Origin of the sequence: Aeoliella sp. (genome assembly GCF_965227375.1) — a bacterium.
GTDB lineage: Bacteria > Planctomycetota > Planctomycetia > Pirellulales > Lacipirellulaceae > Aeoliella.
In genome coordinates, this window is record NZ_CBDDFX010000002.1 from 1 (window position 1) to 114,648 (window position 114,648).

Genomic DNA, 114,648 nt, shown 5'->3' on the forward strand with positions numbered 1-114,648 from the left:
GGGAGTCGCGGGATTGGGCAAGGTATCGCCAGGAGCCTGGGCGTGCAGGGAGCGGAAGTTTGCATCATTGCGCGCGGACCAGAGGAGTTGGCAGCCACCAAGCACCAGATCGAGCAACTTGGGGCCATCTGTCATACGGTGAACGCCGATCTGGCGACTACCGACGGCGCAAAATCAGCGGTCGACCAGGTGCTGTCGATCTCCCCTCATTGGAGTATTCTGGCGAACTGCGCCGGCAACCCGCCAGGTCCGACACTCCTCGATATGGACGTCGACTACTGGGACAGGACTTTCGCCCTCCATTGTCGCGCGCCGTTTCTAATTGCTCAGGCGCTCGTGCCAGAGATGATCAATGGTGGTGGGGGCAACATCCTCAACATCTCGTCGGCTGCCTCGCTCGTCGCCTGCAACGGCCACGGCGCCTACGGGCCTGCCAAGAGTGGCCTGAACATGCTCACTCGGGAAATGGCACTAGAATGGGGAAAGCACAACATCAAGGCCAACGCGATCTGCCCAACCGCTGTAATGACACAGATGGGCCAGAAGGTATGGGGCAGCCATCCATTACAGGCGGAGTGGTTGATGGCCAAGATCCCTGCCGGGCGGTTCGCCCAGGTGTCAGACGTTGTCGAATTGGCGATGTTCCTGCTCGGGCCCAGCAACACGTTCGTCAACGGCGTGATCATTCCCTGTGATGGCGGACTACTTGCCGGATATGCCGATGGTCCCCCTGCGGACGGCTAGACCTCGAAATCAATCCGTCCGATTCGCCCCATCGATCCGCTTTAGCTCCTCCTCCGAAAACCCCATCTCGGCCAGTATGCCCACGATAAACTCGGTCTTGCCATCCACGTACGCGTCGATGTCATGCGGAAACTGCTTGGACAATGCCTTCTTGAGCTTGCCATACGCGGTCGCCGCCTCGGGATGGCCGCGCAGGTAATCCCGCAGCGCCAGGTGATTTCGCAGGCCCAAGCTTCCCTGCGGGCAGACATACAAATGGTGTGGCGGGAGGTCCGCGGGTGGCTGGAAGGCTTCGCGCCCCTCGATGCCGAGGTCGCCCAGGTGCTCGTATCCCAGGCAGGCGAGCGCATCGATCGCCTGCGGCAATTCGGCGTAGCTCGGCACGACGATGCTCAGGTCGATAATCGGCTTGGCGGCCAGACCTGGGACCGAAGTACTGCCGATGTGTTCGATGGAGAGTGCAAACGGTGCGACCACTGCCGACACATGCTCGCGGAGCGACTCAAACACCGCCGGCCAAGTGGGATCGTAGTCGACGACGACAATCTTGCTCATGGGGCGTCCCTGCGCGTGAACGACTAAGGTGCGACCGCTTCGAATGTGTACCAAGTCATGCCGCCGGCGGGGACAGTGACTTCGAGGGTCACTCGATGGCGATCGTCCATGGAGAGTTCAATCGGCTGATCGTCTGCGCCGCGAGCCACTACCCGGTCGGCGAGTCCCGTGTAGTAGAGGTTCGGCGTAAGCTCGCGCGTGACTACGTGATTGAGCGGATTGTAGACGCACAGCATGCCGGGGGTTTCCAGGTTTGGATTGACGTGCAACACCCAATCGAGGTCACGCCCATCGGCACGGCGGCCGTGAATGATATCCGACTCGAGGATGTCGCGATGCTGCTTGAACCAGTCGACTTGTTGTTCGACGAGTTCCTTGGTTTCCGCGCTGTCGAATAGTCGTGGGCCGCGGTAGTGAGCTTGAACTCCCATTCCCAGGTTCGACTGCATCATCCGCCGGTAGTGGTCTTGATGCTCGTCGAGCGGTTCGATCGTGGCCGCGGCTCCGCCGCCGTGGTATTGCGAGAGCGGTATGAACATCCAGCCCATGCTGGGTGTTTTGGTCCAAGTGCCATCGTAGATGTTTTGCCGCGTGTGAATCACCTGATGGGCGCGGGGCAGCGACCAGTTGACCTCGCGGTAGCCCATGCCGCATTTGTTGGTGCCATTGAGATAGTAGAAGTCAGGAGCGTTGATGTAGATGCCCATGCCGCGCAGGTCGCGATAGAGTTGGGCCGTGTGAAGCCACTGCACCCAGCGTGAGTCCTGCAAACCTTGCTGCAGCGGAGGGCGCGACGTGATGTCCACATCGCCGGGGTAGGGGCCGTCGTTCTCGAATTGGTCGAAGCCGGTCTCCTTGTAAAAGCTGCGCATGGTCGCGAGCCACTGTTGCCCCCACGGCGAAGTAACCGCGGGACACTGCCCGTGCGTAGGGCGCTGGCCCTCGGGCGAGACGATCATGTCAGCGCCAGCCACGCCGCGCGAGGAGAACAGCGAGTAGCACCCCAGTTCGATGCCTTGTTGCTCGGCGTACTCGGCCACCTTTCGCCAGGTCTGCAGGAACTGGGGATCGCGATTCTCCATGTTAAAGCCGCTGCCGAACGAAAGGATGATCGCCTCGAACCCCACGGCGGCCGCATCGTCGATTGCCTGGCGCACTCGCCCGGCATCGTTGCTCAGCAGGTGATGGGTGATTGGGTTCTCGGTGACCCACGGCGCGAGCGTGCGATAGAAACGCCGCAGTGCGAGGCCCCGTCGCTCACGGTTGCCGTCGTCGTACACCAGTTCGAACACGCGAAACGAATCAAGTTGCTCGCCAGGAGCCACCTTCTGTGCCGGACCATAGGTTGGCTCGACCACCAGCAGGCAGGGGGTCTGGTTCAGGTAGTTTACCTGCGTGCTGTACAGCGGGTCGGTCCGCCAATGCACCACGTGCCGATTGGCGTTCGCCGGGTTGAAACCGCCGAATGCGAAGTCGGTCTCCACATGCAAGTAGTCCGGCTCCGGGATGTCGACCCCTTCGCGGGTCTCGACCCAGTTCGTCTGTTCGACCAGCGCCAGCTCTTCGGTGACGAAGCGGTCGACGAGAACCTCGCGGTCGCTGTTGTTCTGCACGGTGATCCATTTGCTGAAGGCCGGCAGGCCGTCGTAGAGTTCGTAGTGAACACTGACCTGTAGTTTTTGCTCATCGGTGGGCAGGCGGTAGTCGAAGCGCACGTACACGCCCGCTGGCGGCCATTGGACGTTCGGCGCGTGGTGGCGGCGCTGTTTCCAGGCGAATCGTTCTGCCGGCTTGCCCACCTCCACGTTTGTCAGGCGCATCGCCTTGGGATCCGCCTGCATTTCGGCGATCCACTCGTCGGTCAGGTAGGCGTGGTTCGGCTGACCCACAAGCCCTCCGACGTCGTAGCCGACTCCATCGATGGTCACCTTCGCTTCGGGACGCACCGACCGCAGCAGTGCTTGTCCGGTCATCAGGTTGTCCAATGCAACGCAGGCGCAGTTGGGCTGGAGTTTCCAGACTCGCTTTACGAGTCCGTTTTGCATGGTGAGTGTCTGAGCGTCACCAGCGACCTCCGCCTTGTAGGGCGAAGCGTCGAGCAGGAAGTCCCGTGGTCGAAGGTCCTGACCGCAACTAGGGTTGGCGAGCAGGCAAAGTAGAACTGCCTGAAGCAGACAGGGTGTGGGGAACCGTTGGATACGGGAGGAGTTGTTCATGAGGGTTTGTTCGCGAGTGGCTCTGATTCGTTTAAGTCTTAACCTCTAACTCTGCCCGGTCTGCCGCCCCTCTTCCGGTACCTCCAGCCACAGCGCGTGGAGCGACAGGTTCACGTCGAGCAGGAAGCACACCAGGCAGGCGATGAGCGACAGCAGGCACAGTGTGAAGATGGCAATGATCAGTATCGCGATCGGCAGCTTGAATAGCGCACCGACAAACAGGCCGATGATCATCACGGCGGTTAGCAGTACACTAAACACTCCCAACGCGATGCCGGTCCGCACCAGCCGCGCGCGTCGTGAGAGGATGCGGATCTGCTCGAGGATCCGCTGCTTGGTCTCGCTGGCGGTGGTTTCGAGCAGCGGAGTAAGCTGCCGCGCGCGGTCGACAACACGACCCAAGCGATTGGTCATGCTCAACAGAATAAGCCCGACGCCCGATATCAGGATTACCGGGCCAATGGCCAGTTGCAGGATGGGAACGAGCTCTTCAAGCGTCATGTAAGCGGCGGGGTAGGGGGCGGGGGAACCTGAATAGGAAGTAGGAGTATAGTACTTCTGTCCCGTGAGTTCCACGAATATCAGGTTGCGGTACGCTAATTGCGGAATCGACTCGTCTCGTTTCCGTTTCTTTACCAATTACCCAGTTCATGCAATGAGAACTTACGCCTGCCAATGTGGCACTCCATTGTTCTTTGGCAACCGCCGGTGCGTCGAGTGTGAACTTCACGCCGGGTGGTGTGACGTGTGCGCGACGACCGCGGCGGTCTCGGTTGAGGGCACATGCCTGAATTGCGATACAAACGTAGTCGCGTGCACTAATCGTACCACCTACGACGTCTGCAACTGCTTCGTGGATGCCGCCACGGCTGCAGACGGGGCGTTGTGCCGCAGCTGCCAGATGACCACCGTGGCGCCCGACCCTAGCGTCCATGGAAACCTGCGGCGCTGGCAGTTACTGGAGGCCGCCAAGCGACGACTGTTGTACGACTTGCGTACAGTCGGGTATCCCGACGACCAGCTGACCGCTTCGCCGCCGCTCACGTTCCGTTTCCTGTCCGACACGCCGGAAAAGCACGTCGTGACGGGGCACGCCGACGGAGTGATCACGATCAACACCGCCGAAGCCGATCCCGTGCATCGCGAGTCGACTCGGCAGCAGTTTGGCGAGCCTCACCGCACGTTGATCGGGCACATGCGGCACGAAACAGGGCATTTCTTCTGGATGCGCGAGATTGTTGGCCACCGCACTGCCGACGCTACGCAATTGTTCGGTGACGCCGACGCGTTGCCGTACGCCGAGACTATGAAACAGTACTACGACCAAGGACCACCTGAGGATTGGAACGAGCGCTACATCAGCACGTACGCGTCGTCGCATCCGTGGGAAGACTTCGCCGAGACCTACGCGTTCTACCTCGACATGCGAGCGGTGCTCGATACTTTGCGGTGGAATGCTCCCCACCTGGTGGCCGACCTCGGTGACGATCTACCAGCGATGCTGTTGAGTTACTGTCAGGCCGGAATCGTGCTTAACGAGATCAACCGCACCATGGGCCTGACGGATCTGGTGCCCGAAGTGGTTCCGCCGCCGGTCGTGGCGAAGCTGCAATTCGTTCACGACGTATTCGAGAAGCCGTGAATCGGTCGCGAGCAAGATTCTCTCGAATTCGCCGCCACAGACGCTACACGCCCGTGCGGCACGCACAAGCCGGACATCTCGGCGATGGTGGGATCTCCCTTCTGCAAACCAAGCTCGGCGCCCGGCAGCCCCACCTTCGACAGTCCCGTACGGATCGGCATCTGCCCGGTCAAGAACGACGAACGGCCTGCGGTGCAGCTTTGCTGAACGCGACAGCCACTAGAATAAGTCTCGTTACTCGGAAGCAGGCGGAGTGGAGAACACTCGCTTCCAGTCGTTCTTCATGTCGACCACTGTCCAGCCACGCTCGGGGGCTTCTTTCAGGGCCGCGACCAGTTTGCCGCTGCTCTTGGGGTGGGCGTCGTACTTGTATTCGCGCACCCCGTCGGTGTGGTGCACAATCAAGCCGAAGCTCGGCCGCGGGTTGCTGATGGTGGTGTACTCCAGCATCTCCTTGTCGCCATCGCTGTTGCCGAAACACGCGATTGGGCGGCGGCCGATAAACTCGTGAATGCCGACCGGCTTTCCCGCCTTGTCGTCGACGAACAGCTGGTCCATGGTCTTGATCAGCACGGGCCCGCTGGGACGGAGTTCGTACTTGGTGCGAGTGCAAGTGCCCACCACCTGCTGGGGCACGATGCCGTACACGCGCTCGCTGAACACGCGCATGAAGTCGGCCCCGCCGCCGGAAACGATGAACGTCTTGAAGCCGTTCGCCCTCATGTAAGCCAGCACTTCTTGCATGGGCTGGTAGGTGAGCTGATCGTAGTGCCGCTTGAAGCGGGGATGCTCGGCCGTGGCGAACCAGTCCTTGACCTCTTGGTCGAACTCGGTGGTGGTCATGCCGGCGTGCGTAAGGGCGGCAATCTTCAGCAGCCCATCATGATGTGGCCCGGCCAGCAGCTTCTCGAAGTCGCCAGCGAGCGCCGCGGCGATCATCGGCTCGTCCTTGAGTTCCGGCTTCTCTGTTACCTTCTTTTTCACCATGTCCAGCGCAAAGGCCAACTGGAACGGCATCGGATCCTCCGGCCACAGCGTGCCGTCGTTGTCGAACACAGCGATCCGCTCCTCGGGCGGCACGTAGTCGGGCGAGCCTTCCTCGGTTACCTTCTCCACAAAAGCGACGATCGCTGCTTTGCTGGCGGTGTCGTTCCAAGAGGGCAGGGGGTCGGAGGCGCGGGCGACTACCGATGCAGTGAGCATCAAGGCCAACGTAGTCAGTGCAATAGAACGCATCATGGTGATTTCTCCAGCAGGCAGGCAGCGGCAGTGAAATTGGTAACGCGCGTGAAGCCTATTCTTTGGGTTTATTCGATTGGAACAAGTGCTTCAAGAAATCGAACAGCCACGCGCCAGTGATCATTCCCAAAACATAGGTCATCACGATGACCAGGAACTTCGGCACCGCCATCTTCCAGGACAGGAACTTGACGTCGATCACTTCGAGGTTTTGCACCGCAAAGGTGATCATGGCCACCAGGGCCAGGATGGCGAATGCGCCTTTGATGTAACGCATGGGAAATCTCCAGGTTTTGGCCACGCGAGCTTGAAAGCCGCCAGCGTCGCGGTTGGTGGACAAAGAATTTTCCCCCACCTGGCGGAAAAAGAGGAGCACCGCCCGGCGCTGCAACTACAGAAAATGTACCCTATGCCCGATCGGTTGGGAATCACTTCCGCCGTTTTCACGTGCTGCGGTGGTCGCTTTGCAGCGGGTGTGGGACTTGGTGTCGACTCCGCTGAGCAGGCGGCAGCGCCAGAATGGGTTGCTAGCAGCAAGTTCGCCTGGAGCTTCGCTCGCGAAATCGCGGAAAAACTACTGCGTCTGTCCCTCCAAGTGTACTTCAGCTGTAGCGGTTCGCCCCACATCACCGATGCAGACTGAGTGAACATGCGCCCGCAGCATGTGGATCCGGGGGGAATCCAATGTTTCATAGAAGCCTACTTGCGTTACTCTTCGGGTTGCTCTGCGCGTCGACTGTGCTTGCCGACGATGTGCCATCCAGCGCGCAGTCGTCGCCGTGGTCTCCGTATCCGATGGTCCCGGAAAGCGAGTTCGTCAGCGGAAGTTCGTCGGTGTGGATCTACGACGAGCAGTTCCAGCCCGTCGCGATGCAAGAGAGTTGCTGCGACACGTTGGTGGGCTGCGGCGATAGTTTTGCAGACGGTTGTGGCGACAACATCGGCAGCGGGCGCAAGAGTCCTCTCGATCGCTGCATCCCAAGGTCGCACTTGCCACTGCCGCTGTGTAAGGACATAGCAGGCGACAGAGCGGAGAAGCTGCTGCCGCCGCTGGGCACCAGCTACGTGTTTACCAGTCTCGATCGAAACGTTGCCGTGAGCGACGTTCGTTTGAGCTTTGGTGCGAACCTCCCTGTCTCGGTCGATCGCGTGGAGGTGCCGACCACCACGTTCCACGCGGTCTCGCATGTGTCGCGAATCGACCTGTGGGTCTTTCCCTGCGTGAACGTCTACGGCATCGTTGGTCATACGCAGACTAAGGGCGACGTTGCTGTCGAGGTGGATGCCTTCCCGCTCCCCACTTCTGGCCCTGTGTTGATCCGCGCGCCGGTCAATCTGTATGGCCCCACCGCCGGCTTTGGCGTCACCTCCGTGGTTGGCGGGGATTGCTGGTTTGCCAGTTTGGACGTAAACAAGACATGGACTACCTTTAACCGGCTCGACTCCTCGCTCACCGCCCTGGTGATTACTCCTCGCGTGGGCATGATCATCGAGAGCCGGTTCTTCAATGGCGAAGTGCACGTTGGCGCCATGTATCAGGACACGGCGCAGACGGTCGAACTGACGATCGACCACGCCATCTTGGGCAACGACCTGAACGTGCGGGTCGATCAGTTCGAGCCCAACCCGTGGAACTTCCTAGTGGGAACGATGTGGGCGCTGGACGAACGAGTCCAGGTGATTCTCGAAGGTGGCATGGGTGGCCGCAGTTACGTGATCACAGGCCTGACGCTTCGGTATTGAGCACCGCGGCTCGCTCCGGAAAATCACTGTATCGACCGCGATGACGCTGCGAATTCTAGCAGAAAAAATGGACGGTATCAGGCGAAGGAGTCGTCAACGCCGCGCGGGAACAACTATACTTGAAGGAGAGCCTGACCTGGATTGGACAACTTCTGAAAGCACACGACGATGGCGAAGATTGGCCTGGCACTCTCCGGCGGTGGTTTCCGCGCCACGCTTTTCCATTTGGGAATCCTCCGCTTCCTGAAAGATATCGACCTGCTCAAGCAGGTTACCGACATTGCTTCGGTTTCTGGCGGTAGTATTCTGGCCGCCCACCTGACGCTCCATTGGGACCGCTACACCGGCAGCGACGAAGAGTTCGACGAAGCGGTGAGCGAGGTGGTAAATTTCGTGCAGTTCGACGTTCGCAACCACGTGGTGCGGCGCATGCCCCTGCTGTATCCAGCAAGGGTGCTGGCGCGACTCACGCGTCGTTCACCTCGAAACCTCACTCCCAACGCCATGCTGGAGAAGTGCTACGAGCAGTACCTGTACGGCGACCGCTGCCTGTACGAACTGCCAGAAGCTCCCTTGCTTCACATCTTGGCCACCAACGTGAGCAACGGGGGCCTGTCGGTGTTCAATCGCAAAGGCTTGTTTGTTCAGCAGCGGAGCGAAGAGGGAAACGCTCAGTTCAGCTACGTGCCCGGGCGGATGGCGCGAATCCCCCGCGTGGTTGGCGCGTCGTCGGCGTTCCCTGGGTTCTTCCCGCCGGTAGAGTTCACGGCGGCCGACCTGGGCGTGCACGAAGGCGAATTTGCCTCGGAGTACTTCACCGACGGCGGTGTGTACGACAACTTGGGCATCCGGGCCTTTTCCTGGCTCAAGCAAACTGGCAATGAATTCGACGAAGTCTACGTCAGCGATGCCGGCAAGCCATTTCAGATTCTCACCGACCAGACGCTGGGCTTTGTCGGGCAGTCGGTTCGCGCATCCGACATCCTGTGGGATCGTGTATGGCAATTGGAACGAGAGAACTTCGGCAAGCAGCCCGACTTTGCCTTCATTCCGATCGCCGAAACCGTGGAACACGACGAGCATCCCACGCTCCCGCCGGTGGTGCAGGCGGAGGTGCAGACCATTCGTACCGACCTCGACTGCTTCAGCGACGAGGAGATCAATGCACTGGCGCAGCACGGTTATGAAGTCGCGAGGAAGATCTATCGCCAGTCGCATCCAGACGCCGAAGTGACCGGTTTGCCAGGCGAACGCTGGGCGCCGGTACCGGACAAGATACTGCCCGCCCCGGACGCCGCGCCCACGCACTCCGTCGGCGCTGCTTCGCCCATCACCGCCATGGCGCGGCGGTTGCGCCACTCCAGTGCGCGGCGCGTGTGGTCGACGCTGTTGAACCCGCGCGACTGGACCAGCTACTTGTACGTCGCGCTGGCCATTTTCATCCTGGGCTATCTGCCCTTGCAGGTGTACCAACTCTACAAGAAGTCGCAGGTCCAAGGGCAAGTGATCGATTCGATAGCCAGTGGCAATCCCGACATTCGTGACATTCTGGAACTGCTCGACGACAAGCCGTTAGCCGACTGGCAACCAATACAAGTCAAAGAGATCGACCAACCCAGCGAGGCTGACACGTCTGGAGTGGAGATTCTCGACTACAGTCGCATTATCGACCTCAGGCATTGGCGGCCAGAAGCAAAGGACCCGGCCGACCAGGGAGCGGTCTACGTCAAGGACCGGATCATGTTGATTCTTCCGGAGGATAGCAATGCTTCAACCGAGCGTGGAGCCCGGGTCATGTTCAGCTTTCCTTCCTTGTTCGACGACGTGGAGTTCCAGCAGCCCGAGCAGCGGTTTCAGGCCGAATTTCGTAGGCTATCCAAGCCAACCTCCGACTACGGTGTCGATCGATGGTATTACGAAATTGAGTACGACTTAAAGGGCTTGCCACGCGGCGAACCGGCCACCATCACGTTGGAAATGATGGCTCGCATTCCGACGCCTGTTTCCCGCGCCCCGTTCATCACCCGCTTCAAAACCGACTTGGTGACCGTTTGGATGCTCTTCCCCGAGGATCGACCCTACCAGAACTACGAATTGGTTACCTATCCAGCCAACAAGAGCGAAGCACCGACGGTCATGAATTCGCGGTACGAAATCCAGCATCCCTACGGCTCGCTCATCGGCTGGTCGGTGGTGAATCCCGAGATCGGCCAGGTCTACGAGTGCCGCTGGACGAACGAACCTTAGCCAGACAACTCAAAAGCTCCAGCGGAACTGCCCGTGGTAACCCGCGCCTTCGTTGTCTGCCAGCGACGCATAGATGGTTTCGCGCCAGGTAACTTCGAAACCAACTCTCAACGTCTTGTTCACGTCCCACAGTAGGTTGGCGAAGTACGTCTCGTTTCGCAGCCGTCCGAGGTCGACTGGGTCGGTGGAAACGTCGTTGTCCTGCGGATCGTCGATTCCGTAACCCATGTGCGAGTGCACGCACGGCGTCAAGTAAACGTAGCCCTCGAAGAAGCCGCCCGTCGATCGGATCGACTCAAACGTCGTGCGATTCACGTTCTGCAGAATGGCAGCGTTGTACGTGCCGAGACCTTGACCGCTGTAGAACTCGCCTGCAAAGCCGAACGTGTCGTTGATGCGCCAGCGGATGTCGGTTCCCACGCCCCACACGTCGGCTACCACCTGCGGATCAGCGGTAGCCGGGGTGGTGCGCATTTGCCCCACGATCCCGGAGAAGCCAACCTCGAAGGGTCGCACCGCCGCTGCGCTCGGTGTGCCCAGAGCCAGCGCGATACGGCCTTCGACATTAGGCCAGCCGTTGTCTTCGCTCAGGCCGAACGTTGGGTCGATGGTCGTCGGCACCGGCTCGCTGAGCGCCGCTTGCAGCGTCCATTGCACGTCGCTGCTCGGATTGAAATAGCGCTCCATCCGGACCTGTCCACGAAAAGCGTTGCCCGAGTTACCCGATCCACACAGCGCCGAGAACGGCAAGATGGTGGGTGCCCCAGGATTGAACACATCGAACTGCAGGCCCGCCGCGAACCGCCAGCGATCGTTCTTCATTTCACCGTAGGCTAACATCGGAAGAAAGCCATATTTGTCCGCGATCACGTTGTCGTTGTAGAAGATCGCCAACATCTGGCCACCGGTTTGCCAGCCACACCATTGCGGTCCGGTGAACGCAGCGCCAATCGAGCTTTGCCTGCCGTGCAAGTCGAAGGTATTCTGGTCACGCCCCAGGATCGGCCCGGGCGCCAGAAAGTAGGGAGTGCCAGGCGCCACCGGACGGCGCCCGCTGAACAGCATGTCGGCGACCAGAGTTCCGAAGACGTTTACGTTGTAGTACGGGTTCAGTGTCGAAACGTGCGTGCACTCAAGACAGGGCGCCTCGGGCGTGGGACAACAGCAGGAGTAGCATCCCCAACAACCACAACACCCGCAGCCGCAAGCGTCGCAGCACCCAAAGCCGCTGCCGCATCCCATACCGCCGCAGTCGACGTTCTCGCCCCAACTGCACTCCGTGGCGAGCCAACTGCTGTCGGTCGCCAGCCGCTGCTCGATGGCCAGCTGCGCCGCCTCTCGCTGCGTGTCGCGCTCGCGGAGGAACTTCAGCTCCGCCTGAATGGAGTCCAGCTCAGCGCGCGGGACCGCCACTAAATCCTGGGCGTCCGTCTGCGCTAGCACCGGCGTGGCGGCCAGCAGAAGACAAGTTACCAGTAGGCGCCGCGTGATTGTCGAGCGATCCATCGCTTAACCATTCTTCTCAAGTAGTAATGCATATCCCTTGCTACGCGGTGCATCGGAGCCGAAACACCTGTTGCAACCAGCGCATTAAGGCAATTCGGCCAGACTTCACAGCGACCTGACGATCTTGTCGCAATGTCCGGTTGTGTCGACCGCAGGCTTTTGTTGACCGTCAAAGTCGACCAGCTGCCAAGGACACTGACAATGCGTTCAACTTTGATCTCCAGGAATAGCTAGCGGTTTGGCATTTACGTATTGCTGCATGCGCGATAGGGCCACCAACCGACCCTCGCAAGCAACCCATGTTGCAGAGATTTCCCGAAGGCGCACGAAAAAACCCCTTCGAATGAAGGGGTTTGAAAGCGACGCGGACGGGACTCGAACCCGCAACCACTGGATCGACAGGCCCGGCTATTTGTTGCTCGCGTATTTCACAAACTTTTCATCCCTAAAATTCAAGGGTAAGATTCACCGGCAATTACCGAGCGGTTTGCGTCTACCTGACCGTTTACCTGACCGCTCACACTGAATCAGCCAGCGGGCTTGATCACCCGCGTCGCCAACCAGGGTGGCCGCATCCTTTCCGGCCATCCTGGCGGCGGGCTGCTTGGAAAGGAAATACCCATGTCTGAGGTCGACACGACCGATCGCCCACTGTGGTGGGATCCGTACCTGGACGAATGCGTGCACTTTCTGGAAAGCGCTTATCCCTGGGGCAGGCCCCTCGGCGGGACCTTCGAGAGAATAGACAACGAGCCCAATCTCCTGGCGGGGCTTAAACTTCTCTGGGCCGAGGAGACACTCGCTCGGTTCGAGCGTGACCAGCGAGTGCTACCGCAGGCGGAGTATGAAATCTGCACCTTCCTGCTAATGTTCTATGCCGATCACGTTGGCATCTACGCACCGCACATCCATCAAGCCTACCTCGCACTGACAATCGAGGAACGCGACGAAGATGGCGAAATATGGGAGATTCCGAACTCCAGCTTTGATGAACGGGAGTGCCATCGGTTGTGGTCTCTCGCATGCGGCGAGATCGATCGAATTGCTGCGGCCGCCCATGGCAGAGTCAATGCCCCGCATCGGCGCAAGGCAGGTCGACCAAAGGACGGAATTGTGGCCGATCGCCGCGATCGCGTCGCCAGTCTCTATGACAGTGGAACTCGATCGCCTAGAGTGATTGCTGAGCAGTTGGGCATCGGGGCCGATACCGTATCGTCCGACCTCTATACTCTCAGGCAGGAGGGACGAATCGTCTGATTTCTGAATGATCTATTATTTCAGACTCCTTCCATCTCGAGAATATCCTCAGATTCTCAAGAATCTCTCGCCGCTTTTCTGGGCAGATTTCGCAATAAATCGCGACGCATTCCCCTGCAGATTCTGAATTAATCATTATTTCAGAAATCGCGTGGTTCGATGGGTGAAGGTTTCAAACACTTCATCCAACGGACTACACAAACAATGTCCAAGCAATTGCCCAGGGAAATCCATCCGGAAGTTCTCTATCGATCTTCCGAGCTAACCCGTTTCGGACTCTCACACGTCACGCGCTGGCGGTTGAAGCGGGACCATGGAATCAGCCTCAAGGGTATTCGTTCCGGTGGCAGCGTGTTCTACGAAGGCAGCGAGATCATCCGCGTGCTGAAGGAACGCGCTGCGTTGACGGCGGGGGCCCAGTCCTAACGAGTGCCTGGCCAAAGAGACCACCAGAGAGGTGGGTTAATTGATGCGGGGCCGTCGCCGGCAAGCTCGACCCCGCATCGAAATCCGAAAGGCAAGAACAATGATAACACATGCTGCACCGAAACCAAGGCGATTTGAGGGGTCGAAGAAAAAGGAACAGGTAGCCCCTGGCGCTCTTCGGGGTCCGATCACTTGGTTCGTTGACGTCGACAATCCCCGGCTCGAGATCGGACATTGTCGAATCGTTCTCACGTGCCCCTACTGCGATGCAAAGAACGTACACGGCTGGAGGCTGAATGGAGAAGTCCGAACGGAACGCAGGATTGCTCATTGCGGTTGCGAAAGCTACTTGGTTCGGCCAGCAGTCGAAGGCGAGCCACTCTTCCACCTGCACCAATTCGCAGCGGAACAGCGGTTGGAGCGAAAGTGTCGGCGGAGGGCAGGCCGGTGAACTCCGCGACATCGACAACAATGCTAGACGCCGCGCTGGAGTTAGCAGAACTGGGCTACTCCGCGTTTCCAGTAAAGCCCGGCCGCAAAGAGCCTGCCACGTTGCGCGGCTGTAAGGATGCCACCACGAGTGAGCAGATGATCCGAATGCGGTGGCACCAGACTCCCAACGCCAACGTTGGCATGTCGACCGAGGGCCTACTGGTGGTCGACATCGACGGCGCGGACAATCCGCTGATGAGCGACGCCGAGAAGATGCTCGATCTGAGCGTGGCGCCGTTCTCAGAGACACCTCGCGGCGGACGTCACTACTTCTTTCAAGCTCCACCTGGCAAGTGGAAGAACTCCTCGAGCAAGTTGGCACCCAACGTCGACACCCGCGCCGATGGTGGCTACGTGCTGGTGGCTCCAAGTCGCGTGGTCGATGCTGCAAAAGCAATCGATGGCGAATATCGCTGGCTGCAACCGTTGGACGTTCCACCCGACAAACTGCCGTTGCCGCCGACATGGGTGGTCGACGGGCTGCGGAAGAAAGAGAAGAAGCAGAAGCAAAACTCGCCGGGCGGGCAAAACGGTTACACCGAAACTACGGCTGACATCGCCAAAGCCGTAAAAGCGATGGCTCAAAGCACTGCCAACATGGAGGATGGCAACGACGGATCCAAGCGGCTGTTTACTGCAGCGTGTCGCGCGGTGGAGCTCGATCTGTCAGATCAGGCCGCCCTAACAGCTATTCGCAAGCACGCTGAATCGCGGCCGTTCCCGAAGTGCTGGACGGATGCCGAAATCCTACAGCGAGTGCGTGACGCCGAGCAGTCTGTGCCGCGTGGCAGCAGGGTCGAGATCAGCAACGGGGCCACCATCGAGGTTAAAGGTGAGGATGGCGAGATCACAACTATCACGGTCCCCAAGACCATGAGGGAAGTGCTGACCGATGTTCTCCGCATCTCGAAAGGATGGCCGCGGCGAATGTCCGGCGCGTTGTTCATTGACGACAAGCAACACGGTATTGGGTGGCTCGAAAAGACACCTGAGGTATTCGGCTGGCTGTCAAACTTCGGCCTAGTAAACTGGCACGATCGAAAACAGAAGTTTGTGCGGCAGTCGGAGTTCGTAGCCGAGTTACGGCGGACGGCGCAGTCGTATGAAGCTGTCGAACTACTGCCACACGAACCATCGATCGCCAACATCTACTATCGGAGAGCCACTCCGCCAGAGGGCGATGGAAGCCACCTGCGCAAGTTGCTAGACTTCTTCCGCCCTGAAACAACTGTAGACCGCGACCTGATCGAAGCGGCGTTTCTGACCCCATTCTGGGGAGGGCCACCCGGATCCCGACCAGCCATTGTGGTGACGTCTCGCGACGGTCGAGGCGCTGGCAAGTCGAAGTTGGCTGAGGCTATAAGCTTCCTCGCCGGCGGGTTCATCGACGTTTCTACCGGCGAAGATATTGGCACGCTCAAGCAGCGGTTTCTGTCGCCCGAGGGGCTGACCAGGCGGGTGGCCATCATCGACAACGTGAAGTCGCTGAAGTTCAGCTGGGCAGAGCTCGAGGCCCTGATCACCACGCCCATCATCAGTGGCAAAGCCCTCTACATCGGCGAGATGCAACGCCCGAACCTGATCACCTGGATGATGACTCTGAACGGTGTGAGTCTCGCAACCGACCTGGCCCAACGCGCCATCATCATCAATCTGGTGAAGGGCAAGAACGATGGCACGTGGTATGAGCGGCTGATCCAGTACATCGATCACCACCGCGAGTCCATCATCGGCGACATCATCGGCCGAATGCGAAGCGAACCGCACCCGTTGCCCCAGTACACCCGCTGGGCAGCTTGGGAAAAGGACGTTCTATCTCGGCTCGCCGAACCTGGAGAGGCCCAGCGAGTGATTGCCGAGCGGCAAGGGGAGGCCGACTGCGAAGCGGATGAAGCGGGCATCATCGAGGATTTCTTCGCCCAGCAGATCGCCCGTTGCGGGCAGAATCCCAAAGGGGGGCAGTACCGGCTCCCCGTGTCGCTGGTGGCCACGTGGTACGCCTGGGCGACAAACGACAAGGCCAAGACAGCTGCAGTATCGAAGCGGCTCAAACAGATGGCAGATGAGGGGGCAATGAAACGGTTGGCTCCAGATCCCAGCAGGACGCACGGCAGATGTTTCGTGTGGACCGGTCCCGGCGCCGACGTCATCCGCGATCCGATCGACAACTGGTTCACATCGAGATCGAGCGACAACGTATATCGCCAAGCTGGGGAGGATGTCCATGACTAGGCAAGCTAAATGCCCGACATCTAGGACACCTAGGACGGTTGGTGCGCATTGTTCATCGCACAAGGCCTTAGACACCGTCACTGTGTGTGTACGGCGCACAATAGGCGCGAACCGTCCTACCCGTCCCAACTGGCAGCTAAGGTACTTCTGAAAAACTGAGCGCCGCTCGGTTTCCCGCCGCATCGCCCGAAGCCCCCACACACTCCATCCGTCCCATTTAAGCCTCAATTCACGATGCCTGAGAAGAGAATCAGTTGGGCGGAGCAGCCCTACGTGTTCGGAATTCGCACCGCGTGTCCAAGGTGTGGCGTATTCGCATACGACAAAAAACACACGAAGACGTTTGCCGACGCCACGCTGCGCCGGCAGGTGATCTGCCGCGGTTGCGGCCAGCGTTACAACTTGGTGCTCGAACCAAAAAGACAAAGTTCCCCGTTCCGGGGAGATTGAGATTTCCGCGTGGTCTATTGGATGCAACAAATCCCTCACCGGAGCACCTAACCCGATGCTTGACTATCTGAACGACAAATGGCGCCAGGCCGCCGAGTTCGTCTTCCCTCCGCCAAAGAAGATCGATGCCGATGGAAATCTCTTAGAGCAGGACGACGACGATTCGATTCGCCAGATGCTCAACGTAATGTGGCGGAAAGAGAATAGCCACGATGCCGATTTCGATCGCGGATCCGCGAGGGAACTCTTTGAAAAGGCCGGCATCACATCGGAATTGATTATTGCGAACCTGCGGAGGATCGACACGCGACACGAACGCCACTCGCTTCTCAAGCAACAGGCCGATTTCGAGAAGGCACACGAAAGAGAGATCGCAGACCAACAAGCAAGACGGGTTCGCCTCCAGAACTACATCGCAAGGATGCAAACGGAAATTGCTGAAGGTGACCTTCGGATTCGCGACCTCGAAGGCAAGCTGGAGCGGTGCGTGGCCGCGAAGTCTGACCAATATTCCGATGGCCACGAATCACGCGAGTCGCGTCAACTCGGTGAAGAGATTCAACGCCTGCTGCCTCAAATCCGTCAACTACGAATTGCGCTAAAAGAGGAAGAGGACATCGAGCATGATCCCCCAAACGCCTGGCCAAGAATGGAACAGCGCCCAGCAGCCTTGGCCCGTGCTGTTCGCTATGAGCTTGCCAGGAAGAACGTCGGTAGGTCCAAGGAAAAAACGGCCGAACTTAAGAGCATACTGGCCGCTGCCCAAAAGCGATGCAAACTTCTCGAGCGACAACTCATAGGCGTCGAAAAAAGGCGACAGGATCTCGCGCGACGGCAAGAGGAGTTAGCTCCCCAGCGCTTGCTGCCAGAGAACTTTGTCATCATCAAGAAAATCCAACCGACTAACGACGAACGCATGAAGGAAGACGCGAAAAGCTTCGGCTTTGGCCCCAATGATCCAGGCTACCGCATCACCACCGGTCGATAGCATGTCCCAGCTAGCCAGCATAAACCGCGAACGAGATCAATGGTCCGCCGCACTGGGCGTTTCCGTCGACGCCCCGGCTGTGGAGGTCTGCCAGGCGTTCGAGCAATTTGCTCACAAGCTGGCGCCGCAGGACCTGGCCGGCTGGCCGATGTATTGCTTGGCTGTTTCATCGCTTCCTGACGACTACGCCAAGGCTGCGCGATTCCGCGGCGGTTGGCACAATGCGCGAAGTTACTTCAGCGTCTCCCGCCACCTGCCCCGCGACGCCGGTTATGGACCTTGTCTATTCGTGAACGATTTATTGTCGCATGAGTTGGCCTTGCAGTTAGTCACCGGCGCCCAGACGGCTTTGGCCCGCCGCGGAGAAATCGAAACGATCGATGAGCTCCTCCAGTACGTCCAATGGCGAAGGCCTATCGAGTTCCTATGCCGGGTACTAACGCACGAACTAGGTCATGCCATCGAGTATCTAGTCGATGGCGAGTTCGAGTGCATGAAGGCCGTTCACGACCGTTTGCCAATAGCAAGGGCCAACCTCACGCGAAATCAAGACGCGTATCTCGCCGCCGATGCCGCCACCGAAACAAGCCGACCAGAACCACCACCGCCGCAGGTAGACGCCCACGGGCTGCGGTTCACGAGAATCATGGCCCACCTGCAGTATCGACTTTCCATGCTGGGTGTTGATGCCGTTGCGCATGACGTTGCCGGCGAGCGCTTCAATCAGCGCCACTTCGCGGCGTGCGAAGTGGCGCTGGGCAATGAGCCATACAAGTATATCGACCAGAGCTTCGAGTCCATTCTAGCACTTCCGTTCCCACCTGAGTTTGCCGCTTGCCAACTGAAAACCCGCAGTGCGGCGGATGCTGACGCCGCACTAGCCCGCGCCTGACCCTGGTCGGCAGGCGCGGGCACCTTTCACCAAACACCGGAGCAAGATCATGTCCGACAATCAGATCGCACGAAACGTGCTGCAATCGGCCGAAGCGATCAACTCACGCGACATTGCAAACTGGCTGCTGCCCCGCCTGACCGATGACGAACTCGCCACGTTAAGCACCAGTTCTGCGCCGCCAGCCGATCAAGTCAACAGCATCGCCGCGGCCGTGCTGCGTCGCGCCGCCGACCAAATCGATCCACCTGCGTAGCGCGGTTCCTCCATCGCTGCGCTGCCGAGCCCGTGCCGTCGTTATTGTTGCTGAGTCGCGGCGGTGCGGGCGTTTACACCACCACCAAACTACCGGAGCCTAACACATGGCCACTTTCAAAGATCTCAACGGCAACGAGTGGAACCTCGCCGTCACCCCGATCTCCGCGATGAAAGTCCGCGAGCAGTGCGACCCCGCGTTCTTGTCGGGCGACTTCGGCCAGCGCTCCGACAACACTTTCGACAGATTGCGAGCCGATGCCGTGTTGTTGTGTCGAGTTCTCTACGTTCTCACTGAGGCACAACGCAAAGAGCGTGGCATCAGCGAGCAGGACTTCTACTTGGGCGTGTTGGGCGGAGTGATCGACGAAGCCACCGCCGCTCTCTGCGAGGCCATCGTTGCATTCGTTCCCAAGCGACAAAAAGAGCTGGTCCGGGCTGTCCAGAAGCAACACGCGCTCGAGGACGAAGCGCTCGCCAAAGCAACCGAGAAGCTGAACGATCCCGACCTGGTTGCTGAGTTGAAACAACGAATCGATGACCAGGTCGACGCTGCCATGAAGAACGTGGCCGCTACACAGCAGCCAACGGCCGCAGAGTAAATCAACATCCAATTGCAACTTCGGGAGCTTAGCCCACCATGGGAGGCGACATCAAAGCCGGCGCCGCATACGTCGAACTGATGCTGCGCGACATGAAGTTCTTGAAGGGGTTGAAGGCTGCTGGAGCCCGCTTGGCAAAGTTCGCCAAGGTGGCTGCAGCCGCCGGGGCTGCGATGGCGGCGGCCGCTGCTGGTGGTGTCGCTGTTGCGGTCAAGCAGTTCACTGCCATGGGCTCGGAAGTTCACCGCATGGCCACTCGGATCGGCACCTCGGTCGAGAGCCTCAGCGCGCTTGAACACGCTGCAAAAAAAACCGGCACACCCGTTGACCGGTTGCACGAAGGCTTAGCCGAATTGACGCAACGGCTCGGCGAAGCGTCTGCGACCGGTAGCGGCTCGGCTGCCGAGCAACTCGAGCGGCTTGGCCTCTCAGCTAAGGAGCTGCAGAAACTCGCCCCCGAAGCTGCGCTTGGTAAGATTGCCGACGCGGTGAACGCACTGCCTAACAAGTCCGACCAACTGTTCGCGTTCGATGAACTTATGGGTGGCGACTCGCGCGAATTGTTGGGTTTGTTGTCGCAGGGATCCGCTGGTATCGCCGCCCTGACTAGCGAAGCCAAAGACCTTGGCCTGGTGATGAGTGGCGACGCCGCTGCCGGCGCCGCGAGATTGCAGGAAGCATTCTCTACAGTCGTCAGCCAAATCAAAATGATTGTATTCGAAATTGGCGGCGCGTTCGCCCCGGTGATCGAAGCAGTGATTCCGAAGATTCAGCAGTTTGCCACGACCGTCATCACATACATCAGGTCGGCGGGTAGTGTCGTCACGAGCACGTGGAACACGGTCTACCAGGCCACAGCTCCAGTGGTCGGTGCCTACCTCACAACTATCACCGACGTGTTCATGGGTATCTGGGACATCACCAAAGAGGTGTTCACCAGCATCGGCAACATCGTCAATTCAGTCTGGACTAACATCACCGGCAGCACTGGTGGTTTCATGCAGTGGTTGCAAGAGTCCATCATTGGCGGTCTATCGGTGATCTCGTTCTCGTTCAAGAACTGGAAGTTACTACTCACGCGCACGATAGTTGGCGTGGAACTGGGTGTCGTGCGATTTGCCAACCAAGTCAAGTACTTCTTCGGCGAAGTGATACCATCGGTGCTCAGCTGGCTCTGGGAGAACTGGTACGACATTTGGAAGACGATCGGCGATTGGGTTGGCACCGTGGCCAGCAACATCTGGAAGAATCTCCAGAATCTCTGGAAGTCCATCCAGGGGTTGTTCAGCGGCGAGGGATGGACATTCGAGTGGACCAACCTGACAGAAGGTTTCGAAAGCTCAATCAAAAAGCTACCGGAGATCGCCGAGCGGGAATTGGGGCCATTGGAAAGAAGGCTGGCAAAGGAAGTCGACGACATCGGCACAGAGATCAACAAAAAATGGGCCGAGCACCAAAAGGAGTTCGCGGCAACATCTAAAGCGTGGGTACCCGATGACCTGCTTGTCGGCGGTAAGGTTGGAGGCAAGGCCGCCGCTCAAGTCAATAGTTTCATGGAAGGAGGTAACCCGGCGGCTGCTAATCTGCAATCCGCCAAGAATGAGATCTTCAGCACCTTCAGCGCGGCGGCAGCAGCTGCTCAAGGGCGAGGTGGCAAAAACGAAGTGGTCGATAAGCTGGACAAGGTCCAACAGGAAAACAAAAAGCTACTCGAAAACATCGAGAAGGCCATCAATCGTCAAGAGGGACTATTGCTGGCATGACACCCGACGAACTCAAGTCCAACCTGCTTGAAGCGATCGCCGATTACAAGCGGCTCAATGAGCGCCTCGAGTCCGAACTCGCCGGTCTGGCACTGGTAGCCGAACAGCTGGAGCGGATGCAGGCGTCGCTGTCGAACACCCGCCAGTCCGTCGTGGCGGCGATCGAGCGGGTCGCCGCTACCGAGGCCGCCTGGTGCGATTGGCTCGAAATGTACTGTGGGCAAGACGAAGGCGACTGGTGGCGTGAAGGCAGCGAGCCCCCGGAGTACGAATAACCCAAGCAACCAAGAGGGCAAACCATGAGTGAATATCTCGAAACTGCATTTACCGGACCCGGCCTGACCGAGGTTTTTGAAGCCCGCAGCGATACAGGCGCCCTTGTCAATGTTCATATCGCGTTGTCGGACGCAGGCAGTTCGACGGGGTTGTACACCCTAATGCGGTATCACCCGTTTGGCTGGCGCCGACACTCCACCAGGTTCCCTCAACTAAGCTGCGAGGGAATTGACGCTGCCACGTTCGAGCTACCTGTCGGCTACTACGCACTGCAGACCGACGACGAAACCGGGGCCGTTGCCGTGAGTGTCGATGGCGACGTCAGGCTCGACGTGAGCGAAGAGAAGAGAATCCTGACCGGGACCGGGACCAAACTTGGCCCGCCACCGTTTGGAAGCTGGCCGAACGAGTCGTGAGCCCGAAGAGCCCAGTCCGTTCGCAGGTGCTGTCGACGGAGTTTCAATGAATCCCATCCCCTCCGAACTCCAGCCCGGCGACGAGGTCGCTGTTGAAACCGACCACGGCATCGTCATGAAGATCCGCGGCCGCGAAGTGTGGTACCGCTCCCTGGACGATGGCCAAGTCCGACGTACCGTGCTCGGCCAGTGCACCTGGTTGCCGCCGTCGGAGCACCGCGAGGCGACCCAAGAGGCAATACGGGACAGCTGGGGCGACCGCGAGCAGCAGTCGCGCGTGGTTCAGCCCAATCCTCAGGTGGACATTGGCCAAGCGTTGGCGCTGGGTGCGGTGTCGGAGGAAGGCGAGTATTCAGGTTCGTGAATCACGATACGAAAAGCCCTAGAAAAATAGAGTGGGCTGATTCAGGGTGTCGATTCGTCATCCCCCCTGGTGGGGTGTTTGGCGGGCAAAGGTAGCTGTTTGACAACTCGGTAAACATAGCCTCACCGGTCAGGCAGCAACCGCGGTGGGGCCCCATTGGGGTAGAAAGCCAAACAAAGCGGTTTTACAATTTCATTTCCCACGATGGGAAGCCGATGATAAAATTGGGGGGTTAGGCTAACGTGGCTAGGATGGACACACCATGATCAAGAAGGCAGAAGGCTGGAGCATTGTCCTTCTGGGATACTGGAACCGGATGATATTCACGCCTGAATGGGTGGGATCCAATCTATTCGGATCTGGAAGCTCTGTTGAAACAGTTGTCGCGCTTTTGCCAGTTCTGCCAATAATTTACCGCGACACCAGTGTTTCAATCGAGATCTCCAACAGTCGCATCATCTGTCGGTCCAGGCGACTGGATTCGGAACATGCATTGCAAGGTGTCGGCAAAACGGCGCACGAAATACTCAGGTTGTTACCTGAGACGCCAGTGAAAGCAATTGGCGTCAACTACGAGTTTGTCGAGAATTCGCCATCTGAAAATCTCGTAGAACTTTTTTCTTTCGGCGACGACGCACCGTTAGGTGAGGCAGGCTGGACAACAGAAGAGAGGAAGATCGTCCGGCGTCTTTCCGACGAAGATGACGACACGCTGAATTTTACACTGACCTATGGCGGCGAAGAACTCACCGTATCCTGCAACTTCCACACAGCTGTAGACAACGATCATGATATTGCACTCGGCGCAGTAGCCGATGATCGAGTCGCCAACCTTGAGGACAAAGCATTGTTGCTGCTGAAAAACTACTATGGCCTCATCTTGGAGGAAAGTGACGAATGATCTACGACTCAGAGCCAATCGAAGAGCAACTGTCAATTGCGAACACCCCCGAAGCGAGTCGAGTCATTGAGACCGAATCGCCCCAGTCTGCCATTACAGAAGCTGCTACTACCGCAGGCGAGACTTCAGAACATCAACGTTTTGTTTTTCGAATTGGTGTAGAGTCCCCCCCCAAACAAGTAAGCGTAATTCTGGATACAGACCAGATTTTGCAAAACAGCCGTGCGTTAAAGCTAAACGACGATATCCGAAGAGCGCTTGGACGGTAGAAGGATTCCATTGGCAAATCGGCATGGCAACGCATTACGTCTACGATGACCCTGATGCGGCCCAACTTTTCCAGGGGGATGTCCTTAAGCGAACGGACGAACTTACGGACCTGCTGCGCAAGTTTCACCGACACTACGCAGACCACGACGATTACAAGTTCTTCTCGGTGCTCACTCAAACGTGCGACCTAGTTCGTCGAGACGGGAAGCCCTGCAAAGCAGCGTATCTTACCATCGCTGCAGCAAGAACACTCGAAGAGACTCTTATTCGTGAGGCCGCAAAGAAACAGTCCGACTGGCAGAAGGAGACAAAAGTAGTCGGGGTTAAGCAGCGCGAGGAACTTCTGAGATTCTTGGAGCATGTTATTGACAACAATGAACCAGGATACTTCTACCTCCACGAAGATCAAACTCTTGGCATCCATCGCCCATGCTGTGTCGTACTAGCTTTATCAGTTGCACTGAGGGCTCAGCATTACGACCTTCTTCTTAGGGCGAAGATTGCTCAGATCAAGGATACATTTCAGGCAAAGCTGGGATGGCTCGTTGCCCAAGTCTATGGTCGAGTGGGTACTCCTGAATGGAATCAGCACTACACCGACAATCCGCTGCACCGATTCGTGAAGGCTCAATTAGATCGTACGCTTGCATCCATTCCAGACGAGAAGATCAAGGAAGGCATGGACGAACTTCGATCCAAGGACCAGTTGGCTGAGAAGTCGCCGGAAGAGATCTTCAGCTATATCCGGAAAACAAAACTAGTGCCACGCCGCAAGAAGTTTGAACAACGAGCCTCGGAGGTAGGTAAAGACGCCAAGCTGATTAATCCCATCCAGGGACGATTAATTACAACGCTAAAGTCAGATGGGCAATTGGAGAACGCGATTTCTAGCGTGCTTGAGCAATCAGAACTTCCCGACGAGTCCAAGGAGTCAGTTCGAGGCGACTTGGTTAAGGAGGTCTGCCGGTGTGTGTCCGACATCCTTGTTGACGAGAGCTTTCCCGATCGTCAAAAGATCGTGGACAAATTCATTGCTCAGATTCTCAATGACGCACAGATTTCAGGGCTGCTAAAGTAACTGCTAGGCTTCGTCCCATCGTTGCTTTGCATTGTCTTGAGCTTCGGTAGCCGCACGACTTTTCTTTGCCATGTCGAGCATGCAATGGGCATTCCAGATCTCCCTGCGGATAGGGTGAACTTCGTTCCAGATGTTCTCTAGGTCTTTTGTCATTGGATTTCCGATTCGGTCACCAGCTTCTCCATCGCCGTTGGTATCGCAGTAGCCGTAGGCCTCAAGTGGCAAGATGAGCATCTTGCCCATACGCCCCATGACTGCATCCAATTGGCGTGCGGAGTAGTTAACGTATTGATGATCTACAGGCCGCTCCCATGCTGCGAGTTCACGTATATGTTTCTCGGCGATTTCCCGAGCCTGCGACTGCAATTCCCTCACTCTCTCTTTAAGTACGCTCAGTTGTTGCTTGCTAAGTTCAAGCGTAATGTTCGAATGTTTTTTTACGAAGCGTTCGGCCTCATCCCAGTACCAACGCTCCAAACGAGCAGCTACTTTATCGATCAATCTTGAGCGAACCGGATTCAGCGATTCCAGCAGAGCGTCGTATTCCTTTTGGCATTGTTCAACCTTGGCGTCCAACTCTTCATACATCTCGTTTGTCTCCTGCGTTGAGTGACCGGCGTGGCCATTATCTGAAGTTTGTGCGTTACAGCCAAGGCGAACAGGAATCCGCCCAACGCCGCCCACCCAGCCAATTCCTCGGCCCTCCTCACCCAATCGCCCGCCGGGCCCCCAAATCGCGAGAAAAAACCGGGGTTGCCTCCCCCAGTTGGGGGCGGGAAAATAGGGGCGTCAAACCCGTCGACCGCGGCCAACCCGCGGACGGCACCGAGGAAAATTGAAAATGTCAAACTCCAAATTGAAATCAGAGCGCGGCCATGCGCTGGTGTGGAGGATCCGTAAGGACTCCGGGCGGTGTCAATTTCCGCCTGACAACGCCATCGCATGGTCGCGCTTTCTTTTGCCCTCGCCACTCTGGCAGGGCGAGAAAGGAAGCCATCGATGGCGACCACTACCATTCCCGATTGTCGCGACGTCCACGCTCTCATTCCCTGGTTGCGTCGACGCTGGATTGAGGTCAGCGGCAAGAGGGGCACACCGATCGTTTCACCGGAGCGATTCCTGCTGAAGCTTCGCAGCGGGTGCCACATCGACCGTCCGACGTTTCTGGCAATGCGGCGAACGCTGCAAGCCTACTACGCGACCGAGTTCGGCGAAGGCATCGACCTGCACCCGATTGTAGGCAGCGAGAAAGGGGGTGCCCTATGCAACGTAGGATAACCCGCACTGAGTTTCTACGCATCGAGAAGCTGCTCGCGGATTCGGGCCAATCGATGTCAGCAATCGCACGGTCCGAGGGAGTGAGCAATACCACCGTCCGGGCCATCCGCGATGGCTCGCATCCGTTCCAGCGGCCACCCGAGGAGCTAAGGTCGCCCCCAGGTCAGCTGGAGCGGTACCTGCCAACGCCCGAAGAGATCGCCGAGCAATGCGTGATGTTGCGTCGACGGCGACACCCAGAGCAACCGGCCTGGGAGTTCCCCGTCGTGTCCGCGAGTCTGCTGCAACTGTAACCACCCGCCCAGGTTCGTGATTCACGAACCTGGGCTTTTCATACCTCACAACCGGGCCCGCAAACCCGGCAAAGGATAACCGATATGTTCCGTTTCCCAGCTAACCGAATCGACAAGCCGGCGGTGGTGATCGAATACGATTGCCGCGGCCGTCGCACGTCGAAGACCTTTACCGACGAGTTCGCCGCTCGCCGGTTCTACGCCACCAAACTCAAGTCGGGCTGCAACCCACGAGTTTGCAAGGGTGGCCGGTATCAACCTACTTCCGACCAGGAGCAAAACGAAACCGTTTTCCCGATCGGAGGATTCAGTCGATGATACCCAAGACCCTCAACAACCTGGACGCGTTCGAAGTCATGTCGGCCATGCAGAAGCATATCCGGCGTGGCGAAGAACGTGAGGCCATGCACTGCGCGTGCGAACTCGGCCATTCGTCCAAGGCGTTCTTCACCATGCTCTGCAATCGGCTCGAGTTGATTGCCCATGAGGACATCGGCCTAGCGAACCGCGAAGCCTGTATCTTCACTGCGGCCACGATCGCCCAGGTGCGACGGTTCTACGAACCCGACAAACCTGGCAAGTGGCGGCTCATGGTGGGCAACGTGATTCTGACGCTTTGTCGCAGTGCCAAGTGCCGGGAAGGCGACCACTTCCAAGCGGCCATCGGGCAACGTGTCCTGATGGACGACACGGCGCCAGAGCTTCCCGACTACGCTTTCGACCACCACACCAGTCGGGGTCGGAAGCTGGGGCGGGACCTGCAGCACTTCCGCGACGTCAGCACCAAGCTGATACCGCCGGCCGAGCCGGATACGTACGAAGCGGAAGCCTACCAGGTGTGGCAACGGAAGCACGACGCGAAGGACGTCGGCACTAACCCTGGTCGGAAGGCCAAAGAGACGTTGTTTAGTTGATCGAACCCCACCGCCCGCCGTCGTTCGCGCGGCGGCGGGCTTAACTGTCACGGAGGATGCAATGGAAACCGCAAAACCGGCTCGGAAGAAAAAAGTTCGGCCTGTCAAACTGCCAATCGCACACATCGAGCAGGTGGCCGCTCAGCTCGGTGTCAATCGCGACTGGATCAACCGCAGATGGCTACAAAGCGACAATCCACCACCGCACTTTAGAGACGGAGACGCTGTGTTCTTTGACCTCGCTTTGCTTCAGCAATGGGCGCAACAACGTTGCTTGCCAAACTGGCAGCCACCAGCCTCCCCAGAATCGACGCAAACGATTGGACCCGATACCTAAGGCACTGGAGAGAACCATGCTCGAGAACATCACCACCTACGTTGTGAAGCCCAACGGCCGCAACATCTTCCAAATGCGTTACCTCGACCCGTACACCGGCAAAGAGGTCACCCGATCGACCAAGTGCACCAAGCGCAAGGATGCTGAGAAAGCCGCCGGCGTGTGGCAGGACGAACTGCGGCGCGGAGTCTACGTTCCCACCAGCAAGGCCACCTGGGCGGAAGTGGTGGAGCACTACAAAGAGACCGTGCTCGCCCAACTCGGCGACGGCACAGCCACAACCTACTTTGCGACGTTCAACAAATTCGAGACGCTCGCCAAGCCGCAACGGATGGCGGACCTGACCACGAATCGAGTCGTTCGGTTTGTGAAGGACTGCCGCGAGAAGGGACTATCAGAAGCGACGATCTCGCGACACCTGCGCACGCTGAAGGTTCTGGCCCGCTGGGCCAACAAGCGCGGCATGCTCTCGCGGGTGCCGACTTTTGAGATCCCCAAACACGTGAAGGGCACCAAGCGCATGAAGGGCCGCCCGATCACCCTTCAAGAGTTCAACGAGATGCTGCTCAAAGTGCCCAAGGCCCTGGAGGACGAACCCAAGATGAAGCGCGGCGCCGATACCGTCCGTTTCTTCCTAAAGGGCCTGTGGTGCTCTGGACTGCGTCTGAGTGAGGCTCTCGCCTTGCGGTGGGATGATGCGCCCGGGGCCATCGTGGTCGATCGGAGCGGCAACCACCCGCTGCTGCGGATTCCTGCTGAGGCGCAGAAGTCGGGTAAGGACCAAATGCTACCGATGGTTCCCGAATTCGCCAAGCTGCTCGACACGGTGCCACCAGAGGACCGCAGCGGCCACGTGTTCGATATGCCCCGGGATCGGCACGCCACAGGGCGGTTCGTATCGTCGATCGGCAAGCTGGCCGGCGTGGTGGTCGACAGCGCGAGCGGAAAATTCGCGTCGGCTCACGACCTGCGGCGGGCGTTTGGGTTCCGCTGGAGCCGCAAGGTGATGCCGGCCGTGCTGATGGAACTGATGCGACACGCCAAAATCGAAACCACGATGGCGTTCTACGTGGGTGACGATGCCCAGCGGACCGCGGCGGAGCTCTGGAGCATGGAATCCGGCCAACCTGACCGTTTACCTGACCATCCGGAAGAGGTTGCCGAGCAGACACGAAAAAACCCCTTCGAATGAAGGGGTTTGAAAGCGACGCGGACGGGACTCGAACCCGCAACCACTGGATCGACAGTTCGGTCGGTTTGTAGCACCGACCTTTCAGCCACGTTCAACGGCTGTAAAATGCGTCTCTGTCGATTCGAATAATTTCGATCCGGGCGGCGATTGGGTGACCTCTCGGGTGTACGCTAACGAAACCAGCCAGCGGGGTAGCTCCCTGCGTCGCAACTCGCGGTCGTCGCACCTTCCTGTCGGCGACCGCGGGGCGCGGGCTGAGAACAGGAAGGCCCTGCAATGGCAACCGAAGGTGATCTGTTGCAGCACACGCTGGACGAAAGTCTGCGGATGCTGAATCGGTTCTATGGCTGGATGGTCGATGCTGATGACCGTAAATCTGGGCAGGTCGCTGCGGTGGTCCTGGCGTCAGGCGAGCGAATGGAGTTCGATGTATCCGGCGTGGGCTCCGATGATCCTCGAGACCGCGCTATTGCCGCGACAATTGTCCATTTGGTGACGGCTCACGAGTATGCTCGGGTGCTGCAGCGCGACATCGATACCATTGACGTCAAAACCGCCATCAATCTAGCAATGAATGCTCGGGAGCACCTAAACTGGGGGCGGCTGCTGGTGCCCGCCCAATTCGACTTAGAGCAGAAGGCTCGGAGCAACTCAGGCCGGGCTAAGGGTGGCAAGGCGTCGGCAGTCGCGACCGATGAAGAGTGGCGATTGATAGTTGATGCCCGCGACGCGATGAAGGCTTCGAAGGCGACCGCCGCTCTGCGAATCTCGCACCAGCTATACCTTGGAGAGTTCCCTGGCATTGATCGAAGTATCGAACTCAGCAAGAGCCAAATACGTCAAAAGAAAGTCTGACGTTCTCTTAGTGTCCGTCATTCGTCACGGACCGCGTCGGTATCTTTCGGGTGTTCCAGCCGTGCTTCACTAGCACGATGGAACGTGATTGAAACCTATCACGTTCACCCGAGAGGCGAGACATGCCACGCACGCTGCAAGGTCCGCGCGAGATCCACCCCAACTCGCTCTATCGCAGTTCCGAGCTGACCCGGTTCGGTCTTTCTCATGTCACCCGTTGGCGGCTCAAGAAGCTCGGTATCGAGATGGAGCCGATCCGCTCGGGTGGATCAGTGTTCTACGAGGGCTCCGAGATCATTCGCATATTGAAGCTCCGCGCCGAGCTGGCCGCCAAGTCCTGATTTGCCACAAGGATTGGGCGATGGGGAAAGGATTCATCACCATGCCGCGTGCCGTGCTAGACCAACTGCGTGACGACTTCGAGCTGTATGGCTTGATGGTCCTGCTGGTCGATTTGGCGGCCTACCAGGAGCGCCCAGGGCGTAACGGGGAGGTGTTGAAGCCTGGCGAATTGTACGCCGGCAAGAGGCGGCTCGCAAAGCTCACAGGCCGAGCCGCCTCATGGTGCGAGCGCGGGACGGCTCGGCTTCAAAATCAAGCCTTAATCGAGCCACAACCGAGCCGGGGCGAAAAGATCGTAAGTATCTGCAATTGGGGGACTTACCGACCGCCACCACGACGGCGGCGAGCCAGGACCGGGCCAGATTCGAGCCGGAGTCGAGCCACGACCGAGCCAAAATCGAGCCAGGACCGAGCCCTTTCAACTAATAACCAATCAACTAACAACCAACTTCCCCCTCCGGGGGACTGGGGGGAGGGGGAGCGCGAGGAAGTCGAAGTCAGGCTGATTCGAGCCGGCGTTGCGAAGGTGGCGACCGCGATCGATCAAGCCCGCGCGGGTGGTGTGACCGCCGAGCACGTGTTGGACCTGATCGAATTCTGGACTCGCTATCGAAACGGCTGGGACGATCCGGCGTCGAAGCTGTACTTCCGCATTTGCAACGCTCGCCGCGGAGTCGCGGTCGAGGAAGGTTGGCAAGAGTTCCGCACCGGCTACAACGCGGGACCCAAGGGCACCATGAGCAGCGAATGCCGATCGCTGATTCGCGAGCTCGATGGCGACTCGGAGCTAGCCGCCATCCTCGGTGACTCACACCAGTTCCCGGCCGACGTATGGCGATCGTGCCACCGTGAAGCATCACAGACAGCTCCCGCCGGTTTGCCACCTGCGAGAGTCAACCTGTTGGCGGCAAGGCTGTACCGCGAACGAAAAACAAACGGCCACGCGACGAATGGGAGCCACTGATGCCCAGACTGTACCCACAAATAGCGAAGTTGTCGCGGCCGTACTTTGAGAAGGGGCTCGCCAAGTGCGTTGCTGAATTGGATCGCGATGAGGCCGAGCGGCTGCTGAGGCAGCACTTGCCCAGCGTGGCCGCGACGCTGATTGCCACATGGCCTGAGGGTGAACCCGTTCGCGGTGCTGCAGAAGCTGCGCTGATGGGGATCTGGGAGGAACTTGAGCGGTGATCCATGGACGAACCACAACCGGAGCTGATCGAGCCGCACGCGAAGCCGTTGGTACCCGGCGAGGTGCTGCAGCGCGTTGCTGCCATGCGACCGAGCGGCGCGGAGCAACTGCTGCTCCAGCACTTCCCCAAGCCGCTGGTGCGGAAGCTGCTCGACGGTTGGGAGGGCTTGCTTCCACCTCGAGGCGCATTGAGGGACGCGTTGGTCGTCGCCGCAATGGAGGAACGGCACGTAGCTGCCGACCGGGTAGCGCAGGACGCCAAGAACCGGCAGGAACGCGAGCGGCTCGCACGCCGGCGACGAGAACGGGAGGGAACATAGCGTGGTAGACCTCAAACCAAAACCGGCCGTTTGGCTTGGCGACGCCGCCAACATCGATGCTGCAGGCGAGGTGTTCCACGAATGGCACCCGTCCCTCGACGTGTTGCACCTGTCCGGAGCTCTGGACTTCGACAATCAGGTCGAGGCGGCCGAGCTGCTGGAGAGTTTCGCGCGACCGGTGTTCGCTGTGTTCGATAGCCGGGCCCAGGCGTCGACCGGCTGGGAGCTGACTGTTCAGGCCGTCGACCAGGTGCGACACCACAAGCGGCTGCCGGTCGCGGTGCTGTTGCTCGATGGGCTTGGCCGCGGTCTCGAGTTGGCAGCGATGGCGGATGTTGCATTCGTGCTGCCCACTTCGCGCGTGGGTCAGTACGGCGCTCGCCTCGAGTCGGGCCAGTTGGCCACCGGCTGGCAGTGGGATGGGCGCCGACTAACGCCTGGTCGGCATTGGAATGTGTCTCGCGAGCGGCTGACTTGGTTGCGCGACAACTCGCTCGGTGCCGAAGCCGCCGAGCATTTACTTGGCCTGCTGCCGGCCGACGATGCGGATCATGTGATGGAAGTTTTTGGCGAAGTGTGCAGGAGGCACCCGAGACGATGAATCATCCACCACGACAATTTAAGCTCGCGGCGATTTTGTCCGGCCACGAAGCCCTGCTTTGGGACCCTGAGGCGAAGGTCGCCGCGCCAGATGATTCGCAAGGGCCGACAGCCGAGCTGGGCAAGGTGGCCCGAGCATCGATGTTCGGTGTGATCAACGGCAACTACTGCGAACGATTGCGGTCTTGGCTGCTGCACGTCGCCGCCAATGATCGATTCTCGTCTGTGCTGATCCTCATTAACTCACCCGGTGGCAACGCTGATGGCCTTATCGAGACAAGTGAAATCATGCGGCGGGTACGAAAGTCGAAGCCGATCACCGTGGTGGCAACTGGACTCTGTTGCTCGGCCGCTTTCTGGCTCGCCGCACAGTCGACAACCTTTATCGCGTGTCCCAGTGCTCTGCTGGGCTCGGTTGGTGTTCGCTCCACCCTGGTCGACTCAAGCAAGTTTTATGAATCGCTTGGCTTGAAGGTCATCCCGTTGGGGACCTCAACGAAAAAGATTGTCAACACGGAAGGTGTGCCAGTCTCTGACGATGCCATTGATTATTACCAGCAGTTGGTTGACGGCTGCATGCGGGACTTCCAACTCGACCTACTGAAGTCTGGCCGGTTCAACGACAAACAGGTAGCCGAGCTGTCGGACGCTAGTGTGTTTGACGCGGCCGAGGCGAAACGTCGTGGCGTAGTTGATCGTGTCGCGCTGCTCGAGGATGTATTCGGCGAACTCGACCACGGCACGGCGATTAGTAACGTGTCAACCGACCCCTATGGAGATCTCTACGGCGAGAAAGCCTACTCCAAATTCATGGAGTTGGCTCAGAGCGAATGGCCCGACGGAGAACTTCAATACGCGTCCGACCTCCGTTCGAGCCAGGTGGCTCGCATGCGGCGCAAGTACCCCAAGCTGACAGCTGCCATGGAGCCAATGACCTCGTTCGACGAGTGACACCAACCACCCGACCCACCAACAACCGGAAAAGGAATTCCAAATGCCCAAAACCAAGAAACCAGCAGAGCAGCTCGACCCGACGTCGATGGCGTCGACCACCAGCGCGAGCGACTCGGCTCGAGAAACGCCAGCGGCGGCTCCGGCCGCAGATCCTCCCGCCGTCAGTGGCGATGCGGGATCCGCGAGCCCCAGCCGTTTGCCGCCGGTGACCAGCGAAGCCACGGCGATTCTCGACAACGAACGCGCCAACATGCTGCTGATGGCCACTGCTTTCGAAAGCGTTATCGACGACCTGGCTGATCGACACGACGAGGCTGCAATCGCCAACCTGGTTGTGCGACCGGAGGAGTGGGCGTTGCTTCGCTCTGCCGGCCCAACAGAATCGGACGGTACGCCAGCGATTCGCACCCGCCACGACCTGCTGCGCCAGCTAGAACGCCGCCTTGCCACCAGGCGCATGCTGGACGACTTAGGCGGCCATTGGCCTGCTGTGTTGGAAGCTGCCCAGGAGCGGCTTGCAGAGGCTTCGGAGGTGCTCACCCACACCCGGGCCGATTTGCAGGACCTGGAGGTCGAAGCGGTAGAAGAACCAGCGCTCGAGGCTCAGTTGCGCGTGCTAACTCGGCGACTTGCCGAGCTGCGAAAGCGCCAATCTCTCGCGGCGAGCGAGGTTGCTCGGCTGCAAAGCTTGCACACCACGTTGTGCACGTTGGCTCCGCCCATCCTTCGACAGATCGTCGAACAGCGTACACAGGACCTGGGAGTCGCAGCTGCGCAGGCTGAAGCGGACCAACTCGAGCGCACGATCGCCGAGCATCGAAAGTGGCTCGATAGATCCAGCTATCTATCGCTTCGGCGATGGACGGAGCCGTACCAGAGTCACGTGATCGTCTGGCAATTCGTTGAGAACAAATGCCCCGAAGCTCTTGATCAATCGCACGGCACCACACGCGGCGACCGTTCGTTGCGGGCGAAGGTGTGGCACGCTTGGCTTGATGAACTCGAGGACGACCTGCCGAACAAAGAGCAGCAGCTCGAAGGATTGCGGGCCGATACGGCCGCGCTGTTGGACAAAGCGCGTGCACCGTTGCATGCCTGGATGAATGCGAAGCGGCTGGAGCTCGACATGCTGCAACCGACCGACTGAATTCTGCCGCCAGCGCGTGTTGGTGGATCACCTGTGTTTACTTTAGGAGACTTACTATGGCGAAGAACGCCAGCCAAACCACCGGCAAGAGTGGCAGCGAGGTTACCGAGGAGCAAGTCCGGGCCGAGATGCGAGACTTGATGCGACACGAGGGCTGCAGCCGTCGAGAAGCAATGTACCGCATGAAGAAGCGGTACCCTGAGGCCAGGGCGATGTTTAAGGTGGGACGACCGCTGCCAGAGTAGTTCATGGGCTGCCGTGTGGCGGCGGGGTCCAGCCTATTAGTGCAGGTCGTCCCCCGTCGCCCGCGGCTTCCCCTCCGACTTTCAATAAGGACTTGAGACATGCGAGCAGAATTGATTAGTGAATCGGTCCGGCACTTTCCCGTGTCTGCGAAGGTGCCACGGAACCGACTGGTGCGTCTATCGAGTGGCGAGCCGGTGCTGGCCGGTGCGACTGACGAGGATGTGATCGGCGCGGGACAAGGTTGGAACACAAGTGCACCTTACGGCAGGGTAGCAATGCGATCAGCGAGCAGTAGCTACCTAGTTGAAGCCAGCGGCGAGGTGACCGAGGGCGTGGTGTACCAAGCTGCAAATGGCATGGTGGCATCGTCGGGCACGGTGGTCGCTGGAGTTGCGCTCGAGGGTGGGACCGACGAACCTGTCCAGGTCATGCCCCTGTAGCGGCAGGCGACGGCCTAGGGGCACCCCCACCCCCCGGAGGGTTAGGTTCTTCCCCTGGGGGCCGCCCCACAGTGGGCTTCGCCCGCAATCGCGGCACTTTTATTCACTTGGATCGCGCAGGGTAAGTAAGTAACGGAGCGCGGGGTGGTGGTGGTTAGGACTCATGGCGACCGAAAAACGACAACGCGAATCGGCCTGGCTGACGGTGGCACAGCTCGCCGACGCGCTGGACGTGTCGCAACACTTTGTGCGCGAAGAGGTGCTGCGATGCACCCCCAGCGATGCGAAGAAGAAAGAGGGTGGCCGCTGGCTGGTGCATGGTCGGACCGCGATCGAGGGTTACCTGTTGGATCAACTTCGCCGCCGACTGCCGGCCAACGAGCCAATTGAAGATCCAGTGTTTCTAATGGAGTAGATAATGAACTTTCTGTATTTCAAATCAGGCGACACCCGTAAGGTCGTAACCAAGGATGACGTCGCCGAGTTGGGCCTCGAGTACGCTCTCGGCGCGTCGATCGAGAATCGCGAAGCGGTCGCCGGTCCCGGTGGCCAAAAGGGCGTGGTATTCTGCGACTCAGCGCGGTCCGGCAATCGCCAAGCCGGCTACTTCCCGGACAAGCAGACCTGGCGTGAAATGCCAGCCCGCGACGGTCGCCCGCCCCTCTACATCGGCTATTGGAACGACGCGAAGCCGACGCCCGAGTCGCTGGCGCGCGAAGGCAGGCTGAAGTCGGTGCCAGTCATCATGGCCGATGATCAGCCGTGGCGAATTCCAATCGTGCGCCAGTTCAATGAAGAGACTGGAGAGTACGAGTCGAAGCTGCCGGCGTACCTCGACTACGACGAGCATGGCAACGCGGTTCGAGGTCGAACACTCGATTGCTACCAATCGCTTTGGGACTTGACTGCCCCAGTGGTGGAACCCGACTTTGGAACCGGCGATCCGGATGAGGATGAGCTGAAGCTCTTTACCGCGGCCGTGGCGCTGCTGCAGGCCAACTACGTTGTTGACCTGCCAGAGCTCGCGATACTGGGTGTGCTCGCTGCCGACGACTCGATTGTTGCCGCCATACAAATTCACTGCCGCTACGATCAACTCTTGCGGCTGACGCAACAAGACTCCGGAGAGTAACATGAGCGCACAATTCGAACTCCGCGGCAAAAGTGCTGGCGTGGTGAAGGCCGTTCGCGATTTGAACACGGCCCTGGACACGAGCGAGAAGTCCTTCAAGGACAACGCCAAAGCGGCCGACGCCATGTCGCGCGCTGCGGAGCGCATCGTTAAGCAGACTGAAGGGGCCCAGGCCAGGTACAATCGCAAGCTCGAAGAAACCAACAAGCTGCTAAAGCAAGGGGCACTCAGCCAAGAGCAGGCCGCGCGAGCCACGGCCTATTACAGACGGAAGCTCCAGGAGGCGGGCAACGCCAGCGAGGGCGCATTCGGTAGTGCGATGATCACGAAAATGGGCGCGATGGCAGGCGGCGTCGCGGCTCTGCATCGTGCTTGGAGCCTGGCAGTTGAACTTGTCCGAGAGTATCGCGCTGAAGTCGAAGCCTCGGCCCAGAAGCAAGTGACCGGTGTCAACGCCAAAGCCAAACTGGTGCAACTCGCTGGTGCGGACACCAAGAAGCGAGAGCAACTGTTTCGTTCGTCCGACCTGACTTTTATTGAAGGTTTCATTGCCAGCGAGGAGGCGTCCCAGCGGTTAACGTTCGAACTCGACAGCGGCGGCGTTCTCAAAGATCGAGCATTCTTTTCAAAACTCTCCCTGATCGATGATGCTGCGACGCTTGCCAAATCGACGGCTCTAACCCGCGCGGGTTTCGCTGGTGGGGATGACGTTGGCACCAGTCGGGAGCTGGTGTCGAAGGCGATCGCCGGTGCGCTACCCGCCACCGGCGTTTCGCCCGCCCAGATTGCTGAGGGCGTTTCAACAGTCGCCCCGTTGGCGAAGAAATTCGGGTTGAGCGACGAAGATGTACATGCTGGTGTTTCTCGTATCGCACAGACGCTTGGCAGCGGTACCGAAGCCGGCAACGCCATGCGACGCTTGCTCAGCGCGCTGGCTCGTCAGGGTGTTGCGGATGACCTTCAGGGGCAGGGCCTCGAGGGGGTTATCAACTTTGTCAAAGAGCAGGAACTCAGCAAAGCCGGCCTCACCAAGTATCTCGGCTCAGTCGAAGCGGCTGGCGCTTACGACGTACTCTCCGACACCGACGCGTTTCGAACACGCCTGAGCGAGATCAACGCTGCTCAGCAAAACAACCTTGCAGGTCAGACCATTCGCAACGCCGTCGAAGATCCCGAGATCGCCGCCGCGATCTACCGACGCCGCGGCGAAGCGGTCAAGGAACTCTCTGCTCGGCCTCAGGGCATTCGGGAGAACCTCTCCGAAGGTCAGCAGGCGCTCGACCGCGGACTCGGTAGAACGGAGGGTGTGCCGGAGTGGTTGATGGCCACTGGCGACTTCGTGCTCGACACGTACCAGCATTGGTACGGACCAAACGTCGATTTCCGATCGCGGCGGGGCGCGTCGCCCGACGCGCTGCTGCAGGAGCAAAACGAGAACCTCCGCAAGCTGATCGAACTACAACAGGAAGCCAACGAACTTCAGAAGGGCAAGGCGGGGTTCAGTGCCACGGAGAGATTCGAAGGCGATCAAATGCCCATGCCTGCCGGCCGACTTCAGCAGGAACTGCAAAGAATGGTCTTGGGTGCAGATTCACGCATGCCGGAGTAACCCATGACCACCGACCAACACATCCGCAAACTGATCACCGGAATGTACCAGAATGATTGGCGGACCGACCTGCCGATCAGCGACCTAGCCGAGAAGTTGATCGACCTTGCGATCGACGGCATGGTCGACGAGCACATCACTCCTGACCAGGTCATGGCGTGCCGAACCCGCGGCGAGTTCTACGAGCTGATTCGCCAGCTACCCGAGCTCGCGCTCCATGCGGCCGGCGAGTTGTCCCCCGACGAACTGCAAGAGGGTCGCAACCTGGTTGATCGCACGGTGCAGACCTTCGATCGGCAGATTGCTGAGCTGGAGGCCGAGTTGGACCGTCGACCACCGACGTAGCCAGCGATGCTCAGACTGCTTGGGCTTTTTTCTTTCTTGGTAAGACGATGGACTTGTTTGTTGGAATCTGCTTCGCATTATCCAGCAGTATGTACTGCTGCTTCCCACTGGGCTCGAAAATGATGATAGTTGGATCTTGCTGGTAACAGAATCGTCGATGATCAGCTTCGCGCACAAAAGAATATTCAACCGTGGTACTGCCGTAGTCCACCGTTACGGAGTCTGGGAAACCGTCTGCAGCTTCTCTCTCCGCCGCATCCAAGTCAAATTGGACTGGCATCGTCGATTCACCCGGGCGAAGCATCTTCGCCGCGGTGGAGAAGATGGAAGACCTGAAATGATACGGCTCTCCATCCTCCAAAAATCCAATCGAAATCGAGAACTGAATATCTACAAGTTTGCAGCCGGATTCATTCGTCAACACGACGACTACGTCATTTGGCGGTCCGGTCATGCTGGCAGCGAGTTTTGGCTCGATCCCAGCTTCCAGCATGCGAGACGTGAGCCGAGTGTAGACGACAGTTGCCACACAGATCACCACCGCAGTGATGCCCTGAATCACAGCCGCAATTGCCACAATCGTTTCGAGGTTCATTGTTTCGACCTTAGTGGGAACGAATCGATTTTTCCCTCCCGCACTGAATTCGGTGCGGGGCTGTCGATCTTGGAGCGCATCGTCAAGAAACCCATCATCCCACGTCACACGCGTCTGGTCGACCAGGTGCCACCAGTACTGCCGGCGAGGGGCGATCGACTGCATGAGACCACGGCGCCCGTGGCGGTGGGATCCACAGCGGGAGACGTGCTAGCGGCGAGACAGGGAATCGGGTTGTCAATCGGCGGGAGGCGGGTAAGATTGTAGATGCTAAACCCGTCGATCGCGGCCAACCCGCGAGCGGCAAAGAGGAATTCTGAACAATGCTAAACTCTATTCTGAAAACAGAGCGCCGGCGTGCGCAGGTTTGGGGTACCCGTAAGGGCCCCGGGCGGCCTCAGAATCCGCCTAGCAAAGCCTTCGCACGTCGGCGCTTTCTTTGCGCCCTCGCCATTGCCAACGTCACCCGGCATTCTCGCGAGGCCAGGAAAGGGACTGGCCAAGTATGGCTACCGTCACACCTACGCGACGAAGTGGAACCTCCCGCAATTTCAACAACCTCGCGGAGCTGCGCGACTACGTGCTCGAGCACGACGCCTGGCACCTGCTGAAGTGGACCGACAACGTCGAACCGCTCAGCGCCGAGGACCGCTGGGCAGTCACTGAAACGGAAGGGGGTGAAGCTTGAACGCAACAGTCCCCCACGCCGACACCGTCGGCCATGATCCGTTGGAAGCCGCCAAGCCGCTGCTGTTGCTTGGCTGGACTTCCCCGTCTCTGTTGGCCGCTCGCGTAGCGCTGGAGCAATGCCTGCTTGGCATGGCGGCGGAGCGATCGCTAGCGGTGCCAGAGAGAGCGACTATTGGAACGCTGGTAAGGATGTTCGAGAACCACCAGCTACTCGCCGGTGGGCTCTGTGTCAGAACGCAGTCCCTGAACGCCGACTTGAGCAGGGTGGCGCACGGCCAGGCTGTGAACGTCTTCACCGCCATGCAACTGATCGAGCGAACGGAGCGGCGCATGCAGGACCTCCGCACCGCCGAACCGCCAACACGTCGACGGAAGGGAGGTGCCAAGTGCTAACCCTTCAGGAAGTCCGACGGATCGAAGCGCTAATCGCGGCCGGCGGGAGCATTCGTAAGATCGCCCGCCAAACGCGCATTAGTCATTGTAGCGTGCAGCTCATTCGTAGCGGCAAGCATCCGCAGCAACTGCGACCGCGAGAACCCGAAAAGGTCACGCCGATAGTGGCGAAACCTAAACCCGAAGTGGCTGAGTCGCCACCACCAAAACGGAAGGTTACACCGTTGAAGAGGCCGCCCATAAAGCCGCCTCACCCCAAGTCTGATGACGGGGCGTATCTACCGAGCCCGGAGGAAATCGCCGCCAAGTGCGAGGAGTTCCGACGAAGCAATCCGCGCAGGGCTGTGCCGCGGTATCGGTTCCCGGTACTTGGTCAACTGTAACCATCACCACCCGCCGGCCGCACCGTCGCGGCCGGCGGGCTTCTCACAAACGGCAAGACCCATGACCCAAATCACCATCACCATCACCATCGACCCCGACGAACACGCTCGACTCCGACGCCTCGCCGCGTATGCCGGTCTCGGCCGGCCGGAAGTTTTGCTCGAGCGCTTGCTCGACCACACCGACCAGGCGATCACCCGGCCCGGCGCGTGGGAGCGCGACTGGCTGGCCCAAATCGTAGGACCTGGCCCGCTCGCCGCGTGCGACGAGCAAACTGCCGAATAGGCAGCCACAGGACGCCCCAGTTTCGCACGGAAGCGATCAACCCGACCCCAAGTACCTGGAGAAAGCAATGACCGAGACAGTCAATGTCCACGTTCTGAAGCGAGCCGGCCGCAACGTGTGGCTGATGCGATACCTCGACCCCTACACGAAAAAGCACGTCACGAAATCGAGCGGCCACATCAAACGGAAGGACGCGGAGAAAGCAGCCGGCGTTTGGCAGGAGCAACTGCGCAGCGGAACCTACATCCCGACCAGCAGGGCCACGTGGTCCGATGCTATTGAACGATACAAGGTCGTGGTGCTGCCAACGCTCGGCAAAGAGACCGCCACCACCTACTTGGCGACGTTCAACGTATTCGAGAAGTTGGCCACCCCAGAGCGATTGTCGGACCTTACCACCAATCGGATAACCAGGTTCGTAACCGATTGCCGCGAGGACGAGCTATCGGAGGCCACGATCGCCCGGCACCTGCGCGTGCTGCGACTATTCTCTCGCTGGTGCCACGGGCAAGGGATGCTAAACCGCCTCCCCAAGATCGAAATACCGAAGCGAGCGAAGGGCAGTAAGCGGATGAAGGGCCGTCCGATCTCGCTGCAGGAATTCAACGAGATGCTGCTCAAGGTCCCCCAGGCGCTCGAGGATGATCCGAAGGTGAAAAGCAGCGCTGACAGCGTCCGGTTCTACCTGAAGGGGCTGTGGTGTTCGGGGCTGCGTTTGAGCGAGTCGCTGAAGCTCCGGTGGGACGATGCCCCCGGCGCCCTAGTGGTGGACTTTAGCGGCAAGCACGCGTTGTTGCGGATCCCTGGTGAGTCTCAGAAGTCGGGTAAGGACCAGGTGCTCCCCATCGTTCCTGAGTTCGTTCGGTTGCTTGAGACCGTGCCTACAGAGCAGCGAATCGGCCACGTGTTCGATATGCCCCGGGACCGGCACCTCACGGGGCGATTTGTGTCGTCGATCGGTAAGTTGGCCAAGGTGGTCGTGAATCCCAAGACCAAGAAAGCCGCCAGCGCCCACGACCTGCGACGCTCGTTTGGGGACCGCTGGAGCCGAAAGGTCATGCCGGCCGTGCTGAAAGAACTGATGCGTCATTCCGATATCCGGACCACGCTGGAATTCTACGTCAGCGACGATGCCGAGCGGACCGCAGCAGAACTCTGGGCGGCCGATTCCGATTTGGGTGTACGCTCAGGTGTACGCTGCGAGAAAGAAGAGCAAGAGGCACAAAAAAACCCCTTCGAATGAAGGGGTTTGAGAGCGACGCGGACGGGACTCGAACCCGCAACCACTGGATCGACAGTCCAGGACTCTAACCAATTGAGCTACCGCGCCTTGTCAGGGCTTTTTTGGCCGTGGGAGCCACCTACCCCGATGGAGGTGGTTCGCTCGTCCAGAGCCCGGCATTTTAGCCAGCTTAGTATCGGATCGTCAATTGGACCCTCGGACTTTACCGCGGGGCCAGCTTCACGACCGGTGGCAGGACGCGACCCTGCCGGGCGAGGTTCGCCCTGCTACGGCCCTATCTGGCACGCGGTTGGTAGCGTTTGTGCGGATTCTGGCGGATGGGGCCCGCTGGAAGGAGGCGTTTTTCTCGCTGCTGCGGGATCCTCCAGCCGGGGCGGGTGAGGCACGTTCTACACTTCATTCGGCCCAGTACCCGCTACTGTCAGGAACCTGTCCGATGGACAACGTCTACATCAAGATTTCCGAGTGGTTCGATGCCTTCATGGGAGGCACCTGGCACTGGTTCAACACGCTCAGCCGCGAGGAGTGGGTGGTCGTGCTTGGCGTGGCCGCCGCCTGCGGGTTCCTGTGCATGCGGGGCTTCGGCTCGCGGAGTAACTTCTAACTACTTTTGGCGACGCTGCGGAAGATCGGGATCATGGAACTGTTCGATTGGGTTTCCGGGGTGCTGGTCGGCATTCCCGTCACCGTGGGGCTGGCTGCAGTAGCCGTGGTGGGCTACGTGTTTGGCCGTCGTACCCGAACGGTGGAGCCGAGCAATCTGGCCGCTGTCGGGCCCCGCGAACTGCATCGAGCCGCGCGCGTTGCTCGGCAAATGGAAGATACCATCGACGAACTGCGGCAGCGGTTGGCCGAGCATCGCACGTTCGTCGATCGATTTAAGTCTAAGGTCGACGAGGCGTCGATGCACGATCCGCGTTCGGCGCTCAACCTGCTCTCCAACGAAGCGGAAGAGATCATCCTGCCGACGCTGCGGTTCGCTTCGCGATTGTCACACGCGTACGACGAACTTCGCCAACAGTCGCAAGTGCTGTCGAACTTTACCGAGGGACGAACCGATCCGATCACCGGTTTGGGCAACACCCCAGCGCTGGAAGAACAACTGGAACTGGCGCTGGCCGATCGCGCCCGCGGTGGATCGCCCGCCTCGATTGCCTTGGTGAGCGTCGAGCCGCCGCCCGAGTTGACGCCGGGAAGCGATGAGCATCGAGAGTTCATCAAACGAGTGGCGACCGAAATCGAACGCTGCGTGCGCGGCCATGACTACATCGCCCGATTGGGGGGAGCAGAATTTGCCGTGCTGATGCCGAAAACACCGCTTTCGGGCGCCCGCGTTTTCGGTACGCGTCTCCGCAGGCAACTAGTAGCGAGCCGCGAACTGGAGGCCGGCTGCGGCATCGCCGAAGCCCTGCCTGCCGACACTTCCCAAGGCTGGCTGTCGCGAGCCGACTCGGCCCTGTACAGCGCCCGAGCCGCCGGGGGGCCTTCTCAGTATCTTCACACAGGCGAGGGCCTGCAGGTGGACAACGAGCCGGTGGAAGGCGTGACTCAACCGCAGGAGGTTGAAGTCGCACTTTAGGCTTCCGGTATCCCGCGAAAACCGGACTCCAAAAAATCGTGTCTTCCTACTAGGATGCTGGCTTCTCCGAACCGGGGCTCAGTACCGGCTATCTAGCCGCGTGGCGGCATATTTCGCGGTTTCCCGGCTATTCTGGCGTTTTCAGCACTCTGCGGCGTCGGCGATATCCAATTGGATCAAGCCGAGCGAGATGCTGGCCAAATCCTGAGCAGCTGATTACCATGGACGGATACCATCGATTGCCCGCAACCAAGGGGGGCATGCGCCGCTCTAAAGGCCAGGGCTGGGCATCGGTCGTCTTGGCTGCAATTCCTCACCAATTTGGTAGGATTGGTGGTTGCAACGTCCCTGCTGGGCGCTACTTACCCACCAAGAATTCCCCTCGCTGCGCAACAAGGTGCACCTGCTGGTGCTCGCGAGACTGCCGGGGGCGACGGAACATTGAACAGAGGCTCCACTGTGATCCATCCAAGTCTTCGTGCTCGAACGTTGTTCGGCTGTTGTAGGCTCCTGTGCTACGGACTGCTAACGCTTGCCGGTGCCACGGCGATGGCCGGCGATACGCCGCCTCCTAACATCGTTGTGGTTTATATTGATGATCAAAGCTGGAATGGTACTTCCGTGCCTATGGATCCAAACAATCCATTGTCCGGAAGTGACTTCTATCAAACTCCGAATCTCGAACGCCTCGCTTCGCAGGGCATGCGGTTTAGTAACGCCTACGCCGCCGCGCCGATATGTTCTCCCTCACGTTTGGCGTTGACGACCGGTATCTCTCCCACGGCAGCGGCGTACACCGACGTTTACAAAGTAGATGAGCTGCGTGGATTCGGTTATGCTCCTCTCACACCACCTCAAGTGCTTCCTATTGAACCCACGCAGGCGACGGGCATCGCCCAACGCGTGAAGGAAGGGAACAGCAACTACGTCAGCAAGATGGTCGGTAAGTGGCACGTTGCCGGCTCCACTGCACTGGATTTTGGATTCGACTCTTACGACGAAGTGAAAGGTTCGACAAGCGACGATCCTCGTACCATCACGAGTAAGACGAATGTGGCCATCGATTTCATGACGGAACAGGTTGCGCAGGACTCGCCGTTCTTTCTGGAACTCGCACACATTGCGCTTCATAGCCCGTACATTCCAACTCAAGAGAACTTGGACAAGTACAACGCATTGCCGACCGGCTCGGTACACAGTAACAGATCGTACGCTGCGTACACGCAAGATCTGGATGATGGAATAGGAACTCTCCTGGACGCTATCGACGATCTTGGCATTGCCGACAATACGTATGTCGTCTATGCCTCGGACAACGGAGCGGTCAACAACATCAGCAACAATCGTCCACTCACGGGTGGCAAGGCAACGCTTTTCGAAGGCGGTATTCGCACACCCCTGTTCATTAGCGGTCCCGGTATCGAGGCAAACTCGGTATCGCACACGCCCGTCACTACGGCTGATATCTACTCCACCGTAAGTAAGTTGGCAGGCAACAATACTCCTCTGCCTAGTCGCGTTGAGGGGGCCGACTTGACACCGCTACTATTTAACGAGGGCGACCTACCTGCAGGGATGGACCACCTGGATCGCACCTACTCGGATGACGGCGCGATTTTCTTCATGCAAGCCACCAATCTTGGAGTTAGTGCAAACTACCGCATTCGGCCAATGGCTGCGGTGCGCCAGGATAATTTCAAACTACTTCGCATCTTTGGAGAGAACGGCGACCCGGACCAGAATCTATTGTTCGACTTTTCGCAATCGCTTTCGGAAGCAGAGTATTCCACCGACTCGTTGAATGTTGCTGCCCAGTTCCCAGATGTGCACGCCGATTTGATCGCCAAATTGGACAATTGGTTCGAATCTACTGACGCTCCTTTGCCGTACGATGTTAAGAAGCCCGTCGATATCGTCTGGCAGGGACAGAGCGACCTGAGCACCTCTGACACCTGGCGTTCTCAAACAGATGTCAAACAGAGATTCCGCGAAAGTTGGTATTTGGATGGCGGCGCGCAATACGCAACTGCGGAATCAGACATCCAGGGGCTCCCTGCGGACGTCATGAGCTTCGATGGAAGCAGTTCGGCCAGCCGGCAGTTCTTCCATGTATCCGACCGCGGCAATCGTGCCAATAGTAGGAGGTTTGATACGGGAACGGCCGACTTCGATCGATCAGTCACCTTCCAGATGTGGGTCAAACTGGATGATCTCGACAACAGCCACACTCTATTGGAGTCAGGCGATCCGGACGCAGGGCTCTCGCTGACCATCGGAGATGCCGATTCGGACGGCTCCAACGACGATGCTCGCTTCCGCGTGGTAGGAGATTCCGGCGAGTACTTAAGTGTGACTGGTGATATCTCGACCCTGGGCGACTTCGTTACAGACTTTGCCCAGCTGACTATTGTCTACGATGATTCGCCCGACGCGCGGTCGTTGCAGATTCACGTCAACGGCCAGCTACTTGCAGAGACCATGGGCATGGTTGGCGAGGAGCACTCCTTGCATTGGGATAACTACATCCAGGGCCTACACTCTGCGAAGCTGGGCGCCTTTATCGCTGGGGAAGAAGGCGGTGCCGGCGGAGCGGGCGACCTTCCGTTCTTGGGGAATGGATTGAGGGGCGAGATCGCTTCGTTCTCGTTCCATAACTATGCATTGACAACCCAAGACATCGCAGAGAGCTACCTCTCCACGGTCTATACCGAGCCTACAGGGGATTTCAACGGCGACGGTGTCGTCAATCTGGCCGACTATGTTGTTTGGCGAAACGAACTCGGAGCCACCGGCGTGACGCTCGCTGCGGACGGAGATCACAATGGTGTCGTCGATTCGGCCGACTACGCCGTGTGGAAGAGCCAGTTTGGAATGACCACCGCCCAGTCACAGAACGCCCAGGTGCCGGAGCCGAGCACAGCTCTGTTGCTCGGGCTAGCCGGCTGCGGAATCGCTGGGCTTTGGCGGCGTCGCGCCGCTTGATGTCTCGCGGCACTTGCGCCGCTTCTTCAACCCTCCAAAAACTGGGGGCGGAATACCGCGTCTTCGGGCCACCGCTGGCCCAAAAGGGGGGTGGTTCGTTGACCCAAACCGGGGGGTAACCTACATTACGGTGGGTGAGCGGTCGTGGGCTTGTCCGGCACCTCGCCGGGTGGCTGGAGGCATGGCCGCCGCCGCTCCCTGTCGAGCCCAAACGCTCGTCAGAGCACTAGGACCCGCACCCTATCACAGGCTATGTGATTTCATACGAGGGGGACGCGTGATCGCCCCCTGCATTTGGAAAGGAATGACCCATGCCATTGTTCGAAGTAGAAACCGACAATCACATTATCATCACGTGGGCTGCCGACGCCGATTCCGCCACAGGCGTTGTGTCCGACGCGTACCCATCGGAAAACGTCATCCGCATGACCAAGCGCCCACGTGATACCTGGGTTATTTCGAAGAGTGCCCTTGGGATTGCCGAGGAAGTCGACATTTGCCACACCGCCCGCGATTGCCTGAGCAAGGCCGCTGGCGACAAAGTGCACGCCATTCGCCTCTACATGCACGAGACCGGAGTCGACCTCGAGCAGGCCCGCAAGGTGATTGAATCGAACATGGTCTTGGGTTGGTAATCGCCAGCTAACCTGCATGGGCCGAAAGGGCCAGCAAGTCATTCGTCGTCAATAAAGAAGGCCGCGCGCAACAAACGTTGCATGCGGCCTTTTTGCATTCGTAGTCCGATTGCCGCTGCTGGGGCCTAGTAGCGATTCGTCGGCGTGCCGTAGGCCGAAGGCGGCGTTGGCGGCGTGGTCGTCTCGGCGCCGGCCGGGCGAGTGGCCACGTTGACCGAAGTCTGCGTCGTCGGATAGGTCGACGTTCCACCCGGGCGGTATCCGCCGGGGGTACTGGGGACTTCAACCGTGGCCATGGCTTGCGACGTCTCGTTCGTCTCTACCGCAGGCGCCGTGGTGGCGATCGGTGCGGTGGTTGCCGGAACGCTGGCAGCTACGGGTGGTGTCGCAACCGGAGTGGTCGCAGCCGTTGCCGCGGGCGTGCTGGGCGTCGACAGGTTCAAGATGTTCTCAACGGCCACACTCGGAGTGTCGTACCGCGAGCGAGGCTGGTAGCTGCTGGTGTCGGCTGGTGTGCTCGCCAGGTTCGTGGTTGCCGCTGGAGTCGTCGCGGTCGGAGCGGCGGGGCTGGCGGGCGGGGCAGCGCTGGCCACGCTGTCGGCAAGCGGCGCCGAAGGCGTCGCGTAACGATCGTATCTGCTGGCGGGCGCCGCGTAGGCGTCGGTTGGCGGAGCGGAACTCATGAGCGAGTTGGCCGAGGGTGTCGTCGTCGGTTGCGAGCCGGGCAAGCCTGTGCTGGTCGCCGCGGGAGCACTAGCAACCGCTGTGGGTGCTACGGCCGAGTAGGGGCCCGCCTGGGGCGCCATACTGCCAGTCGAAGCGGCGGGAGCATCAGGAGTCGAACTCGCGAGCGACGGGAACGACGAAGGTGGAGCGGCAGGGAACACCGAGTGGTCCGAAGCAGGGGCCGAGGCGACCGACGCGGCGGGCGGGCTGGCCGGCGGCGCGCTGGCGATCGGTGGAACGTCGGATTTATCGGCGGCTAGCTTGGCCGAGGGCAGTTCCGGTGCGCCATCCGCCACAGCCGTTTCCGCCGAGCGGTGGAAATAGGTTGCCGGGTTCATCCAGGCGTATCGCGAACCGGCCGTTTGGCATCCGGTTGCGAGTCCGAGAGCCAACAGGGCCATCGCAGCGAGTGAAAAGTTTGTCGTTTTCATGGCTTCCATGCCTTTGATTAATGCCACTGGCGAACCAGCCGACGTCGTCCTCGCGATCCTTCGCGAAGTGCAACTGCGGTCCGAAGCGCACAGTTTTACTAAGCGCTCCATCTGGCAAATTCGGCTATCCGGTCGAACGGGCTCCAGTAGAGTCCTGTTTTTTCGACAATCCAATAAAAAAACCGCGACGCCAGGGATGCTGGCGCGCGGCGATTATAGGGTGTCGCGATTATCGGTCAACGGCGATTTGCCGTTGTGATGTTCTCTTCGCTGCAATTCGTTGCCCGCCGCAAGCGGTGGCATTGCTAGCGGAGCGGCGAATTTGATCGCACGCGGTTGGCGTGGTGTCGACTTACTTGGCGTCGGCGTAGCGCTTGCCAACCGCTTCCCAGTCGATCACGTTCCAGAATGCGGCGATGTAGTCGGGTCGGCGATTCTGGTAGTTCAGGTAGTAGGCGTGCTCCCAGACGTCGAGACCCAGGATCGGCGTGCGGCCTTCCATCCAGGGATTGTCCTGGTTGGGGGTGCTCTCGACCTTCAGCTTGCCGCCATCGACCGACAGCCAGGCCCAGCCACTGCCGAAGCGGGTTGCAGCGGCATTGGCAAATGCTTCCTTGAACTTCTCGAAGCCGCCCAATTCGGCGTCGATCGCTGCCGCCAGTTCGCCAGTCGGCGCGCCACCTCCGTTGGGGCTCATGACGGTCCAGAACAGCGAGTGGTTGGCGTGGCCGCCTCCGTTGTTTCGCACCGCGCCGCGGACGTTGTCCGGCACCGTGTCGAGTTTGGCACACAACTCTTCGATCGGCATATCCGCCACGCCGGCCGAAGCCAGTGCGTCGTTCACCTTGGTGACATACGCGTTGTGGTGCTTGCCATGATGGATTTCCATCGTCTTGGCGTCGATGTGGGGCTCGAGCGCGTTGGCGGGGTAGGGCAGGTCGGGCAGAGAATAAGCCATGGCAGGCCTCCGTGTGTTCGAGTCTACATAAGTGTCAACGCACCTGCGGCGCGCTACGCCGATCACTCCCAGGGAGTGGGATTTGCGTTCCGGCGGGCGCGGTTCAACACGCCAGCCTCACTTACAGGATACCGGCCATGCCGGGCATCGACAATGAGGTGCGGCTTGGGCATGCATGTATTGCCCGGGAATATGGCCAGCGAGAAAGAGAGCTCGCCGATCGCTAGCGTACCGCAGTTTGAGGTCTATTCGCTCGCGACTTCCAACCCCTGCAGCAGATTCACCAGTCGATCGCGCTGCTGCTCGATAGCCTGAAGCTGTTGCGAGATCTTCGCCACCAGCCGCTGCGATTCGGCCACGTATTCGCCTGCGTCCAACTCGGATGGGCCCGAATCAACACGAATCGCCAGCTCGGCAAACACCTCGTCGACCGCGGTCGTCAAGTGCAGGTGATGCTCAGCAATGGAGGTCGAATTGGAAGTGGTGGTAGACATGGTTGCGGAGGGCTGGTGCGAGGGGGAAGGTGCTAGCCGGGGTTGCACGCCTATTCAGTGGCGGCGGGTTCTGCCCCTTCTTTGGCCATCATGTACGACTTCAAGCTGGACAGCAGCAGGCGGGCCCGTTCGGCGACGTGGCCGCGACGGCGGTCGCGTTCGCGCTTCGGGCGAATCTTCACGTTGGCCACCGTTTGCACATACTCGCCGGAAGCCATTCCTGCCGCGTTGGTTTTCGCTTCACGCTCCTGGTCGAACTTGATCTCGATGACGTACGTCATGGACTGCGAGCCACCACGTTTCAGAGTGGCCACTTCGTTCACTTCCAGCCGCACCTCGTCCTCGGTCACACGCAAGATGCGTGCCTCGCGGTCGGAGATGAACCCACGCAACTTCTCGATGGCCAATTCGATTGGCACATTGGTCGAGAGTGTTGTGTCGACCAGAGAATTGCCCGTCCATGGCTTGAAACTGAACCAGCTTCTCTTGATTTCTTCTTCAGGCATACCGTTCCCCAATTGAACTACCTGGTTACGCCCCTGGTCCTTGGCTTGCAGCAGCGCGCGGTCCGACCGACGCAGCATCGATTCGGGAGTATCGCCCGCTTGCAATTCGGTAACTCCGAAGCTGGCGGTTACCGTGTGGTTGGCAAGTTGCTCGTGGGCTGTTTCGGAGAGCTTCTTTCGCATCGCTTCGGCTCGCGAAACGGCCGTGGCGTTGTCGCAGTCGGCACATAGGATGGCGAACTCCTCGCCGCCGTAGCGAGCGACCAGGTCGCCCGATCGGCACATCGACTTTAGCAGCGACGCGAACGTTACGATCGCCTCGTCGCCCGCCTGATGCCCATACGTGTCGTTAATGTGTTTGAAGTGATCGATGTCCGACATGATCAGGCTGCAGGTCAGCTCGGTTTCCTGGTGAGCTTCGACGAACAACGCCAGCATGCGATCAAACTCAGCCCGATTGGCCACTTGGGTCAGCGGGTCCTTCGTCATCTGGGTGTGCAGCGCCTGGCAGCGTTCTTCCAGCGAGGTCTCGCTCGAAGCGTCGTGCAACAATAGGGTAGCACCGCAGCAGTTGCCTTGGTCGTCGTGCACCGGCACCACGTGCAGGTCGATCGTTACGTGACGGCCGCTACGGCCCAGCACGCCGACCCGTTCCAGTAACTGGGTGCCATGGTTCAGGCTGCGGGCGATGGGGCATTCGGTGTCGGGAATCAGGCCGCCGCGGGCGTTGGATAGTTGCAGCAGGCTGGGTTCGAACTTTCTGCCGCAGGCCGCTGCGCCGGCGATGCCGGTTAGTCGTTCAGCGCCGGTGTTCCACATGAAAATCTGACGTTGCAAGTTGATAAACACAACGCCGTCGTGCATGTTGTTCACCAGCACGGTCTCGAACAGCGAGTTGGTGGTCCGCTGACGTCGTTCTCCTGGCCGTGAGGTGCAGGTCGTACCGCCGGGGGGATTCCATTCCATCGACAGGTCGGTCAGCCAGCGGCTCGCCACCTGATCGGTCAATACGCGTTGATCGCGAGTAACCAGTTCGCCAAACTCACGAACCAATTGCGGGTCGAACTGCTTGCCGGAGTACTCGAACAGTTCGGCCACTGCACGTTCGCGCGATCGGGCGCGGCGATAGACGTGGTCGGTGGTCATCGAGTCGAATGCATCGGCGATGGCCAGCATCCGCGCGGTGACCGGAATCTCGTTCTGCGAGAGCGGCAACTCGTCGTTGGTGCCGTCGTACCAGGCGGTGGCCGTGAGCACGGTGTCGAGCACCAGTTGCGGCGCGCCAGCGGCCGAGAGCATCTCTACGGCCACATGCCGGCTCGACGCCATGGCGGCCGCTTCTTCCGGTTGCAATCGGCCCGGCTTCATCAGGATGGCGTCGGGCACGCCGATCTTGCCGATGTCGTGTAGCAGCGCGGCCACTTCCAGGGCGTCGCGCTCCTCTTCGGACAATTTGGCTGCTGCCGACCAGCCGCTGCATACCAAGGCGACTCGCAAGCAGTGGCTGGCGGTGGCCGGGTGTTTGGCCCTGAGCGCCGTGAACAGTCCCGCGGCCGAGCCGAGTCGGGCCTTTACCAGTTGCTTCTGGAACTTTTTGCCATTCGGGTCTTCAGGCAGTTGCATCAGGCCATCTTCGGCCGCTGCCTCTTTGAGCCGCTGCAATTCGTCGGACACACGATTGGTGGTGGTCGGCGCAACTGGCGCCGCCGATGAGGTGTCGGGTGTGAACGGATCAAGTGGTGTGGGTTCGGTCATCGGTGACGTTTCGCGGCAAGAACTGGTTGGGCTGCCCCTCGTTGCGTGGAAATCTGCCGATAATCTGGCCACACGAGGCCTGCGCGCACGGCATTTCCAAGCAACCGTAGGTCACTACCAGGGCCAAAGCAACGAATCGTCCCAAGTATTTAGCGCTGGTTTGCGGCATCACGCAGCGGGGTTATACGGGGCCGATTTCTTGCGGTAGCTTCCGCGGCCGGTAAGGTTTACCTGGCCGGTACCATCGCGCCAGAAGGAACTTGTCGGCGGACTGCTGAATGCATGGTAGCGGTTGTGTCGAAGTGCATTGATGCAGGTCGCCCAACGCGGAGCGATCGCACCACTGCGCCCGCCGGTCTTCCTGGTGCGGCAGCAATTTTGCCCCTTTGCCAGTCTTACTCGGAGCGGGATGCTCCGCGCTGGCGCGGTGGCGGCATTTCCCCTGGTATGCCTTCCCCCCACAAACTGATCTTCAAGGACCCGAGCTTATGAGCGGTGCCCGACAAGGACGTCGTCGTCGCATTTTGCAAGAAGAAGTGTTGAGTGCCTCGCGTGAACTGGCCGCCCACTCTCCGGCCGACGAGCAGCCTACCGGCGGCGAAGGTCGTCGCTATGCACTGCCCGAAGGCAGTGTCGGCGGCGCGCTGGCCAAGCGGCATTTCCCCAGCCAGTTGCTGGTGCCGGTGGCCACGGTGGTTGGCAGCATCGCTACGGTTGCTGGTTTGGGTGCGCTGCACATCTACCGCCAGTCCATCAGCGGCGCATGCGGTCCCGCGTCGCTGGCGGTGGTCGATGCAAGCAGTCCCACGTCGCTCGCCACTTGGGTGGCCTCGGCCACCATGCTGGCCGTGGCGTTCCTGTCGGTTGCCATCTTCGCCGTCCGCCGCCGCCGAGTGGACGACTACAAGGGGCGTCACCGTCTGTGGCGCGCCTCGGCCGTGTTGTCCGTGCTGCTGAGCATCGATGCAGTGACCGGCTTGCACGCGGTAGTGGCTGCGAAGCTCGCCAGCGCTACCGGCATTCAGTTGCTCACGGGCGAAGCCGAGTGGTGGCTGGTGCTTGGCGGGTTGGCCATGGCTTGGGTGGGCGTGCGCGTGCTGCTCGACACCAAGGAAAGCAAGCTCGCGATGTCGCTGCTCGTGGCCGGCGCCGTGGCAGGGGGCGTTGCGGTGTTGGCTCCGCTGGCCGGGATTGGCGGTGCCGCTGCGCCGCTGGTCGGCAAGCTCGCCCAGGTGGGGTGCTATCTGTTGACCGCCGCTTCGCTGGTGTCCTACATGCGATTCCTGCGGCACGACGTGGCGGCCGGTGTCGCGACCAAGCCGCAGAAGTCGCGCCCCGAAGTGAAGATCGCCAAGGAAACGACCACTGCGTCCAAGAAGGACTCGGAGTCCGACTCCCAGCAGCCTGAGGATAAGCAGTCGAATCGCCAGCGACGCGCCGAACGCAAGAAGCAGGCCGCCGAGCCGGTGGCCGAGACCAAGGCGCAGTGGACCGACGGCAGCGACGGGTACAGCGAGGACTACGACGACGATCGGCCCAACCGCAAGCTCAGCAAGTCGGAACGCAAGCGACTGCGGCAGCAAAAGGCCAATCGCCGGGCGGCCTAGCGTTGGGTCACCTGGTGCGGGCCATCTTCGTATGCTGCTCGCAATCGAGTAAACTGCGGACTGTTTGAATCCCCCTCCGCAGCTACCCACCAGGCCCATGTCCGTTCGCACCCGTTTTGCCCCCAGTCCCACTGGCTACCTTCACATCGGCGGTGTTCGCACCGCGCTGTTCAACTGGCTGCTGTCCCGCGGCGCCGGCGGCCAGTTCCTGCTCCGCATCGACGACACCGACCAGCAGCGCAACGTCGAGGCGGCGCTCGAGCCCATCCTGCACGGCTTCCGCTGGCTGGGGCTCGACTGGGACGAAGGCCCAGGCGTCGATGGCCCTTACGCACCGTACTTCCAGTCGCAGCGGGGCGATCGCTACCAGGCGGCCGTCGACCAACTGCTCGCCACCGGCGCAGCCTATCGCGACTACGCCACGACCGACGAACTGACCGCCGAGCGGGAAGCTGCGCAAGCGGCTGGCGAGCAGTTTCGCTACAGCCGTAAGTGGATGGCCGAAACGCCCGAGCAGGCCGCCGCATTCGAGGCCGAAGGTCGCCAAGGCGTGGTGCGGCTGAAGATGCCCACCGAGGGAACGCTCGAACTGAACGACATGGTGCGCGGCACGGTGAAGTTCGACTGGGCCCGCGAGCAGGACCACGTGGTGCAGCGGGCCGACGGTTCATGCTTGTACCATTTGGCTACGGTGGTGGACGACAACGACTTCAAGATCACGCACGTGGTCCGCGCCGAAGAGCACTTGTCGAACACGCCCCGGCAAGTGTTCATCGCCCAGGCGTTGGGTTACCAGCTGCCGGAGTTCGCCCACGTGCCGTTCGTGGCCGAGCCGGGTAGCAAGAACAAACTCAGCAAGCGGAAGCTCGAGAAGTACCTGAAGAACCGCGACTTCGCCGCGCTCAACAACAAGGGCCAGCAGATTGCCGAGCGTCTGGGCCTCGAGACGGCTGCCGAAACATTCAATCCGGTGATCGTCGACTTCTACGAGGAGGTCGGCTTTCTGCCCGATGTGATCCTCAATTACCTGGTGCTGCTTGGTTGGTCGCTCGACGACTCCACCGAGGAGTTCACCCGTGAGGAGATGATCCGGCACTTCTCGCTCGAGCGAGTGAACAAAGCCCCGGCGAGCTTCGACGCGCAGAAACTCATGGCGTTCCAGCAACGGGCGATGAACGCGCTGCCCATCAAGCAGAAGGTCGCCCGCTGTGTCGACTTCCTCAAGCGCGCCGGCCTGGTGTCCGATCCACCGCCATGCGAAGTGGCGGACTACGTCAAGCAGATCGTCGAGGCCGCCGGCGATCGGATCACTGTGTTCGGCGACATCCTGGATTTCGACGACTTCTTCACCGCCGACGACCAGCTGGTGTACGACGAGAAAGCGTTCGAGAAGCGTCTCGTGAAGCCGGACGATGCCGGGGAGCTGCTCGCCGCGTTCCGCGAGAAGCTGGCCGCAGCGGAAGAGTTCGACGCCGAGTCGCTCGACAAACTGTTGCACGACTTCGTCGAGCAGCGCGAAATCAAGATCGGCCAGATCATCCATGCGGTGCGTGTCGCCGCGACAGGCAAGGCGGTGGGCTTCGGCATGTTCGAGACCTTGGCAATCCTCGGCAAGGAACGTTCCCTCGCCCGGATCGATCGGGCGCTCGACCAACTAGCCGCGGCCAAATAGCAATAATTGCTCGCCGCCGACGAATAGTGGTCATGGCATTCCGATCGCGTGGTAGGGTGGTCGATGGGTTTCATACAGTGGGCCCCGGGTAACGGTTCATGCAAAATCATCAAGCGTGCCACTGTTGCGGCATGATCCACCGCCTGCCGGCCGTCACCGCGGGCATGCAGCCGGTCTGCACTCGCTGTGGTTCGCGGTTCGTAACCCACGCTTCGCGCCAGAAGTCGGCCAGTCGCACCGCTGCCGCGGCGCTGGCGGCGTTCATCCTGTTTTGGCCGGCGGTGCTGCTGCCCGTGCTCGAAATCGAGCAACTGGGGCACACGCACCAGTCCAGCATCCTGGGCGGTATCTTCGACCTCTTGGCGCACGGCAGTTGGTTCGTCGGCATCATCGTGTTGGTGTTCTCCATCGTGTTCCCGCTCGCCAAGATCATCCTGCTGCTGGAACTCAGCTTGCTCGAACTCTTAGGGCGCGAACAGAAAGCCTGGACGCTGCGAATGATGGAACACCTGGGCAAATGGAGCATGATGGACGTGCTGCTGTTGGCCTTCCTGGTGATGATGGTCAAGTTGGGCGACATGGTCGAATTCCACCTTGGCCCCGCCGTGCTCGCGTTCGTGTTGTGCGTGGCGATGAGCATGGTAGCTTCGCTGTCGTTCGATCCGCACGCCATTTGGGAAGAGGAATAGACACCCGTTTCGTTGCACTTACCAACAACTCGTTTAACCTGTTTCTGGCCATGACCACCGACACTCCACCTACCGAGCAACCGACTGGCGACTTCCCTACTGCACGCCTTGAACCGCGGCGGGTGATCGGCAGTTCGAAAATGTGGTGGGCCACCGCCGCCGCACTGGTCGTGGCTGCTTTTCTGGTATGGCGTTCGATGGAATCGAGCGGGCCGACGATCACCATCCGCTTTCCCGAAGGGCATGGGCTGGCGGTGGGCGACTTTGTGCGGCATCGCGGCATCGAGGTCGGCCATGTCGACCGCATTGAACTTGCCGACGACCTGTCGAACATCGACGTCGAAGTCACCCTGCTCACCGGCGCCGAAGGTTTGGCTCGCGAAGGGACGCGGTTCTGGATCGTCCGCCCGCAGATCAGCTTGACCAAAGTGCGCGGACTCGACACGGCCATCGGCGCTAAATACATCGCGGTGAGTCCCGCCGACTCCGGCGCCAAAGAGCAACTGGAGTTCGAAGGTCTCGCCGCCCCGCCAGCTGGCGATGGCTACCGCGACGGCATGGAAGTCGTGCTTCGCGGCGACAGCAGCTACGGACTCACGGTCGACGCGCCGGTTTCCTGGCGCGGTGTTGACGTGGGCCAGGTGCTGAGTGTCGACCTGGCAAGCGACACGCGCTACGTCGATGTGCGGGTGCGGATTGACTCGGCCTACAAGAATCTCGTGCGGGCCAACTCGAAGTTCTGGGCGACCAGCGGGCTGGGCATCGACGCCGGGTTCACTGGGTTCTCGCTGAAAGCCGAATCGCTCACCACCATCGCCCGCGGCGGTGTGTCGTTCATCACACCCGCCGACGATGAGGAAGCCACGCCCGTCCGCCCGGGGCACGTCTTTACGTTGCACGCCGAAGAGGATGGCGACTGGACCGAAGATGCCTCGACCGTGAGCCTGGTCGACTTCCCGTTGCCGCCCACGGTCGTGCTGCGATCGACCTGGAAGCAAAAGTACCTGGGCTTCACCCGCACCTACGACGACGACGCGAGCGCGGTAGTCGTGGCGACCGACAAGGGCCAGCGGCTCTTCGCGCCTAGTGGTCCGACGCAAGTGCCCGACGACGCGTTGGACGACTCGTGGCATCTCGACGTGTTCGCCGCCGGCAGCGATGGTCCGCTTGCCGAGTTGGGTGGCAAGCCGAAGGTAAACCCGCTGCCGTGCGACTTGGCCGAGATCCGCCTGCAACACAACGTTCCGCGCAATCAGACCATTGCGGCCGATCGGCTTCGCACGCCAGCCGAGCCGGAAGACTGTTGTCTGGTCCGCTCGGTGGCTGGCGATGCGGGGGAGAGTTCGGTGATTCATTCGCTCTCGCGCGTGGCGCTCAGCGAGTCGGGCGACTGCTGGCAGGTCGATCCCGAAGGGGCGGACCTCGACGACTGGCACGGCGCGGCCGTGGTCGCCACTTCCGACGGGGCGTTGATCGGCCTGTTGGTGGTTACCCCGTCGGGGCCCGCGATCGCTACGTTGCGTTTGGCCGAATAGCCGCTGGCTGCGTGGGGAGCTTTGTTTTTCAGGGGCGAGAGCCATCGGGCAGGTTGTGCTAAAATAGAGGATTACCACTCGACTGCCCCCTGCGCGTCCATGTCCACTACCGCGAAAGTCCTCGCCACGCTCATTACCCTCGCCGCTTTGGTGGCCGTGGGCGTCTCGTCCTACTTGGTGTGGGATTCGGTGAGCGGCGCGGAAGTCGCCAGTTGCGGCGCCGAAGGGTTCGACTGCCAGGACGTGCTGGCCAGTTCCTGGTCGCGGTGGCTCGGCGTGCCGGTTGCTCTGTTGGGTGGGGTGGTGTACGCGGCAATTGCCGCGGTGGTCTGGCCCGCTGCCCTTTCGCCGCGCGGGATGGCAATGAACGCACTGCTCGCACTCTCGCTGATGGCCATTGGCGCTGCGGTGTGGTTTGTGGGCCTGCAACTGTTTCAGATCCAGTCGCTTTGTCTGTTCTGCTTGACGGTCCACGCCTGTGGCCTGGCCATCACTTGCATGACCGCGGGGCTGTACGTCGGCACGCGCGACGGGCAGGTCGAGGTGGTCGCCAGCGCGAGCAGCATTCCGGGCATCGTCGCCACGCGCGACGCAAGCAGTTCGCCATTGCACGCGGCGGCCAGTCTGATCGTCGGCGCGCTGGGAGTCGCTGTGCTGGCGATTGGACAGATCGTGCTGCCCACGGATACGTCGAAGGCGATGCAGGAAGTCGAGTTGAATGTCGTGGGTCGTGCGGAGCAACCGGACACCGAAGCCGCCGATGAAGCGCCCGACTTCATGCAGAACGCTCCCACGGAAGAAGATGCAGCTCCCAGTACCCCCGCGGGTCCGCCCCATCGGCTGCTGAGCTTTGCCGCGTTGCCGAGCCCGGTGGACATCGACGTGGAACCCGTGCTCGGCCGCGCGGACGCGACCTACGTGATCGTGGAAATGATGGACTACGCCTGTTCGCATTGCCGGCAACTGCAACCTCGGCTCAAGGCGGCGCGCGAGCGGTACGGCGATCAGTTTGCCGTGATCATTCGGCCGGTGCCGCTCGCCGACGGCTGCAACAACCATCTTCCCGAAGGTCGCCGCGGCCGCAAACACGCGTGCGACTATTCGCAGCTCGCCATGGCGGTGTGGGAGCTGGAACCGAAGAAGTTTGCAGAGTTTCACGATTGGTTGCTCGAAGGTCGCAACCCGCCTACCATCGCCCAGGCCCGCAAACGAGCCTTGAACTTGGTGGGCGATCGAGTGATCCTCGACAAAAAGCTCAAATCGCAAATCACCGAGCGGCTCCGTCAGCACAGCGATGAGTGGCACCCACTGAATAGCGGATTGCCCCTGCTGCTGTTCTCCGACTCCGCCATCACCGGCGGCGGTAAGAGCAACGAGGAACTTTTCCGCACGCTGGAAAGTAAACTCGGCATGCAGCCACCCGCTCCAACTGAATAACGAATCCAAAGGGACAACAACGTGGCAACCGATCAGGACGATCGAACGCAACCGGCTCGTTATGTGGTGGGCATCGACCTGGGCACCACCAACTCGGCGATGGCTTATGTCGACACCGAGTCGAAGCCTTGGCGCGTCGAGGTGCTGAGTGTGCCGCAACTGGTCGCGCCGTTTCAGGTGGAGCCACGCGATACGCTTCCCTCGTTTCACTACGAGGCTACCCCGGCCGAAGCCGAAGCCGGCGCGCTGAAGCTGCCGTGGTCCGACGGCAAACCTCGCACGGCGGTGGGAACATTCGCCCGCGACGAAGGTTCCGCGAAGCCCGGGCGGTTGATTGCTTCGGCCAAGAGCTGGCTGTGCCATGCGGGCGTCGATCGCACCGCGGACCTGCTGCCCTGGCAGGGCGACGACGACGTGCAACGGCTCTCGCCGGTCGATGTGACCGCCAGCTACCTCGCCCACCTGCGCGACGCCTGGCAGCAGGCGTTCCCCAAGTTTCCGCTCGCCGAGCAGGACCTGGTGATCACGCTGCCCGCGTCGTTCGACGAGGTAGCTCGCGAACTGACGATTGCCGCTGCCAAGGCGGCCGAGTTGCCGCGGGTGATGCTGATCGAAGAACCGCAGGCGGCCTTCTATGCGTGGGTCGATCGTCATAGCGACTCCTGGCGCGAGCAGGTCTCGCCGGGACAGAAGATCCTGGTGTGCGACATCGGCGGCGGCACCTCCGACTTCACGCTAATTCGTGTCCGCGCTAGCGACCGCGAAGGCGACGTGGAGTTCCATCGCGTGGCGGTCGGCGAGCACTTGATACTCGGCGGCGACAATCTCGATCTCGCGCTGGCGCGGTTCGTCGAGCAGAAGCTCGCTGGCGATGGCAAGCTGCCGCCCGAGCAGTGGGACGTGCTGGTCCGCACCGCCCGCCGCGCGAAGGAAACGCTGTTGGGCGACTCGCCGCCCGAGGTGTTCACGCTCAATCTTCCCTCCCGAGGTTCCAAGCTCATCGGCGGCGCCCAGCAAGTGGAGCTCACTCGCGACGAGGCCGTGCAGGTTCTGGTGGATGGTTTCTTGCCGCGGTCCGCACTCAGCGACCGACCGACGCGGCGGCAGTCGGGCTTTCAGGACTTTGGTTTGCCGTACGCCGCCGACGCCGGCATCACGCGCTACCTAGCCGCGTTCCTCGAAACGCACCGTACGACGGGCGACGACGCATCTGGCAGCGGCGAGATCGATCACGATCCCGCGCGGCCCGACATCGTGCTGTTCAACGGTGGCTTCTTTGCTTCACCGACGCTTCGCGATCGGTTGCTCGAAGTGCTTTCCTCCTGGTTCGACAGGGACGATGCGAACTGGTCGCCGCTGGTGCTCGACCACGCCCGACTCGATCTGGCCGTGGCTCGCGGCGCGGCCTACTACGGTATGGTCCGCCGCGGCGAGGGCGTCGGCATCACCGCCACGCTCGCTCGCAGTTACTACGTCGGCGTCGGCGGCGAGCGACCCATGGCCGTGTGCCTTGCGCCGGGCAGCGCTGCCGCCGGGCAGGACTTCGAGATTCCCAACGCGTTGCAACTCACACTCGCCGAGCCGGTGGAGTTTCCGCTGTACGTTTCCAGCACCCGACTGACCGACGCGCCGGGCGAGGTGATCGAAGTCGATCCGGGCGAACTCACGCCGCTGCCGCCGATTCGCACGGTGCTCGACGCTGGCCGCAAACGCGACTCGACGACCGTCGACGCGCGACTGCACGCGCACTTGTCGGAGATTGGCTCGTTGGAGCTTTCCTGCCGCGACGCCGATTCCAGTCGCAGTTGGCGGTTGCAGTTCGACATCCGTTCCACCACGCAGACCGACGTCGCCGCGCATGAGTCGGCCGCCGAGAGCGAGGGCATTATCGACGACGAGGTCATCGAGCAGTGCAGGGCGGCGATTGCGCGAGTGTTCGACAAACCGGGGGACCTCAAACCTTCGAAATTGGTGAATGAACTGACGCAAGCCACCGGCCAGGCTCGCCACGAGTGGCCCACGTCGCTGCTGCGGCGGATGTGGGAGATGCTCATGGAGCACGAACCGGGCCGCCGCCAGTCGCCGCAGCACGAAGCGCGGTGGCTGAACCTATCCGGATACGCTTTGCGGCCCGGGTACGGCTTCGCGGTCGACGACTGGCGCGTCGCCGAAACCTGGCGCACCGTGCGCAACCGCCTGGCACATCCTGCGTCGCAAGCCGAGTCGCTCATCCTCTGGCGACGCGTTGCTGGCGGGTTGTCGAGCGGGCAGCAACTCACCATCGCCGAACCGCTGCTCGCCGCGACACGCGGGTTGTATCGACGCTTCACCGGCGGCAAGTCTTCCAGCACCGCCGCGGCCATCGACCCCGCCCAGTCGGCCGAAGTCTGGCGGCTGCTGGGATCGCTCGAACTGTTGCCGGTGCCCGTCAAGACGGAACTCGGCAACGCGATCGTCGAACTCCTGCCCAAACGCAAACTCGAACCGGTCCGCAGCGCGATGCTCTGGACACTCGGCCGCCTGGGCCAGCGCGTACCCGTGTATGGACCACTCAACACACTCGTGCCTGCGAGCCGCGCATCGAAGTGGGTCGACGCAGTGCTCGGCGTTGAGGCCGACGAACCGATCTTGCCACTCGTCGCGATGCAACTCGCCCGCGTTACCGGCGACCGCCACCGCGATCTGGAGGTCTCCAAACGCGAGCAGGTCATCGCCTGGCTCGAAAGCCAAGGTGCGGCCGCGCATCTCATCGAACTCGTCCGCACCGGCGGCACCCTCGATGCCGAGGAACGCAGCCAGGTGTTCGGCGAATCGCTCCCCACCGGGCTGCGACTCCGCTGAACTCTGCCCCCGCCGTAGCTGCGTCGCCAGACGGGGGAGTTTTGTCCCCAAACTCGATCCGTTGGACCAAAACCCCAATCGTTTTGGTCCCGGTCAGGTTCGCAAACCCCTTGTTTTCTCGATCAAACCATTCGGGGGGTGCGACAAAACCCATCGCGTTGTTCCCCGCATGTTTCAGTTGGCCCAAAACCCGTTTGTGGCCGTTTGCTCCGCCGAACGTCTGCATTCCCTCCCCCGGGCGATTTGGCGGGGGAAAGTTCCCCGACCAATCACCTTCCTCCCGCCAAATCGTTTGGGGGAGGGTTAGGGTGGGGGCCTGAATCACCGCCGGCAACACCCGCGGTTAGCGGCAGCGCATCCACCGTCTGGTGACGGTAGCTACAGTTCGCTTGGGCTGAACCTCTACCTCGCCGCAGACCCATTAGATCACACCACCACGGCCATTCAACAGCGACTTTTTTACAGCCAGCGTTTTTGCAGAATCGGTTGCTGGAAGACAAACGCCAACCTATGTCGATGGACTATCTGAGCGGCCAGGTAGATCGACCAAGCGCACCACTTCTAGGCAACGTAGAACCACATGCTTGCTATCGGCCGAGACTACGACACATTCGAGAATCTCCGACTCGTCGAATTGCGGAACAGGTTCCTCGACGGTGATGCGTTGTCGAATGCTTACTGCTTCTAGGCAACCCTTCTTGTTGTGCCGCACATGCACGTGCTGGCCGACGTCCGGCGGTTTGCAATGTTGGCTTACTCGCATGTGCATACAACGTGTGAACGATAGTCTGCCACCGTCGCACCGGGGACAAGCAATCTCTGATACGACTGGTGGATGGCGCGACCATGTCGAATGTAGTCTGCCAGCATCAATCCACTTCGCACGCTCAAGCGTCTTACGGCACCGAGGGCAATTAGGGCAATCGAGGCGATAGGGTACACGCTTTGGATTCACCAATCGGCGACAGTTGCCGCAAGTAAACAGCATGCGCTCACCATCGCCAATCCGGATGCCCTTCACGGAGTACTCGCACGAATCGCATATGGCTTCGATTTGGTATGCCATGGCTACAACCACCTCAACCAGCCCACTCAAGCCTCATCGTGATACCGAAGCGAATCGATCGACGTGCGGTCGATGTCTTCGGCCATCTCTTCGGCATCGTAATCCTCCGTCTCATAGTCCTCGTCGTCGTAGTCTTCTTCATCGAACTTGTCGTAGTCCAAGTCGTAAGCGGCCGCGTGGTCTTCCGGCCAGACGTCCCATTCCCACAGGGCCAGCAGGCTGCTGGCGATGGCCAGTCCTTGCAGTGCCCTGCGCATCGAGAACTGGCCTGCGAACACCGATACCAGCCATATGAGGGCGACCAGCGCGAAGAACGTGAACGTGATCCACCGCGCCCACGAGTGCTTGAGCCACAGTCCAATGCCGATTGGCAGGAACAGCGGGACGAAATACCGTGTGTACCACGAGTGCCCACCAGCGACGATGAAGATGATCGCGGCGATCACGAAACAACCCGCCAGCAATGCAATGCCCCCGCGCGGCGGTCGCCAGTCGAACCAACTGTTCATAGGAATGTCGTAAGGTAGTTAAGTCCGAGGTAAATCGCCACGACCGCGCCCTGCCGTACCCACACGTTGGAATCTTCCATCAGCCCAGCAACCATCCAGACTGCACACAGCAGGAAGACGACTTGGAAGGTTGCCCCGAACAGAATATCTACGGATCGTTCCAGCCACAACCAGGGAAACTGCACCTCGGCACCAGCCGCACGTTTGGCCTCGCGGATCGAGTACAACTCCGTTCCACCATACGCGCCGCCGATCACGGCAACGATCCAGGTCGTCGGGTTGCGAAGGATCTTGGAATGAAGGAAGTCTCGGAAGTCTGACATTGGTGCGAACCGGCACAGGTAGTTGGTGTTTTCGGGTGTTCATTCTAGCAGCAACCTGCAGTTGCGTGAGGTCCAGCTGAGGTAGATCTAGGATCCGTCGAGGTGGTGTATTCGCATGCAGGCCTGCTATACTTAAAACGTTAGCCGCTACTGCACGCGGCGACGCCTTCTCTTTCAGCGTGACGTGCAGCTTCACTGCGCCCATGAACCAGCTCGTCTACCACATCGTCAGCGGCCAAGCCTTCTTCACTGGAGTCGCGCTGTTGGTGTTCGCCGCGTGGGCATCGACGCAGTCGCGGCCGATTTACAGGCGGGTGGTGGTGCTGGCGTTTCTCGTGGGTGCGATCGCGGTGGTCATCTCGTCGACTGCTATCCCGTACTGGTACTATGCGATGGCGGTTGCGGTATCGATCGCGTGGACGGTGTCGCGGTTCAAGCCTGCATGGCGCGGTTGGGCGGCGAAGGCGATGGCCGTTGTGTGGATTGTCGCGGCGCTCGTTGAGTTGCCGTATCACTTCACGCCCCATTTAGCCGCGGCGCCGGTGCGGAGCCTCACCGTGATTGGCGACTCGGTGACCGCCGGCGTGGGCGGCAACGAAACGGCCGAAACCTGGCCCGCGATCCTCGCTCGCGAGCATCAGTTGCAGGTGCAAGACATCTCGCACGTTGGCGAAACCGCTGCCTCGGCGCTCAAGCGCGCGGAGGCTGAAGAGATTACGTCGCCGGTCGTGTTCGTGGAGATCGGCGGCAACGACATCCTCGGTTCGACCAGCGCCGAGCAATTTGCCCGCGACCTCGACGCGTTGCTGGCGCATCTTTCGCAAAACGATCGGCAAGTCATCTTGTTCGAACTGCCACTGCCACCGTTCTACCACGAGTACGGCCGCGCACAACGCGAAATGGCCGCCAAGCACAACGTGCTGCTGGTCCCCAAGCGAGTTTTCTTGTCGGTTCTCGCTGGCGAACAGTCCACCTTGGACACGATTCATCTTTCGCAGTCAGGCCATCAAACGATGGCCGATTGTGTTTGGCGCTTGGTAAGAAACGCCTACGAGTAACGAAGTTCAGGCCAATGCGTATAAAACCGAAGTGGCATATACTGAATTTGCAGCACGAGCCGGGCGCAGCCTTCATCTTTGTTGTTTAGGGAAGCAGTCTGAAGTGACGCCAATCTTCCTCATCCTCACGGCAAATGCAATGATCGCATCGGTTTGCATGTTGTGCGAGCTGCCTCTAGCTGAAAAGGCGATAAAGGTCCTTCGAGGTTTCGGCGTTACGCCTCCCGCGGCACCTCGCGGTGGTCTCGAGTCGGTTCGCTTCTGGCGCGACGTGAAGATGCAGGCCAAGATGAGTGGTGACGCGGAGCTAAGCTCAGTGTTGAAGTCAAAGCGACTGTGTGAAAGGTATTTCGTGCTAAGCTGGTTGGCCTTGATTGTGCTCCCTGTCGCCATTGGATTGACGAAAGTGCTCTACCACACGGTTGTCAGCATGGACGTCTGACGCAATGACCAACGACCGGACAGGCAAGAATGTTGCGAGGCCCCCGAGTGCCACCTCCGTGGCCTATCCCGCCGCATAACCGCCTACTTCGGCTTCACGGCCGGCTGCTCCGCAACTGCTTCGGTCCACGCCTTTGGGCGCACCACAGCTTTGGCCAGGCCGGTCATTTCCATCGCTCGGATGGTCAGCCAGGTGATGTCGAATTCCCACCACTTGTGGCCGTGCGATGCGGCGCGTTGGTCGGCGTGGTGGTTGTTGTGCCAACCTTCGCCGTTGCTCAACAGGCCGACGATCACGTTGTTCTGGCTGTTCTCGCGGGTCTCGTAGTTCTGGTAGCCCCACAGGTGCGTGACCGAGTTCACGCTCCACGTGATGTGCCAGGTGACAACCGTTCGCAGCAGCACGCCCCACACCACCAGGCTCAGCCCAAACTGCACGCCGGCCATCGCGGTGCCACCGCTGTACCACCCAATGCCCAAACCGGCCAGGAAGTACAGCAAGGCGTGCGTGGCGTACACCACGGTCCAGAAGCCGTTGCGTTCCAGCCGCATGTAAAACGGATCCTTGAGGATGTCGCGTACGAAGCGTTCGTAGTAGTTAATGTTGCGAAAGTCGCGGTTCACGACCATCAGCCAGCCACAGTGACCCCACAGGAAGTCGACCAACGGGCTATGTGGATCGGGCTGCGTGTCGGAGTGCTTGTGGTGAATGCGGTGCATCGCCACCCAACAGGCCGGCGTATCTTGCAGCGTGCACACGCCCAACAGCGCGAGCCCATGCTCCAGCCACTTGGGCACCACGAAGCCTTGATGCGTGAGCAGTCGATGGTAGCAAAGGTTGATCCCCAGCGTACCAAACACGTACTGACCCAGAATGCAAAGCACCACGCCAGTCCAACTGAAGAACCACGGCAGCAAAGCCAGGCAGGCCAGCAGGTGGATCGCGGGGATGCTGATCGCGTACCGCCAGCGAATCCGCATCGGGTTGGTGGTCGCTTCGGGCCAGGAGAGCGGGTCATGAAACCGCGAGTCGTCGTCGGCCACCGCCAACTCTTCGGCGACGGCGTCGCTGGGGGGCTCGGTAAGCTGCTCTTCGGGGAGGGTGTCCGTCGCCATGGGGTGCTCGTTCCGGGTGCTTGGAGGCGCGTCGTGGCAAAGCAAACCAGTGTAGGTACGCGCCATGGGCGAAGCTAGAGCCCAGACGGGCGAAGCTTCCCATGGAAATGCCGCGAACCGGCGGGGGAGCAACCTGTTTTGGAGGCGCAAAAAGCGTCCTCCGGTTCGCGTATCCGAAGCCGCGTGTCTTGTAAAAAGGCCTTGATTTTGTGGCTAGACCGGGCGTCTGCTGGTAGGGTGAAAAGGATATAGGAGCCGCTCGTCTCCTTCTTCCCCGCAGGGTGATTCCCGCTTCGCCAATAGTTCGACCTCCACGCATGTTCACCCGATTATCCGCGTCTTTTTCTTGCTTCTTCGCCATTGCGACCGCTTGTTTGGCTGCGGTTCCGGCTGCTGCCCAGTCGATCCCTGCTTTCCCGGGAGCCGACGGAGCAGCGGCCTACGCTTCAGGCGGGCGGGCCAATCAGAACGGGCAGATCGTCTATCACGTGACCACCACGACCGTCTCGTTCGACGAATCGAGTACTAACTCTCTTCCAGGCACGCTTCGTTACGGATTGAACAACTCCAATTTCCCGGCCGGTGTGCCGCGGACGATTGTGTTCGACGTGGGCGGCTTGTTCTACCTTGGCCGCCTGCCCGAGTCGGGGTGGGACCCCAACGGCAACGGTTGGGACACGCAGTCGCGGCTCACCATCGGCGGCACCAACGTCACGCTAGCCGGGCAAACCGCACCGGGTGCGGGAGTGATCTTCATGGGCGGTGGGCTCAAGCCGCAGGGCACCAACAACATCACGCGCAACATCACCATCGCCAGTGGCTACGGCATGCGGAACTGGTGGGACCCCGACGATCCGATGCCCAGCGAGCCCGATCCCCAGCCGAGTAGCCAAGGTCCCGGGTACTTTCCCGACTCTACGGTGTACGACGGGATGGACATCTCGGGATCGAACCTGATGATCGATCACGTGAGCGTGCTCTACACCACCGACGAAGCGGTGTCGATGAACGAGAACGCCAGCGACATCACCGTGCAGTACGCCAACATCTCGCAGGGACAGAACTACCCGCAGTGGGACGCCGAAGGGGCAGGGCGGTGGACCGGCCACGCGTTAGGCTCGCTATTGGGCGCCGGCAATGAAGACTATCAGGCCGCGGTCACGTTCCATCACAACCTCTACGCGCACCAGAAGGGGCGCGTACCCCAACTGCAGCGGGGCGAGGACGGCGCGTTTTACGATTTTCGCAACAACGTGTTCTACAACTGGCTCGGCACCGCCGGCGGGCGGGGCGGCAACACTTACCTGAATCTCGAAGGCAACTTTTACCTCGCGGGCCATGGCGGCGACGATCCCATCGGCGGGCACAACACGGGAGTCCAAAACGTGAACGGTGGCACCTCCGTCATGAGTGGCAGCAGCCGCGTTTATCGCCAGGGCAATCTGCTCGACACCAATCGCGACGACGACGCCGACGATGGGCAAAACGTCTCGGGCGGAGCGAGTGGTCCGCTGTGGATGAACGGCGTCGACACCTACGCGGGCGTCACCGAGAACGCCCGCGTGGCGTACGACCGCGTGCTCGACCACGTGGGCGCGAACTGGTGGACCCGCGACGACGTGATCGACACGCCCGACGAGCGAATCATCCACGAGACTCGCACCGGCACCGGCAAGATCTTGGCCTGGGCCGACAACCCTTGGGACAACGATCCCAACGAAGGCGCCGAATGGCGGGCGCTCAAGAACACGCCGACCGAGTACCGCGACGGCAGTTGGGACACCGAGCCCGCCACCAACGCCGCCTACGGCGTCGGCGATGGGATGCCGACCTACTGGGAGCTGCAGCACGGGCTCGACCCCAACGCGCGCGACGATGCCGGCGACTTCGACAACGACGGCTACACCAATCTGGAGGAATACCTCAACGAGATCGCCGCCTGGCCCGCGCCGAATGCCATCGTCTTTAACAACGCCAACAGCGACGGCCGTTACGAGCACATCCTGAACTGGGACGCCAACCCCGAGGCCGGTTCCGTGCATCCGTGGCAGCCATCGCGATTCGACACCGCGGTGATCGACAACGGCAGCGTCACCATCGACTCGGTCGGTCAGCACGCGGGCAACCTGCTGCTGGCGACCAACAGCGGCGACAACGCGACGCTTACCATCAGCGATGGTTGGATCCGCGTGGAGGACGCCTCGCACGGACTAAGCGACGGCATGACCGTCGTCGGCGACCACCCCGACGCTACCGCCACGCTGAATCTCGCGGGCGGTTTGCTGCGAACCGAGACGCTACTCAAAGGCGCCGGCGGCACGTTCAACTTTTCCGGCGGCATCCTGAGCGCCGACACGGTTGGGTTCGCGCTATCGAACGACGGCGGAACGCTGGCGCCCGGCGAGTCGATTGGCTCGACGGTCGTGCTGGGCGATCTGGAACTCAACTCCGGCGCGCTGGCCATCGAACTCGCCTCGCCGACCGAAGCCGACTTCGTGGGTGTCGCCGGCACACTCACCTTGGGCGGCGATCTGGATATCTCGCTCCTCGATGGCTTCGATCCCGACAGCGGTTCGTGGATCATCGCCACGGCCTCGGCATTTTCTGGTGCCTTTGATTCGGTAACGCCCGGCTTCGCGGTCTCGCAGCAGGGTGGCGACCTGGTGTTGTCGGTCGCCGCAGCTCTGGCGGGGGACTACAACCAGGATGGCATCGTGAACCTGGCCGACTACACCGTGTGGCGCAATAACCTGGGCGCGACCAGCGGTCCCGGGCTCGTGGCCGATCAAACCGGCCCCGGCGGCACCCCCGATGGCGTGGTCGACGCGCTCGACTACCAGTTGTGGAAGGACTACTTCGGACAGTCACTGCAGTCGGCAAGCAGTTCGCAGTCCCAAGTCCCCGAACCGAGTGCTCTGCTGCTGATGCTGGGGCTGCTGTTCGTCATGCGGCGAGCTTGGTAGCTTTACGAAGTGCACTCTCCATTCGAGTTGCTCTAGCCGACGAGCTACGCCTCGTCGGACTTTGCACGGATGGCTGAGCCAAACTCTGCCGACCCGACGGACCGCGAATATTCAGGACAACGGAATGACCACGTTAATAGTCGGAGCAAGCGGCGCGACCGGGCAGCTGCTGGTCGAGCAACTGCTCCAGCGCGATCAGCAAGTGCGAGCGATCGTTCGCTCGCCGCAATCGATGCCCAGCAGGCTCGTCGAGTCTCCCAGACTAACTCTGATCCAAGCCAACCTGCTCGAGTTGAGCAGCGACCAACTGGCCGGGCATCTCGCTGGGTGCGACGCGGTTGCCTCCTGTTTGGGCCATCGCCTGTCGTTCGGTGGCATCTTTGGGCCGCCTTATCGGCTGGTAACCGAAGCAGTGCGCCGATCATGCCAGGCCATCAAGGCGAACGCCGCGCCGCGTCCGGTGAAGTTCGTCCTGATGAACACGACCGGCAATCGGAATCGCGATCAGGACGTGCCGCGCTCGGTCGCTGAAGAGTGTGTGATCGGCGCGCTACGGCTTTTGGTTCCTCCGCACGCCGATAACGAGCAGGCAGCGGAGTTTCTGAAGACCGAGATCGGCCCCGGAGACGCAGCCATCGAATGGGCGGTCGTCCGGCCCGACGCGTTGACCAACGACGAACAAGTGACCCGCTACGACCTGCATCCATCGCCCATCCGCAGCGCCATCTTCAATGCAGGCAAGACCAGCCGCGTGAACGTCGCGCACTTCATGGCCGAACTCATTACCAAGCAGGAAACGTGGGACGACTGGAAGGGCCAGATGCCGGTAATCTACAATACGGAGTGATCGAGTCGCCGGCGAGTTGCGCTGCGACCGATTGAGTCCACCCACCTCGCGCCCGAACCCACTATGCTGCAAATTGTCGAACTATTGGCCGTGATCTCGGGCGCCATCTACGGTGTTCTGCTCGCGCGGCAGCACAAGATGGACTTTGTGGGTGTGTTCAGCCTGGCGTTCATTGTCGCGTTCGGCGGTGGTACGCTCCGCGACCTGTTTCTCGATCGTCACCCGCTGTTCTGGATTCGCGAGAGCCACTACCCGATCATCGTATTCGGCATCGCGATCGCCGCGTTCTTCATTCTGAAGGTGCCGAAGTATTCCGAACGGCTGCTCAACCTGCCCGACGCGTTGGGGCTCGGATTCTTCAGCATTGCGGGCGCCGACGCGGCGCTCGACGAGGGCACCTCGTGGTTCATTGCTGCGATGCTCGGCGCCGTGACCGGAACGTTCGGTGGCGTGATTGGTGACACCATCTGCAATCGCATTCCCAGCCTGTTTCACCCGTCGACACCGTTGTACGCGACGTGCTCGTTTGTCGGCTCGTGGGTGTTCATCCTGCTGAGCCAGTGGCCCGTGACCGAAAAGCTGGCCGCGCCGGTTGCCATCACGCTGATTGTCCTGTTCCGCCTGGCAGCGCTGCAACGCGGATGGAAGCTGCCAGCACTAGCGGCGGATGCGGTAGACGGAGCCGAAGCTCGCGACGATTGAATCGTAATCCAACGACGAGCCGCCACAGCACTTTGTCTCTAAGTAGCCAATCGCAGGCGCCCGGAGAGACACACATAGCCCAGCAGTACCAAGGCCGCCACCGCTTCAATGAGGATGAACAAGTTGATTCTAAACGATACTTGCCACGGGGGAGCAATCAGATAGTGGCCCAATACAAGCAGGCTCATGACCGAGTAGGCAGCCAGCGTCACGCGACTGAGCGTGAACCAATTCTGTTTGTAGTACCAATACCCAAAAACAGCGAATGGTGTCATCACGAACCAGAACAGGTCGATGATGCAAGGGTTCAACCAAGTTGGTTCCGGATACTCTGAGAAATAGCAAATGTTGTCGACGTAGTGCAGAATGGATGCCAGTACGTTTACGACTACAAGTGCCAGCAGAGTTCTCGGGTGGAACAGGAAGGTCATCGTCGGGTTGTGTCTCTTTTTGTGTAGGCCGTATGGCTACGTTTGAAGTGGTCGTGTAGGAATTGACGGCCGACGCATTGTAACGATTCCTCCCCAGGCCCCTCAAGCGTTGTAGGACAGTCGTTACGTCGTTCGCTTACCGCGGCGCCACCGCCGCACGGCGACAATCACCAACACGGGAATGGCCAGCGCCACGACGAACTGCAGCCAGGCGCTCATCATCATGATTTTGTGAACCAGCCCGCTATGCTGCTCGTTGGTGGTCGGCAGTTGGCCCGTGTACTGGGCCACGTGATGCAGGAAGCTCACCGCCAGCGATCCGTCGGGAATCTCCTGATGGCACGCCAGGCAGGTGCCCTCGCGGCTGATGTGCAGTTGCTCGGCGCGGTTAAAGGCGCGCGACAATTGGAAATGGTGGCCCACGGTCGCCACTTGGTTGCCTTGTTCGTCGACAATCTGCGACCAATCGTGGCTCAGATTCTTCACCGGCTCCATCTGCGGCTGGTATTTGTCAGGCAATATCTTGCCTTCGACGGTTTCCAGATCGACGATGTGCTGCTCGTCCCACGGTCGCGTGCCGGGAATGCCAAGGCCGAGCGCCTTGCGCGACGCGTGGCACGACTCGCAAGTGCGGGCGTTCTTGGTGGTGGTGTGCGGCTGCGTGGGGCTCATGTCGATCGCCAGTTGCCCCTCCTCGCTACGTTCAAGTCCGGGATCGGTCGTATAGATGTGATTAAGCAGAATCGGCTTGCCATCCTCACCGATGATCGTGACCGAAGGCTGGCAACCCGGCGCGAGCGGGGTGACGCGCCCCTCGCCGTTGATGCCGAGCATCGGCTCTTCCCACCGCAGGTACGATCTCTGCTCGAACACCTTGCCGGGAATGATGGTGTCGTAACCTTTTTCGCCACGGTCGCTCTGGTGCTCGGGCTCTTCATGCTTCCGCCCCGCGGCCACCCAGTCGAAGCCTTCCATCGACTCGTTGCACTCAGGACACTTGTCCTTCTGCGAGTAGTCGATCTTCACGTGGCAGCCATAGCACTGGGGTGTCCAACTCGAGTGGCAGGTGTAGCATTCCATGCGGTCGAGGTGCTTCGACACGCCCTGCATGGCGACAAGTCCTCGCTCGCTGATCGCCTCTTCCTCGATCAGCTTCTTAAGTGGTTTCAGTTTCAGGTCCTTGCCGGCGGCGGTGTGAACGATCACTTCGTCGCCGTCCCGCACGACGTTCTCGTACGGGTTGCCCCTGGCGGTGCGCAAGTAGCCGTCGCGCGGTTCATGCACGTGACCCTGCAACGTGTGAGGAAGTTGCTCCTCGGCCACACCCCGCGGCGTGCCTTCGGCCGGCTTCATGGCAAACTCGTCCATGAAACCCAGCGGCAACTCCCAAGGATACTTGTCCGGCGTGCCATGGCAGTCGGCGCACTCAATCTGCACCGACGCCAGGTTGGCCGCGGCGAGAAAGCCATCGCTGTGCACGTCGATCGAAGTGTGGCAATCCTGGCAGGTCATGCCCTTCTGGTAATGGACGTCCTGCTCCATGGCGATGTAGTGCTTGGTATGCAACGCCGGCTGGGGACCGCCATCGGCGGCGAACGGAGAGTGGTACGGCGTTTCCATCAAACCCTGAAACGACACGCCGATTCGCTTACCCCGATCGTGGCACGTGGTGCAAGTCTCCACAGGGATGCCACTGTAAGTGGTATCGTGCACGGTGACCTTCGCTTCGCGAGTGCCCTGGATCGAGTGCACCAGCATGTGCCCGGTGGCCGACTTGTCGATCGTCGGGTCGCCACCCTCGTAGAAGCCTTCGTTGCTGTACGGCGTGTGGCATGAGGAACATCCGATGCCACGGAAGTCGCCGCGAGTCTGTCGCCCTTTCACCGCGTGGTGGCAACGCTGACACTCCTGGCGAATGTAGGTGAACGCCGCCAGCGTGGTGTCTTCCTGCAGTCGTTCGAGTTCATCCACGTTCAGCGCGTCGGGCAGCGGCTCGTGCGAGTCGACAAATACGTTGGGCTCAATCTGTTTGAGCTGCTCCATGTACTGCCGATACTCTTCGGTGCCCAAACGGGCCTGCGGGTCATCGGGGTTCTGCACGGCGTAGTTGGCCCAGCGATGCTTGTAGCCGGTCATCGAGCCGAACGCCCAGCACACGCCCTGGATCTTGCCCGCCTCGGTCATCATCAAGCTGGTCCACTGCACGTCGACGTGCTTTTGGTGGCACTGGCCGCACGTATGCTGATTGATCCACGGACTGCCTGGCGCGGGATAAAAATCGGTGGCATCCTCTCCGCCATGCGCGACGACCTTGTCTTCGGTCTCGTTGGGATTACCTCCGTGGCACACCACGCAGCCAGCCGGATCGCCCAGCTCACGCCCCCGCTCCATGATCTGCTGCATCATCTGCGAATCGGGCTCGCGAATCAGTTCAATGCCCGCATGGCACTTCATGCAGCCGGAGTTTGCCGCCTCGGGAAAGTGCTTCAACAGCGGATCGGCACCACGAGCCGCCTGCCAGTTGACTGTAACTAGCAGCAGCGCAGTTGAAACTCGCGAGAGAAAAGGCATTAATCCGCGCACAGCGTATTGAGTAGGAGCACCAGATTGAGTCCGGGCATTGTAGCGTAGAATGGTCGTGTACGATACGCTTGAGGGTGTTCAGCACACTGCTCGGTAAAGAAGAGATTCTCGCCATTCGAGCTGCCATAGCCGACGAGCTACGCCTCGTCGGTTGAAGCACCCATAGGACTCCCATGAGCGACGACAACCGTTCGAAGTTCCGCTTCCGGTTCTCGCTGCGGACATTGCTCATCGCGATGGTGGCGTTCGTCATTGGCTTTGCCACCCGCAATGTCGTGGAGGGGCTTCGTCCCTTCGCCATGCAGTTCAGCATTCCCGCTTCGACCACCCCGGTGGCGCCGGGCGAAACGTTAATCGTGGAGTTGGGAGGAGCCCCAGACTTGAGCCGAACGGTCACCGTGCAGGCAGATAGCACCATCAAGCTGCCGTTGGTCGGGACCGTCGATGTGGCGGAGCAGGATGTGAGCCAGGTCGAGGCTACTCTGAACAAAGAGTACGGAAAATTCTATGTAACGCCTGGCGTGGAGGTATTTCGTGAAGAGAACTACGCGCGACCGAATTAGATGAGCATGCTTCCTTAATCAGTGCAGCCTAAAGTGGCTTCGCTCGAAACGCGGATTAGGTCCCAGTGGCGTCTTCGACATGCACGACCAATAGCTCCTCGGCATCCTGACCACGTTTCGATCGTCCGCATAGACCGATCACGACGTCGCTGGCATCCTCGCCCACTTCGTCGGGGCCGATGTAGGTGAGAATGTCGTTATGATGGCAAGTGACAACCCAGCCAGGTTCGTCTTGCAGGTTGACTACCGAGAAGTCCCCCGCTGGACCGCCCGCATACACAGGGCCCCACTCTTTCATCAACTCGATGGCTTGCTCCCGTAGGGAATCAACGGCTTCGACGAAGATGACGCAGGTCCCGTTCTCGAACAGAACCCAGGACTTGCCCTCGCCGAGGATAATCCGGCGCCAGATATCTACCTGCGACATCTCGACCTCTATTCATTTGGTCCACGCAATAAATTACTTCGGAATAGACTCTATGGTTTCGGATCGTACTCTGGATGTCTCGGATCAGTCTTTGGTATTAGGACGCAGGAAATGTGCTCGGGGCCAAACTCGACAAGGTCGCCAGGTGAGAGTGCGTCCGACGATACGGGCATCGAATCGAGGACGCCACGGTAGCAGGTGGCTGTCACTGTTTCGATAGTGACCCACATCTTTTCGCACATGATATCTTTGACATCTGAGTCAGAAACTTCCATGAGGAACAGCAATTGGACACGTCTTCCTGCTTGCAGGGATTCACGTTCCTCGCGGCCGGGGATATGGAAAGAATCAGGGGCGAGAGCATGCCGTTGCTCGGCACTCTCAAGTTCCCAACCAACCGATTCAAGTGAAGACATGCAAATTTTCCGTGAGCAAGTAGTTTTCTTCCACACCGCCGATTCTACTGTTCCTCGTCAGATTCCTGCAAGTTTTAACGCTTTGGTTAGCCAACACGGTTTTTACCCGCTCAAAAAATTCTTCCGCACTATCCCCATTCGTATAGTACGTTTTAGATAGGCCCGCGGCATGGAAGTGTCGGCGGCAGATGGTGGTCGCCGGAGCCTGCAACTTATCTCCAAGCGGACATTGGGTCCGCCCTATACTTCCTCCTCAAGCCGAAAGCCTCCCATGTTCGCCGCAACACATTGCGGTAGGAAGCCCTCGGTACGTTCGGCCGTCGCCGCCACGGAACTGGCTATCTGCCTGCCACTCGTCGCGATGCTGCTCCTGGCTTCGATCGAGGCCTGCGGCATGGTCTACTTGAGCCACAGTCTGACGATCGCCAGCTACGAAGGCGCTCGGGTGGCGATCAACTACGACTCGACCACTCCCGCAGTGACTGCGAAGTGCAACGAGATGATCACCGCCCGACGCGTGGAAGATGGCCAGATCGACATTACGCCCCCCGACGTGGCCGCGGTGCCGCGCGGCCAAACGATCACCGTGACCGTTAGCGCGCCGTGCGACTCGAACGCCCTGATCCCGCCTTGGTTCTTCGGCGGCAACACGTTGTCGTCCAGCACTGTAATGGTCAAGGAGTAGTGACCCCCTCCCCCTCAAAAGCGACTCTCCCCCTTGGAGGCCCCAGCCATGATTACTTCTCCCATTTCGCGACACTCGAATGTTGGTTCCTCGCGACCCGGCACTCGCAGAGGGGTGGTCGTCGTGCTGGTCTGCTTCTTGATGATTGCACTATTGGCGTGCGTCGTGTTTTCGGTCGACGTGGCCTACTTGCAGCTCACACGCACCAAACTTCGCGCGGCTACCGACGCGGCGGCTCGCGCCGCTGGCGAGGCGCTCTCCCGCGAGCAGAACCTCGACGCCTCGCGACAAGCGGCCATCGATATCGCCCAGCTCAACTACGTGGCGGGCGATCCGTTGCTGCTGGACGTCGATGAGGACATCATCTTCGGGCACTCCGAACAGCAAGAGGGTGGCTCCTGGTCGTTCCAGCCCGATGGTGAGCCGATTAACGCGGTTCGCGTATTCGGCCGCCGCACGCGCGACGCACCTTCAGGCAGTGTACCGACGGTGTTTGGCCGCGTGTTCAACGTGCTCGACTTTCAGCCATTGAGCTCAGCAACCGTCGTGAGGCTCGACCGCGACATTTGCATCGTTGTCGACCGCTCGAGTTCGATGAAGCTGTATCTCACCGACACCGCGCCCACGATGTCGACTTCTGATCCGCGATTCTGCAACCCTCCGAATATGAGCCAGAGCCGCTGGGGAGCGTTGTCCCTGGCGTTCGACCGTTTCATCGCGGCCCTTTACACAACGCCGCAGGATGAGTACCTGGCGTTGGCCTCCTACGGCAGTAGTGGTACGTGGTGCAATTATTCGAACAATGTGGCCGACATCAATCAGCAGCTAAGCGAACACTACTCCGACGCCGAGTCGGCCATGTCGTCGCTCTCCAACTCCAAGTTCAACGGTGCGACGAACATCGCCGAGGGCATTCGCTCGGGCATCGACGCGCTGACGAATCAATCCACTTCGCGTCCCTTCGCCGCCAAGACCATGGTGCTGATGACCGACGGCAACTACACGCAGGGCCAGCGGCCGCGGGATGTGGCGCCAGAGGCTTTGGCGCACGACATCGTGATCCACACGGTGACGTTTGGCGACGGAGCCGACCAGAATGAGATGCGTGCGGTCGCCGCAGCCACCGGCGGCAACTTCTACCATGCTCCCGATGCCGAAACGCTACAAGAAGTATTCGAGGAAATCGCCCTGACGCTGCCGGTGATGTTTACGGAGTAGTCCGTGGCCGATGGACGCGTTGTTGAATTCAGCAGCTACCAAGATGAGGCGGTCTATCCATGAGACGACTATGCCGAAACCGTCGCGGGACGACCACCGTCGAGTTTGCGCTCTGCGCGCCGATCTTGTTCCTCTTTACGTTTGCATCCTTTGAGTACTCCCGTGTCAACTCGCTGCGACAGACTGCCGAGAACGCCGTGTACGAAGGCTGCCGTCGAGGCATCGTGCCGGGGGCGACGGTCGCGGACGTGCAGGCGTCCACTCAATTGGTACTTGACTCGGTGTTTACGCGGAATTCCACGATCGCGGTGACCCCCTCGGTAATCACCGAGGACACCTCGGAGGTCACCGTCGATGTGACTATTCCGCTGGACGACAACTCCTGGGTCTTTCCCAACTTCTTCAAGGGCCGCGAAGTTTCCAGCACCCTGACCCTCGCCCGCGAGCGAGGACTCAACAGCAGCGTGGATTGACGCGGCACAAGGGCGGATTACTGAAAGTCAATAATCTCCCCGTCACCAATCGCCGAAAGTCGCGCGAGGGTGATCGTGTCGGTGTCGTTGTCTACCGGGGCGACGTGGCCATCGAGAAAGACGAACAGGGTTACGCCTGGATGGGGACCGCCGAACGACTCGCGCGGCTTCTGGCCTTCACCCGGTTGGATCTCCTGGCCGTCGCTCCGCAGCCCGTGAGGTGGCACGCCGAGGATCGTGTCGGGATTGTCCGAGGCAAAAAACGCGGTGTCGCCTTGCCAGTAATGCTCGCCCACGGGTGGATCTTCGATTGGCTCGGGGATGTGACGCTCGCCAATTGCCAAGGTGTTCACCAGACCGTCGATCACGCGCCGGAACTTGATCTTCGAGTAGGTGTAGATCGGCCCCGAAATCTCGGCGATGATTCGCTCGGTCGCAGGGCGTGAGTCGTTGCTTGTGACCGCCATGCCTACCAGTTGCCGATGGCCAGCATTGGAAGCGTAGTCCCCCAGCGCGCCCGAGGCTGGTGCTTGCGTGGGGGCGTCGTCGTTATCAAAGTCGCGATCCGCTTCCGGACGGCGGCGGCTCGGGCAGACGAATACGTCCACCGGTGTTCGCATCGCCGTGGCGTTCAGGTCGCTATCCATTCGCTCGCCTTTGACCAGCGAGTCGAACATCGTCTGCTGCTCGAGCATCGGCAGCAATTGAAACGCCCACGACTGCCCGAACTGGCGTGTTTCGTTTCGCCCCGACGGCAGCACGCCTTTCTGGTCGTGGTGCATCTGCAGCGCGAGCCCGATCTGTTTGGTCTGATTCGTGCATTGCGTTCGACGCGCCGACTCGCGTGCCGCTTGCACCGCGGGCAACAACAGGGCGACTAAGATTCCAATGATGGCGATGACCACCAACAACTCAACCAGCGTGAAACCACGCAACCTGGCATGCATGCCTTGCATAGCGCACCTCATGTAACTTGGAAGGAGGGGTGCCGCGGGCGGACGCCCACAGCGGCGGGATGCGCTGATCATAAGGGACTCGCTGCCGAGAAGCAAAAAATTTCTCGCCATACGACTGGTACTATTGTCGCACAGCGCACGGAAGCAAAATCTCTGCGCAAAAGCAGCTTACGCAGACTATCTTGATTGCCAAGAACAGTTTCTATGTTGGTGTTGAAACTGTTCTAGTGAGGCATGGACCTTGTCAAAGCCATCGACCGTCGAAGCCACTTAGTCCTTATTTTCATAGCGATTCGCATTGTATCCATTGGACGTGGCGTGCGATGTGTGGCCGGTGTACAATGCTTGTATGACGCGTGCTACCATTACCACTGAGCAGGCTGCGGCACTTGTAGCGAGTGGCGGTGGCCCCGTTTTTCTAGTCGACGAGACCGGCAAGGAGATGCAAGTTGCCATGGTGCGAGTCGAATTTCTCCGGCCACTGCTAGGGGCCGATATCAGTGAAGGCGACGTCAGCGAGACTTACGCAGCTCAACAAGCTGCGATCACGCCGATATGGGATGATCCCATGCTTGATGAGTACACCAGCGACGATGGAACACCCGTTGACTGATGCCCCTAGCCCGCGGTGATGTAGTTCTGGTGCAGTTCCCGTTTTCGTCGGGAAGCGGTTCTAAGCTAAGGCCCGCGTTGGTGGTTCAATCTGACAAGAACAATCAGCGTTTGAAGAACGTGATCCTTGCGCCTTTGACGACAACTACGCATCGAAGCGGCGAGGCGACCCAATACGTAGTGGATGCTGGCACGCCGGTTGGAAAGGCGGCCGGCGTTCGGCATACGTCCGTAGTGACCTGTGAGAACTTGATGACCGTTGAGCAGTCGCTAATCAGCCGACGCTTGGGGGCGTTGCCGCCACCAGCAATGCTCGAAGTGGACAAGTGTCTCAAGTCTGCTCTGGCTTTGGCTTAGAGTCGAGCTGCCGAAAGCATCACCCTCTCACGCCTAAGAATGAATCGCCCCGCTGGTCACTGCCATGCAGGCCTCTTTCAGCACTTCCGCCAGCGTTGGGTGGGCGTGGCAGGCGCGGGCGACGTCTTCGCTGCTGGCACTGAACGCCATCGCGGTGGCCGCTTCGGCAATCAGGTCGCCTGCTCGCGGGCCGATGATGTGCACGCCCAACAGGCGGTCGGTCTTGGCATCGGCCAGCACCTTTACGAAGCCATCGGTTTGGTTCAGCGCTTTCGCGCGGCCGTTGGCCATGAACGAGAACTTGCCCTTGCGGTACTCAATGCCTTCTTCGGTAAGTTGTTCTTCGGTCTTGCCGACCGAGGCAATCTCGGGATGCGTGTAGGCGACGCTGGGAATCGCGTTGTAGTCGACGTGGCTATGGCCCGTGGCGATCTCCTCGACGCAGGCGATACCTTCCTCCTCAGCCTTGTGGGCAAGCATTGGGCCTTCGATCACGTCGCCAATGGCGTAAACACCGTCGGCGGTGGTCTTGAAGTCGGCGGAGACCGGAATGCGGCCCCGCTTGTCGACCTGGATGCCCACCGACTCGAGCCCCAGCCCGTCGGTCATCGGCACGCGGCCAGTGCAGAGCAGCACCTTGTTGCACTCGATAGGGTCCTGGCCATCGATCTCCACTCGAGCGTGCTTCTTCTTGCTCGACGCTCCCGTGACGCGGCAACCGAGATGGAACTCGATGCCCTGCTTCTTGAATAGCTTCAGCGCCGCCGCAGCCACCTCGTTGTCGGTGCCTGGCATGATGCGATCGAGATACTCGAGGACCGTGACCCGCGAACCAAGCCGCCGCCACACGGAGCCCAGTTCCAGCCCAATCACTCCGCCGCCGATCACCACGAGGTGATCGGGCACTTTGCTGTAGCTGAGCGCCTCGGTGCTGGTTCCAATCCGCTCGCCGTCGGGCTCCACGCCGGGCAGGCGGGCCACTTTGCTGCCGGTGGCGATCAGGATGTGAGTCGCGGTGAGCGTTTGCTCGCCTTCGGCCGAAGCCACCACCACCTGGCCCGGTCCGGCGAGCCGTCCCCGTCCCTGATAGTGCGTGATCTTGTTTTTCTTAAACAGCCCGGCGATGCCTTTGGTGAGTCCGTCGACCACTCGCTTCTTGCGCTGCATCATCGCGTCGAGGTCGAGCGACATCTTGTCGATCATGATGCCGTGCTTGTCGAAGCTGTGCTTAGCTTCTTCGTAGAGTTCGCTCGATTCCAGCAGGGCCTTACTCGGAATGCAGCCTACGCGCAAGCAGGTTCCACCCAGCGCCGATTCCTTCTCGATGCATGCGACGTTCATCCCCAACTGAGCCGCGCGAATCGCCGCCACATAACCGCCGGGGCCGGCGCCGATAACAATGAGGTCGTGAGAATTCATTTTAAGTAGGTGAGTAAGTGAGTAGGTGAGTAAGTTGTGGGCGAGACTTACTCACCTACTCACCTACTCACAAATGGCTGGGGCGAAGCCATCCATTTGTAGGACGGTTGGTCTGCGAGAACCCTAAATCTCAATCAAAATCCGAGCGGGTTCTTCGATGGCTTCCTTGATTTCACGCAAGAATGTGACTGCCTCGCGGCCGTCGACGATGCGATGGTCGTACGTCAGGGCGAGGTACATCATGGGGCGGATGACCACCTCGCCGTTGATGGCCACCGGGCGTTCCTGGATGCTGTGCATGCCGAGCACACCGCTTTGCGGCGGATTAACGATCGGCGTGGAGAGCAGAGATCCGTAGACGCCGCCGTTGCTGATGGTGAACGTGCCGCCCAGCATTTCGTCGATCTTCAAAGCATTGCTGCGGGCGCGGACACCGTAGTCGGCGATGGTGTTCTCGATTTCGGCAAATCCCAATCGATCGGCGTCGCGAAGGATAGGTACAACCAAGCCCTTTTCGGTGCCGATGGCGATGCCGATGTCGAAATAGTTATGGTACACCAACTCGTCGCCATCGATGCTGGCGTTCAGCTCAGGGCAATTCTTCAACGCTTCGACCACCGCTTTGACGAAGAACGCCATGAAGCCGAGCTTCACGCCGTGCTTCTTCTGGAACGCCTCGCCATGCTCTTTGCGAAGCTCTTTCACTGCAGTGAGGTCGGCTTCGTTAAACGTGGTGAGCAGGGCCGCGTTGTGTTGAGCTTCGACCAGCCGCGAAGCAATGCGGCGGCGGAGCGGCGACATCGGCTTCCGCTCCTCGCGCTCGCCTGAGCCGCGACTCGGGGCCGCCGAGGGCGGCGCTGGTGCCGGGGCGGGAGTCGCATGCTGCGGCGCGGGTGGCGCGGCGTGCGGCGAGGCAGCGACGTGACGCAGCACGTCTTCCTTCAGCAGTCGGCCGCCAGGGCCAGTGGCTTCGACGTCTTCGGCCGACAGATTGTGCTCGCCCAACAAACGCGCCGCCGAAGGCATCACGCGCGGCGCTGTTTCGACCAAATCGGGATCGTTCGCACCAGGCTGGTCGCGGTGGCCCAGGTGGCCCGACGAGCGTTCGCGGTTCTGCTCGGGCTGCGCGGGTGGGGCTGGCTGCGCTGCAGGGGGCTGCGGCGCGGCCGCCTTGGGTGGCGGGGCGGTTGGCTGTGGAGGAGGAGTCGGCGCAGGTTCAGGGGCGCTCGACGCGGCACTCGGTGCCGCCGAACCGCCGCTGCTCTTGCCGCTGGGATCGATGTAGGCAATCACCTCGCCCACCTCGGCCGACGAGCCGGGGCCTTTGAGGATCTTGGCCAAGGTTCCGGCCGTAGGGGAGGGTGCCTCGAACGTGGCCTTCTCCGACTCGAGCTCGACGAGTTCCTCGTCGCGCTCTACCGGGTCGCCTTCGTTCTTGTGCCATTGGCCGATAACAACCTCGGAGATCGACTCGCCGACTTCCGGAACTCGCAGTTCCTCCATTTCGACGCCAGCAGTATTTGCCATGATATATCGGTTAGTAAGTGAGTAAGTGTAGTGGTGAATATGTCAGTAGGTGAGTAAGTGAGGTGATGGAGCACAGCTTACCACCTATTACTTACTCACCTACTAACCTACTCACCAGTGGTTCGTATTCGCTCGGCAACTTGGGGCGAGGTAGAGCGAGTGGTGGCTCATTCTTCGCCCAAAGCTTCGGCGATCAGCTTGTTTTGCTCCCACACGTGGGCCGAGCGGCTGCCGGTGGCGGGGCTGGCCGAGGCGGGGCGGCAAACGTGGGTCATTGGCAGGCGGCCCAGCAGGTTGTCGCCGTAGTGGCACCGCAGGAATCGCCACGCACCCATGTTCTCGGGCTCTTCCTGCACCCAGATCACCTGCTTGCCGTCCGGGGCGGTCGCCAGGGCCTTCTCTAGTGCTTTCGTCGGCAACGGGTAGAGCTGCTCGACACGCAGAATGGCCACATTCTTATCCAATTCGAGTTCTTCGCGACGCTGGCAAAGCTCATAGTACACCTTGCCGGTACAAAGCAAAATTCGCTCGGCTTTGCTCAAGTCGGGGATTTTTGGATCGGATATCACGCGCTCGAACTGCCCGGTGGCCAGCTCGTCCATCGACGAGGCGCACTCTTTATGGCGCAACAGGCTCTTGGGTGTCATCACCACCAGCGGCTTGCGCCAGTGACGCAGCATCTGTCGCCGCAGCAAGTGGAAAATCTGAGCCGGGCTGGTGGGGTAGACCACCTGCATGTTGTCTTCGGCCGCCAGCAGCAGGAAGCGTTCGAGCCGCGCGCTGGAGTGCTCGGGGCCTTGGCCTTCGAAGCCGTGAGGCAGCATTAGCACCAGGCCGCTGAGTCGACGCCACTTGTCCTCGGCGCTGGCGATGAACTGATCGATCACCACTTGGGCCGCGTTGGCAAAGTCGCCGAACTGGGCTTCCCACATCACCAAAGCGTCGGGCGAGTCGAGGCTGTAGCCGTATTCGAACGCCAGCACGCCGGCTTCCGACAGCGGGCTGTTGAAGATCTCGACCACCGCCTGGTCTTCCGAAAGGTGATTGAGCGGCATGAACGTGGCGCCGTTCTTCACATCGTGCAGCACCGCGTGGCGGTGGCTGAATGTGCCACGTTCGACATCCTGGCCGGTGAGTCGCACCGGATAGCCCTGCGTGGCGAGCGACGCAAACGCGAGCGACTCGGCCGCCGCCCAGTCGAGTGGCACCGATCCATGAGCCATCTCCAACCGGCGATCCATGCCCCGCTTGATCTTGGGATGAACGGTAAATCCATCCGGCACGTAGGTTTGCGCTTCGAGCAACTGCGCGAGCCGCGTGCGGTCGACTCCGGTGTCGATGTCCGGGGCTTCGCTCTCTTTGCCGCCGCGGTAGCCTTTCCACACTTTGCTCAGCATGTCCTGCTGCGGCACGAAGTGTTCGCTGCGGGCCGACGCCAGTTCTCGCTCGAGGTGCGATTGGCGTTCTTCTGCGATTTGCTCGGCTTCCTGGCGGCTCACCCCGCCCAGTTCCAGCAAGTGATCGAGGTAGCCCTTGCGGACGCTCTTGCGCTGTTCGATCGCCTGGTACAGCAGCGGCTGCGTGAACGACGGCTCATCGCCTTCGTTATGACCACGCAGGCGGTAGCAGTACATGTCGATCACGATATCCCGCTGGAACTTGTAGCGGAAGTCCATCGCCAGCCGCAGCACCTGCGCCACCGCTTCGGGATGCTCGCCGTTGACGTGGAAGATGGGTATCTGCAGCAGCTTGGCCACGTCGGTGCAGTAGACGCTACTGCGTCCTTCCTGCGGCGTGGTCGTGAACCCGATCTGGTTGTTCACGATCAGGTGAATCGTTCCGCCCACGGTATAGGCGGGCAGCTCGCTCATGTTGAGCGTCTCTTGCACGACCCCTTCGCCAGCGAACGCGGCGTCGCCATGGATGGTAAGCGTCAGGCCCTTGCGCCGCTCGCGGTCGCCGGTGCGATCCTGCTTGGCCCGCATGCGGCCCATCGCCACGGTGTTCACAAACTCCAAGTGGCTGGGGTTGAAGCAGAGCGACAGGTGGACGTCGCGGCCGTTGGCGGTGCGGCGGTTGCTCGAGTAGCCGAGGTGGTACTTCACGTCGCCGCGGCCGATGTGCTGTTCGCTGTCGAGGTCTTCAAACTCGCGGAAAATCTGGCGCGGGTCCTTGCCGATCACGTTCGCCAGCACGTTCAAACGCCCGCGATGGGCCATCGCCAGCACGATTTCCTCCACGCCGTCGGAGCCGGCGTCTTCGATGGCCATGTCCAACAGCGGAATCAGGCTCTCGGCCCCTTCCAGCGAGAAGCTCTTCGCGCCGAGGAACTTCTTCTGGATGAATTCCTCGAAGATCACAGCGTCGGTCAACTTGCGCAAGATACGCAGCTGCTCGTCGCGGCGCAGATGGATGCGGTTCTCGTTCGACTCCATTCGGTCCTGCAGCCACTGCCGCACCGACAGGTCGTCGATGTGCATGAACTGCGCGCCAATGTACCGGCAGTAGGTGTTACGCAGCCAACCGACGATCTCGCGGAGCGTCCGTTCCTGCGGACCGTAAGAAGTGCGGGTGGAGAACACCCGGTCGTAGTCGGCCTCGGTGAAGCCGTAGTAGGCGGGGTCGAGTTCCGGCGGTTGCGGCCGGGGCTGCTTCAGCGGGTCGAGCCGGGCGATGATGTGCCCGCGGACGCGGTGGTTGCGGATCAGTTGGTCGACGCGTTCTTGCAGGGCGACCAGTTGCACGTCGCCGCGCGCTGGGCGACCTTCGCCACCGACGCGTGGTGCCGTCTTCGATTGGCCCGAGGGCGGGGCCTCCAGCGGCTCGGCGGCGGTCTCCGGCAGTGGGGGTGCCGCGGCTGGAGGAGAGGTCTCCGCCGATGGGGGAGGGGGGCTTACCGGCGACGCCGGGGCGGCGGGCGCACCGTTCGCAGAGCCATTGGTCTCGAGGTCGCCTACGGCCGATCGCCAACCGTTTTCCTGAAAAAACTGCCGCCACTCGGGCGACACATTCTCGGCGTTGGACAAATAGTCGGAATAAATTTGTTCGATGTAGTTCAGGCTCTGACTATTCATCGGTCATGGCGAAATCGCCAACTCGTTCTCTGCCAACAACTTAGCAAAAACGGGCGAACCACCTCTGGTGTGCCCAATGCTTTATTATGCGCCTCGCGGTAGGGGTTAGGCAATCGCGGGCGGAGCGTTTTAGGCGGACTTTCCGGGGAAAATGCCGGCACAACCACAAGCGGCATCGCGCGGATCTGGAAAAACTCATCCGAGCGCGACGTCGCGCGCTCATCTTGTAAGCTAGGAGCATGACCCCCGACCGCCCAACCCGATGGTTCCGCCGCCTCGCACGCTTCCGCCTGCGGACGCTGCTGGCAGTGATGCTGGTCGTCTCGCTGGCATGCGGGTACCTGGGCAAGCACGTGTGGCGGAAGCGGATTGAGCGGCCGATTGTGGAGCGGGTGATCGCGGCGGGAGGGGAAGCATGTTATGAGCATCAGCTTTCCGGCTCTCATCCATTGCCGTTGGGCTTTTGGAAGGAGCCGCCTGGTCCAAAACTACTGCGACACCTATTAGGCGACGATTTCTTCGCGAGTGTCCGCTATGTGGAGCTTAAATCCCCTTGGGCCAGCGACAAAGACGTCGCCGCGATTGTTCCTCTGCCGGCACTGGAGCAAGTATGCCTCTATGGCGACACCTTCACCGACGAATGCGTTGCCGATCTGCTTGCCATTCCACAGCTGCGGAGTTTGACGCTCGCTGGTACATCGCAGTCGCCTTCGGCCTTGGCACAACTCGCTGAGCTTCCCCAACTCGTCCAACTGGAGTTATTCAACAGACGGTTATCGGTCGAGCACGTTGAGAAGCTGGCGCAGTTTGGGCAACTGGAAGGCTTGACTCTCCACGGTCCAGGTAGTGCACCTGCTGAGAGTTATACGGTCTTGGCAGCGCTGAAGAAACTGCGAGTGCTTGAACTGTCGGACATCGAGGTTGCCGAGAATGTTACTCAGCAGATCGGCGACCTGCACTCTCTAACGGATCTCACTTTGGCGAACGCGAGAATTACAGACCGGGGGGTAAAGCATCTTGGAACATTAAACAAGCTTAGGGCTCTCGATTTGACCAAGTCTCCGCTTACGGACGTGGCTGTCGAGTCAATTCTGCAACTTGTAGACCTAGAGGTTCTTTGCATCGCGCAGACTCAAGTGACCGACGAAGGACTGAAAAAGATCGCCCAGCTCGAGAAGCTGCGGTGTTTGGACATCTCGCTCGGCAATGGAATCACGTTGGACGGCGCTCGCAAGTTCCAACGATTGTGTCCCGATTGCGAGATGCAATGCACCGAATGGTATCCCGACGGTACCGGTGCGGAGATCGATCTGGAGACAGGATTACAGAAGACGTTCTAAGCCGAATTCTCTGGAATAGCGACGCGGCGAAGGGCAAGCTAATGGAGAGTTTGATTGCCAGTTGTCCATTGGCTTGCCCTTCGCGGAGATTGGTGATTGCTCACTCGATCCCCATCTGCTCCTGAATCTTTTCGAGCGGCACGCCTTTGGTTTCCGGCATCGCTGTAAGCACCCAAATCAGTTGGCCTACCATGCACACTGCGTAGAAGGCGAAGACCGCTCCGCCGGCGACGTCGGCGATCAAGGGGAACGTCTGGCTGATCGCGGCGGCGAAGATCCAGTGCGTGAAGCTGCCGAACGCCTGGCCGCGGCCGCGGAGGCGGTTGGGGAAGATCTCGCCGATGAACACCCAAATCACCGCGCCTTGCCCCACCGCGTGCGATGCGATGAACGCCAGCAGACTCACCAGCACCACCTGGCTGCCGAGCCCGGTGAAGCTGCCATCGGCGGCCCGCTGCGTGTAGAACGCCCACGCGGTGGCGCCGAGCGTGACGATGTAGCCGATCGAACCGACAATCAATAGCTTGCGGCGGCCGGCGCGATCGATGAGCGCCATGCCGACGATCGTGAACACCAGGTTCACCACGCCCAGGCCCACCGAGTTCATCAGGCCAGCGCTCTCGCCGAAGCCCGCGTACTCGAAGATTCGCCGCGAGTAGTACAGCACCGCGTTGATACCGCTCAGTTGGTTGAACGCAGCGATGGCGAACGCCAGCAGGATGGGTTTGAAGTACTTGGCCTGGAAGAACGGCTCTTCGAGGTTGTGGTGTTCCAGGTCGATCGACTTCTTGATCTCGGCCAACTCGTCGTCGACAGTGCCAGCGGATTGGTCGATGCCAACCTGCTCGAGCACACTACGGGCTTCTTCATCGCGACCTTTTGCAACGAGCCAGCGTGGACTGCGGGGGGTGGAGAACAGCAGCAGGAAGTAGGCAGCCGCCGGCGCGCACTCCACGCCGAACATCCATCGCCACTCGGTAGCGCCAAAGTCGAGACTGGCGATCGCAAGGTTCGACAGGTACGCCAGCAGGATGCCGAGCACGATGTTGAACTGAGTGACCGCCACCAAACGGCCGCGCATCGCAGCCGGGGAGATCTCGGCGATGTACATCGGACTGACCACCGACGCCCCGCCGACCCCCAGTCCGCCGATGAAGCGGAAGAATACCAGCGAGTACCAATCCCACGCCAGGGCGCTGCCCAGTGCGGAGACGAAGAACAGCAGCGCCAGGTAGAACATCACGCCACGTCGGCCCAGCCGATCGGAAGGTTTGGCGACCAGCACCGAACCGACCACCGTGCCAATCAGCGCGCTGGCCATCAAAAAGCCATGCCAGAACTTGCCCCACCAGGCCGACAGGTTGGCCGCTGGCGCGAACAACTCTTCGAGCTGTTGTTCCGCGCCCGAGATGACCACCGTGTCGAATCCAAACAGGAGTCCCCCGAGTGCGGCGACAATGGCGCTGGTGACGAGCGTTCGACTGAGTTGCATGTTGTTTCTTTTTTCTCCAGCGAGCGATGATCGCCCGCGTTGATGAGGTGGGTGCCGCCCTATTAGGATTTCCCCATGGCAATAGCACGTGAGACTTCGTCGGGCGGCTACAAGCCAACGGGCGTGATTGTAGTAGAGTGTAGCGGTAGAAGAAACATCCATCTCACCGTGATTGCCGAACGCGTTTCGAGTGGCGTACAATCGGTAGCTTTACCTCACCCACTGTACAACAAAGAACCTACATGCCACGCCTCATCGAATCTCCCACCCGCATCGAAGCCGTTGGTACGCCGCCGAAAACCATCGAAGAGTTTGTCGGGCGTGTGAACAGCGGTGACTCGAACATCAGCATCGCGCGGATGAAGAGTCCCTCTGGCTGGTCGGAGCCGGGGCAGACGCCGGAGTTTGCTGAGTACACGGTTGTGCTGCGCGGCGAGCTAACCGTCGAAACGCGCGGAGAGACTATTCGGGTGGCGGCGGGGCAGGCGATTGTTACGGAGGCCGGCGAGTGGGTTCGCTACAGCACGCCCGGCGACGAAGGGGCCGAGTACATCGCCGTGTGCCTGCCGGCGTTCTCGCCCGGGACGGTTCGCCGCGACGCTTAATGCTGTATTCCCCGCCGCGTTGCTCGGTTTCTCCGCGACCGGTAGAATGCACGGTTTGGACTGCACCCCGAAGACCGTGTAAGGATATGCCGCGATGTCAGACGAAGTTGCCACGACGCCGAAGTGGACGCAGCTCGAATCGTTGGAGCGGCGCGTGTTAGGGGTGTTGGTCGAAAAAGCCAAAACCACGCCCGACGCTTATCCGCTGACACTCAAGGGACTGATTACCGGCTCGAATCAGAAGAGCAACCGGTTCCCCAAGATGGAGGTGGACGAAGACCGCGTGATGGACGCCATCGAGAACTTGCGCAAGGTTGGCGCGGTGTCGATCATCCAGGGCGACGGGCGAGTGGAGAAGTACCGTCACTTGGCCTACGACTGGCTCGGCGTGTCGAAGGTGGAACTTGCGGTCATGGCCGAGTTGCTGTTGCGCGGCGCGCAGACCATTGGCGAACTCCGTGGCCGCGCCGCGCGGATGGAGCCGATCAAAGGCATGGACGAGCTGGGGCCGCTGCTGGAGAGCTTGCTGCAGAAGTCGCTCGTTGTGTACCTCACCCCGCCAGGACGCGGGGCGGTGGTGACGCACAACCTGTACCAGCCGCGCGAGTTGGACAAGGTGCGCCGCGAACATGGCGTGTCGATGCCTAACGACGGACCAGCGGCCGCGCCGGCCAATCCACCAACGGCAACCACCGTATCGGCGATGCCGGCCGCTCCTGCGGCGAGTGCGCCCCGCGCCCCAGCTCCGGCAGCAGCGCCAAGTGAAGCTTCGTCGTCGGAAGTGACGCGACTTCGTGAGGAACTTCTCGAGTTGAAATCCACATTGAGCGCATTTCGCGATGAAGCCGAGACCAGCATCGCCGAACTACAATCGCAACTGGCGGATCTCAATCGCCAACTCGGCAATTGAAGTATTGGGGGCTCGTTGACCCGACGCCAGGCACGCCAACCGCACGCCTTGGTTCCTATTCCCGCAATAACCCCTTGTTTTGCAGCCGAAAACCAAGGTGGCGGGCGACGTTTGTAGGCTGTTACACTTGGCACGTACCCGGCCGGTGCCGCGCCGGCGTCGAGACGAACCACTTCGATTCACTTCCCCAGGGCTCCGGACACGGGCGATGCTCGAGCGATGGACAACTCGCATCAGCGAAACAGTGCGGCATCGACTGCCGCTGCTGTTGATCGTGTGCTACGCCATCGCGCTGGTGCTGCCAGGTCCAGGTCAGGCGATCCGCAAATGGGAGCTGCCCACCGACTGGCCCGAGATTCTGCGGCCCAGCACATCGCAGTTGCTGGTGGCGGTGCTCCTGTTCCTGGCAGCGCTCGGCGTGGAGATCCGCCGCGTGCCTCGAGTGTTCCGCCAACCCGCGCTGTTGGTCTCGACGCTGTCGGCAGTGTGGCTCACGCCGGCGGCGGTGATCTTGCTCGCGTGGTGGACGATGCCAATGGTGGTCGACTCGGATACTGCATCGACTTTGCTCGTGGGGTTTGCCTTGGTAGCTTCGATGCCAGTCGCCAACTCAGCTGCTGCATGGACACAGCAGTCGCGCGGCGAGTTGCCCTGGGCGCTGGCGCTGGTGGTGCTGTCGATCGTGGTCTGCCCGTGGATGATTCCGCTGGCGCTCAAGCTGCTGGGGCTCACGTTCTCCGATGCTGAGACGACCAAGCTCGAACAACTCACGGCTAGCTTCACGGGGCTGGAGTTTGTGGTGTGGGTGCTGCTACCAACCGCCTTGGGAGTTGTCATGCGGTGGGCGGTGGGTGCCGAGCGCGTCGCGCAACATCGCCAGGCGGTGCTGCTGACCAGCGCGGGCACACTATTGCTACTAAACTACATCAACGCCGCCAGCGCGCTGCCGCAAATGGAAGACGAGTTCCGCCTGATGTGGCTGGTGATCTGCGTGGTGACCGCGCTGTCGCTGTGCTTTGTCGGCTTGGTGGTCGCGCAACTGTTGGGTCGGATGTTTCGCTCGTCGGGCAGCACGATCACGGCGCTCGACTACGCCCTCACGATGAAGAACACCGGCCTTGCCATCGCGCTGGCGAGCAGCGTGCTGGAAGAGCACGCAATCCTCTTGCTGCCGGTGTTCACCATGACGCTGGTGCAACACTTGTTCGCTGGCGCACTGCACCGCGGCGTGGTGCGGCGCAATGGACCACCGGTCCACGAGTAACGTTTTCCGCCGGTTTTCCGCGACCGTAGCCGCAGCGCGAACCTCCGGCTATCCTGACGTGTCTCACGCAGCACCCACGACTCCAATTCTTGCTCGGTGGCTCAGGCGATATGGATACTCTCGAAAACGAGCCGCAGGAAAATCCTTACGAAGGATCGTTGGTTCCGCATACAACCGTGGAGCACCCCGAGGAGGAACAAGGCTGGTGGCGGCGACCGGCCGGTGGGCGCGAGGTGCTCACCGTGGCGCTGCCGCTGGTGATCTCGAGTCTGTCGTGGACCATCATGACATTCGTCGATCGCGTGCTCCTGAAGTGGGACTCCGGCGACGCCATGACAGCCGCGTTCGCCGCTGGCACCGTGTGGTTCTCGACGCTGTGCCTGCCGCTGGGCATCGCCATGTACACCAGCACGTTCGTTTCGCAGTACTTTGGAGCTGGGCGGCACGAACGCATTGGCCTCGCCGTGTGGCAGGGAGTATGGATGGCCCTGGCCGTGTCGCCCGTGATTCTGCTCGCGCTGCCGCTGGCGCCGGCCATGTTCCGCCTGGCGGATCACACGCCCGAAGTTATGCAGTTGGAACTGGTGTACTTCAATATTCTCTGTTGGGGCGGACCTGCCATGCTGGTGGGCCAAGCTTTGTCGTCGTTCTATAGCGGGCGCGGCAAGACCAACGTGGTGATGATCGTCGATACTTCGGTCGCGGTGCTAAATCTAGTGCTCGACTGGATCTGGATTTTCGGCTACTTAGGATTCCCCGCGATGGGCATCGCCGGGGCAGGGTGGGCCACCGTGGTTTCGCTGTGGGTCAAAGCGGTCATTTACTTATTCTTAATCCTCCAGCGCCAGCACCGCGAGCAGTTCGGTACATTGCTTGGATTGCGGTTCGACTGGCCGCTGTTCGTTCGTCAGATCTACTACGGCGGGCCGAGCGGCCTGCAACTAGTACTCGACGTGTTGGGCTTCACTGTGTTCATCGTGCTCATCGGACGATTGGGCAGTGTGCAAGCCGAAGCCTCCAGCATGGCGTTCTCCATCAGCACGCTGGCGTTCATGCCGATTTGGGGCATGTCGATGGCGGCCAGTATCCTGGTGGGGCAGCACTTGGGCGAAAACCGCGACGACCTGGCCGCCCGCGCCACTTGGACCGCTTATACGTTCGCACTTGGCTACATGGCGTGCATCTCGGTGCTGTACATCACGGTGCCCGAGGTGTTCCTCGCTTCGTTCTTCGCCGGCGACCGCACCGGCGAAGCCCGCGAGGCGGTCCATGCGCTCTCCGTGGCGCTTCTGCGGTTTGTGGCGGCGTACAATCTGCTCGACGCGACGCTGATGGTGTTCTCCAGCGCCATCAAAGGCGCCGGCGACACGAACTTCGTGCTCCGGGTGAGCCTGGTGATGGCCACGTCGCTATCGATCGTCAGTTGGATGGCCGTCGAATGGCTCGAACTGGGCGTGTACGGTTGCTGGGCGATCATCACGTTGTGGGTGTGGGTAATGGGCGTGGTATTCCTCTGGCGCTTCCTCGGCGGCCGTTGGCGCACCATGCGCGTGATCGAAGCCACCCCACCGGACCTGCCGCCTGGGGAGTTAGAGACCGAGCCGGCCGTTTCTTGAGCGGGCGAACGGATCAAGGACAGACGCACCACCGGAGCGTCCGCCAATCGTTTTGTCCCACCTGTCCCTAAACTCGAATTCTTGGCTTCCATAAGTCGTTAACTACCAGCGGCTTGCGATTTCGCCCACCCTGAGTAGTTCCCCGATTTCGATCGGTGGTACCAAAACTCAGGCCGCGCGAGACCGCCGTTTTTGTCGTAAGTGATTACAGAATAATGAATTACGCAAGCTGACTCGCAGGTGAGCTTGCCGAGTTTTGTCCCTGGTGTATTTCTAGTAGGGACAAAACCCTTCGGAGGGGCAAGACCCCGCCAGCGCAAGTCATCTAAAAATGTCTGCGCACACCGCCCCCACCAACTGCGAAGCAGCACTCCTCATTAGATCAAATCAGAGAACGGATTCTACGGCGATCTTTTTACAGATGCGATTTTTGGGAGAAAAGTGGAAGCAAAAAAAACTGGGGTAGCGACCGCAAGCATTACGATCGCTACCCCAGGTTCGATTTGCAAAACTACTTCAACGCTCAGACGCGCGGCCTTAGTTACTCGGGCGACCCAGCGTTTCGATTTCTTGCAGTCGCTTCAGGGCATCGGCGGCCTTGAGCGACTGGTAGTTTACGCCTGCTGCGTTCAGGCTCGAACCATTCTGGAACGGATAGTCCGGAATCGTCACCAGGAACTGCTTGATGAAGTTCTGCGCCGGGACGAAGGTCCACAGGTTGTCGCCATACCAGCGGAGGTAGCCGAGGTCGGCTTCGCTGGGGCCCTTCTCGTACGGATCGGCACGCAGATTCACGATCAGCGGCCAACCGGGAACCGAGCGTGTGCCGGTGGCGATGTTGCCCACCTGGGTGGCGAAGTGAATCTTCCAGTCCTGCACGCGAATCGCATTGAGTTCACCGCCTTGGCTGAAGTAGAGGATTTCTTTGCGTGGCGACTCTTCCACCTCGCCCTTGAAGTAAGGCAGGAAGTTGTAGCCATCGGGGTGGACTTTGAAATTCCGGCCGTTGGCTCGATGTCCCTTCTTGAGCTTTTCGACAATGTCCGACTCACCGGAAGCGGCCAGCAATGTGGGCATCCAGTCCTCTTGCGAGATGATGTTGTTGTCGACCGTGCCCGGCTTGATCACGCCCGGCCAGCGGACCAGCAGCGGCACGCGGAATCCACCTTCCCAGGTGGTCCCCTTCTCGCCATGGAACGGAGTGGTGCCGCCATCGGGCCAGGAGAAGGTCTCGGCGCCGTTGTCGGTGCTGTAGATCACGATCGTGTTATCGGCGATGCCAAGGTCGTCGAGCTTCTTCAGTACCTCGCCTACGAAGCCGTCGTGTTCGACCATGCCATCGGGGTAAATGCCGATGCCCGTCTTGCCGTACGATTCCTTCTTCAGGTGAGTCCAAACATGCATGCGGGTGCTGTTGTACCACAGGAAGAACGGCTTATCGGCTTGTGCATTTCGATCGACAAAGTCCATCGCGTGCTTGTGGACTTCCTCGTCGATGGTCTCCATGCGCTTCTTCGTCAGCGGTCCCGTGTCCTCAATCTTTCCATCGGCGAACGAGTGAATCACGCCGCGGGGGCCATACTTCTTCTTGAACTCGGGATTCTTGGGGTAGTAGTACGTTTCCGGCTCTTCCTCAGCGTTCAAGTGGTAAAGGTTGCCGAAGAACTCATCGAAACCGTGCGCGGTCGGCAGGTGCTTGTCGCGGTCGCCCAGATGGTTCTTGCCAAACTGGCCGGTCGAGTAGCCCTGCTCCTTGAGCAAATCGGCGATCGTCGGCGTCCAGTCGGGGATACCGTGATCGCTGCCGGGCATGCCGATGGTGAGCAGGCCGGTGCGGAACGGGTGCTGACCCAGGATGAATGACGCGCGGCCGGCCGTGCAGCTTTGCTGCGCGTACGAATCGGTGAACAGCGCACCTTCGCGAGCGATGCGATCGATGTTGGGCGTCTTGTAGCCCATGATGCCGTGGTTGTAGGCACTGATGTTGTGCACGCCAATGTCGTCGCCCCAAATGACGACGATATTGGGCTTTTCGCTCTGTGCCGTGGCGGTGCCGGCCGCCATCGCCATCAGTCCAATGGCAATCGCAGCAGTGATGGACTTCCATCGATGCTCTTTAGACATGGTGTTCCTCCAATTGAGACGTGGATAAGTAAAAGGGCTGGGCGTGCTCCTAGTCCTGAATCTGAAGCGTCACCTTCTCAATCTGGCCGGTGAACTTAAACGGCGGTTTGTAGGCGTCGGTCACTGGTTGGCCTGTGTCTTCGCCGATGCCGAAGGTATCGATGCCGAAGCGGCCACCGACCGTGGCTTTCATCTCGCCGGTGCCAACGGTCTTACCGTTGACCTTCAGCGTGATCTCGGCTCCCTTGCCAGCGCCGCCCCCTGCGTAGTCGAAGTCGACTTCGATGGTCGACTTACCCGCGGGCAATGGCTTGTCGCTTTTCACCACGGTGTGCTTCACGAAGAAGTTGTAGTCGAACACCGGCACCCCGTCGTCGAGATAAAGCACGATTCCAGCAGCCACGCCGCCGAAGCCCATGATCACGCCTTCGGTCTTCTCGCCCTGGGTGTCGATCGTGGCGGTGAGCGTCCAACTGTTGTTCTTCATCGGCGGCGCCGCGGGCTCGGCGATGCGAGTCGCGCCGGAGAAATAGGTGTAAGTCTTCGAGTCGGGATCCCATCCGGGCACCGGCGGTTTCGGAATGGCCAGTCGACCGGCGCCGCGGTCGTCGAACGGGTAAACGTCGTGCTCCTCGGCCGCGTCGTCAAACTTCTCCTTCATGTCCTTCAGCTTGTCCGGCATCTTGGCCGCTAGATCGTCCGCCTCGGAGAAGTCTTCCTCCAGGTTGTACAATTCCCACTCGTCTTGCTCCCAATTGCCAGGCGCCAGGTCCTGCCGCCAGGGCAGCGTGTGCTGGGCGTTGGCCTTCCAGCCGTCTTCGTAGATCGAGCGGTTGGTGAATATTTCGAAGTACTGCTCGTCGCGTCCCTCGAAACTTGGATCGGTGAAGCTCTTGAGGAACGACTTACCCGCCAGCGGTTTTTGCTCGATGCCGTTCACCTCCACGGGCATGAGGATGTCGGTGGCTTCTAGAATGGTCGGCACCACGTCCACCAGGTGCAGGAAGGCGTCGCGGGGCTGGTCGTCGTGTTTGATTCTCGCTGGCCAACTGATGACCATGGGATTCCGTGTGCCGCCTAAGTGGGAGGCGACCTGCTTGCACCACTGGAACGGCGTGTTGCCCGCCCACGCCCAACCGATGGGATAATGTGGTTCGGACTCGGGACCGCCGAGCTTGTGGAGGTTGGCGACTACGTCGCTCAGTTCCGTCGATAGGCCGTTGAGGTTGCGGATTTCATTGAGAGTGCCATCCGCGCCGCCCTCGGCGCTGGCGCCGTTGTCGCCGGCGATATAGATCACCATCGTGTTTTCCGCGTCGGGCAGCTCCTTCACCGCGTCGAGCAACCGGCCGACTTCATGATCGGTAAAGGCGAAGTAGCCCGCGAAGTTTTCGAACAACGCGGCATAGACCTTCTTCTGCTCATCGCTCAGGCTATCCCACGCGGGCACCCAGTCGGGCCGAGGGGTAAGCTTGGTACCCTCGGGAATGATGCCCATCTCGAGTTGCTTCTGAAATACGATCTCGCGGTACTTCTCCCAGCCCATATCGAACTTGCCTTTGAACCGCGCGCGCCACTCTTCGGTCACATGATGCGGGGCGTGCATCGCGCCGGGGGCGAAGTACATGAAGAACGGCTTGTCGGGCGCGACGCTCTTGGCGAACTTCATCCGCCCGATCGCCCGATCGGTCATGTCGGTCATGAAGTGGTAGCCTTCTTCGGGCGTCTTGTCAGGTTCGACGGCTACCGTGTTCTCGAAGATCACCGGATAGTACTGATGCGTCTCGCCGGCGTTGAAGCCATAGAAGTACTCAAAGCCCATGCCGGTCGGCCAGCGATCAAAAGGCCCCGCGACGGTGGTCTCCCAGTCGGGCGTGTTATGATTTTTGCCAAACCACCAGGTGTTGTAACCGTTGTCCTTGAGAATCTGCCCGATGGTGGCCGTGTTCTTCGGCAGCATGGTGGAGTAGTTGGGGAATCCCGTGGCCCACTCCATCAAGAAGCCGTTGCCGCACTCATGGTGATTGCGACCCGTCAACAGCGCGGCGCGCGAAGGACCGCAAATGGCCGTCGTATGAAATCGGTTGTACCGCAGTCCCTCCGAGGCAAGCTGGTCGAAGTTAGGCGTAGGGATCAATCCACCGAATGTGGAAGTCTGGCCAAAGCCCACATCGTCCAGCAGGATCACAATCACGTTCGGCGCGCCCTTGGGCGCGGCGACCGGCCCTTGCCAGTCCGCCTCCGAATCCTTGTACGTCTTGCCGATTTTGCCTTCGAACGGAGTGAGCTCCATGGGGAGCTTCTCGCGGTCGGGCTCGTCGGCAAACGCGGAAGTGGAGAAGACTGCCAGAAGCAACAACAGAGCAAAACGCAGCATCTTTGTGTCTCCAGACAACTGCAAAAAAGGACGCCCCGGAGGGCGTCCTGAGATTGATTACCGCGACAAGGCCGCTTTGGCCTGTTGTTCACGGTATTGCTTCAACTGCTCGTCGGTGAGTTCGTGATTGGTAATTTGGATGGTTACCTTTTCGATCTCGCCGGTGAACTTGAAGGGCACCTTGTAGTCTTCGCTGACCGGGGTGCCGGTGTCTTCGCCGATGTCGAGCGTTTCGTCGAGCGACATGCGGTAGCCGATGGTCTGCGGGAACTCGGTGGTGGCCACCACTTCGCCATCGACCGACAAGGTGGCGGTGCCGCCCTTGGCCAAGCCGCCGCCATCGTACTTGAAGTCGAGCGCAATGGCGTGCTTGCCGGGCTTGAGCGGTTCTTTGCCTTCGACCCGGTAACGCTCTACGTCGCACAGGTTGTAGACGAACACGGGCTTGTTATCGAGCACGTACAGGCCCACGCCGGCAAAGCGTCCGCCCTGGGTCATCAATAGCCCTTCGGCGCCTTCTTCAGGGATGTCGACCAAGGCGCTGATGCCAAACGACTTGTTCTTCAGATCCGGGGCCGATCCCTCTGGGATGCGGGTCATACCTTCGTAGTAGACGAACTTGTTGCGCCCTTCAGTCAGGCTGGGGCGGTTCGAAATGTCGAGCCGCTCCACCTTGCTGTTGTCCAGTGGAAGCACGTCGAACTTGACCGCTTCGATGTAGAACAGCCGCTGCAGCTCCTTCAGTTTGTCGGGATGCTTCTCGGCAAGGTTTTCGCTCTCCGAGAAGTCGTCTTCGATGTTGTAGAGTTCCCAATCGTAGCCATTGATTACGTCCACCGCCTCAGCGACGCTCACCCATGGCGGAGTGGTGGGAGTGGTGCAGGCAACCCAGCCGTTGTCGTAGATCGCTCGGTTGGCGAACATCTCGAAGTATTGGGTGGTCCGCTTCGACTTGGCCTTGGTGTCTTCCCAGGTATACGCCAGGCTAACGCCGTCCATCGGTTCTTGCGTGACGCCGTCGATGGAGTCGGGAGAGGGTACTCCCGTGGCTTCCAGGATCGTCGGCGTGATGTCGATCACGTGGTGGAACTGCGAGCAGACCTTGCCCGCGTCCTTGATCTTCTTGGGCCACGAAATCACCATGCCGTTGCGGGTGCCGCCAAAGTGGGAGGCCACCTGCTTGGTCCATTGGAACGGGGTGTCCATCGCATGCGCCCAGCCGATGGGGTAGTGGTTGAACGTCTTAGGACCACCCAAGTCGTCCTTGCGCTTGTAGACCTCCTCGAAAGGCACCTCGATGTTGTTGAAGAAGGTCATCTCGTTCAACAGGCCGTTCGGGCTGCCTTCGGCGCTGGCGCCGTTGTCGCCCTGGATGTAGATGACCAGCGTGTTGTCGAGTTCGCCCATCTCGTCGATGGCGTCGATGATCTTGCCAAACTGGTGATCCGCGTGCGACAACGCGCCCGCATAGACCTCCATCATGTGGGCGTAGACTTCTTTTTCTTTGTCATTCAGGTCGTCCCAAGCGCGAATGCCCTTGGACCGCTTGGTGAGCTTGGTTCCCTCGGGCACCACGCGTGCTTGCTTCTGGCGGGCGAGCGTCTGTTCGCGCACTTTGTCCCAACCCTGATCGAACTGCCCGTCGAACTTTTCGATCCACTCTTTCGGCGCGTGGTGCGGTGCGTGAGCGGTTCCCGTGGCGTAGTAGCAGAAGAACGGCTTGTCCGGTGCCACGGCGTTTTGCATGCGAATCCAGTTGATCGCCCGATTGGCCATGTCCTCATCGAAGTTGTAGTCGGGATCGTCGGTCGGCGGTTCTACGGGCCGCGTGTTTTCGACGATTGCTGGCGACCACTGGCTGGTGTCGCCGCCCACGAAACCGTAGAAGTACTCGAAACCGAGTCCCACCGGCCACAGGTCGAACGGACCTGCCTGGCTTGTCTGCCAGTCGGGCACATTGTGGTTCTTGCCGAACCAAGCGGTGTTGTAACCGTTGTATTTGAGAATCTGGCCAATCGTGCCACATGACTTCCGCACCACCGTATTGTACCCGGGGTAGCCGACGCCGATTTCCATGATGCCGCCAGTGGAAACGTGGTGATGATTGCGTCCGGTGATCAGCGCAGCGCGCGTCGGAGAGCAGAGCGCGGTGGTGTGAAACTGGTTGTACCGCAGCCCCGAATTCGCCAAGCGGTCGAAGGTCGGCGTGGGGATCGGCCCGCCAAACGTGCTGCTGGCTCCGAAGCCAACGTCGTCGGTTAGGATGATCAACACGTTGGGAGCCCCTTCTGGTGCTTTTACCTCAGCGGGGAAGTCCTTGACCGACTCAGCCGGCGTCAGCCCGATCTTCCCTTTGAACGGAGCTTGGCGAATTGGCAGTTTGGTTCGGTTGAAGTCATCGGCCGATACAGCCGACGCAAATACGATCGACAGCAGCATGCAGAATAGAGACCTACACATCGTGCGAAACTCCCCAGAGAATTAGGTGAAAAGTACGCACGCACAAGCAACACGCACGTTGCCCATAGCTTATCCCATTCATACGCAGTCGGGGACTACTTGAGGCGTAAAATCCACGCTTTTTTTCTTGCTGGCTGCAAGCGGTGGTTTCCTCTGTCCGAGGTCGTCAGGCCGAACCGTGCTTTCATCGCACAACACCTTCCATTCTGTCCAAAGAAGTCTCCTTCAGTAGTCCGCAGCTGAAGACTCATCTTTGGATCGTTTTGGTCGTCTGCGGTTCAGCTGCAAGTCGCCGATGGTACTCGGTTTACCGGTCCGCGCCAGATCGGTTATGGTGCTTTTCTGGAGTAGGTTCCATTTTCCGTTTCAAGGAACAAAAAAGATGAAGGCCAATCAAGCGATTGCTTCAGCGCTAGCGATGACAACCCGCGTGCTCGACTCCTACATTGCCGATCTGAGCGACGAGCAACTGCTCGAAAAGCCGGCCGAGGGGTGCAACCCGCTGGCTTGGCAGTTGGGGCATTTGATTACCTCGGAGTGCCAATTGCTCAACATGCTTGCGCCCGGCGCAGCGCCGGAACTGCCCCACGGGTTTGCGGTCAATCACGCGCGAGAAGACCCAGGCAGCCTCAACCCGGCAAACTTCTGCAGCCGCGAGGAGTACCAGGCGTTGTTCGACAAGGTCCACGCAGCGAGTCTTGCGGCGCTGGAGAAGGTGACTGAGGAACAACTCGACGCCCCCGCACCAGAGATGATGCGCGAGCGCTTCCCCACCATGGGTGATATCTGGATGCTGCTCGCCCTGCACGGCATGATGCACGCCGGGCAGTTCGTGCCGGTGCGGCGGAAGCTCGGCAAACCGGTGGTGATTTGACCTTTGTGCGCAGTCGTAGACGAGGTGTCATTCCGACAGCAGGCTAACCGACTGAGGAATCTCGGTGGGCCATGCGGTGTTGTAGGAGCTTGGCGCGGCAAGCCAGATTTCGCGGTCGCCGGACTCCCTTCGAAAGGACGCGCAAACTAACCCAACCACCGCACAAGCTCCTCGGCCATCACCTCCGCCGCTTCGGGGTGTAGCCGCAGCCACAACTCCGGCTCAACGAGTTCCAACTCCATCACGGCCGCGTGGCCCTGGGCGTCTTCGACCATGTCGACGCGCCCGTAAACCGGCAACTCGTCGCAAGCGGCCATGGCACGCTGGGCGAGGTCGATTTGCTCTGCGGTTGGCTCATAGAGTTCTACGGTGCCGCCGTGGTCGTCCTGCACGCGAAAGTCGCCCGGCTTGGCCCGCTTGCGGACCGCATGGGTGTAGCGGCCGCCGAACATCATGAGCGTGTCCTCGCCTTGCTGGACGATCGACTGCTTGAACGGCTGCAGCAGAAACGACTCCTGCCCCAACAGTGGCGCCAGCCGCGCGTCGATCTCTTTGGCATTGGAGTGGTTCACACGATACGTATGCCGCGCGCCGCCCGAGATGCATGGCTTCACGACCGCCTCGCGCCAGAGGGTCTCGTCGAGTAGCGCGGCCAATCGTGCCGAATCACCAAGTTCGATGAACCGCGAAGGCACCACCCGGACACTTCGCGCTTCGAGATCAGCCAGATAATGCTTGTCCACGTTCCAAGCGAGCGTCGCGGGCGGATTGCACACGTGGGTGACCTGCTGCACGCGGTCGAGCCACGCTGCGAATTCCGCGAACCGCTCGAAGTAATCCCACGTCGAGCGAATCACCGCGCAGCGAAACTGCGACCAGTCGACCGCCGGATCGCTCCAACTCACGCGCGCCGCGCTCAAGTCGTGTCGCGCGAGCGCGTCGCTGAGCAGCCGATCCTCGTCCAGAATGTTCTGCAGATACCAATCGTCTGCAGCCGCCTCGGCGGCGGTGTAGCGGTCTTCGGTTACCAGGGCGATGTGGGGCATTTGAGAATCGCTTTCCCTGCGAATGGGTTGCACGCTCCGCTACGTCAGTGTGTCGGACCGCGTCCAGGAAACGCAAACGATCGAGTGTCGCGATCAAAGTAAGGAACATTGTCAGGAGTGTCGTCAAAGCAGTTCAGCACCGCATGACACGTCGCGAAGGCGAGAGCCATCGACGTCGTGTCGACAGGATTGGTGTGCAGTCTCTGAACGTTTACTCTGAATTCCGTTGAATCTGGGATGCATGCGAGGGCATAGTTGACCCCAAACTGGATCGCAGCAAGGTACTCGGCGTTGGCCTCGCTGCTCGCTTGGCTGTCGAGTGTCACAAGCGGACCCTCCCCGGACCGCCTCACGATGCTAACAGTGACATCGGCATACACCGCCCAACCGCCAATTTGCTCCGCGAGTCGGTAAGAGCCGGTTCTGGTGCGCGACATGCGTGCTTTTTCTGAAATGGTGCCAAAGACCCTCCGCCTCACGGTGAGAGAGGGGCGGCAACGGCGCTATCCTGGAGCAGGCTCACCAGAGAAGGCTCTGTGCATTCGTTTGGAAGCCTCGGCGACGTATCCATCGCCAGACAACACTAGTTTCCTTAGTCGGGCCAGTAGTGCTGGGCTACCGTAGTTGCGTGGAACGCTGGTTCTGTCGGCCAGTTCACTTAACTCGTACAGTCCTCCGACGACTTCGTTGTTGTTGGTGCTATCGAGCGCCTTGCAGACTGCCTCTACAATCCGATTTGGGTCCAGGCAAAGGCGATTCGAAAGTTTGAGACCGACAATGCGACCGTCGACCAGGGGTGAACTGAGCAATAGTCCTGGAAGTTTCTCGGGGATGCAAACTGAGTTCGGTTGAGCTCGCAAGTAGTCACTTGCCGCGCCGCCAAGATGCCACAACGTCGCAGGGCCTTCGGCCGCGCTGTAAATCGAGTCGAATCGCGACTGAAAGTCTGCCGCCTCGAGTTGCAGCGCCGCGTTCCAAAGTTCCTTTGCCAAGCGAGCCGTGTTGTCAGTATTCGAAGGCATCGATCGAGCCGCTTTGTTACCGCAGTAGGCGTTCGTTGGTTGTGGACCGGGGGCAAACGCCCTGCAATGATCCCCGGCGCAGGCCTCTACAGCTTCTCCTGCACCATCACGACCCATTTTGTGTCGATCCGCTCGTCGGTTTGTGTGCGGACGATTACGACCGGTTCGACTGCGCACCAGTAGCGATCGCCACTGTTGGGATGGAGGGGGTCGGCGTAGTCCATGACGATGGGCGAGCGGTCATCCACCGCCTCTTCGACCCTCTCGAGCAACTCTGGGCTCAAACGGACGGGCGGGGCGTCTCGCTTGTTGATTTTGGCCAAGTCCTTGTGGTGCAGAACGAGCCCTCGGTTGCGAGAGTCGTTATCGACATTGTCGGCTCGTAGATCCACCAACAAGACTTCCCGCCCGTCCAACTCACGATCTTCCAGCACGGCGAAGTCGCCCAAGTCGACACTCATGGCAAGCACTCCCGAGACATCGCGCTGGGAGGCAAGTTGCTGATCGGTCCAAATCGGAACGCTGAACGCTACCTTCAATTGCCCACTGGAGGTGCTCCGATACACGGCCGACTGATTCGGCGAACGAATCGGTTTGACCCCTTCGGTTTCCTTGGGTAGGTCGGCGCCCTGTCCGTGGAAGTAGTCGCGATACGCGTAGTACCCACCCAAACTCGAGGACTTTGGCGCGCGGGCAACCTGAATTCCGTCTCGGCTGACGATAAACCAACTATCGGATGCAGTCTTCCGGTCGAACCTCGTCTTGCGCCCCTCAATCCAGCTCTGCATCGGGACCCACGAGACTTCGCCAATGGGAGATTCGTCAACTCGGGTAAGGTAAGCCTGCAAACTCACTTCTCCTTCGGGAGTATTGAGTTCCGCCGACTCCACAAGTTCGTTGAGCTCGGTGAATCGACTGTCGATTTCCCCAGCGACGTCGGAGGCAGCGGTTTGCGCCGCGAATGTGGCGGCCTTCTGCTTGGATGCTGTGAGCTGCGCTCGGTTTTTGGAAACCTGGTCCGCCAGCCAAACGCCGGCCGCGATGGCCACCACCAGCCCCGCCATCGCCCCCCACAACCACCGCCGGGTGGCCACCGGGGAAGCAGTGAGCGTCGAGCCAATTCGCCGCCCGGCGAGCAGCGTGTCGGAGTGCGTGCCGTTGGCTTCGAGCGTGTCGCTGGCGTGGCCCTGCTGCGTCGGCGCGTTGGCCGGTTTGTGTCGGGCTTGCTCCACCAGGTCGACCAGCGAGTTCCCTACGGCAAACTGCGCCAGGTCTTCGGCCAGTTCGGCCGGCGATTGGTACCGCTCGTTGGGTTCCTTGGCCAGCGCCTTGCGAAGCACGTTCCACAGTGGCCGGGGGATCTCCTGCCCACCGCGAATGGGCGGAACCTTCCCCTTTTCGTGGGCTTTCTCCGGGCGAAGCTCCGAATCCAAAAACGGCGGTTTGCCACTCAGCAGGTGGTACAACGTGCAGCCCAGCGAGTAGATGTCCGAACGGATGTCGACGCTGGTAGTCCGCCACTGCTCGGGGCTCATGTACATCGCCGTGCCCATTGCCCGATGATCGAGCCGAGTGAGCCGTTCGTGGTCGTCGCCCACCAACAGGGCGAGACCCAAGTCGAGTATTTTTACCAGCGGCTGCTGCTGCGGCATCGCAGGCGTATCGGCTCCCACTAGATGCGGTGTGGCGACCGCGGTGACCATCAAGTTCGAAGGCTTGATGTCGCGGTGCACCATGCCCTTTTTGGCAATGTAATCGAGCCCGATGGCTGTTTGCCGTGCCACCTCGCAGGCGTTGGCCACCGACATCGGTCCAAAACGTTCGACCAGGTCGCCCGCGCTGGTTCCGTTGACGTACTCCATCACCAGAAAGTGCGTCTCGTCGTCCGGCGTGGAGGAGTCAATGGCAACCACGATGTTCGGATGCTCGAGTCCGCCAATCGCCTTGATTTCCTGATAAAAACGCTTCACCACTTCGTGCTGACCTGCGGCCACCAGATGCGGTTTAATCACTTTCACCGCGGCCAACTTGCCGAACTGCGAATGGCGTGCTTTGAACACGTCGCCCATACCGCCGGCGCCAACCATGTCGCCCAACTCGTACTTGCCCAGACGCATAGGGCGTGTGGCTGTGGTGCTGGCCGGGACACCTCCGTCGGGTAGGATTCTCGCGAGCTTCGAGTAGGCAACCGTATCGGGATGAACGGTCCACTCGCGAGGCTTCTCTACTTTCGGTGTTTGACGTGTGTCTTGCGCCTTGCGGTCGTCGAACAGCAACTCATGTATTTCCACCGATCCGATGCCTTTCAGGTCGCGGCGTCCGTGCGAGTGAAACTCCACTCCGTTCAGCCCTGCGTCTTCCAGGATCGCCCGCGCCGCGCGCGACACCAGTATCTGACCGCTGGCCGAGAAGTCGTTCAGCCGCGCGGCGTAGTCGACCGCTTTGCCGATGAAGTTGTGGGGATCGCGCGGATCGATTTGCGGCGAGCCCAGGTGCATGCTGATCCGCACTTGGGCCGTAGTGCCCTTGGAACTCGAGAGCGGCTTGTCTTCATGACTGCGGACGATCTCCATCGCCCACTGGGCTGCTGAGACAGCGTCGGCGAACACCAGGAAGTGCCCGTCGCCGGCTGTGGAGACGACGCGGCCGCCAAAATCGGTCGCGTATTGCTCGATCCGGTCCCGATGGGGGGTAAGGATTTGCGTAACGAACGCCATGTCCCGCTCGGCATCGCTGCCGCCGGGCATCTCGCTCTTCAGGTCCACCGACCCCACCAGGTCGGAGAAGACAAAAGTCCGCAATTCGGCCACTTTTGGCGTTTTGCCTCTGTTTTTTCTGACAACTAACGTGCAATCGAACCGCCTGCGGACAGACGAAACACCGCCCGCCAGCTACGAGTTTACGCCTTTGACGCCCAAAATCCCACACGTTCCCCATAGAAAGCGAAATCGGGCCTACCCAGGGGCGAGGAGAAAAACTGCTTGAGGGTTTGGCAGACCTGAGTAAACTGAAGAAATGGAACAGAGACTGTCTGCCCCGACTTGGCTTGGTGCCAGGACGGCGGGCAACTCTCGCATGACCGGCTTTGTTGCCGTGGTTTTTGTACTCGCGTCGAACGATCCAGGTCCCACGGTGGGCCTTGGTTTCGGGGCAATCGGCGACGAGCGCCCCGAGCAGGCGGTCCGAATAGAGGTTCATCCGTGAATAGCATCTCCGCATTTGCCCCCCGCCTTGCGCTCGTCATGGCGCTGCTAATGGCTCCCATTGGCGTCGCCCACGCCGACGCGATCGACCTCAGTCTAAACCTCTTCTACAACGACGACACCGATCCCGCCTCCGGCGGAACATGGCAAGTTGCCGCAAAAGCCGACCAGTTCGGCATCGGCAACGTGTTCTTTCATTTGCAGAATATCACCATCTCGGGCGCCCCCGTTCTGCGGGGGCCCAGCGGCACCGTGAATGGCGGCGACCGGGCGGGGTTCCAGCTCACTCGCTCCCCGGATTTAGGCGGGTATTACACGTTCGCCGTTATTCAGCCTAAGCTTGGGCACTCGGAAGAGTCAGCCTTCTACGGCGTCGGATCCATTATGGACCCGGACGGAGCAACGCCCAACTACACGAATCAATCGATCGACTTCCCCAACGCCACGGCGATTGGCCCCGAGTTGACCACGCTCGCCAATGGCAGCAACCTGCTATGGGGCGATGGCGATCCACTGGGTGACACCGACTGGGATCACGCGGCCATCCTCGTATCCGGCACCTTTGCCCCGGGGTTGAGCCCCTCGTTTTTCGCTACCCCCACCGTTATCCCAGAGGGCGATGTCTTTATAGAGTTGCCAGCAGACGTCAACTCCGTGGGAACGCGCTCCGACCGGTTCGAAGCCACCACTGTGGTCCGAAGCAACCTCACCACCCCCACGGCCGACTTCGGCGACTACAACGAGGATGGCATCGTCAACCTGGCCGACTACACCGTTTGGCGCAACACGCTAGGGGCAACAGTCACTGCCGGGAGCGGTGCCGACGGCGACCAGAGCGGCGTTGTCGACGCGGGAGACTACGATGTCTGGAAGAATAACTTTGGGTTAGCCGCAACCCCGATCGTCGTGGGATCCGTTTCCACGGCACCGGTTCCGGAACCACAAAGCCTTGTTTTGTTAACACTTACAGCCATAACCGCCCACTTTTTCCGCTCCTCGAGGTCTACCGGCCGAGAGAAGAAGAATCGGTTATGCGAGATTTTACCGAAAAAGCTTTAATCACTATAGAAACTGCTTGACAGCCCCGAAACGCCCTAACATAATGCGTCCGTGCTGACCATTGAACTCGCTGCCCGTTTGGTGGTCACCAAGAGAGTTGTGTTATTGGTTCGGAGTAACAACATGCAAGACCTCCCCGTGTGGGAGAATCTTTGTGTTGTCTGCTTGACCACCACTCATCTTCTACGGGCAATGTTTCAGCGGTTCGGAAAAAAGCTTTACAAGTCAACACCGAACTCGCTCCAGTGCTATCTGGGGCCAAGCTGAAAGTTCCCCGTAGAAGAGGAGTGGCCAAGCGGCCGATGCACCAATGACGAGACAAACCGTGTTCATCCAATTTCGCAATCGTCGTCTTTCAATCAACGAGGGTGGAGAGATTTCAATGTCCTGGACTAAAATTACTTGCTTCTTTGCTTTCTGCGCCCTGCTGGCAGCACCTGTGATGGCCGACCCCAGTTTGTCGGTGGAAGTTGCCACCGGTTCGGCGGCCGCTGTGGGACCCAATGGTGGTTTCCAGTGGGTGATCGGTATTAACCCTGATGAAACCCTGTTCTTCGACGTCGCCGACGACAATCCCGATCAGGGTGTCGGTGGCTCCACTGCCATCGACGTTGGCTTCGAGCTGACCGCCGGTGCTGGTGCTGTAGGTTCGACGCTCGATGGGACCAACACTGAGTATGAGAATGTTGGCAACTCGGTTTTCGGCGATGAGGCCGCTGGGTGGGACGGCGTTGAAATTGGCACCGTCGACACCAACATTGCTGTTGCCGTTGGTAGCACGTTCTTCACGGGTTCCAATGCCTCCGACTTGTCGGTTGTCTATGACTTGGCAACCATCGAGACTGGCCCCATCAACACCGCAAACCTGACGACCTCGATTTCTTGGGGCGGCATGTACGACGCCAACGGCGACGACGGTGGCACTACCCACGGTGGTATCGCTCAGTATGACCAGAGCAATCCCCTGGACGGTCAGTACGGAACGCAGGGCTCGGCGACCTACACCGCTTTGGCCGGTGACGCCAACCTTGATGGCACGGTCGACCTTCTCGACCTCGACCTCCTAGGAGCTAGCTGGAGCGCCACGGGCGGTTTTTGGGCAGAAGCTAACTTCAACAACCAATCCGACGATGTTACAGACCTTCTGGATCTCGACATTCTCGGTGCTAACTGGGGAGTCTCGTCTGGCGCCATTGGTGCGGTAAACGTACCTGAGCCGTCCACCGTGGCTTCGCTCGTCTTGCTACTGGGGGCCGCCGGTGCAATCCGGTTCCGTCGCAGCTAGAATCCGATAAGGGCTAGTTTCCATACTCCACTTGATCCATGCTGCATGGGAGTAGCTAGTGATATCGTGATTGGAACAGAAACTGCTACCAGAATTGGTTTCTTCATAGACATTTGACCCCATTAGTACAACATAGGATAAGATTCAATGATTCGTAAATTCTTTGCCGCGTCTGCAGTCGCGATGCTGTTGATGGCACACAGCCAAGCTGCGTTGATTGGGAGCCTTGCATTGGACCAGGCCGGTGTGAACGCCTCCGATGGTGGTAACGCGCTGGTTGTCGATACATACGCGTTCAGCGTCGAGAATACCGAGCCAAGTGCCGTAACCAGCATCGAGATGTCCTTCAGTGGAAACTTCTGGACTATTCCCGGTATCAACGCCACTTTTCGCAATGCTCCAGTGTTGCCCCAATTTCTTGGACAGAACCTCGCCGACTCTTTCTTTGTCACCGATGGTACTCAACTAGTTGGTGACTCGGCCGATACGACCACTACTCTGCGGGGTGCTTGGACACTTCCCGGCGGTGGCACGCCCATCGTTGGCTCAGGGGAAACCGAAGTGCTCGCTTACTTGACCGTTCCTACTGGCCAAGTACCCACCTTTGATGGCGGCCGTGGTGCTGTAGCGGGCGAGTTTGTCGAAATCGGCGCTGGTCAGAACAACAGCCTTGAGGGCATGTATGTTGGTCCTGGTGGCAGCTTGAGCGATGGTCTTCAGGGTGCTTTCGGTGACCGCAATGGTGGCCCCATTATTCTCGACAACGCTATCATGCTGATGAATGGTGGTGGTGAACTGGCCGATTTGCAGCCGATCAATGCTTCTATCGTTTTCGGTCCAACCACCGGCCTTGGTGTTGCCACTGGTACAGTGACTGACGGAGATAGCGATGGCAAGTACGACATAATGATTGATGCTGATTTCTCCAGCCTCTCTCCGGATACGGTGTTCGCTGGCGAGATTTTGTTTGCCACTCAAGCTGATGCCGATCCAAACGCTGTTGGCTTCGGCTTCTCGATCAACGTTCCCGAGCCCTCAACGGTCGTTCTGTCTGGTTTGGCGTTGTTTGGTCTGGTTGGATTGGCCCGCCGTCGCGGTTAACAATCTTCCCTCGATCTTTGTGAAAAATACAGAACCTCAGTCGCCTTGTGCGGCTGAGGTTTTTTTTGTGACGCGTTGAAGTTGTAACATCAAAATCAAATTGACAAGTAGGAAGTCGATTATGATGTTGGGCTATGGATCTCCTTAGCTAGAAGAAGCAGTTCACCCGGCGAATTAGTTGCCATACGGCGAATCCGAGCGGCATCTAGGTTTTCTGCAGTTCCTCACCCAATTTGGCTTGCATTATCACAATCGCACGATTAAGATCATGGGCGTGTGCTGGGTGTTTTCCTTTTGGAAATGACTACACACACAAACTTTTTAGAAACCTGAGAAAATAATGCTTGCAAGTCCGCCCAAGGGCGGTTAGACTAGAAGCGTTGCAAGAAATTCCTACTTACACGAGTAAGAACTAATACAGACCCCAACAATTTAGGAATCCACCGACCGCAAGCAGCGGCCGGAGGGTTCCTTTTTTGTTGGGGTTTTTTGTTTTGTAGTCGCCCTTTTGGAACCATAAGCAAGACGACTCGCTCTTCCATTTGCGGAGAACGCTGCCCGGTCGCTTGCCGAACGGAAATATCGGTTACTAGAAGTCAGGAATACGAGGCCTAGTGAAAAGCAAGATCTGGTCTAGTCGTTCGATTGCGATCGATCGACTTAAGTAGCGGGGAGAAATCTCCGCAAAGCTTCTTAAACTCTCTCTCAAGAATTAACTTCTGCAAGGAAACTCAACATGCTTAAACTAACCAAGATCTTTGTTGCTACGTTTTTGGTCGCTGCGACGGCTGGTGTTTCGCAAGCCGCTTTGACTGGTACGTGGGTTCTCGATCAGTCGAACCTGACCGCATCGGATGGTGGCGCTGCCATTCAGGTCGATACTTACAAGTTCGATGTCACCAGTACGGAGACGAGTCCGGTGACCAGTATTGAACTGGCATTCGGCGGAAACTTCTGGACTATCGCTGGTATCAATGCGACGTTCCGCAACACCGCCGAGTTGCCCGTGTTCCTCGGCCAAAGCCTTGCGGATTCGTTCTTCGTCACTGATGGCACTCAGCTTGTTGGTAACTCCGAGGATACTACGTCCGTTCTGTCTGGTGCCTGGACGCTTCCTGGTGCCACCACAGCGATCGTTGCCCCCGGCGCGACCACGACCATGGCATACTTGACCGTGCCAACTGGGGAGACCCCCACTTACACTGCGGGTCGCGGAGCAGTGGAAGGGTCGTTTGTGGACATCCTTCTGGGATCAACAGGCGGTGGCGACCCCGTTGCAATTGGCGATCCCAGCGATGGAAGCATGATCTCCATGCAGGGCGCGTTCAACGACAAGTCGGGTGTTCTGGCCGAAGCTATCATGCTGTCGAACGACAACCCGCAGAGCGACGATCCCCTGGCCATCTCTGAATTGGTCTTCACCTCGAACGACCACGACCTGTTCAGTGCCGCGCCTAATGGCAGCGATCCCCTTAAGGTTGACCTGTTCATCGACTATGACGCTGCTCGTCTGCTGCCGAAGCAGAATGTGCAGGGTGTGCTCGAAGTCCGCACCAACGGCGGTACGCTCACCTACACCCTGGGTGCCCGTGTCCCCGAGCCCTCGACGATTGCTCTGTCGAGCCTCGCCCTGGTCGGCTTGGTTGGCTTGGCCCGTCGCCGCAAGTAGGTCCTGGACCACTTGAGCAGCCGCGGCTGCTGACAATCTGAAACCCACAAGGCGGGGTCGAGCGAATGCTTGGCCCCGCTTTTTTTAAAGCGGGCTGATTTTGGGGCCAGGGAACAACTCAAGGAGTAGAGATGCGATTCCATGCCGTTGGTGCGTTGTTGATTTGGATGTTACTACTCCACTCAGCCGGTGCGGCGCTCATTACCTATTTCGCGCCGTTCCATGAAAACCTGACTGCCTACGATGGCGTCAACCTAGTCTCTATAGATACCTACATATTCGCCTTGGACAATTCCGAGTCGAACCCTGTTACGGCGATTGAGTTGGAACTTCGTGGTAAGTTCTACACGGTGCCTGGAATCAATTCGCTGTTTCGACGTACTCCATACTTTCCATTAATCCTTAGCACTCCCGTGGCCGATTCGTGGTTTGTTACCGATGGCACCCAAGTCGTCGGTGAATCGATTGACAATACGACGACTCTCTACGCCAGCTGGAGTTACCCAGGTGAAGTCACTCCCATCGTCCCGGCCAACTCGACAAGTCCCTTGGCGTTCCTCAGCGTTCCAACGGGCACCGAAGTCACGTTTTATGGTGGTCGGGCCAAAATTGACGGTCAGTTCATCGATTTGCCGCCAGACAATCTGGCTGTGCCTGAGCCTACTACAGTGGTCTTGTTAAGTCTCACACTGCTGGGTCTGGCGGGTCACACTCGCCGCTGGTAGCCTCGGCTAGTCATGGGACTAAGGGGTTGGGGGGCGTAGCAGCGGATTCAGCTTTTAATACGCATGCAGGCCCTTCCAATGGGGGGTGTTGTCAGTCCTGTTTTTCATCTATTCTGATGCTGCGATTGGCCGATCGGTATTTGCAAGGTGCAATTTGCCTCAGAAGCCTATTCTCTCTTCTGTCGTTTGTGCTGCATGGGGGCCATCATGGTGCCAGCCAACCGAGTATTCATCGTTATTCTGGTTCTCGCCTTCACCAACCAGTCGTCGGCTAGTTGTGTTCATGGCGGCGCTTATTTTGTTCCAGATTTGACGAACGTCGTCGCCACGAACGGTGCGGACCAGCTACTTGTCGACACCTACTTATTTGATGTCACCAATTCCAACACGAACCCTGCAACGGCCGTTGAATTGGAGTTTAGCGGAAACTTCTGGGCTGTTACCCCTTTCAACGCTACATTCCGCGACAGCCCCGGCTTGCCTACATTCTTTGGCCAATATGTGGCCGACTCGTTTTTTGTCGCCGATGGATTCGAACTGGTGGGCTACTCGGAGGACAATGCCACCACTCTCGCGGCCGCTTGGACGTACCCAGGCGACGTTCCGGTGATTGCACCTGGCGAAACCAAAACGTTGGCCTACCTCACCGTACCGTCTGGCGAATTTCCCACGTACGTTGGCGGCCGAATGGCCGTGGAGGGATCGTTTATCGACCTCTTATTCGGGGCTAGCAGTCTCAGCCTCTTTGGCACGTACATCGGCCCAGGTGCAAGCTTGAGCGATGGTCTCCAGGGTGCGTTTGCGGAACGCAATGGTGGCCCGATATTCTTAGCCGACGCGATCGAGTTGGGCGTCGACTGTGGCCACCTGGGCGATCTGGGCGAGATCACTACCATGCTCCAGTTCGTCCCCGGAGAGGGGGACACTGTTGCCACCGGGTCGATAACGGACCACGATGGCGATGGCAAATACGACATTACGATCGATGCAGACTGGGCCAGCCTTTCCCCTGGCTACCGAATGTCAGGTGAGGCATTATTCTTCTCTGAGTTTGGTGATCCCAGTGTTGTGGGCTTTGGCTTCTCGATCCGCGTCCCCGAGCCCTCGACGATTGCTCTGTCGAGCCTCGCCCTGGTCGGTCTGGTCGGCTTGGCCCGTCGCCGCAAGTAGGTCTTGCACCTAAGCAGCCACGGTTGCTGACAATTTGAAACCCACAAAGCGGGGTTGAGCAAAGGCTCGACCCCGCTTTTTTGCGCCGACTCATTTCATGTCTTGTCCCTACAGTAATCCCCTGTTCAAATAGGGTGAACTAAGTAGCGGTCACTGATCTAAGCTTGGAGGCTCATCGTGTTGCAGGTCTTGCGATTTCACTTGCTTGTAACGGCGATTCTAGCTGTAGCTGCTGCCGACCGTTCGCGAGCAACGGTTTACGGTGCCTTCTCTTCCGAACAGTCAGGTGTATCGGCGTCTGACGGTGTCGATACCCATCTGGTGGACACCTATCGATTCGAAGTGACCAATACCAGTGTTAATCCTATAAAGACAGTAGAATTCTCTTTCAGCGGTTCGTTCTACACCCCGCTCGATTCGAACGAGCTGTTCCGCAGTTCGCCTGGTATGCCCGTAGTTGCTGGTGAGAGTATGGCTGATTCGTTCTTCATTAGCGATGGAACAGAGTCTGCCATTCAACTAGCTGATACCACCACCACCCTTTCTGCGGCGTGGGTTCTTCCCGGCACGCCAGTTATCCCGGCCCAATCATCGGGCACCGTACTGGCTTACTTGGCGGTAGCTGCGGGTAGTGAGATATTTGGGGCGGGCACTGTCGTAGTTGATGGGGCAGCTGTCGAAATTCCGCCTGTCAGTGTTCTTCAGGGCACACAGTCTGAGATGGTTGCCACACCAGTTGCTGGAAGCACGCTCGACTTTGGTGCAGGAAGTCAGCCTCGTACGCTAATTGACGCGATCGGCATCGCGAACGAGGGAGGTGCTCGCTCATGGCTTATTCCCTCCGGGGCCTCGATTATCGGTGACGACGCGGATCTATTCAGAGTGATCGGCTTCGAAGAAACATTGTATCAGAACATTGACGGCGGTCATCAGGTGTTTTATAACGTGCAGTTCTTGGGCGCTGAAGCACCGGGTGAGTACAACGCGACACTGAATTTGGGTTTCATGAATCACCCCAAAGGAGGTGTCGACGAAACCGTGTCCTATACCTTGCGAGCTGTAGTCGTCCCCGAGCCTTCGACTGTCGCTCTGTTGCTTCTCTCTCTGATGGGTCTGGCAGGCGTGGCACCGATCCGGAATCGGTTCTCGTGCCAGCACTCCGTTAAACTTTAACGATTCGGCGAACCTTGCCGCCTTGGTTGCCGCTGGCGACGGTAGCGGAAAGGCGGGATTCTCCTGACGCACCGGGTCGATGTTACGTGCGTATGGCCGCGCGTCACGGAGGATTCTCGGCCGATTCGACACCCCCTTGGTGGACCCTCATGCCACGGACGGCGATTTCCAGGCGAGTATCTGGTGGGCGGATGCTCCGCGCGCTGCTGGCGACGCTCGTTGCGCTGGTGGTGGTGCACACTGCCTGGCAGTGCTTTCCAACTCGTGAAGAACCTGACACGGTCACGCCGGTTGCGGAGACTCGGCCCGCCGGTGAGGTGGATGCTCGCACGGCCGAAATCGAACGCCTCGTCGCCGAAGTGGCAGTCGTTTGTCCCACGTCGGCGGCCCAATTGCGTACGGAATTGCTGGCTGGCGAGACCGATCTCGCGACTCTGTCGAGCTCCGTCGCACCCACCCACGAGTTAACCTCGCACTTCGAGCGGCAGCCGCGGGCGTCGATCACTAGCGTTCGCGTTGCCCAGCGACCAGTGCGCATGGCTGTCGCTAGCGGTGGCGCACCGCAAGGTGAATGGCTGGTCGATCCGGACGCGTGGTTCGTGCCCGAAGACGCGAGCAGTGCTCCGATCGACGTATCGCCGAGCGTCGAGCCCACTGCCGAACCGGCTAACGTCTCGCCGCCCGTAGTGCCCGATGCGTCCGTTGAGCCAAGTGCTCCCGCCGAGCCAGTGCGGATTCCGCCACCCCCGCCAGCGGACGAAGGTCCCTCGTTCGGCACTGCGCCGTCGCAATCCGCTCCTCCAGCACAGACGCCGGTGGAGTTGCCGGCGGAGCCGCCGATGGTCGAACCCGAAGTTGCGCCAGTGGTGGAACCCGCCCAGCCAGCGAAGCCGGAGCCGCGGCCGAGTCTCGTTGCCCCGCCGCAACTTCCTGGAGTGGAAGAATCGAAGCGAGAGCCGGCGGCCGAGCCTGCTTTGCCGCCAGTGCGGGTCGAGCCGCCGCAGCCACCGGTCGAAACCAGGCCTCGGGAGATTCAGCCTGAGCCTACCCGACCTCGTCCGCGAAAGCCGATGTTCGAGGCGCCTTCCGCGCCGAGCAACATGGTTGTGCCGCTGCCGGCGGCACCGAAGCCTGTAGCTCCGGAGCCCGCAGTTCCTAATCCTGTGGTGGAGCCGCAACCGAC

107 protein-coding genes and 1 tRNA gene (1 of these 108 only partly in view) are annotated in these 114,648 nt (G+C 60.0%); 77 read left to right on the plus strand and 31 right to left on the minus strand.

Translation table 11 applies throughout. The annotated features are described in order from the left end of the window. The coding region (locus tag ACQK2L_RS12985) for an SDR family NAD(P)-dependent oxidoreductase (protein ID WP_425397442.1) at positions 1-744 on the plus strand (744 nt) is incomplete at its 5' end. 9 nt (positions 745-753) lie between these two features. Here the strand turns inward: ACQK2L_RS12985 and ACQK2L_RS12990 are convergent. From ACQK2L_RS12990 to ACQK2L_RS13000, 3 genes are read right to left on the minus strand one after another with little or no spacing between them, the layout of a single operon-like run. After that, positions 754-1,299 (minus strand): GrpB family protein, encoded by a 546-nt coding sequence (locus tag ACQK2L_RS12990; RefSeq protein WP_425397443.1) that lies wholly within the window; start codon positions 1,297-1,299, stop codon positions 754-756. 23 nt (positions 1,300-1,322) lie between these two features. After that, positions 1,323-3,515: a hypothetical protein gene (locus tag ACQK2L_RS12995; RefSeq protein ID WP_425397444.1), complete on the minus strand. Its 2,193-nt coding sequence runs from the start codon at positions 3,513-3,515 to the stop codon at positions 1,323-1,325. Positions 3,516-3,560: 45 nt separating this feature from the next. Continuing rightward, complete coding sequence (locus ACQK2L_RS13000; protein WP_425397445.1) at positions 3,561-4,154, minus strand: DUF2721 domain-containing protein; 594 nt, start codon at positions 4,152-4,154, stop codon at positions 3,561-3,563. A gap of 16 nt (positions 4,155-4,170) precedes the next feature. Here ACQK2L_RS13000 and ACQK2L_RS13005 point away from each other — a divergent pair, with 16 nt between their 5' ends. Then, the gene (locus ACQK2L_RS13005) at positions 4,171-5,157 is read left to right on the plus strand and encodes a putative zinc-binding metallopeptidase (protein WP_425397446.1); all 987 of its coding nucleotides are present in this window, start codon (positions 4,171-4,173) and stop codon (positions 5,155-5,157) included. A gap of 234 nt (positions 5,158-5,391) precedes the next feature. Here the strand turns inward: ACQK2L_RS13005 and ACQK2L_RS13010 are convergent, their stop codons facing one another. Next, complete coding sequence (locus ACQK2L_RS13010) at positions 5,392-6,396, minus strand: HAD family hydrolase (protein ID WP_425397447.1); 1,005 nt, start codon at positions 6,394-6,396, stop codon at positions 5,392-5,394. 55 nt (positions 6,397-6,451) lie between these two features. Then, a complete protein-coding gene (locus ACQK2L_RS13015) occupies positions 6,452-6,673 on the minus strand; it encodes a hypothetical protein (RefSeq protein ID WP_425397448.1) in 222 nt (73 codons plus the stop codon). Between the two features lie 132 nt (positions 6,674-6,805). Between ACQK2L_RS13015 and ACQK2L_RS13020 the strand changes: the two genes are divergently transcribed. The 3 genes from ACQK2L_RS13020 (at position 6,806) to ACQK2L_RS13030 (ending at position 10,386) form a co-directional block, all read left to right on the plus strand. Further along, complete coding sequence (locus tag ACQK2L_RS13020) at positions 6,806-7,039, plus strand: hypothetical protein (RefSeq protein WP_425397449.1); 234 nt, start codon at positions 6,806-6,808, stop codon at positions 7,037-7,039. Positions 7,040-7,080: 41 nt separating this feature from the next. Beyond that, complete coding sequence (locus tag ACQK2L_RS13025; RefSeq protein ID WP_425397450.1) at positions 7,081-8,139, plus strand: hypothetical protein; 1,059 nt, start codon at positions 7,081-7,083, stop codon at positions 8,137-8,139. A gap of 168 nt (positions 8,140-8,307) precedes the next feature. Beyond that, positions 8,308-10,386 carry a patatin-like phospholipase family protein gene (locus ACQK2L_RS13030; protein WP_425397451.1) on the plus strand — a complete coding sequence of 693 codons (2,079 nt, stop codon included), beginning with the start codon at positions 8,308-8,310 and terminating at the stop codon, positions 10,384-10,386. A 9-nt stretch (positions 10,387-10,395) separates the two neighbouring features. Here ACQK2L_RS13030 and ACQK2L_RS13035 read toward each other — a convergent pair whose 3' ends face one another. Continuing rightward, positions 10,396-11,892: a hypothetical protein gene (locus tag ACQK2L_RS13035; RefSeq protein ID WP_425397452.1), complete on the minus strand. Its 1,497-nt coding sequence runs from the start codon at positions 11,890-11,892 to the stop codon at positions 10,396-10,398. A 621-nt stretch (positions 11,893-12,513) separates the two neighbouring features. On the opposite strand from ACQK2L_RS13035, the gene ACQK2L_RS13040 reads away from it, so the two are divergent. The 14 genes from ACQK2L_RS13040 (at position 12,514) to ACQK2L_RS13105 (ending at position 24,554) form a co-directional block, all read left to right on the plus strand. Continuing rightward, positions 12,514-13,149 carry a hypothetical protein gene (locus tag ACQK2L_RS13040; RefSeq protein ID WP_425397453.1) on the plus strand — a complete coding sequence of 212 codons (636 nt, stop codon included), beginning with the start codon at positions 12,514-12,516 and terminating at the stop codon, positions 13,147-13,149. Positions 13,150-13,353: 204 nt separating this feature from the next. Then, the gene (locus ACQK2L_RS13045; protein ID WP_425397454.1) at positions 13,354-13,575 is read left to right on the plus strand and encodes a hypothetical protein; all 222 of its coding nucleotides are present in this window, start codon (positions 13,354-13,356) and stop codon (positions 13,573-13,575) included. Positions 13,576-14,046: 471 nt separating this feature from the next. Then, entirely contained in the window at positions 14,047-16,299 is a 2,253-nt protein-coding gene (locus tag ACQK2L_RS13050) for a bifunctional DNA primase/polymerase (protein WP_425397455.1), read from the plus strand. Positions 16,300-16,924: 625 nt separating this feature from the next. Continuing rightward, positions 16,925-17,737, plus strand: coding sequence for a hypothetical protein (locus ACQK2L_RS13055; protein WP_425397456.1), 813 nt, complete (start codon positions 16,925-16,927; stop codon positions 17,735-17,737). Position 17,738: 1 nt separating this feature from the next. Continuing rightward, positions 17,739-18,629: a hypothetical protein gene (locus tag ACQK2L_RS13060; protein ID WP_425397457.1), complete on the plus strand. Its 891-nt coding sequence runs from the start codon at positions 17,739-17,741 to the stop codon at positions 18,627-18,629. Positions 18,630-18,678: 49 nt separating this feature from the next. After that, positions 18,679-18,885, plus strand: a complete 207-nt coding sequence (locus ACQK2L_RS13065; RefSeq protein WP_425397458.1) for a hypothetical protein — start codon at positions 18,679-18,681, stop codon at positions 18,883-18,885. A gap of 106 nt (positions 18,886-18,991) precedes the next feature. After that, positions 18,992-19,486, plus strand: coding sequence for a hypothetical protein (locus tag ACQK2L_RS13070; protein WP_425397459.1), 495 nt, complete (start codon positions 18,992-18,994; stop codon positions 19,484-19,486). A gap of 38 nt (positions 19,487-19,524) precedes the next feature. Further along, complete coding sequence (locus tag ACQK2L_RS13075) at positions 19,525-21,249, plus strand: hypothetical protein (RefSeq protein WP_425397460.1); 1,725 nt, start codon at positions 19,525-19,527, stop codon at positions 21,247-21,249. Next, positions 21,246-21,524: a hypothetical protein gene (locus tag ACQK2L_RS13080; protein WP_425397461.1), complete on the plus strand. Its 279-nt coding sequence runs from the start codon at positions 21,246-21,248 to the stop codon at positions 21,522-21,524. The genes ACQK2L_RS13075 and ACQK2L_RS13080 overlap by 4 nt, the downstream gene beginning before the upstream one ends. Positions 21,525-21,548: 24 nt before the next feature. Further along, positions 21,549-21,941 (plus strand): hypothetical protein, encoded by a 393-nt coding sequence (locus ACQK2L_RS13085; RefSeq protein ID WP_425397462.1) that lies wholly within the window; start codon positions 21,549-21,551, stop codon positions 21,939-21,941. A 46-nt stretch (positions 21,942-21,987) separates the two neighbouring features. Next, complete coding sequence (locus ACQK2L_RS13090) at positions 21,988-22,305, plus strand: hypothetical protein (protein ID WP_425397463.1); 318 nt, start codon at positions 21,988-21,990, stop codon at positions 22,303-22,305. Between the two features lie 262 nt (positions 22,306-22,567). Further along, complete coding sequence (locus ACQK2L_RS13095; RefSeq protein ID WP_425397464.1) at positions 22,568-23,206, plus strand: hypothetical protein; 639 nt, start codon at positions 22,568-22,570, stop codon at positions 23,204-23,206. After that, positions 23,203-23,475, plus strand: coding sequence for a hypothetical protein (locus tag ACQK2L_RS13100; RefSeq protein ID WP_425397465.1), 273 nt, complete (start codon positions 23,203-23,205; stop codon positions 23,473-23,475). The genes ACQK2L_RS13095 and ACQK2L_RS13100 overlap by 4 nt, the downstream gene beginning before the upstream one ends. Before the next feature lie 23 nt (positions 23,476-23,498). Next, on the plus strand, positions 23,499-24,554 hold the full coding sequence (locus tag ACQK2L_RS13105) for a hypothetical protein (protein ID WP_425397466.1): 1,056 nt from the start codon (positions 23,499-23,501) through the stop codon (positions 24,552-24,554). A 3-nt stretch (positions 24,555-24,557) separates the two neighbouring features. On the opposite strand, the gene ACQK2L_RS13110 is transcribed toward ACQK2L_RS13105, so the two are convergent. Further along, the gene (locus ACQK2L_RS13110) at positions 24,558-25,142 is read right to left on the minus strand and encodes a hypothetical protein (RefSeq protein ID WP_425397467.1); all 585 of its coding nucleotides are present in this window, start codon (positions 25,140-25,142) and stop codon (positions 24,558-24,560) included. 411 nt (positions 25,143-25,553) lie between these two features. Between ACQK2L_RS13110 and ACQK2L_RS13115 the strand changes: the two genes are divergently transcribed. The 19 genes from ACQK2L_RS13115 (at position 25,554) to ACQK2L_RS13205 (ending at position 37,747) form a co-directional block, all read left to right on the plus strand. Further along, on the plus strand, positions 25,554-25,832 hold the full coding sequence (locus ACQK2L_RS13115) for a hypothetical protein (protein WP_425397468.1): 279 nt from the start codon (positions 25,554-25,556) through the stop codon (positions 25,830-25,832). After that, positions 25,817-26,125: a hypothetical protein gene (locus ACQK2L_RS13120; RefSeq protein WP_425397469.1), complete on the plus strand. Its 309-nt coding sequence runs from the start codon at positions 25,817-25,819 to the stop codon at positions 26,123-26,125. Before ACQK2L_RS13115 ends, ACQK2L_RS13120 begins: the two co-directional genes overlap by 16 nt. Positions 26,126-26,209: 84 nt before the next feature. Next, entirely contained in the window at positions 26,210-26,443 is a 234-nt protein-coding gene (locus ACQK2L_RS13125; protein WP_425397470.1) for a hypothetical protein, read from the plus strand. Continuing rightward, the gene (locus ACQK2L_RS13130; RefSeq protein WP_425397471.1) at positions 26,440-27,039 is read left to right on the plus strand and encodes a hypothetical protein; all 600 of its coding nucleotides are present in this window, start codon (positions 26,440-26,442) and stop codon (positions 27,037-27,039) included. Before ACQK2L_RS13125 ends, ACQK2L_RS13130 begins: the two co-directional genes overlap by 4 nt. Positions 27,040-27,392: 353 nt before the next feature. Further along, entirely contained in the window at positions 27,393-28,568 is a 1,176-nt protein-coding gene (locus tag ACQK2L_RS13135; RefSeq protein ID WP_425397472.1) for a tyrosine-type recombinase/integrase, read from the plus strand. Between the two features lie 276 nt (positions 28,569-28,844). Continuing rightward, on the plus strand, positions 28,845-29,423 hold the full coding sequence (locus ACQK2L_RS13140) for a hypothetical protein (RefSeq protein ID WP_425397473.1): 579 nt from the start codon (positions 28,845-28,847) through the stop codon (positions 29,421-29,423). A 122-nt stretch (positions 29,424-29,545) separates the two neighbouring features. Then, positions 29,546-29,764, plus strand: coding sequence for a hypothetical protein (locus tag ACQK2L_RS13145; RefSeq protein WP_425397474.1), 219 nt, complete (start codon positions 29,546-29,548; stop codon positions 29,762-29,764). A 527-nt stretch (positions 29,765-30,291) separates the two neighbouring features. Continuing rightward, positions 30,292-30,729, plus strand: a complete 438-nt coding sequence (locus ACQK2L_RS13150) for a hypothetical protein (protein WP_425397475.1) — start codon at positions 30,292-30,294, stop codon at positions 30,727-30,729. Next, a complete protein-coding gene (locus ACQK2L_RS13155; protein WP_425397476.1) occupies positions 30,729-30,953 on the plus strand; it encodes a hypothetical protein in 225 nt (74 codons plus the stop codon). Before ACQK2L_RS13150 ends, ACQK2L_RS13155 begins: the two co-directional genes overlap by 1 nt. Positions 30,954-30,956: 3 nt before the next feature. Then, the gene (locus ACQK2L_RS13160; RefSeq protein ID WP_425397477.1) at positions 30,957-31,274 is read left to right on the plus strand and encodes a hypothetical protein; all 318 of its coding nucleotides are present in this window, start codon (positions 30,957-30,959) and stop codon (positions 31,272-31,274) included. A gap of 1 nt (position 31,275) precedes the next feature. After that, positions 31,276-31,875, plus strand: a complete 600-nt coding sequence (locus ACQK2L_RS13165; RefSeq protein WP_425397478.1) for a hypothetical protein — start codon at positions 31,276-31,278, stop codon at positions 31,873-31,875. Continuing rightward, a complete protein-coding gene (locus ACQK2L_RS13170) occupies positions 31,872-32,825 on the plus strand; it encodes a S49 family peptidase (RefSeq protein WP_425397479.1) in 954 nt (317 codons plus the stop codon). The genes ACQK2L_RS13165 and ACQK2L_RS13170 overlap by 4 nt, the downstream gene beginning before the upstream one ends. A 43-nt stretch (positions 32,826-32,868) precedes the next feature. Beyond that, complete coding sequence (locus tag ACQK2L_RS13175; protein ID WP_425397480.1) at positions 32,869-33,975, plus strand: hypothetical protein; 1,107 nt, start codon at positions 32,869-32,871, stop codon at positions 33,973-33,975. A gap of 56 nt (positions 33,976-34,031) precedes the next feature. Further along, the gene (locus ACQK2L_RS13180) at positions 34,032-34,220 is read left to right on the plus strand and encodes a hypothetical protein (protein ID WP_425397481.1); all 189 of its coding nucleotides are present in this window, start codon (positions 34,032-34,034) and stop codon (positions 34,218-34,220) included. 99 nt (positions 34,221-34,319) lie between these two features. Further along, positions 34,320-34,661, plus strand: a complete 342-nt coding sequence (locus tag ACQK2L_RS13185) for a hypothetical protein (RefSeq protein ID WP_425397482.1) — start codon at positions 34,320-34,322, stop codon at positions 34,659-34,661. 163 nt (positions 34,662-34,824) lie between these two features. Further along, positions 34,825-35,076, plus strand: a complete 252-nt coding sequence (locus ACQK2L_RS13190) for a hypothetical protein (RefSeq protein WP_425397483.1) — start codon at positions 34,825-34,827, stop codon at positions 35,074-35,076. A gap of 3 nt (positions 35,077-35,079) precedes the next feature. After that, complete coding sequence (locus ACQK2L_RS13195; RefSeq protein ID WP_425397484.1) at positions 35,080-35,793, plus strand: hypothetical protein; 714 nt, start codon at positions 35,080-35,082, stop codon at positions 35,791-35,793. Between the two features lies 1 nt (position 35,794). After that, entirely contained in the window at positions 35,795-37,402 is a 1,608-nt protein-coding gene (locus ACQK2L_RS13200) for a hypothetical protein (protein WP_425397485.1), read from the plus strand. 3 nt (positions 37,403-37,405) lie between these two features. Continuing rightward, positions 37,406-37,747 (plus strand): hypothetical protein, encoded by a 342-nt coding sequence (locus ACQK2L_RS13205; protein ID WP_425397486.1) that lies wholly within the window; start codon positions 37,406-37,408, stop codon positions 37,745-37,747. A gap of 10 nt (positions 37,748-37,757) precedes the next feature. Here the strand turns inward: ACQK2L_RS13205 and ACQK2L_RS13210 are convergent, their stop codons facing one another. Further along, complete coding sequence (locus tag ACQK2L_RS13210; RefSeq protein ID WP_425397487.1) at positions 37,758-38,507, minus strand: hypothetical protein; 750 nt, start codon at positions 38,505-38,507, stop codon at positions 37,758-37,760. A gap of 340 nt (positions 38,508-38,847) precedes the next feature. Between ACQK2L_RS13210 and ACQK2L_RS13215 the strand changes: the two genes are divergently transcribed. The 4 genes from ACQK2L_RS13215 to ACQK2L_RS13230 all read left to right on the plus strand — a co-directional run bounded on the left by ACQK2L_RS13215 (position 38,848) and on the right by ACQK2L_RS13230 (position 41,337). Then, positions 38,848-39,030: a hypothetical protein gene (locus ACQK2L_RS13215; protein ID WP_425397488.1), complete on the plus strand. Its 183-nt coding sequence runs from the start codon at positions 38,848-38,850 to the stop codon at positions 39,028-39,030. After that, a complete protein-coding gene (locus ACQK2L_RS13220) occupies positions 39,027-39,425 on the plus strand; it encodes a hypothetical protein (RefSeq protein WP_425397489.1) in 399 nt (132 codons plus the stop codon). Before ACQK2L_RS13215 ends, ACQK2L_RS13220 begins: the two co-directional genes overlap by 4 nt. Before the next feature lie 444 nt (positions 39,426-39,869). After that, positions 39,870-40,094 carry a hypothetical protein gene (locus ACQK2L_RS13225; protein WP_425397490.1) on the plus strand — a complete coding sequence of 75 codons (225 nt, stop codon included), beginning with the start codon at positions 39,870-39,872 and terminating at the stop codon, positions 40,092-40,094. Between the two features lie 67 nt (positions 40,095-40,161). Further along, complete coding sequence (locus ACQK2L_RS13230) at positions 40,162-41,337, plus strand: tyrosine-type recombinase/integrase (RefSeq protein ID WP_425397491.1); 1,176 nt, start codon at positions 40,162-40,164, stop codon at positions 41,335-41,337. 13 nt (positions 41,338-41,350) lie between these two features. On the opposite strand, the gene ACQK2L_RS13235 is transcribed toward ACQK2L_RS13230, so the two are convergent. Beyond that, positions 41,351-41,424 (minus strand) — tRNA-Asp (locus ACQK2L_RS13235). Between the two features lie 349 nt (positions 41,425-41,773). Here ACQK2L_RS13235 and ACQK2L_RS13240 point away from each other — a divergent pair. From ACQK2L_RS13240 to ACQK2L_RS13255, 4 genes are all read left to right on the plus strand, one after another. After that, the gene (locus ACQK2L_RS13240; protein WP_425397492.1) at positions 41,774-41,941 is read left to right on the plus strand and encodes a hypothetical protein; all 168 of its coding nucleotides are present in this window, start codon (positions 41,774-41,776) and stop codon (positions 41,939-41,941) included. A gap of 33 nt (positions 41,942-41,974) precedes the next feature. After that, a complete protein-coding gene (locus tag ACQK2L_RS13245) occupies positions 41,975-42,916 on the plus strand; it encodes a GGDEF domain-containing protein (protein ID WP_425397493.1) in 942 nt (313 codons plus the stop codon). A 549-nt stretch (positions 42,917-43,465) separates the two neighbouring features. Continuing rightward, complete coding sequence (locus ACQK2L_RS13250) at positions 43,466-45,898, plus strand: sulfatase-like hydrolase/transferase (protein WP_425397494.1); 2,433 nt, start codon at positions 43,466-43,468, stop codon at positions 45,896-45,898. A 311-nt stretch (positions 45,899-46,209) separates the two neighbouring features. After that, on the plus strand, positions 46,210-46,533 hold the full coding sequence (locus ACQK2L_RS13255) for a DUF6793 family protein (protein ID WP_425397495.1): 324 nt from the start codon (positions 46,210-46,212) through the stop codon (positions 46,531-46,533). A gap of 125 nt (positions 46,534-46,658) precedes the next feature. Here ACQK2L_RS13255 and ACQK2L_RS13260 read toward each other — a convergent pair whose 3' ends face one another. From ACQK2L_RS13260 to ACQK2L_RS13275, 4 genes are all read right to left on the minus strand, one after another. After that, a complete protein-coding gene (locus tag ACQK2L_RS13260) occupies positions 46,659-47,690 on the minus strand; it encodes a hypothetical protein (protein WP_425397496.1) in 1,032 nt (343 codons plus the stop codon). A gap of 352 nt (positions 47,691-48,042) precedes the next feature. Beyond that, on the minus strand, positions 48,043-48,648 hold the full coding sequence (locus ACQK2L_RS13265; RefSeq protein ID WP_425397497.1) for a superoxide dismutase: 606 nt from the start codon (positions 48,646-48,648) through the stop codon (positions 48,043-48,045). Between the two features lie 245 nt (positions 48,649-48,893). Beyond that, positions 48,894-49,142, minus strand: a complete 249-nt coding sequence (locus tag ACQK2L_RS13270; protein WP_425397498.1) for a hypothetical protein — start codon at positions 49,140-49,142, stop codon at positions 48,894-48,896. A 50-nt stretch (positions 49,143-49,192) separates the two neighbouring features. Beyond that, on the minus strand, positions 49,193-51,403 hold the full coding sequence (locus tag ACQK2L_RS13275; RefSeq protein ID WP_425397499.1) for a diguanylate cyclase: 2,211 nt from the start codon (positions 51,401-51,403) through the stop codon (positions 49,193-49,195). 488 nt (positions 51,404-51,891) lie between these two features. Here ACQK2L_RS13275 and ACQK2L_RS13280 point away from each other — a divergent pair, with 488 nt between their 5' ends. The 6 genes from ACQK2L_RS13280 to ACQK2L_RS13305 all read left to right on the plus strand — a co-directional run bounded on the left by ACQK2L_RS13280 (position 51,892) and on the right by ACQK2L_RS13305 (position 61,184). Continuing rightward, positions 51,892-53,010: a hypothetical protein gene (locus ACQK2L_RS13280; protein ID WP_425397500.1), complete on the plus strand. Its 1,119-nt coding sequence runs from the start codon at positions 51,892-51,894 to the stop codon at positions 53,008-53,010. 97 nt (positions 53,011-53,107) lie between these two features. Continuing rightward, complete coding sequence (gene gltX, locus ACQK2L_RS13285) at positions 53,108-54,682, plus strand: glutamate--tRNA ligase (RefSeq protein ID WP_425397501.1); 1,575 nt, start codon at positions 53,108-53,110, stop codon at positions 54,680-54,682. Between the two features lie 98 nt (positions 54,683-54,780). Beyond that, positions 54,781-55,371, plus strand: coding sequence for a paraquat-inducible protein A (locus ACQK2L_RS13290; protein ID WP_425397502.1), 591 nt, complete (start codon positions 54,781-54,783; stop codon positions 55,369-55,371). Between the two features lie 50 nt (positions 55,372-55,421). Further along, positions 55,422-56,906, plus strand: a complete 1,485-nt coding sequence (locus tag ACQK2L_RS13295; protein WP_425397503.1) for an MlaD family protein — start codon at positions 55,422-55,424, stop codon at positions 56,904-56,906. Positions 56,907-57,005: 99 nt separating this feature from the next. Next, entirely contained in the window at positions 57,006-58,343 is a 1,338-nt protein-coding gene (locus ACQK2L_RS13300) for a vitamin K epoxide reductase family protein (RefSeq protein ID WP_425397504.1), read from the plus strand. 21 nt (positions 58,344-58,364) lie between these two features. Then, positions 58,365-61,184 carry an Hsp70 family protein gene (locus tag ACQK2L_RS13305; protein ID WP_425397505.1) on the plus strand — a complete coding sequence of 940 codons (2,820 nt, stop codon included), beginning with the start codon at positions 58,365-58,367 and terminating at the stop codon, positions 61,182-61,184. A 1,092-nt stretch (positions 61,185-62,276) separates the two neighbouring features. On the opposite strand, the gene ACQK2L_RS13310 is transcribed toward ACQK2L_RS13305, so the two are convergent. Next, entirely contained in the window at positions 62,277-62,759 is a 483-nt protein-coding gene (locus ACQK2L_RS13310; RefSeq protein WP_425397506.1) for a hypothetical protein, read from the minus strand. After that, positions 62,756-63,082 carry a hypothetical protein gene (locus ACQK2L_RS13315; RefSeq protein WP_425397507.1) on the minus strand — a complete coding sequence of 109 codons (327 nt, stop codon included), beginning with the start codon at positions 63,080-63,082 and terminating at the stop codon, positions 62,756-62,758. The genes ACQK2L_RS13310 and ACQK2L_RS13315 overlap by 4 nt, the downstream gene beginning before the upstream one ends. A 203-nt stretch (positions 63,083-63,285) precedes the next feature. On the opposite strand from ACQK2L_RS13315, the gene ACQK2L_RS13320 reads away from it, so the two are divergent. Both ACQK2L_RS13320 and ACQK2L_RS13325 read left to right on the plus strand, forming a co-directional pair. Next, complete coding sequence (locus tag ACQK2L_RS13320) at positions 63,286-64,140, plus strand: SGNH/GDSL hydrolase family protein (protein WP_425397508.1); 855 nt, start codon at positions 63,286-63,288, stop codon at positions 64,138-64,140. 31 nt (positions 64,141-64,171) lie between these two features. Beyond that, entirely contained in the window at positions 64,172-64,582 is a 411-nt protein-coding gene (locus tag ACQK2L_RS13325; RefSeq protein ID WP_425397509.1) for a hypothetical protein, read from the plus strand. Between the two features lie 83 nt (positions 64,583-64,665). Here ACQK2L_RS13325 and ACQK2L_RS13330 read toward each other — a convergent pair whose 3' ends face one another. Continuing rightward, positions 64,666-65,697: an acyl-CoA desaturase gene (locus ACQK2L_RS13330; protein ID WP_425397510.1), complete on the minus strand. Its 1,032-nt coding sequence runs from the start codon at positions 65,695-65,697 to the stop codon at positions 64,666-64,668. Positions 65,698-66,014: 317 nt separating this feature from the next. Between ACQK2L_RS13330 and ACQK2L_RS13335 the strand changes: the two genes are divergently transcribed. From ACQK2L_RS13335 to ACQK2L_RS13345, 3 genes are all read left to right on the plus strand, one after another. Continuing rightward, a complete protein-coding gene (locus ACQK2L_RS13335; RefSeq protein ID WP_425397511.1) occupies positions 66,015-68,660 on the plus strand; it encodes a hypothetical protein in 2,646 nt (881 codons plus the stop codon). 124 nt (positions 68,661-68,784) lie between these two features. After that, positions 68,785-69,507 (plus strand): NAD(P)-dependent oxidoreductase, encoded by a 723-nt coding sequence (locus ACQK2L_RS13340; RefSeq protein WP_425397512.1) that lies wholly within the window; start codon positions 68,785-68,787, stop codon positions 69,505-69,507. Between the two features lie 63 nt (positions 69,508-69,570). Further along, entirely contained in the window at positions 69,571-70,209 is a 639-nt protein-coding gene (locus ACQK2L_RS13345; RefSeq protein ID WP_425397513.1) for a trimeric intracellular cation channel family protein, read from the plus strand. 38 nt (positions 70,210-70,247) lie between these two features. Here the strand turns inward: ACQK2L_RS13345 and ACQK2L_RS13350 are convergent, their stop codons facing one another. Further along, positions 70,248-70,640: a hypothetical protein gene (locus ACQK2L_RS13350; protein WP_425397514.1), complete on the minus strand. Its 393-nt coding sequence runs from the start codon at positions 70,638-70,640 to the stop codon at positions 70,248-70,250. A 123-nt stretch (positions 70,641-70,763) separates the two neighbouring features. After that, complete coding sequence (locus ACQK2L_RS13355; protein WP_425397515.1) at positions 70,764-73,211, minus strand: multiheme c-type cytochrome; 2,448 nt, start codon at positions 73,209-73,211, stop codon at positions 70,764-70,766. Between the two features lie 185 nt (positions 73,212-73,396). Between ACQK2L_RS13355 and ACQK2L_RS13360 the strand changes: the two genes are divergently transcribed. Continuing rightward, positions 73,397-73,786, plus strand: coding sequence for a polysaccharide biosynthesis/export family protein (locus ACQK2L_RS13360; RefSeq protein ID WP_425397516.1), 390 nt, complete (start codon positions 73,397-73,399; stop codon positions 73,784-73,786). Between the two features lie 55 nt (positions 73,787-73,841). On the opposite strand, the gene ACQK2L_RS13365 is transcribed toward ACQK2L_RS13360, so the two are convergent. Both ACQK2L_RS13365 and ACQK2L_RS13370 read right to left on the minus strand, forming a co-directional pair. After that, on the minus strand, positions 73,842-74,213 hold the full coding sequence (locus tag ACQK2L_RS13365) for a hypothetical protein (RefSeq protein WP_425397517.1): 372 nt from the start codon (positions 74,211-74,213) through the stop codon (positions 73,842-73,844). Between the two features lie 50 nt (positions 74,214-74,263). Further along, the gene (locus ACQK2L_RS13370; protein WP_425397518.1) at positions 74,264-74,629 is read right to left on the minus strand and encodes a hypothetical protein; all 366 of its coding nucleotides are present in this window, start codon (positions 74,627-74,629) and stop codon (positions 74,264-74,266) included. A 271-nt stretch (positions 74,630-74,900) separates the two neighbouring features. Between ACQK2L_RS13370 and ACQK2L_RS13375 the strand changes: the two genes are divergently transcribed. Genes ACQK2L_RS13375 through ACQK2L_RS13385 form a run of 3 tightly spaced genes read left to right on the plus strand, consistent with a single transcriptional unit; the run spans position 74,901 to position 77,005 of the window. Next, a complete protein-coding gene (locus ACQK2L_RS13375) occupies positions 74,901-75,314 on the plus strand; it encodes a TadE/TadG family type IV pilus assembly protein (protein WP_425397519.1) in 414 nt (137 codons plus the stop codon). 48 nt (positions 75,315-75,362) lie between these two features. Continuing rightward, positions 75,363-76,532 carry a vWA domain-containing protein gene (locus tag ACQK2L_RS13380; protein WP_425397520.1) on the plus strand — a complete coding sequence of 390 codons (1,170 nt, stop codon included), beginning with the start codon at positions 75,363-75,365 and terminating at the stop codon, positions 76,530-76,532. Between the two features lie 59 nt (positions 76,533-76,591). Beyond that, positions 76,592-77,005, plus strand: coding sequence for a TadE/TadG family type IV pilus assembly protein (locus tag ACQK2L_RS13385; protein WP_425397521.1), 414 nt, complete (start codon positions 76,592-76,594; stop codon positions 77,003-77,005). A 17-nt stretch (positions 77,006-77,022) separates the two neighbouring features. Here ACQK2L_RS13385 and ACQK2L_RS13390 read toward each other — a convergent pair whose 3' ends face one another. Continuing rightward, positions 77,023-77,961 carry a DUF1559 domain-containing protein gene (locus ACQK2L_RS13390; RefSeq protein WP_425397522.1) on the minus strand — a complete coding sequence of 313 codons (939 nt, stop codon included), beginning with the start codon at positions 77,959-77,961 and terminating at the stop codon, positions 77,023-77,025. A gap of 349 nt (positions 77,962-78,310) precedes the next feature. Here ACQK2L_RS13390 and ACQK2L_RS13395 point away from each other — a divergent pair, with 349 nt between their 5' ends. Both ACQK2L_RS13395 and ACQK2L_RS13400 read left to right on the plus strand, forming a co-directional pair. After that, complete coding sequence (locus ACQK2L_RS13395) at positions 78,311-78,574, plus strand: hypothetical protein (protein ID WP_425397523.1); 264 nt, start codon at positions 78,311-78,313, stop codon at positions 78,572-78,574. Continuing rightward, positions 78,574-78,930 (plus strand): type II toxin-antitoxin system PemK/MazF family toxin, encoded by a 357-nt coding sequence (locus ACQK2L_RS13400; protein ID WP_425397524.1) that lies wholly within the window; start codon positions 78,574-78,576, stop codon positions 78,928-78,930. The genes ACQK2L_RS13395 and ACQK2L_RS13400 overlap by 1 nt, the downstream gene beginning before the upstream one ends. A gap of 33 nt (positions 78,931-78,963) precedes the next feature. On the opposite strand, the gene lpdA is transcribed toward ACQK2L_RS13400, so the two are convergent. From lpdA to ACQK2L_RS13415, 3 genes are all read right to left on the minus strand, one after another. Next, positions 78,964-80,349, minus strand: coding sequence for a dihydrolipoyl dehydrogenase (gene lpdA / locus ACQK2L_RS13405; protein ID WP_425397525.1), 1,386 nt, complete (start codon positions 80,347-80,349; stop codon positions 78,964-78,966). Positions 80,350-80,472: 123 nt separating this feature from the next. Continuing rightward, entirely contained in the window at positions 80,473-81,876 is a 1,404-nt protein-coding gene (gene odhB / locus ACQK2L_RS13410) for a 2-oxoglutarate dehydrogenase complex dihydrolipoyllysine-residue succinyltransferase (protein WP_425397526.1), read from the minus strand. Between the two features lie 167 nt (positions 81,877-82,043). Further along, a complete protein-coding gene (locus ACQK2L_RS13415; protein ID WP_425397527.1) occupies positions 82,044-84,950 on the minus strand; it encodes a 2-oxoglutarate dehydrogenase E1 component in 2,907 nt (968 codons plus the stop codon). Positions 84,951-85,189: 239 nt separating this feature from the next. On the opposite strand from ACQK2L_RS13415, the gene ACQK2L_RS13420 reads away from it, so the two are divergent. Further along, positions 85,190-86,290, plus strand: coding sequence for a leucine-rich repeat domain-containing protein (locus ACQK2L_RS13420; RefSeq protein WP_425397528.1), 1,101 nt, complete (start codon positions 85,190-85,192; stop codon positions 86,288-86,290). A 100-nt stretch (positions 86,291-86,390) separates the two neighbouring features. Here ACQK2L_RS13420 and ACQK2L_RS13425 read toward each other — a convergent pair whose 3' ends face one another. Next, positions 86,391-87,782, minus strand: a complete 1,392-nt coding sequence (locus ACQK2L_RS13425; RefSeq protein WP_425397529.1) for a sugar porter family MFS transporter — start codon at positions 87,780-87,782, stop codon at positions 86,391-86,393. A gap of 242 nt (positions 87,783-88,024) precedes the next feature. Here ACQK2L_RS13425 and ACQK2L_RS13430 point away from each other — a divergent pair, with 242 nt between their 5' ends. The 4 genes from ACQK2L_RS13430 (at position 88,025) to ACQK2L_RS13445 (ending at position 92,177) form a co-directional block, all read left to right on the plus strand. Further along, positions 88,025-88,387 carry a cupin domain-containing protein gene (locus ACQK2L_RS13430; RefSeq protein WP_425397530.1) on the plus strand — a complete coding sequence of 121 codons (363 nt, stop codon included), beginning with the start codon at positions 88,025-88,027 and terminating at the stop codon, positions 88,385-88,387. Between the two features lie 94 nt (positions 88,388-88,481). Further along, complete coding sequence (locus ACQK2L_RS13435) at positions 88,482-89,297, plus strand: DUF480 domain-containing protein (RefSeq protein ID WP_425397531.1); 816 nt, start codon at positions 88,482-88,484, stop codon at positions 89,295-89,297. A 208-nt stretch (positions 89,298-89,505) separates the two neighbouring features. Further along, the gene (locus tag ACQK2L_RS13440; RefSeq protein WP_425397532.1) at positions 89,506-90,561 is read left to right on the plus strand and encodes a bile acid:sodium symporter family protein; all 1,056 of its coding nucleotides are present in this window, start codon (positions 89,506-89,508) and stop codon (positions 90,559-90,561) included. 110 nt (positions 90,562-90,671) lie between these two features. After that, positions 90,672-92,177 (plus strand): MATE family efflux transporter, encoded by a 1,506-nt coding sequence (locus ACQK2L_RS13445; protein WP_425397533.1) that lies wholly within the window; start codon positions 90,672-90,674, stop codon positions 92,175-92,177. Between the two features lie 537 nt (positions 92,178-92,714). Here the strand turns inward: ACQK2L_RS13445 and ACQK2L_RS13450 are convergent. From ACQK2L_RS13450 to ACQK2L_RS13460, 3 genes are all read right to left on the minus strand, one after another. Beyond that, positions 92,715-94,247: an arylsulfatase gene (locus ACQK2L_RS13450; RefSeq protein ID WP_425401094.1), complete on the minus strand. Its 1,533-nt coding sequence runs from the start codon at positions 94,245-94,247 to the stop codon at positions 92,715-92,717. Positions 94,248-94,350: 103 nt separating this feature from the next. Then, on the minus strand, positions 94,351-96,678 hold the full coding sequence (locus ACQK2L_RS13455) for an arylsulfatase (RefSeq protein ID WP_425397534.1): 2,328 nt from the start codon (positions 96,676-96,678) through the stop codon (positions 94,351-94,353). 57 nt (positions 96,679-96,735) lie between these two features. Continuing rightward, entirely contained in the window at positions 96,736-99,138 is a 2,403-nt protein-coding gene (locus tag ACQK2L_RS13460) for a sulfatase-like hydrolase/transferase (RefSeq protein WP_425397535.1), read from the minus strand. A 382-nt stretch (positions 99,139-99,520) separates the two neighbouring features. On the opposite strand from ACQK2L_RS13460, the gene ACQK2L_RS13465 reads away from it, so the two are divergent. Beyond that, positions 99,521-100,012 (plus strand): DinB family protein, encoded by a 492-nt coding sequence (locus tag ACQK2L_RS13465; protein ID WP_425397536.1) that lies wholly within the window; start codon positions 99,521-99,523, stop codon positions 100,010-100,012. Positions 100,013-100,158: 146 nt separating this feature from the next. On the opposite strand, the gene ACQK2L_RS13470 is transcribed toward ACQK2L_RS13465, so the two are convergent. The 3 genes from ACQK2L_RS13470 to ACQK2L_RS13480 all read right to left on the minus strand — a co-directional run bounded on the left by ACQK2L_RS13470 (position 100,159) and on the right by ACQK2L_RS13480 (position 104,881). After that, positions 100,159-101,058, minus strand: a complete 900-nt coding sequence (locus ACQK2L_RS13470) for an ATP-grasp domain-containing protein (RefSeq protein ID WP_425397537.1) — start codon at positions 101,056-101,058, stop codon at positions 100,159-100,161. 503 nt (positions 101,059-101,561) lie between these two features. After that, entirely contained in the window at positions 101,562-102,080 is a 519-nt protein-coding gene (locus ACQK2L_RS13475; RefSeq protein WP_425397538.1) for a hypothetical protein, read from the minus strand. A gap of 86 nt (positions 102,081-102,166) precedes the next feature. Further along, positions 102,167-104,881 (minus strand): protein kinase domain-containing protein, encoded by a 2,715-nt coding sequence (locus tag ACQK2L_RS13480; protein ID WP_425397539.1) that lies wholly within the window; start codon positions 104,879-104,881, stop codon positions 102,167-102,169. A gap of 399 nt (positions 104,882-105,280) precedes the next feature. Between ACQK2L_RS13480 and ACQK2L_RS13485 the strand changes: the two genes are divergently transcribed. From ACQK2L_RS13485 to ACQK2L_RS13520, 8 genes are all read left to right on the plus strand, one after another. Continuing rightward, complete coding sequence (locus ACQK2L_RS13485; protein ID WP_425397540.1) at positions 105,281-106,342, plus strand: hypothetical protein; 1,062 nt, start codon at positions 105,281-105,283, stop codon at positions 106,340-106,342. A gap of 382 nt (positions 106,343-106,724) precedes the next feature. Continuing rightward, entirely contained in the window at positions 106,725-107,627 is a 903-nt protein-coding gene (locus ACQK2L_RS13490) for a PEP-CTERM sorting domain-containing protein (RefSeq protein ID WP_425397541.1), read from the plus strand. 147 nt (positions 107,628-107,774) lie between these two features. After that, positions 107,775-108,728 carry a PEP-CTERM sorting domain-containing protein gene (locus ACQK2L_RS13495; protein WP_425397542.1) on the plus strand — a complete coding sequence of 318 codons (954 nt, stop codon included), beginning with the start codon at positions 107,775-107,777 and terminating at the stop codon, positions 108,726-108,728. 736 nt (positions 108,729-109,464) lie between these two features. Next, positions 109,465-110,397 (plus strand): PEP-CTERM sorting domain-containing protein, encoded by a 933-nt coding sequence (locus ACQK2L_RS13500; RefSeq protein ID WP_425397543.1) that lies wholly within the window; start codon positions 109,465-109,467, stop codon positions 110,395-110,397. Between the two features lie 131 nt (positions 110,398-110,528). After that, positions 110,529-111,122, plus strand: a complete 594-nt coding sequence (locus tag ACQK2L_RS13505) for a PEP-CTERM sorting domain-containing protein (RefSeq protein ID WP_425397544.1) — start codon at positions 110,529-110,531, stop codon at positions 111,120-111,122. A gap of 207 nt (positions 111,123-111,329) precedes the next feature. Further along, the gene (locus ACQK2L_RS13510) at positions 111,330-112,292 is read left to right on the plus strand and encodes a PEP-CTERM sorting domain-containing protein (RefSeq protein WP_425397545.1); all 963 of its coding nucleotides are present in this window, start codon (positions 111,330-111,332) and stop codon (positions 112,290-112,292) included. 177 nt (positions 112,293-112,469) lie between these two features. After that, the gene (locus ACQK2L_RS13515; RefSeq protein WP_425397546.1) at positions 112,470-113,465 is read left to right on the plus strand and encodes a PEP-CTERM sorting domain-containing protein; all 996 of its coding nucleotides are present in this window, start codon (positions 112,470-112,472) and stop codon (positions 113,463-113,465) included. A gap of 149 nt (positions 113,466-113,614) precedes the next feature. Continuing rightward, a protein-coding gene (locus ACQK2L_RS13520) for a multiheme c-type cytochrome (RefSeq protein WP_425397547.1) crosses the window boundary here: on the plus strand, positions 113,615-114,648 show its 5' portion. Its footprint extends 1,924 nt past the window's final position; 1,034 of the gene's 2,958 nt are visible here — the first part of the coding sequence; it begins with the start codon at positions 113,615-113,617; its stop codon lies beyond the right edge, outside the window.

Bases quoted from the DNA above. Each gene is read 5' to 3' on its own strand.
- ACQK2L_RS13275 (WP_425397499.1), bottom strand. From the start codon at position 51,403: ATGACCGAACCCACACCACTTGATCCGTTCACACCCGACACCTCATCG.
- ACQK2L_RS13095 (WP_425397464.1), top strand. From the start codon at position 22,568: ATGATCAAGAAGGCAGAAGGCTGGAGCATTGTCCTTCTGGGATACTGG.
- ACQK2L_RS13175 (WP_425397480.1), top strand. From the start codon at position 32,869: ATGCCCAAAACCAAGAAACCAGCAGAGCAGCTCGACCCGACGTCGATG.
- ACQK2L_RS13355 (WP_425397515.1), bottom strand. From the start codon at position 73,211: ATGCCTTTTCTCTCGCGAGTTTCAACTGCGCTGCTGCTAGTTACAGTC.
- ACQK2L_RS13090 (WP_425397463.1), top strand. From the start codon at position 21,988: ATGAATCCCATCCCCTCCGAACTCCAGCCCGGCGACGAGGTCGCTGTT.
- ACQK2L_RS13280 (WP_425397500.1), top strand. From the start codon at position 51,892: ATGAGCGGTGCCCGACAAGGACGTCGTCGTCGCATTTTGCAAGAAGAA.
- ACQK2L_RS13210 (WP_425397487.1), bottom strand. From the start codon at position 38,507: ATGCAGTCGATCGCCCCTCGCCGGCAGTACTGGTGGCACCTGGTCGAC.
- ACQK2L_RS13255 (WP_425397495.1), top strand. From the start codon at position 46,210: ATGCCATTGTTCGAAGTAGAAACCGACAATCACATTATCATCACGTGG.
- ACQK2L_RS13120 (WP_425397469.1), top strand. From the start codon at position 25,817: ATGCAACGTAGGATAACCCGCACTGAGTTTCTACGCATCGAGAAGCTG.
- ACQK2L_RS13460 (WP_425397535.1), bottom strand. From the start codon at position 99,138: ATGTGTAGGTCTCTATTCTGCATGCTGCTGTCGATCGTATTTGCGTCG.
- ACQK2L_RS13495 (WP_425397542.1), top strand. From the start codon at position 107,775: ATGATTCGTAAATTCTTTGCCGCGTCTGCAGTCGCGATGCTGTTGATG.
- ACQK2L_RS13330 (WP_425397510.1), bottom strand. From the start codon at position 65,697: ATGGCGACGGACACCCTCCCCGAAGAGCAGCTTACCGAGCCCCCCAGC.
- ACQK2L_RS13470 (WP_425397537.1), bottom strand. From the start codon at position 101,058: ATGCCCCACATCGCCCTGGTAACCGAAGACCGCTACACCGCCGCCGAG.
- ACQK2L_RS13070 (WP_425397459.1), top strand. From the start codon at position 18,992: ATGGCCACTTTCAAAGATCTCAACGGCAACGAGTGGAACCTCGCCGTC.
- ACQK2L_RS12990 (WP_425397443.1), bottom strand. From the start codon at position 1,299: ATGAGCAAGATTGTCGTCGTCGACTACGATCCCACTTGGCCGGCGGTG.
- ACQK2L_RS13415 (WP_425397527.1), bottom strand. From the start codon at position 84,950: ATGAATAGTCAGAGCCTGAACTACATCGAACAAATTTATTCCGACTAT.
- ACQK2L_RS13445 (WP_425397533.1), top strand. From the start codon at position 90,672: ATGGATACTCTCGAAAACGAGCCGCAGGAAAATCCTTACGAAGGATCG.
- ACQK2L_RS13360 (WP_425397516.1), top strand. From the start codon at position 73,397: ATGAGCGACGACAACCGTTCGAAGTTCCGCTTCCGGTTCTCGCTGCGG.
- ACQK2L_RS13395 (WP_425397523.1), top strand. From the start codon at position 78,311: ATGACGCGTGCTACCATTACCACTGAGCAGGCTGCGGCACTTGTAGCG.
- ACQK2L_RS13010 (WP_425397447.1), bottom strand. From the start codon at position 6,396: ATGATGCGTTCTATTGCACTGACTACGTTGGCCTTGATGCTCACTGCA.
- ACQK2L_RS13040 (WP_425397453.1), top strand. From the start codon at position 12,514: ATGTCTGAGGTCGACACGACCGATCGCCCACTGTGGTGGGATCCGTAC.
- ACQK2L_RS13055 (WP_425397456.1), top strand. From the start codon at position 16,925: ATGCTCAACGTAATGTGGCGGAAAGAGAATAGCCACGATGCCGATTTC.
- ACQK2L_RS13420 (WP_425397528.1), top strand. From the start codon at position 85,190: ATGACCCCCGACCGCCCAACCCGATGGTTCCGCCGCCTCGCACGCTTC.
- ACQK2L_RS13140 (WP_425397473.1), top strand. From the start codon at position 28,845: ATGGCAACCGAAGGTGATCTGTTGCAGCACACGCTGGACGAAAGTCTG.
- ACQK2L_RS13025 (WP_425397450.1), top strand. From the start codon at position 7,081: ATGTTTCATAGAAGCCTACTTGCGTTACTCTTCGGGTTGCTCTGCGCG.
- ACQK2L_RS13370 (WP_425397518.1), bottom strand. From the start codon at position 74,629: ATGTCTTCACTTGAATCGGTTGGTTGGGAACTTGAGAGTGCCGAGCAA.
- ACQK2L_RS13265 (WP_425397497.1), bottom strand. From the start codon at position 48,648: ATGGCTTATTCTCTGCCCGACCTGCCCTACCCCGCCAACGCGCTCGAG.
- ACQK2L_RS13335 (WP_425397511.1), top strand. From the start codon at position 66,015: ATGTTCACCCGATTATCCGCGTCTTTTTCTTGCTTCTTCGCCATTGCG.
- ACQK2L_RS13430 (WP_425397530.1), top strand. From the start codon at position 88,025: ATGCCACGCCTCATCGAATCTCCCACCCGCATCGAAGCCGTTGGTACG.
- ACQK2L_RS13230 (WP_425397491.1), top strand. From the start codon at position 40,162: ATGACCGAGACAGTCAATGTCCACGTTCTGAAGCGAGCCGGCCGCAAC.
- ACQK2L_RS13475 (WP_425397538.1), bottom strand. From the start codon at position 102,080: ATGCCTTCGAATACTGACAACACGGCTCGCTTGGCAAAGGAACTTTGG.
- ACQK2L_RS13185 (WP_425397482.1), top strand. From the start codon at position 34,320: ATGCGAGCAGAATTGATTAGTGAATCGGTCCGGCACTTTCCCGTGTCT.
- ACQK2L_RS13160 (WP_425397477.1), top strand. From the start codon at position 30,957: ATGGACGAACCACAACCGGAGCTGATCGAGCCGCACGCGAAGCCGTTG.
- ACQK2L_RS13505 (WP_425397544.1), top strand. From the start codon at position 110,529: ATGCGATTCCATGCCGTTGGTGCGTTGTTGATTTGGATGTTACTACTC.
- ACQK2L_RS13205 (WP_425397486.1), top strand. From the start codon at position 37,406: ATGACCACCGACCAACACATCCGCAAACTGATCACCGGAATGTACCAG.
- ACQK2L_RS13375 (WP_425397519.1), top strand. From the start codon at position 74,901: ATGTTCGCCGCAACACATTGCGGTAGGAAGCCCTCGGTACGTTCGGCC.
- gltX (WP_425397501.1), top strand. From the start codon at position 53,108: ATGTCCGTTCGCACCCGTTTTGCCCCCAGTCCCACTGGCTACCTTCAC.
- ACQK2L_RS13110 (WP_425397467.1), bottom strand. From the start codon at position 25,142: ATGTATGAAGAGTTGGACGCCAAGGTTGAACAATGCCAAAAGGAATAC.
- ACQK2L_RS13365 (WP_425397517.1), bottom strand. From the start codon at position 74,213: ATGTCGCAGGTAGATATCTGGCGCCGGATTATCCTCGGCGAGGGCAAG.
- ACQK2L_RS13180 (WP_425397481.1), top strand. From the start codon at position 34,032: ATGGCGAAGAACGCCAGCCAAACCACCGGCAAGAGTGGCAGCGAGGTT.
- ACQK2L_RS13245 (WP_425397493.1), top strand. From the start codon at position 41,975: ATGGAACTGTTCGATTGGGTTTCCGGGGTGCTGGTCGGCATTCCCGTC.
- ACQK2L_RS13005 (WP_425397446.1), top strand. From the start codon at position 4,171: ATGAGAACTTACGCCTGCCAATGTGGCACTCCATTGTTCTTTGGCAAC.
- ACQK2L_RS13050 (WP_425397455.1), top strand. From the start codon at position 14,047: ATGCTAGACGCCGCGCTGGAGTTAGCAGAACTGGGCTACTCCGCGTTT.
- ACQK2L_RS13020 (WP_425397449.1), top strand. From the start codon at position 6,806: ATGCCCGATCGGTTGGGAATCACTTCCGCCGTTTTCACGTGCTGCGGT.
- ACQK2L_RS13380 (WP_425397520.1), top strand. From the start codon at position 75,363: ATGATTACTTCTCCCATTTCGCGACACTCGAATGTTGGTTCCTCGCGA.
- ACQK2L_RS13300 (WP_425397504.1), top strand. From the start codon at position 57,006: ATGTCCACTACCGCGAAAGTCCTCGCCACGCTCATTACCCTCGCCGCT.
- ACQK2L_RS13320 (WP_425397508.1), top strand. From the start codon at position 63,286: ATGAACCAGCTCGTCTACCACATCGTCAGCGGCCAAGCCTTCTTCACT.
- ACQK2L_RS13340 (WP_425397512.1), top strand. From the start codon at position 68,785: ATGACCACGTTAATAGTCGGAGCAAGCGGCGCGACCGGGCAGCTGCTG.
- ACQK2L_RS13490 (WP_425397541.1), top strand. From the start codon at position 106,725: ATGTCCTGGACTAAAATTACTTGCTTCTTTGCTTTCTGCGCCCTGCTG.
- ACQK2L_RS13080 (WP_425397461.1), top strand. From the start codon at position 21,246: ATGACACCCGACGAACTCAAGTCCAACCTGCTTGAAGCGATCGCCGAT.
- ACQK2L_RS13030 (WP_425397451.1), top strand. From the start codon at position 8,308: ATGGCGAAGATTGGCCTGGCACTCTCCGGCGGTGGTTTCCGCGCCACG.
- ACQK2L_RS13200 (WP_425397485.1), top strand. From the start codon at position 35,795: ATGAGCGCACAATTCGAACTCCGCGGCAAAAGTGCTGGCGTGGTGAAG.
- ACQK2L_RS13450 (WP_425401094.1), bottom strand. From the start codon at position 94,247: ATGGCGATGGCGGCCGGCACCGCCACGGCACAGAGCGAAAAGCCCAAT.
- ACQK2L_RS13310 (WP_425397506.1), bottom strand. From the start codon at position 62,759: ATGAACAGTTGGTTCGACTGGCGACCGCCGCGCGGGGGCATTGCATTG.
- ACQK2L_RS13350 (WP_425397514.1), bottom strand. From the start codon at position 70,640: ATGACCTTCCTGTTCCACCCGAGAACTCTGCTGGCACTTGTAGTCGTA.
- ACQK2L_RS13385 (WP_425397521.1), top strand. From the start codon at position 76,592: ATGAGACGACTATGCCGAAACCGTCGCGGGACGACCACCGTCGAGTTT.
- ACQK2L_RS13270 (WP_425397498.1), bottom strand. From the start codon at position 49,142: ATGTCTACCACCACTTCCAATTCGACCTCCATTGCTGAGCATCACCTG.
- ACQK2L_RS13145 (WP_425397474.1), top strand. From the start codon at position 29,546: ATGCCACGCACGCTGCAAGGTCCGCGCGAGATCCACCCCAACTCGCTC.
- ACQK2L_RS13455 (WP_425397534.1), bottom strand. From the start codon at position 96,678: ATGCTGCGTTTTGCTCTGTTGTTGCTTCTGGCAGTCTTCTCCACTTCC.
- ACQK2L_RS13115 (WP_425397468.1), top strand. From the start codon at position 25,554: ATGGCGACCACTACCATTCCCGATTGTCGCGACGTCCACGCTCTCATT.
- ACQK2L_RS13085 (WP_425397462.1), top strand. From the start codon at position 21,549: ATGAGTGAATATCTCGAAACTGCATTTACCGGACCCGGCCTGACCGAG.
- ACQK2L_RS13065 (WP_425397458.1), top strand. From the start codon at position 18,679: ATGTCCGACAATCAGATCGCACGAAACGTGCTGCAATCGGCCGAAGCG.
- ACQK2L_RS13250 (WP_425397494.1), top strand. From the start codon at position 43,466: ATGGCCGGCGATACGCCGCCTCCTAACATCGTTGTGGTTTATATTGAT.
- ACQK2L_RS13240 (WP_425397492.1), top strand. From the start codon at position 41,774: ATGGACAACGTCTACATCAAGATTTCCGAGTGGTTCGATGCCTTCATG.
- ACQK2L_RS13425 (WP_425397529.1), bottom strand. From the start codon at position 87,782: ATGCAACTCAGTCGAACGCTCGTCACCAGCGCCATTGTCGCCGCACTC.
- ACQK2L_RS13195 (WP_425397484.1), top strand. From the start codon at position 35,080: ATGAACTTTCTGTATTTCAAATCAGGCGACACCCGTAAGGTCGTAACC.
- ACQK2L_RS13295 (WP_425397503.1), top strand. From the start codon at position 55,422: ATGACCACCGACACTCCACCTACCGAGCAACCGACTGGCGACTTCCCT.
- ACQK2L_RS13440 (WP_425397532.1), top strand. From the start codon at position 89,506: ATGCTCGAGCGATGGACAACTCGCATCAGCGAAACAGTGCGGCATCGA.
- ACQK2L_RS13290 (WP_425397502.1), top strand. From the start codon at position 54,781: ATGCAAAATCATCAAGCGTGCCACTGTTGCGGCATGATCCACCGCCTG.
- ACQK2L_RS13260 (WP_425397496.1), bottom strand. From the start codon at position 47,690: ATGAAAACGACAAACTTTTCACTCGCTGCGATGGCCCTGTTGGCTCTC.
- ACQK2L_RS13075 (WP_425397460.1), top strand. From the start codon at position 19,525: ATGGGAGGCGACATCAAAGCCGGCGCCGCATACGTCGAACTGATGCTG.
- ACQK2L_RS13315 (WP_425397507.1), bottom strand. From the start codon at position 63,082: ATGTCAGACTTCCGAGACTTCCTTCATTCCAAGATCCTTCGCAACCCG.
- ACQK2L_RS13015 (WP_425397448.1), bottom strand. From the start codon at position 6,673: ATGCGTTACATCAAAGGCGCATTCGCCATCCTGGCCCTGGTGGCCATG.
- ACQK2L_RS13035 (WP_425397452.1), bottom strand. From the start codon at position 11,892: ATGGATCGCTCGACAATCACGCGGCGCCTACTGGTAACTTGTCTTCTG.
- ACQK2L_RS13215 (WP_425397488.1), top strand. From the start codon at position 38,848: ATGGCTACCGTCACACCTACGCGACGAAGTGGAACCTCCCGCAATTTC.
- ACQK2L_RS13105 (WP_425397466.1), top strand. From the start codon at position 23,499: ATGGCAACGCATTACGTCTACGATGACCCTGATGCGGCCCAACTTTTC.
- ACQK2L_RS13045 (WP_425397454.1), top strand. From the start codon at position 13,354: ATGTCCAAGCAATTGCCCAGGGAAATCCATCCGGAAGTTCTCTATCGA.
- ACQK2L_RS13435 (WP_425397531.1), top strand. From the start codon at position 88,482: ATGTCAGACGAAGTTGCCACGACGCCGAAGTGGACGCAGCTCGAATCG.
- ACQK2L_RS13170 (WP_425397479.1), top strand. From the start codon at position 31,872: ATGAATCATCCACCACGACAATTTAAGCTCGCGGCGATTTTGTCCGGC.
- ACQK2L_RS13225 (WP_425397490.1), top strand. From the start codon at position 39,870: ATGACCCAAATCACCATCACCATCACCATCGACCCCGACGAACACGCT.
- odhB (WP_425397526.1), bottom strand. From the start codon at position 81,876: ATGGCAAATACTGCTGGCGTCGAAATGGAGGAACTGCGAGTTCCGGAA.
- ACQK2L_RS13400 (WP_425397524.1), top strand. From the start codon at position 78,574: ATGCCCCTAGCCCGCGGTGATGTAGTTCTGGTGCAGTTCCCGTTTTCG.
- ACQK2L_RS13130 (WP_425397471.1), top strand. From the start codon at position 26,440: ATGATACCCAAGACCCTCAACAACCTGGACGCGTTCGAAGTCATGTCG.
- ACQK2L_RS13155 (WP_425397476.1), top strand. From the start codon at position 30,729: ATGCCCAGACTGTACCCACAAATAGCGAAGTTGTCGCGGCCGTACTTT.
- ACQK2L_RS13500 (WP_425397543.1), top strand. From the start codon at position 109,465: ATGCTTAAACTAACCAAGATCTTTGTTGCTACGTTTTTGGTCGCTGCG.
- ACQK2L_RS13390 (WP_425397522.1), bottom strand. From the start codon at position 77,961: ATGCAAGGCATGCATGCCAGGTTGCGTGGTTTCACGCTGGTTGAGTTG.
- ACQK2L_RS12995 (WP_425397444.1), bottom strand. From the start codon at position 3,515: ATGAACAACTCCTCCCGTATCCAACGGTTCCCCACACCCTGTCTGCTT.
- ACQK2L_RS13510 (WP_425397545.1), top strand. From the start codon at position 111,330: ATGGTGCCAGCCAACCGAGTATTCATCGTTATTCTGGTTCTCGCCTTC.
- ACQK2L_RS13060 (WP_425397457.1), top strand. From the start codon at position 17,739: ATGTCCCAGCTAGCCAGCATAAACCGCGAACGAGATCAATGGTCCGCC.
- ACQK2L_RS13125 (WP_425397470.1), top strand. From the start codon at position 26,210: ATGTTCCGTTTCCCAGCTAACCGAATCGACAAGCCGGCGGTGGTGATC.
- ACQK2L_RS13135 (WP_425397472.1), top strand. From the start codon at position 27,393: ATGCTCGAGAACATCACCACCTACGTTGTGAAGCCCAACGGCCGCAAC.
- ACQK2L_RS13465 (WP_425397536.1), top strand. From the start codon at position 99,521: ATGAAGGCCAATCAAGCGATTGCTTCAGCGCTAGCGATGACAACCCGC.
- lpdA (WP_425397525.1), bottom strand. From the start codon at position 80,349: ATGAATTCTCACGACCTCATTGTTATCGGCGCCGGCCCCGGCGGTTAT.
- ACQK2L_RS13345 (WP_425397513.1), top strand. From the start codon at position 69,571: ATGCTGCAAATTGTCGAACTATTGGCCGTGATCTCGGGCGCCATCTAC.
- ACQK2L_RS13100 (WP_425397465.1), top strand. From the start codon at position 23,203: ATGATCTACGACTCAGAGCCAATCGAAGAGCAACTGTCAATTGCGAAC.
- ACQK2L_RS13190 (WP_425397483.1), top strand. From the start codon at position 34,825: ATGGCGACCGAAAAACGACAACGCGAATCGGCCTGGCTGACGGTGGCA.